The following is a 111,017-nucleotide window of genomic DNA, read 5'->3' as shown; positions in this document are numbered from 1 at the left end:
GTTATAGCCGAAGCTGGCCCCGCGTTCGGTCAGAAGGATGTTCTCGTTCCCGGTCGAGGCGACCTTGGCGGCCACGTTGGGCATGTCCCAGGGCGCCAGGAACTGGCCCTTCTTGATGTTGACGACGGCGCCGGTCTCGCCCGCGGCAAGCAGCAGGTCGGTCTGGCGGCACAGGAAGGCCGGGATCTGGATGATGTCCACCACGCCCGCCGCCCTACGCGCCTGGTCGGCATCGTGGATGTCGGTCAGCACGGGGCATCCGAAGGCGTCGCGCACATCGGACAGGATGCGCAGCCCCTCGTCGATGCCCAGGCCGCGCCGACCCGACAGCGATGTCCGGTTGGCCTTGTCATAGCTGGCCTTGAAGACATAGGACGCGCCCGCATCTTCGCAGGCTTTGGCCATCGTTTCCGCGATCATCATCGCGTGGTCGCGGCTTTCCAGCTGGCAGGGGCCGGCGATCACCGTCAGCGGCAGATCGTTGCCGCAGGTGATGCGCCCGATCCGGATATGTTTCTGTTTCGTCATGTAGAAACCTGTTCTCGTAGGATGGAGGCCGTCAGAGACATCATCAGATAGATGCCTGAAAAAATCAGGAACGCCACGATGGTGTTCTGGAAGGCCTTTGGATAGGTCGCCTCGTCCGGGGGGATCGGCGCGACCGAGATGGAGAGATAGCGGACCTGCTTGTTCGCCTCGATCCGTGCAGTTTCCATCTGCGCGGCGGCGGCTGCAAGCAGTTCCTGCCGCGTCGCAAGCTCTGCCTCGGCCACGCGCAGGCGCCCGGTGATCGCGGCAAGGGAACTGCGGTCGTCGCTTCCTTCGGTCAGCTGGGTGCGCGTCGTCTCGATCATCTCTCGCAGGCGGACGATATCGCCGCGCACCACGTCGACGCGGCTCTGGACCGGGCTGGGATTGGCCAGAAGCTGGCCCAGCTCCAGTTGCTTCTCGGTCAGCTGACCTTCCAGCGAGGACACCTGGCCCATCACGACGCCGCTTTCGGCGGTGGGGTCCAGGACGCCCAGCTGTTCCTGCAATTCCTGGACGCGGATCTGGGCGGCCAGCATCTTCGCCTCGGCATCCTCGTAGGATTCCGCGGCACCGTCCATCTGGTCCGACCGCAGCCGCGATGTCAGCGTGTCCACCTGCTCTTCGGCATAGGAGATGAGCGCGCGGCTGAATTCCTCGGACAGGTCGGCCGACGGGGCGATCACCTCCATGTTCAGGACGCCCTCGGTCGGGTCATAGCCGATCTTGACCGAATCCTTGTAGACGCCATAGGCCTCTTCGTTGGTCGCATCCTCGGCCAGGCGCTGGACCGGGTCGATGGATGCCTCCTGGAAGGCGCGCTTGAAGCCGTGATCCGCGTCCAGCCGCAGCATCGCGTTCCGCGAGGTCAGATAGCTTTGCACCGCCACGGCGTCGGTATTCGTGGACATGGCCGCCCCGGCCAGCGCGGCGCCGATCCCGCCGCCCGATCCGCCGCCATCCGCGCTCTGGATCTGGAACTGCGATTCCGTGGCATAGAGCGGGCTCGCGACCGTGGTGTAATACCAGCTGACCAGCGCCGTCGGGATGAAGACGAAGATCAGCAGCCGCAGCGCCAGCATCGCCAGCCTGCGCCTGCGCCTGCGCGCGATGTCCTGCTGGATTCGGAAGATCTCGGCCGCGCGCTTGTCCTCGGTCAGCTGCTCGCGAGAGGGGAGGTTGGGCGCGTCGCCGCCCGGCACGGTGCTGGGCAGCTGCGGGCGGATCGCGGGGGCGTTCGGCGCGGGTTCGGCCTGCGCGCGCTGCCCTTCCGAGTTCAGGATCTGGCCCACGGCACCGCGATGGGACGGGTCGATCCCGCGTTCGCGCAGGCGCAGGACGGCCTCTTCGTCGCTCGACACCTCGATCTTGTGCAGCTGCGCGATGCGGCGGGCGATGCGCAGCTGGCGCGGGGTCAGCTTCTCTTCGCGGATGGCGGCCAGCTTGGCGTCCAGTTCGCCCGAGGGGGCGTCGTTGGCGGGCTTGGCCCCGCCGGGGGGCAGCATCCCCTCGAACCCGTCCGCGATCTCTTCGGTGGCGGTGAAGCGCTTCAGCTTCTCGGCCCGGATCTGCGCGGCGTTGGGCATGGCTTCCTTGGCGGCGTCGGTCGCGGCTTCGGGCGTGGCGCGGGTTTCCCCCACGCCCGGCTTGACGGATTCCGAGACCGAACCATGGAAGCGGCGCGCCTTAGGCGGTGTAATCATAATATTGCTTGGCCTCGTCCAAAGTCTCGAACATGTACAGCTTGCCGTCGCGCAGGACGGCGGCACGATTGCAGAACTTCTCGATCGTCTTGGGCTGGTGCGACACGATCACCGTGGTCGAGGTCTGCAGACGCTCGAACAGCACTGTACCCGCCTTGCGGTTGAATTCCACATCCGTCGTCTGGGGCATCCCCTCGTCGATCAGGTAGATGTCGAAATCCAGCGCCAGAAGCAGGGCGAAGTTGAACCGCTGCCGCATCCCCGCCGAATAGGTCCCCACCGGCATGTCGAAATATTCCGCGATGTCGCACAACCAGCGCGTGAAGGCCGAGACGTAATCCGGATCCAGCCCGTAGATCCGCGCGATGTACCGCGCGTTCTCGTTCGCGCTGTGCCGGCTGACAAGGCCGCCCATGAACCCAAGCGGAAACGAGATGCGGCAGTCGCGGCGGATGCGCCCCTCGTCGGGTTGTTCCAGGCCGCACATCATGTTGATCAGCGTCGTCTTGCCCGTCCCGTTCGGCGCCAGGATCCCGAGCGAGTTGCCCAGTTCCACGCGGAAGGACGCACGGTCCAGAATGACCTTGTGCTGCTTGCCTGTCCAGAATGCCTTGGAGACGTTGTCGAATTCGAGCATGGCCCTGATTCACCGGCAGAATTTGTGCAAGGGGCCAGCCATGCAGGACGCCCCATCCCTTGGCCGCGACATTAGTTTCCCCCGTTCCCGCTGTCCACCCTTGGACCAGTTGATCCCGAAACTCCCGGTTGTGGCCAGCACCGAACGCCACGATATTGCCTCAAATGAAGGATATCGACGATCTGAGGGCGCGGATCGGGGCCTGCCGCATCTGCGCCGAGCGCTTTGCCGCGACCGCGACACGCCATGCGCCGCGGCCTGTCGTCTGGTTCGGGCAGGGTGCCCGCATCCTGATCGTGGGGCAGGCACCCGGCGCGCGTGTGCATGAAAGCGGGCGTCCCTTCACCGACCGGTCGGGGGATCGCCTGCGCGAATGGATGGGCGTGGATCAGGACGTGTTCTACGACCGCGCACGCATCGCGATCGTGCCGATGGCCTTCTGCTTTCCGGGCTATGACGCCAAGGGGTCCGATCTGCCGCCCCCGCCGATCTGCGCGGCGACATGGCGCGAACAGGTCGTGGACCAGCTGCGCCCGCGCCTGACGCTGCTGGTCGGCGGGCATGCGATGCGCTGGCATCTGGGGCGGGCGAACGTCACGCAAACCGTGGCGGATTGGCGCAAATTCGGCCCCGATACGGTGCCGCTGCCTCATCCAAGCTGGCGCAATACCGCGTGGCTGCGCCGCAACCCGTGGTTTGCCCGCGATCTGCTGCCGGTGCTGCGCGAACGGGTGGCAGCAGTGCTGCACGACTGACCCGAAGCCCGCCGGGGATTGTCAAAACCGCCGGATTGTCTAAGCATGAAGGGGTCTTGCGTCGAAGGTGGCCGCGGCATATCCGCCCCTTCCGCATAGCGACAAAGGGAGAAGCAGCATGAGCAAACTGAAACCGATCCTGTTCGGCACGGCCTTCGCGCTGGTCGCGGGCCCCGCGCTGGCCCAGGAAGAGCAGTTCATCACCATCGGCACCGGCGGCCAGACGGGCGTCTACTACGTGGTCGGCCAGTCGATCTGCCGTCTCGTGAACCGCGACACCGCCGAGACGGGCCTGCGCTGCACGGCACCGGCGACGGGCGGGTCGATCGACAACATCAACCAGATCAAGTCCGGCGGTATGACGATGGGCGTCGCGCAGTCCGACTGGCAGTTCCACGCCTATAACGGCAGCTCGGACTTCGAGGGCGACGCCTTCGACAAGCTGCGCGCCGTCTTCTCGGTCCATGCGGAACCCTTCACCGTCGTCGCGCGTGCGGACAGCGGCATCGAGAAGTTCGAGGATCTCGCCGGCAAGCGCGTGAACGTGGGCAACCCCGGTTCGGGCACCCGCGGCACCTTCGAGATCGTGCTGGACACGATGGGCATGTCGATGGACGACTTCTCGCTGTCCTCGGAACTGCGCCCGGCGGAACAGTCGGCCGCACTGGGCGACAACCAGGTCGATGCCATCAGCTATACCGTCGGTCATCCGAACGGCTCGATCCAGGAGGCGACCTCGACCGTGGACGCGCGCCTGGTCACCGTCGCGGGCGACGCCATCGACAGCCTGATCGCCGAGAACCCCTACTATGCCAAGGCCACCATTCCGGGCGGCATGTATGCGGGCAACGACGAGGACACCGAGACCTTCGGCGTCAAGGCGACGTTCGTCACCTCCGAGGACATCCCCGAAGAGACCGTCTACCAGGTCGTGAAGGCCGTCTTCGACAACTTCGACCGCTTCAAGGGCCTGCACCCGGCATTCGCCAACCTCACCCCCGAGGAAATGGTCGCCGACGGCAACAGCGCGCCCCTGCATCCGGGCGCCGAGCGTTACTATCGCGAGCAGGGCTGGGTCGAGTGATCCGGTCCTGACCAGAAGGGGGGCCCCATCGGGCCGCCCTTTCATCATGAAGCAATAAAGACAAATCCAGATCCAAGGGGTGCCGTGATGAGCGAGACGGACAGAGAGGCGGAGCGCCGCCAGCAACAGGCCAGCGCGGTCGAGATGGGCGCCTCGGGCCGAGGAGAACTGAGCCAGGCCGAGCTGGACGAGCTTGTCGCGTCATCCGACACGGGCGCGCGGACGCCCCCCGGTTTCGTCGGCCGGCTGATCCTGACGGTGGCCCTGTGCTGGTCGCTGTTCCAGTTGTGGATCGCCTCGCCGCTGCCCTTCATGCTGAATTTCGGCATCGTCAGCGCGACGGATGCGCGTTCGGTCCACCTGGCCTTCGCACTGTTTCTGGCTTTCATGGCCTATCCCGCTGAAAAATCACCGTTCCAGCTGGGTCTTGGCATCGTCGTTCCGCTGATCCTCAGCGGGCTGTTCATCTATGGATCGCCGGCAAGCATGCCGATCTGGTTCATTGCGCTGGTCGCCATCGGGCTGGTCGGCGCCATCCTGATGGGGTCGCCCAAGGCCTGGGTCCCGCCCTGGGAATGGGCGCTGGCGATCCTGGGCGTGGTCGCGACCATGTATGTCTTCGTCTTCAGCGACGAGCTGGGTCGCCGCGTCGGCGCGCCGATCACGCGCGACCTGATGATCGCGGTCGTCGGCATCCTGCTGCTGCTGGAGGCCACGCGCCGCAGCCTCGGGCCCGCGCTGATGATCGTGGCGACGGTGTTCCTCGTCTATACGTTCCTCGGGCCCTACATGCCCTCGATCATCGCGCATCGGGGCAATTCGCTGACCGAGGTCGCCAACCACCAGTGGATCACGACCGAGGGCGTCTTCGGCATCGCGCTGGGCGTCTCGACCAGCTTCGTGTTCCTGTTCGTGCTGTTCGGCGCACTGTTGGACAAGGCGGGCGCGGGCAACTACTTCATCCAGGTCGCATTCTCGATGATGGGCCACATGCGCGGCGGACCGGCCAAGGCGGCCGTGGTCAGCAGCGCGATGACGGGCCTCATCTCGGGGTCGTCCATCGCCAACGTGGTCACCACCGGCACCTTCACCATCCCACTGATGAAGAAGGTCGGGTTCAATTCCGAAAAGGCCGGCGCGGTCGAGGTCGCATCCTCGGTCAACGGCCAGATCATGCCGCCCGTGATGGGGGCCGCGGCCTTCCTGATGGTCGAATATGTGGGCATCCCCTATTTCGACGTGGTCAAGCACGCCTTCCTGCCCGCCACGATCAGCTATATCGCGCTGGTCTACATCGTCCATCTCGAGGCGATGAAGGCCGGGATGCAGGGCCTGCCGCGCGCCTATACGCCGCCGCCGATCCTGCGCCGCCTGCTGGGCACCGCCTTCCTCGTCGCGGGCGTCTGCGCGCTGTCGCTGATCGTCTACTACACGATGGGATGGATCCGTCCCGCCTTCGGTGCCGCCGCGCCCTACGTGGTCTTCGCGCTGCTGACCGCCGCCTATGTCGCGCTGCTGTGGGTCGCCTCGAAGGAGGAGCCGCTGCATCTTGACGATCCGAACGCGCCCGTGACGCAGCTTCCGCTGCCGGGGCCGACGGTGCGGTCGGGCCTGCACTTCATCCTGCCGGTCGTCGTGCTGGTCTGGGCGCTGATGGTGGACCGCCTGTCGCCGGGCCTCTCGGCCTTCTGGGCGACGGCCTTCATGATCTTCATCCTTGTCACGCAGCGCCCCCTGATGGTGGTGCTGCGCGGCGAGGACGGGTCGGGCAACAAGGGCGCGGGAACGGCCCTGCGTTCGGGCGTGAACGACCTGGTCGACGGCCTGATCTCGGGCGCGCGCAACATGATCGGCATCGGCATCGCCACGGCGACCGCGGGCATCATCGTGGGTGCGGTCAGCCAGACCGGCGTCGGGGCCGCGCTGGCCGACGTGGTCGAGGTGCTGTCGGGCGGCAACCTGCTGGCCATCCTGGGCCTGACGGCGGTCCTGTCGCTGATCCTGGGGATGGGCCTGCCGACCACGGCGAACTACATCGTCGTCTCGGCGCTGCTGGCGCCTGTCATCGTGACCCTCGGGCAGCAGAACGGGCTGATCGTGCCGCTGATCGCGGTGCACCTGTTCGTCTTCTACTTCGGGATCATGGCGGACGTGACGCCGCCGGTGGGGCTTGCCTCCTTCGCGGCTGCGGCCGTGTCGGGCGGCGATCCGATCCGCACCGGGGTCGTCGCGTTCTTCTACAGCCTTCGGACCGCGGCGCTGCCGTTCCTGTTCATCTTCAACACGGATCTGCTGCTGATCGACGTAGGCTGGGTACAGGGCATCTTCGTCTTCGTGACGGCGACCATCGCGATGTTGCTGTTCGCGGCCTCGACCCAGGGGTGGTTCATCGTCCGCAACCGCATCTGGGAGGGCGTGGCGCTGCTGCTGATCGCCTTCACCATCTTCCGTCCGGGCTTCTTCTGGGGCTATGCCTTCCCGCCCTTCGAGGAACGTCCCGCGACCGAATTCGTCCAGGCGCTGGAGGACAGCGTCCCGGGCGAGGGGCTGCGGCTGCGCATCTCGGGCTTCAACGACATCGGCACCCCGACCGAGTTCTCGGCGCTGCTGGAGGTCCCCGAGGGCGAGACCGGCGAGGATCGCCTTGCCGCCGCCGGGATCGAGCTGATCGAGGATGGCGAGAAGGTCGTGATCGACAACGTGGCTTTCGGCAGCCCCGCGCAGAATGCGGGCCTGGACTGGGATCAGACGATCATGGCGGTGCGTGCACCGGCCGACGCGCCGTCGCGTTACTGGATCTATATCCCGGCATTCCTGCTGCTGGGGCTGGTGGTCTGGGCGCAGCGTCGCCGCACCGCGCCGACGACCGATGCGAAAGGGGCAAGCCATGCATGACAACATCCTTCTGCCGATCGACCTTCAGCATCCCGAAAGCTGGGCCAAGGCCCTGCCGGTCGCCAAGCGGCTGGCAGCGGATCGGGGCGTGATCCACCTTCTGGGGATCGTCCACGACTTCGGCAGCTCGATGGTGGCGACCTTCCTGCCGCGCGGCTACGAGGAGAAGATCCTTCAGGCCCAGAAGGTCGAGCTGGACCGCTTTGCCGACACGCATTTCGACGATCCGTCGCGCGTGAAGGTCCATGTCGGGCACGGCCATATCGCCGAGACCATCCTGCGCGCGCAGGAGAAATATGCCGCCGACCTGATCGTCATGGCGACCGATCAGCCGGACGAGCTGCGCAGCATCCGCGTCAGCCGCGACGCGAACGCGGTGGCGCGTCATTCGCCGGTCTCGGTGATGATCGTGCGCTGAGCGCACATCCGGCATCGGTTCATGCGGCGCGGACGATTGTCCGCGCCGCATTGCGTTAGGGGTATCAGGACACGCGCCCGGGGTGCGGTGCCGGGACGCCTGCCTGCCCGCGCCGCCAGCCCATCGCGTGCAGCGCATGGATTGCGGCCAGCGTCGGCGTCGCGCCGTCGCGCAGGGACTGGTCCAATGTCCCTTCGCCCAGCCGCGCGCCGAAGGACCCGTCGGACCGCTGCGATGCGATAAGGTCCGCGGCGTGCCTGCCCGGATCGAAGCCGGGATCGATCAGCGCCAGCGACACGATGGTCGATGCAAGGTCGGTCGTATCCCGCCTGTCGGAGGCCTCCTGCAGCAGCCATTGCAGCCGGTCGTGGATCCGGGTGACGGCCCACCGATCCGACAGCTGCGGGCGGGCGGTCCCGAACCGCCACAGATGCAGCATCAGCGTCAGGCTTGTTTCCGCGTCGGCGTGTTCCAGCAGGCGCTCGGCCTCGGGGAAAAGGTCGCGGTCGGCGGCGAATGGCAGGCGGTCGGGCAGGGGCAGGGCCGTGTCCGACGCCAGGCGTTCGCAGGCCAGCAGCCACGGCTGCGTGTCCTGCGCGCCCGCCTGCATCAGCAGCAGCGTCGTCCTGTCGCGCGCGCCCTCGATGACGCGCAGCGCGGCATCCCGCAGAAGGTCGGGGTGCAGCCGCCTGCTGACCAGCGCCTCCAGCGGGGATGGCCTTCCGCGCAGCGCCGACAGCATCGGTGCCAGGCGCCCGGTCGCGGCAAGCGCAGGCAGCGCGGGATGGTCGGCGGGGCAGGGGTCGGGCAGGTCCATGATGTGCCGCCGCAGCCATTCGAGGCCGCGTCCCGCCAGAAGCCGCATCGATCTGTCCCGTGGCGCGGGCATACCCTGTCCCCGTCTTGCGCAACCGATGGGGTCGGATCATGCGCCGATCGCCGCGGCGCACAAGCCCCGCATTGCAGACAATTCGATGCGGTGCCTCGTGGCGATTGCCTTGTCCACACGGGCGCGGTAAAGCGCTGGCCATGACAAACCGCCCCGAACTTCCGCCCGAAATCGCACGCCGCCGGACCTTCGCGATCATCTCGCATCCGGATGCCGGCAAGACCACGCTGACCGAGAAATTCCTTCTGTATGGTGGCGCCATCCAGATGGCCGGACAGGTGCGCGCCAAGGGCGAGGCGCGGCGGACGCGGTCGGACTTCATGAAGATGGAACAGGATCGCGGGATCTCGGTCTCGGCCTCGGCGATGTCCTTCGATTTCGACGGGTTCCGGTTCAACCTGGTGGACACGCCGGGTCACAGCGATTTCTCGGAAGACACCTATCGCACGCTGACGGCGGTGGATGCGGCGATCATGGTGATCGACGGCGCCAAGGGCGTCGAATCCCAGACGCGCAAGCTGTTCGAGGTGTGCCGCCTGCGGGATCTGCCGATCCTGACCTTCTGTAACAAGATGGACCGCGAATCCCGCGAGACCTTCGAGATCATCGACGAGATCCAGGAGAACCTGGCCATCGACGTAGCGCCCGCATCCTGGCCCATCGGGGTCGGCCGCGATTTCCTTGGCTGCTACGACATGCTCAACGACCGGTTGGAGCTAATGGACCGCGCCGACCGCAACAAGGTCGCGGAATCCATCGCCATCGACGGTCTGGACGACCCCAAGCTGGCCCAGCACATCCCCGAACACCTGCTGACCCAGCTGCGCGAAGAGATCGAGATGGCGCGCGAGCTGCTGCCGACCTTCGACCGCCAGTCCTTCCTGGAAGGGCACATGACGCCCATCTGGTTCGGCAGCGCGATCAACAGCTTCGGCGTGCAGGAACTGATGAAGGGCATCAGCACCTACGGCCCCGAGCCGCAGCCGCAGAACAGCGCCGACCGCGAGATCGCCCCCGAGGAGAAGAAGGTCACGGGCTTCGTCTTCAAGGTCCAGGCCAATATGGACCCCAAGCACCGCGACCGCGTGGCCTTCGTGCGTCTTGCCAGCGGGCATTTCGAGCGCGGGATGAAGCTGACGCATGTGCGGTCCAAGAAGTCGATGGCTGTCAGCAACCCCGTGCTGTTCCTTGCCGCCGACCGCGAACTGGCCGAAGAGGCATGGGCCGGCGACATCATCGGCATTCCGAACCACGGCCAGCTGCGCATCGGCGATGCCCTGACCGAGGGCGAGGCCCTGCGTTTCACCGGCATTCCCAGCTTTGCGCCCGAACTGCTGCAATCGGTCCGCGCGACCGATCCGATGAAGGCCAAGCACCTTGAAAAGGCGCTGATGCAATTCGCCGAAGAAGGCGCGGCCAAGGTGTTCAAGCCGATGATCGGCTCGGGCTTCATCGTGGGCGTCGTGGGTGCCCTGCAGTTCGAGGTTCTGGCCAGCCGGATCGAGCTGGAATACGGCATCCCCGTGCGCTTCGAGGCCAGCCAGTTCACCAGCGCGCGTTGGGTGGCGGGACCGAAGGACAAGGTCGAGGCATTCTCGAACGCGAACAAGCAGCACATGGCGCTGGACCATGACGGCGACCTGGTCTTCCTGACCCGCCTGCAATGGGACATCGACCGCGTGGGTCGCGACCATCCCGACCTGTCGCTGACCGCGACCAAGGAAATGATGGTCTGAAACGAAGACGCCCGGTCCGACAGGACCGGGCGTTTCGCGTTATGCCATCTTGGCGTCCATCGTGATCTCGGCGTTCAGCAGCTTCGAGATCGGGCAGCCGGCCTTGGCCTTGTCGGCGATCTCCATGACCTTGGCCTGATCGGCGTCGGCCTTGATCAGGGTCTTCAGATGGGCCTTCTTGACGGCGAAGCCGTCGCCCTCCTTGTCCATCGAGATTTCCGAGGTCGTCTCGATCGCGACACCCGAGATGCCTTCCTGTTCCAGCATCATCGCCAGCGCCATCGAGAAGCAGGACGCATGCGCCGCGCCGATCAGTTCCTCGGGGTTGGTGCCGGGCTTGTCCTCGAAGCGGGTGTTGAAGCCGTAGGGCTGGTCCGACAGCGCGCCGGACTGGCTGGACACCTGGCCCTTGCCTTCCTTGAGGCCGCCTTCCCATTTCGCAGATCCGGTCTTGGTGATCATCCGATCCTCCTTTGGTGTCGGGTTGCGTCGGGCAGTCAACGCAACCCGGCCCGGATCAGTTCGAGCTGTCGGGAAACAGTCGGTGATGTTCCGCGATCGCGAAGCGGTCGGTCATGCCTGCGACATAGTCCAGCACCAGCCGCGCGCGTTCCGTGCGGTCGGGCAGGGCCAGCGCGGCGCGGTGCCACTGGTCTGGCATGCATTCGGGCGTGTCGAGGAACAGCGGGAACATGTCGTTCACCATCTGCGTCACCGACTTGCGTTCCACGACCACGGAAGGGGCGCGGTACATGCGCTGGAACAGGAAGGACTTGATCGCCTTGATGTTCTGATAGAGCGGCTTCGAGAAGCGGATGATCGGCCCCTCCATCCCGCGGATGTCGTCCACCGATTGCGGCTGCAGCGCGGCAAGCCGGTTCTCGGCCACGGCGATCACATCCTCGACCATGACGCCGAAGACGCGGCGCAGCGCCTCGTAGCGGCGACGCTGCGCATCCAGATCGGGATAGAGGCGGTCCACATCGGCGAAGGCGGGGCCGATCACGGGCAGTTCGGCCAGGTCAGCTTCGGTGAACAGACCCGCGCGCAGCCCGTCATGCAGGTCGTGGTGATTGTAGGCGATGTCGTCCGCAACGGCCGCGACCTGCGCCTCGGCGCTGGCATTCGTCGCAAGCTCCAGGTCCCAGTCGGCATTCACCTCGGCCAGGGCATAGGGCAGGTCGCCCGTGACGGGGCCGTTATGCTTGGCGATGCCCTCGAGGCTCTCCCAGGTCAGGTTCAGGCCGTCGAAATCGGCGTAGTGACGCTCCAGCCGCGTGACGATGCGCAGGGCCTGGGCGTTGTGGTCGAAGCCGCCGTAAGGCTCCATCAGGACGGCCAGCGCGTCCTCGCCGGTATGGCCGAAGGGCGGGTGGCCCAGATCGTGCGCCAGCGCCACGGTCTCGGCCAGGTCGGTGTTCAGCGACAGTGCGCCCGCGATGGTGCGGGCGACCTGTGCGACCTCGATGGTGTGGGTCAGGCGCGTGCGGAAGTAATCCCCGCGATAGGCCTCGCCGTCCTGTTCCACGAAGACCTGCGTCTTGTGCTTCAGCCTGCGGAAGGCGCTGGAATGGATGATCCGGTCGCGGTCGCGCTGCCAGGGCGAACGGAAGGTGGACAGCTGTTCGGGGCTCAGCCGGCCACGGCTGTCCTCGGGCTTGCAGGCATAGGGCGCGAGTGCGGTCACGTGTTGCAGGGCCTTCCTTGCGAGTGTTCGCATCAGACCCTATATTTCCCGGTGTCGGACGAAAACGGGAACGACCCATGAACTTGCCACCCAAAGTCACCGAGCGGGCCTATGACAGGCTGGCCGAAATCAACGCGGGAAAGGACCCCGTGGCGCTGCGCGTCGCCGTGTCCGGCGGGGGATGTTCCGGCTTCCAGTACGACATCCGGCTGGACAAGCCCGAGGATGACGACCTGGTCCTGGAAAAGGGCGGCCAGCGGGTCGTGGTCGATCCTGTGTCGCTGCCGTTCCTGGCCAATGCCGTGATCGATTTCACGGACGAACTGATCGGCGCGCGCTTCGTGATCGAGAATCCGAACGCCACCAGCAGCTGCGGCTGCGGCACGTCCTTCTCGATGTAGGGCTGCCCCATCCGGGGCGGTTGCCAAATCCGGGGGCGGCGCTAAAGATGCCGCCCATGAAAATCGCAAGCTTCAACATCAACGGCGTCAAGGCACGCATCCAGGCGCTCGGCGACTGGCTGGCCTCGACCGATGCCGATCTGGTCGTCCTGCAGGAAATCAAGTCCGTGGACGAGAACTTTCCGCGCGAGCATTTCGAGGACATGGGCTGGCGGGTCGAGACGCATGGCCAGAAGAGCTTCAACGGCGTCGCGATCCTGTCGAAGCTGCCGCTGGAGGACGTGACCCGCGGCCTGCCCGGCGACGACGAGGACGAGCAGGCCCGCTATATCGAGGCGACGGTCATCGGCGATCACGCGGTGCGCATCGCGGGTCTGTACCTGCCGAACGGCAACCCCGCGCCGGGTCCGAAATACGACTACAAGCTGGCATGGATGGAACGGCTGCGCCTGCGCGCCGCGGAGCTGCTGGCATCCGAGATGCCCGTGATCATGCTGGGCGATTACAACATCATCCCCGAACCGCGCGACGCGGCCAACCCGCAGAAATGGACCGAGGACGCACTGTTCCGCCCCGAAAGCCGCGCGGCCTTCCGCCGGATCGTGAACCAGGGCTGGACCGATGCGGTGCGCATCCGCGACCCGCACGCGACGCGCGGGCCCTTCACCTTCTGGGATTACCAGGCGGGGGCGTGGAACAAGGATGACGGCATCCGCATCGACCACCTGCTGCTGTCGCCGCAGGCCGCCGACCTGATGGTCGAGACGGGCGTCGATCGCGATGCCCGCGCGGGCGAGAAGCCGAGCGATCACGTCCCGGTCTGGGTCCGCCTGCGGGACTAGAGGACGAGGACGCCCGAATGCTTGGCCTTGTGTTCGGGCTCGACATGGATGGTGATCTGCGCATCGGGCAGCAGCGCCTTCAGTGACCCCTCGATCCGGTCGCAGATCGCATGGGCATCGGCCACGCTGGTCTGCCCGTCGATCACCAGGTGGAAGTCGATGAAGGTCACCGCGCCTGCATGGCGCGTGCGCAGGTCGTGCGCCTCGATCGCGCCGGTGGCCTTGTCCGAGATGATGTCGCGGATCGCCTGCAGCGTCTCGTCGGGGACGGCCTCGTCCATCAGGCCGCCGATGGATGCGGCCATGACGCGCCAGCCCGACCACAGGATGTTCAGCCCCACCAGCATCGCCAGCAGCGGGTCCAGCACCGCCCAGCCCGTGGCATGGGCCAGCGCCACGCCCAGCAGCACCCCGGCGGATGAGACGACATCCGACAGCAGGTGCCGCCCGTCGGCGACCAGCGCGGGCGATCGCAACCTGCGCCCCTGCACCAGCAGTACCCGGCACCAGATCGCGTTCAGTGCGCCCGCGACGGCGTTGATCGCAAGACCCGCTGCGGGGGCCTCGATCATGCGGGGGGCGCGGAACGCCTCCCATGCCTCGTGCAGGATCACCAGGGCCGCGACGATGATCAGCACGCCTTCCAGCACGGCCGAGAAGAACTCGGCCTTGTGGTGGCCATAGGGGTGGCCGTCATCCGCCGGGCGCTGCGCCACGCGGATCGCCACCAGCGCCGCCACGGCGGTCGCCACGTTCACGATGCTTTCCAGCGCGTCCGACATCAGCGCGACCGACCCCGTCAGCCGCCATGCCAGCGTCTTGAGCGCCAGGACCAGCAGGCCCAGCAGGATGCTGCTCGTCGCAAGTTTCATAACCGTGGACATGCGGGACCCCCGTTCCGCCATGATCAAGGCTGCCCTTTGACAGATGCGGAGGGGCGGCTCAACCCTTCCGATGTTTTTGATTGACTAAGCAATCAATATCCATCATTCTTAGCCCATCAAACAAATAAGCGGCACCCGTATGCCGCGCCGGTGACGACTTGGCGGCGGCAGTCCAGCACTGCCGCTGCGCTTGTTCGGGCCGGTCACCCAGAAGATCATTCGATTGCGAAAACAAGGATCGTATATGACGCCGATCATAACCGTCGCATATCTAAGCGTTCTTGCCTGCGCGGTGTTCGTGCTTGTCCGCTGGCCGCGCCTGCCGATGCGTGGCGAATCGCCCGTCGGCCTGTTCACGCTGATCGCGCTGCTGTTCACCGCCGGCCTGGACATGGGCCTCGTGATGCTGCCGCTGAGCGAATTCCCCGTCTACGAGGAAGACGGCGCCTTCGCCTTCACCAACGCCCTTGCCGTCGAGTTCGGCATGTGGGGACCGCTGGTCTGGCTGATGTATTTCGTCGCCACCTTCTATTTCGTGGCCATCGAGCCCAAGCTGAAGCTGTTCGAGATCCCGCTGGTGAAATGGGTCTACAACCTGACCGTCATCGCGACCTGCTCGTTCACCTGCTACCTGTTCATGACCAGCCTGCCGGGCTATGCCCCCGAGATGTCGCAGACGGCGATCTGGGTACTGGTCGTGGTGGTGATCGGCGCTGCCGTCATCTCCAGCGGCAACATGAATGTGATGAAATGGCTCGCCATCATCTCGAGCTACGGCTTCGGCACGCTGGCCTTCACCGCGCTTGCCATGATCGCCTTCGTCTACAGCCGCGTGGGCATGTCCGATTTCGTGGGCAATGTCGGCCTGCTGATGGATTACTTCCGCCACCTGCCGCGCTTCTCGACGCCCATCAACGATTATCACGAGTTCTACCTGTTCTGGTGGTTCGCGTGGTCGATCATGATCGGCCAGTTCGTGGCGCGCTTCGTGGGCGGGCTGAACACCTGGCAGCTGGCGCTGGCGATGGTCTTCCTGCCGGCGGTGCCCCTGGGGCTGTGGTTCTGCGTGCTGTTCGTCTATCATCAGGGTTCGATCGCGATCCCCGGCTGGCTGAACTGGTTCATGATCGGCGTGGGCGTGGTCTTCGTGATCAACTCGCTCGACAGCCTGATCCGTCTCTATTCGGCCAATCTCGGCTGGTCGCGAGAGAACCTGGGCGATCGCCGCTACTATCCGCTGCATTTCGCGATGCAGCTGGGCCTGGTCGCCGCCTACATGTTCACCCCGTTCGAGATCCACTGGGTGGGTCTGACGGTCGCGGGCCTCTATGGCGTCATCTACGTGATGCTGATCATGAAGATGGGCAAGCTGAAGGGCTTGTCCGCAGAGCCCGCGCTTCGGGCCTGAAAACTGAAGACGCCGCCCGATAGGGCGGCGTCTTTCGTTTCAGCCATCCTCGGCGTTGTCGCCATCGTCGCCGAAGCGGGCATCGTCGGCAAACTCGTCCTCGCCCTCGTTGACGTATTTGGAGCTGAGCCGGATGGACTGGTTGTCATGCACGGGATCCATGACGATGTCCGACGGGATCTCTCCGCGCAGCCATTCGCGCATCTCCTCGCGCACTTCCTCGGGTTCCTGGCCGGTGACTTCGGTCAGGTATTCGACGAAGGCGCGCTGGTCGCCGTCGATCTCGTCCAGGTCGGCTTCGTCGACCTCGGGCCACTTGTCGGTGATCGCCTCGTAGAAGGCGCTCCAGTTCTCTTGGACGTGGTGCCACTTCATCAGTAGTAACTCCCTCCTGCGGGAAGGCTGCCCTGGGTCCAGCGGGCAACCCCGGTGATATCCTCGCCGACACCTGCGACGGTGTTGCAGCCGGCCAGCGTCGCGCAGGCCAGAATCGTAACACACAAGATCCGCATCAGTTCGCCTCCTGCCACCAAACATCCGGCATGAAGCCGGGCCAATCCCCGTAAACCGGTATGTAATCAGGGTATTCAAGCCGCGCGGCATGGGCCAGACGCGAAACGGGGGAATAGTTCACAGGTATGACATAGCGCCCGGCCGTCAGCACACGATCCAGTGCGCGGACGGCGGCGATGTAGTCGTCGCGATCCTCGGCGGCGGCCATCGCGTCGATCGCGGCCTCGGCGGCGGGGCTGTCCATCCCCATCCAGTTGCGGCTGCCCGGATCGGACACGCCCGACGCCCCCCAATAGAGCCGCTGTTCATTGCCGGGCGACAGCGACAGGCCGCGTTCGTACCAGGTCATGTCGAAGGCATAGTTGTTGGTCCGCTGCACGAATTGCGCGGAATCCAGCATGGTCACGTTGGGGCGGATGCCCAGGGGGCGCAGCGCCTCGACGAAGATGTTGACCATCTGCAGGACCTCGGAGCCGCTGCGCATCGCGCTGCCGTTCTGGTTCAGCAGGATCTCGAATTCGAAGGGGCGACCGTCCGCATCGGCCATGCGACCGTCCTGCACGGTCCAGCCCGCATCCTCCATCAGCTTCATTGCGCGGCGGATGGCGGGGCGGTCCATCGCGCGTTCCGCGCCTTCGGGCAGGCCGTAACCCTCGATGGTGCCGGGGGGCAGGGTGTCGGCATGGGGGGCCAGCAGTTCGGCCTCGCGCCCGGTCGCGGGTCCCTCATCCATCGACAGGTAGCTGTTCGAGAAATAGGACGTGATCCGCGGATCGTTTCCGCCGTTCAGCACCCGGTTGATGAAGCGGAAGTTGAACATCTCGATCATGGCCTGCCGCACGCGCCAGTCGTCGAAGATCGGGTTGCGGGTATTCATCACCAGCCCGACGATCCCCGAGGGGCGTTCCTGCGGGATCTCGGACAGGGTCACGTCGCCGCGCTGGACAGCGGGAAAATCGAACTCGGTCTGCCATTTCTGGGCCGAAAGCTCGCGCCAGACATCGACCTCGCCGGCCTTGAACGCCTCGAACATCGCATTGCCATCCGCGAAATAGTCGTAACGGATCGCGTCGAAATTATAGAGCCCCGCATTCAGCGGCAGATCGGCGCCCCAGTAATCGGGGTTCCTGCGGAAGGTGATCGAGCGGCCCGGATCGACGGCCTCGATGACATAGGGGCCGCTGCCGATGGGGGGCTCCAGGCTGGACTGGGTGAAATCCTGCCCCTCCCACTGGGATTTCTTCAGGATGGGGCGCATGCCCATCAGCAAGGGCAGTTCGCGGTCGATCTCGTTGAAGGTGAAGCGGATGCTGCGGGGGCCGGTCTTCTCCAGCGTCTCGACCTTGGACCAGGCGCCCAGGTATCGCGGGTGCCCCTGCGTACCCAAGGTCTCGTAGCTCCAGATCACGTCGTCCAGCGTGACGGGGCTGCCATCCGAGAATCGGGCCTCGGGGCGCAGCGTGAATTCGACCCAAGAGCGGTCGGGGGCCACGTCCACGCTTTCGGCCAGCAGGCCGTACAGCGTGAAGGGCTCGTCGATCGACCGCATCATCAGGGCTTCGGTCACGTGAACGCCCACGCCCCATGCGGGATTGCCCTTGAGGATCCAGGGTTTCAGGCTGTCGAAGCCCCCCGGCTCGGCCAGCCGAATCGTGCCGCCCTGTGGCGCTTCGGGGTCGGCATAGGGCAAATGCGCGAAACCGGGTTCCAGTGCCGGTTCTCCATAGATTGCAATGCCATGCGCGGGATCGGCAAGGGTTGTCAGCGGCATTGCTGCAACACCGCACGCAAGGGCGCCCAAGGCGGCACAGACCCGCGCTGACGCAGATTTGTTAAGGATTTCGTAGATTCGCATTGCCTGCCGCCCCGAGCCTTCTTGTTTGGCAACATTATCAACAGGCTTGGCGGGGGTGCGTCAACCAAACCCGGAAGTTCGGTGTTGGACTCGGGCGGTTCCTCGCGTATAAATAACCCACTGCTCGATAGGTTTCTTGCCTGTATGAAACCTGCCTCATGACTTGCGCCCGCCTTGTGCGGGCGCTTTTTTTTTCTCATGCTGCGAGTGCGAAGGGCGCGTCCGCCCGGTCAAAGCAGGAGGTTTCCCCGTGTTCGAGAAGTTTCTGGTCGGCAAGACCGCCGTCATCACCGGCTCCAACTCCGGGATCGGGCTGGGCGTGGCCAGCCGCCTTGCGCGGGCAGGGGCGAACGTGGTCCTGAACAGCTTCACCGACCGCGACGAGGATCACGAGCTGGCAGCCAAGCTGGCCGCCGAGCACGGCGTCGAGGCGCGCTATATCAAGGCCGACATGTCCAAGGCGGACGAATGCCGCGCCCTGGTCGAGAAGGCGGGCCGCTGCGACATCATCGTGAACAACGCGGGCATCCAGCATGTCGCAGCCATTCCCGATTTCCCGACCGAGAAATGGGACGCGATCATGGCGATCAATCTCAGCTCGGCCTTCCACACCATTGCCGCCGCGCTGCCGATGATGCGCGAGGCGGGCTGGGGCCGCGTCATCAACATCGCCTCGGCGCATGGCCTGACCGCCAGCCCCTACAAGTCCGCCTATGTCGCGGCCAAGCACGGCATCGTCGGGCTGACCAAGGTGACGGGGCTGGAAACGGCGCGCGATCCGATCACCGCGAACGCGATTTGCCCCGGCTATGTCCACACGCCGTTGGTCGAGGCGCAGATCCCCGACACGATGCAGAAATACGGGATGGATCGCGACGAGGTGATCGAGAAGGTCATCCTCGAACGCCAGCCCTCGAAGGAATTCGCCACGACCGACCAGCTGGGCGATACGGCGGTATTCCTGTGCAGCGACGCGGCCGCCCAGATCACGGGCACCACGATCAGCGTGGACGGCGGCTGGACCGCGCTGTGAGGGTGCCGCGCGGCATGAGGGAACTGCTGTTCTGGTTCCTGGGCGTCCCCTTGGGGGGCGTCCTGCTGATGGCCGTGCTGGCGCAGCTTCAGTGAAGCGCGGATGCCGCGGCCTCGGGCTGCGGCGCGATCGCCTGCGCGACCTCCTTGCGCAGGCGGAACTGCAATTCCTTGTGGTAATGCCGCCGCAGGGTCCGCAGCGTGTCGGGGTCCGCGATGATCGCGATGTCGTCGAAGCGCTGCTGGCAGGCCAGCGCGTTCAGGTGGTTGGCAAGCGCCTCGGGGAAATGCGCGGCGCTGCCTTCGGCAGGGTCGAGGCTCTCGGAGGGTTCGAGAAGCAGCCCGTAACGCGACACGTTACGGAACAGCGTGGCAGAGCGGCCGTCGGCGACGACCACGATGGCGTCATGTGGCAGCATGTGTGTCTCCAATAATGGCTTGGAGACTTAACGCATGTTTATCCGCCGAAGTTGCACCCCTCGCAGAAGCGGCGGATCCGCGCGACCGCCTCGGTCAGCTGTTCGTCCGAGGTGGCATAGCTGATGCGGAAATGCGGTGACAGACCGAAAGCCGCGCCGAAGACCACGGCCACGCCTTCCTCGTCCAGAAGCGCGTTGGCGAATGCCTCGTCGTCGTCGATGCGGGTTCCGGCGGCGCTGGTCGCCCCGATCAGACCCGCGATGGACGGATAGACGTAGAACGCCCCCTGTGGCGTCGGGCATTCGATGCCGGGACATTCGTTCAGCCCGGCCACGACAAGGTCGCGACGGCGCTGGAACACCGCGCGGCTGTCGCGGATGTAATCCTGCGGCCCGTTCAGCGCGGCCTCGGCGGCGAACTGACTGATCGAGCTGGGGTTCGAGGTCGATTGCGACTGCAGCTTGGCCATCGCGGCGATCAGCGGGCGCGGCGCGGCCCCGTAGCCGATGCGCCAGCCGGTCATGGCATAGGCCTTGCTGACGCCGTTCATGGTCAGCACGCGGTCCTTCAGCGCGGGTTCGACCTGCGCGGGGGTGCAGAACTCGAAACCGTCGAAGACCAGGTGTTCGTAGATGTCGTCGGTCAGCACCCAGACATGGGGGTGGCGCAGCAGCACCTCGGTCAGCGCCTTCATCTGCGCGCGGTCGTATCCGGCCCCCGACGGGTTCGAGGGCGAGTTCAGGATCAGCCACTTGGTGCGCGGCGTGATCGCGGCCTCCAGCGCCTCGGGGGTCAGGCGGAAGCCCGCCTCGATGGTGCAGGGCACGACGACCGGCTTGCCGCCCGCCAGCAGCACCATGTCGGGATAGCTGACCCAGTAGGGCGCGGGGATGACCACCTCGTCGCCATCGTCCAGCGTGGCCATCAGCGCGTTGAACAGGATCTGCTTGCCGCCGGTGCCGACGGTGATCTCGGCCGGGGTATAGTCGAGGCCGTTCTCGCGGGCGAACTTGTCCGCGATCGCGCGCTTCAGCGAGGGCGTGCCATCGACGGCGGTGTATCGCGTCAGGCCGCGGTCGATCGCCTGCTTGCCGGCCTCGCGCACGTTTTCGGGCGTGTCGAAATCGGGCTCGCCTGCCGACAGTCCGATGATGTCGCGGCCTTCCGCGCGAAGTTCCGCGGCGCGGGTGGTCATCGCGATGGTGGGCGAGGGCTTGATCCGGGCAAGCCGGTCGGAGATGAGGGCCATGGTCGCTGTCTCGTCGGTTTGAACTGCGGGCCGGACTGGCTTACGCTGCCCCGCGACATGCCACAAGCAGGGATCCCGTTCATGGACAGCTATGCCGATCAGGTCGCCACCTTGGGCGACCGACTGACCGCCGCACGCGAAGGGGCGGGACTGGGCGTCGCCCAGCTGGCAGAGGAGCTGGGCATCCTGGCCGACACGCTGGAGGGATGGGAGGTCGATCAGGCCGAACCGACCGCCAGCCTGATGGGACGTATCGCCACGCTGACGGGCGTCTCGCTTGTTTGGCTGTTGACGGGCGAGGGGACAGGCCCCAAGGACACCGCCGCGGGCGCGGCCCTCCGGGCCGAGCTGACAGAGCTGCGCCGCATCCTTGCTGATGCCAGCGCCCGCGTTGAACGCTTGCAGGAGGCCCTTGGCAATGTCTGACACATCCGAGCCGCGCGAATACCGGCTGAAGCGGCTGCACATGCGCAGCTGGCGGCGGGGCATGAAGGAGATGGACCTGATCCTGGGCCATTTCGCCGATGACGGGCTGGGCCGTCTGACCGACGAACAGCTGGACCTGTACGAACGCATGCTGGGCGAGAACGACCAGGACCTGTACCTGTGGGTCACCGCGCGCATCAAGACCGAAAGCCCGGTCGATCGCGGCGCCCCCGATTTCCTGGCGCCCATGCTCGAGATGATCGCGGATCACGCCGCCGCGCGCTTCACGGCGGGAAAATGATCGCAAGGGTGCGGAAAAGGCTGCGGCGTTAACCGTCGGTTGTCTTTCCTGTGTCAGTCATGAGGCATGACGCACAGGACAGGACGACCAGATCCAATGCTTGCATCCGCACATCGTGACCCGCTTCCGTCGGCGGCCAGCATGGCCGAGGCCGCCGGCATCTCGGAAATGACCGAGGCCTATCTCGAATCCCTCCAGATCCTAGAAAGGATGCATCGGCTGATGCTGGATCTGATCAAGGACGAGTTCGAGCGTCTGCGACGGGCCGACCTGACGCCGGTGCAGGCGATGATCCTGTACAACCTGGGCAGCGCCGAGGTGACCGCGGGCGAGCTGCGCTCTCGCGGGATGTACCAGGGGTCCAATGTCAGCTACAACCTGAAGAAGCTGGTCGCGATGGGCTATGTCCATCACGAGCGCTGCGACATGGACCGCCGCTCGGTCCGCGTGCGCCTGACGGACGAGGGGCAGGAGGTTCGCAACACCGTCCACGCGATGTTCCTGCGCCATGCCGAGGGCCTTGCCATGTCGGGCGTCCTCGAGGATCCGCCCCTGGACCAGGTGAACATGCAATCCCGCCGGATCGAACGCTTCTGGACCGAGCAGATCCGCTATATCTATTGACGCCGCCCGCCTTCGGGGCGGACGGCGCGGTCGGGATTACCAGTGGCCGGTATTCTCCATGCTTGCCCACGGCTCTTGCGGGGGCAGGTTGTCGCCCTCCTGCAGGATCTCGATCGAGATGTTGTCGGGGCTGCGCACGAAGGCCATGTGCCCGTCGCGCGGTGGGCGGTTGATGGTCACGCCCGCATCCATCAGCTTCTGGCACATCTCGTAGATGTTGCCGACGCGATAGGCGAGATGGCCGAAATGGCGGCTGTCCGAGGGAAGCCCCTCGTCGCCGTCCCAGTTCCAAGTCAGTTCGACCGGGCATTCCGGCTGGCCCGGAGGGGCCATGAAGACCAGCGAGAAACGGCCCTTCTCGTTGTCGATGCGGCGGGTTTCCTCGAGGCCCAGAAGGCTGAAGAACGCCATCGTCTTCTCCAGGTCCTTCACGCGCACCATCGTGTGCAGATAGCGGATGTCCATCGTCATCTCCTTGGTTCCGGTCGCGGGCAAGGTGTCACGACGCGCCACGGTCGGCAAGCTTGCGATCCGGCCCCCGATGCGTCAAATGACGGACACGAAGCCAGAAAGGACCGCCATGCCCCTGACCCCGGAACAGCAGGCCGAGATCGACGCCCTGCGCGAAGCCCCGCAACAGACGCTGCGTGCCACTGTTCCCGGCATGGAAAAGCACCTCTATGTCGCGCATCAGGTGCTGGATCACGGGCTGGTCCGCGTCATCGACTACATGGGCGACGATTCCGCGATCTGCCAGGCGGCGCGCGTCAGCTATGGTCGCGGCACGAAATCGGTCCAGAACGACGAGGGGCTGATCCGCTATCTGATGCGGCACTGGCATTCGACCCCGTTCGAGATGTGCGAGGTGAAGTTCCACGTCAAGCTGCCGGTTTTCGTGGCCCGCCAGTGGATCCGCCACCGCATGGCGAACGTGAACGAATATTCCGCGCGCTATTCGATCCTCGACCGCGAATTCTATATCCCCGCGCCCGATCAGCTGGCTGCACAGTCCAGCCAGAACAACCAGGGCCGTGGCGATATCCTTCAGGGCGACGAGGCGCAGCGCGTGCTGGATCTGCTGCGCGACGACGCGATGCGGTCCTACGACCACTACGAGAGCATGCTCAGCAATGACGGCCAGCAGGGGCTTGCGCGCGAACTGGCGCGGATGAACCTGCCCGCCAACATCTATACCCAGTGGTACTGGAAGACGGACCTGCACAACCTGCTGCATTTCCTGCGCCTGCGTGCCGACAGCCACGCCCAGTACGAGATCCGCGTCTATGCCGAGAAGATGTGCGACATCGTCGCCGACTGGGTGCCCGCGGCCTTCAACGCCTTCCGCGATTACCGCATGGATGCAGTCAGCCTGTCCGCGCAGGCCGCCGCCGTCCTGAAGCGCCGCCTTGCCGGCGAGACGGTGACCCAGGAGCAATCCGGCATGGGCGCGCGCGAATGGCGCGAGTTCACGGCCGAGTGGGGCTGAGGGGACGACCTGTCCTTTCGTACAGGCCCCGCCATCCGGCGGGGCTTTTTCATGGCGCCCTTGCGCAGCCGGGCCTGCTTTGTCACCTTGCTGTTACAAATCTCATACATAGGCGTCACATTCGGGGGCTAGGGCATGCCCCATGCAAAACTCTTCCTGCAACGGAGACAGCAAGTGAAAACCTTCGGCCTTACCGCTACCGCCCTTTCGGCCATCGCACTGTCGGCTTCGGCCGCTGCGGCACGCGACCAGATCCAGGTCGCCGGTTCCTCGACCGTGCTGCCCTACGCAACCATCGTCGCCGAAGCCTTCGGCGAGAACACCGACTATCCGACGCCGGTCGTGGAATCGGGCGGCTCGTCGGCCGGCCTGAAGAAGTTCTGCGAAGGCGTGGGCGAGAACACCATCGACGTCGCCAACGCCTCGCGCCAGATCAAGGACAGCGAGATCGAAGCCTGTGCCGCCAACGGCGTCGAGGAGATCATCGAGGTCCGCATCGGCTATGACGGCATCGTCTTCGCCAACGCCTCGGAAGGTCCGGAATTCGCCTATACCCCGGCCGACTGGTTCAACGCCCTGGCCGCCAAGGTCGTCAAGGACGGCGCCATCGTCGACAACACCGCGACCAACTGGAACGAAGTGAACGCCGACCTGCCCGAGCAGGAGATCCTGGCCTTCGTTCCGGGCACCAAGCACGGCACCCGCGAAGTCTTCGAGGAGAAGGTCATCCTGGCCGGCTGCGAGGAATCGGGCGCCATGGAGGTCTTCATGGCCGAGATGGGCGACGAGGATGCGGCGGAAGAGGCCTGCATGACCCTGCGCACCGACGGCAAGTCGGTCGATATCGACGGCGACTATACCGAGACCCTGTCGCGCATCGAGAGCGCGCCGAACGGCATCGGCGTCTTCGGCCTGTCCTTCTACGAGAACAACATGGACAAGCTGCGCGTCGGCACCATGTCGGGCGTCACCCCCTCGACCGAAAGCATCGCCTCGGGCGAGTACCCGGTCTCGCGTCCGCTGTTCTTCTACGTCAAGAAGGCGCATATCGGCGTGATCCCCGGCCTCGAGGAATACGCATCCTTCTTCGTCGCCGATGAACTGGCAGGCCCCGACGGCCCGCTGGCCCAGTACGGCCTGGTCTCGGATCCGGAACTGGCCGCGACTCAGGAAGCCGTGGCCAACCAGGAAGCCATGCAGTAAACGACCCGGCGGCTCGGCACCTGTCGCGCCGCCATACCGACCTTCCCTCCATGCCTTGACGCAAGGAAACGCCTTATGCCGTTGTCCTGGGCTTTCATCGCCAGCCTGATCCTGGCCATCGCCGGCTATTTCGCCGCGCGAGGCCGGGCTTTTGCCGCTGCCGGCCCCGATATCCGCCGCCTGCACAGCCGACCCACCTATCACGGCTACAGCGTGGCCCTGACGACGCTGGCGCCCCCCGTTGCCGTCATCGTCATCGCATCCTTCCTGCGCATGACGGGCATCCTGGGCGAACAGTCCGGCGCCTTCGTCGGCCTGCTTGCCGTCGCCGCCGGGATCATCGGCTTCGTCTGGGGGCTGACCCGCATCGGCGTCGAATACAAGGCACGCGACACGGTTGAGCGGATCGTGATGGGCGTGCTGATCCTGTGTTCCACCATCGCCATCCTGACCACCGCGGGCATCGTCCTGTCGCTGGTCTTCGAGACCGGCCACTTCTTCCAGAAATACAGCTGGACCGAGTTCTTCTTCGGCACCAACTGGACACCGCGCTTCCAGGGCAACTCGGACCTGGGGATCCTGCCCCTGCTGTGGGGCACGCTGTATATCAGCTTCATCGCCCTGCTGGTCGCGGTGCCCATCGGGATGTTCGCCGCGATCTACATGTCCGAATATGCAAGCAAGCGCGTGCGCGGCATCGCCAAGCCCGCGATCGAGGTGCTGGCCGGCATCCCGACCATCGTCTATGGCCTGTTCGCGCTGATCACCGTCGGTCCGATGCTGCGCGACTACTTCGCGCAGCCGCTGGGCCTGGGCCAGTCGGGCGCCTCGGTGCTGACGGCGGGCCTGGTCATGGGGATCATGCTGATCCCCTTCGTCAGCTCTCTTTCGGACGACATCATCAACGCAGTGCCGCAGTCGCTGCGTGACGGTGCGCTGGGCCTCGGGTCCACCCCGTCCGAGACGATCAAGCAGGTCGTCCTGCCCGCGGCCCTTCCGGGCATCGTCGGCGCCGTCCTGCTGGCCGCCAGCCGCGCCATCGGTGAGACGATGATCGTGGTGCTGGGTGCCGGAGCCGCCGCCAGGATGAGCCTCAACCCCTTCGAGGCCATGACGACGATCACCGTCAAGATCGTCAGCCAGCTGACCGGCGACAACGACTTCTCGGCGCCCGAGACGCTGGTCGCCTTCGCCCTGGGTCTGACGCTGTTCGTCATCACCCTCGCCCTGAACATCGTCGCGCTCTATATCGTGCGCAAATACCGCGAGCAGTACGAATGACCGATCTTCCGATGCCCGCCGACGCGTCGCGTGACGCGAAGAAATCGTCCCTGCTGGTCGCGGATGCGCGGACCAGGAAACGCAACGCCGCCGAGAAGCGCTTCCGCAGCTATGGTGCCGCCGCGATCGGCATCGCGCTGGTGGCGCTTGTCGTGCTGCTCAGCTCGATCATCGGGGGCGGGGCGGGGGCGTTCCGCCAGACCTATCTGTCGATCCCCGTCGCGCTGGATGCAGAGGTGCTGGACCCCAAGGGGAACCGCGACCCGGCCGAGATGTCGAAGGTGCTGACCCTGTCCTATGGCCGCGTCCTGGACGCAGCCGTCGATACCGCCGTCGCCGATGGCGGGATCGAGATCGAGGGCCTGAGCGACAAGGATATCGGGGGCCTCATCTCGAAGGAGGCATCCGCCCAGCTGCGCGACCGCGTGCTGGCCGATCCCGAGCTGCTGGGCACGACGGTCGAGACGAACGTGCTGGTGAACGGCCGCGTGGACGGCTACTTCAAGGGCCGCGTCACGATGGAAAGCGCCGAGGCCGACGGCAACACCTCGCCCCAGCAGCTGATGCTGGCCGAGGCGCTGAAGGAGCGCGGCATGCTGGTGACGCGCTTCAACTGGGACTTCGTGACCAATCCCGACGCGTCCGACCAGCGCCCCGAGGCCGCGGGCGTCGGCGTCGCGATCCTCGGCTCGCTCTACATGATGCTGGTGGTGCTGTTCCTGGCCGTGCCCATCGGGGTCGCCGCCTCGATCTATCTCGAGGAATTCGCGCCCAAGAACCGCTGGACCGACGTCATCGAGGTGAACATCTCGAACCTGGCGGCGGTGCCGTCGATCGTCTTCGGCATCCTGGGCCTTGCGGCCTTCATCAACTTCGCGGGCCTGCCGCAATCGGCGCCCATCGTGGGCGGCCTGGTGCTGACCCTGATGACGCTGCCGACGATCATCATCTCGACCCGCGCGGCGCTGAAGGCGGTCCCGCCCTCGATCCGCGACGCGGCACTGGGGGTCGGCGCATCGAAGATGCAGTCGGTCTTCCACCACGTCCTGCCGCTGGCCATGCCGGGCATCCTGACGGGCACGATCATCGGCCTTGCGCAGGCACTGGGCGAAACCGCGCCGCTGCTGCTGATCGGCATGGTCGCCTTCGTCCGCGAATTCCCCGCTGCCCCGCCCGAGGGCCTGTTCGACCCCGCATCCGCGCTGCCGGTGCAGGTCTACAACTGGACGCAGCGCGCCGACCCCGCCTTCATCGAACGCGCGTCGGGCGCCATCATCGTGCTGCTGGCCTTCTTGCTGTGCATGAACGTGCTTGCAATCGTCCTGCGCCGCCGCTTCGAGCGCCGCTGGTGATCCGGCCGAAAGGGAACAACAATGTACGATACTAATCGAATGGAGAACGCCGTGGGCCAGGACGACATCAAGATCTCGGCACGTAAGGTGCAGGTGTTCTATGGCGACAAGCATGCCATCAAGGATGTCGACGTCGACATCCTGGACAAGACCGTCACGGCCTTCATCGGGCCCTCGGGCTGCGGCAAGTCGACCTTCCTGCGCTGCATCAATCGCATGAACGACACCATCCCCATCGCCCGCATCCAGGGCGAGATCCGGCTGGACGGCGAGGATATCTACGACAAGCGCGTGGACCCGGTGCAGCTGCGCGCCCGCGTGGGCATGGTGTTCCAGAAGCCGAACCCCTTCCCGAAGTCGATCTATGACAACGTGGCCTATGGCCCGCGCATCCACGGCCTGTCGCGCAACCGCGCCGAGCTGGACGAGATCGTCGAGCGTTCGCTGCGCGGCGCGGCCCTGTGGAACGAGGTCAAGGACCGCCTGCAGGAACCGGGCACCGGCCTGTCGGGCGGCCAGCAGCAGCGCCTGTGCATCGCGCGCGCCGTCGCCACCAGCCCCGAAGTGCTGCTGATGGACGAGCCCTGCAGCGCGCTGGACCCCATCGCGACCGGCCAGGTCGAGGAACTGATCGAGCAGCTGCGCCAGGAATTCTCGGTCGTGATCGTCACGCACTCGATGCAGCAGGCCGCACGGGTCAGCCAGAAGACCGCCTTCTTCCACCTGGGCAACCTGGTGGAATACGGCGACACCGACGACATCTTCACGAAGCCGCAGGACAGCCGGACCGAGGCCTACATCTCGGGCCGTATCGGCTGAGCGCGCGAAAGGACAGCACATGAACCGCGACAAGCATATCTCGTCCGCATTCGACCGCGACCTGGAAACCATCCAGGCGCTGGTCGTGAAGATGGGCGGCATGGTCGAGGCCGCGATCACCGACGCCGCCACCGCGCTGGATTCCCGCGACGAGGACCTGGCCGAGGATGTCCGCCGCCGCGACAAGGCCATCGACGCGCTGGAAATCCAGATCAACGAGGACGCCGCCCGCCTGATCGCCCTGCGCGCGCCCACCGCGACCGACCTGCGCATGGTCCTGGCCGTCATGAAGATCGCCGCCTCGCTGGAACGCGTGGGCGATTTCGCCAAGAACATGGCCAAGCGCTCCAGCGTCCTGTCGCAGATGCCCCCCATCGAGGGTGCCGGCATGGCCCTTCGCCGCATGAGCGGGGCGGTCAACAAGATGCTGCAGGATTCGCTGGACAGCTATATCCGCCGCGACGCCGACCTGGCCGAGGACGTGCGCCAGCGCGACCTGGAAGTCGACCAGATGTACAACGCCCTGTTCCGCGAATTCCTGACCCACATGATGGAAGATCCGCGTAACATCACGGCCTGCATGCACCTGCATTTCATCGCCAAGAACGTCGAGCGCATGGGCGACCACGCGACCTCGATCTGCGAGCAGGTCATCTATCTGGTGACGGGCGACATCCCCGAGGATGCCCGCCCCAAGGCCAGCAGCGTTCCCATGATCGCGGAAGAGGGCTGATCCATGACGCGTCAGGCCCCCTGTGTTCTGGTCGTCGAGGATGAGGGCGCGCAGCGCGAGGTTCTGCAATACAACCTCGAGGCCGAGGGCTTCGAGGTTGTCGTCGCCGACAATGGCGAGGACGCGCTGCTTCTGGTGCAGGAGGAAAATCCCGACCTGATCGTGCTGGACTGGATGATGCCCAAGGTGTCGGGGATCGAGGTCTGCCGCCAGGTCAAGGCCGATCCCGCCACCCGCCAGATCCCCATCATCATGCTGTCGGCCCGCAGCGAAGAGGTGGACCGCGTTCGCGGCCTGGAAACCGGCGCCGACGATTACGTCGTGAAGCCCTATTCCGTGGTCGAGCTGATGGCCCGCCTGCGCACGCAGCTGCGCCGCACGCGCCCGGCCAGCATGGGCGAGAGGCTCAGCTTCGGGGACATCCTGCTGGACGCGGCCGAGCATCGCGTCTTTCGCGCCGGATCGCCCCTCCACCTTGGCCCGACCGAGTTCCGCCTTCTGTCCACCCTGATGGAGAAGCCCGGCCGCGTCTGGACGCGCGAGCAGCTTCTGGACCGCGTGTGGGGGCGCGACATCTATGTCGATACCCGCACCATCGACGTGCATGTCGGCCGCCTGCGCAAGGCGCTGATGCAGAACGGCGGCGACAACCCGGTCCGCACGGTGCGCGGAACGGGCTATTCGCTCGGCTGATCCTCAGACGATCCTGGTATCGAGGGGGGCAAGCCCCTCGATGCCGACCTTGACCTGCTGACCGCGCGTGACGGCGCTGACGCCCGCGGGCGTGCCGGTGAAGATCAGGTCGCCCGGTGCCAGCGCCACCAGGCGCGACAGGTGGGCGATGACCTCGGGGATGGACCAGATCAGGTCCGACAGGTCGGCATCCTGGCGCATCTCTCCGTCTACGCTCAGCCAGATGCGGCCCTTTTCGGGGGCGGGCCCCTGGGTCAGCGCGCCCAACGCCGCCGAATGGTCGAAGCCCTTGGACATGTCCCATGGACGGCTCATGCGCTTGGCCTCGGCCTGAAGGTCGCGGCGGGTGAAGTCGATCCCGGCGGCAGCCCCCCAGATCAGGCCCGCGGCATCCTCGACCGCGATGTCGCGTCCGCCCTGGCCAAGCGCCACGACCAGCTCCGCCTCGTGGTGCAGATCCTCGGTCGCCGAGGGGAAGGGCAGGTCGGCGCCATCGGTCAGCAGCGCGTCGGCGGGCTTGGTGAAGAAGAAGGGCGGTTCGCGATCCGGGTCGTGCCCCATCTCTCGGGCGTGGTCGGCATAGTTGCGGCCCACGCAGAAGATGCGGCGCACGGGAAAGCGCGCGCTGCTGCCCAGAACGGGCGCGCTGGCCTGCGCGGGCGGCGTGATCACGTATTGCGGCTGGTCCATCGGTATCCCCTTCATCCCTTGGTCCCGCGCATCCATGCACGATCGCGCCGCTGTCGCAAGGCTCAGCCGATGGCGTCCAGCACGCCTGCCGCGACCCTCGCGGTGTCGTCCCAGCCGGGCAGGTCGCGCCCCGCCTGCCACGCGGCATCCGCGCGGGCCTTGCGCTGCGCGGGGTCGGTCAGCAGGTCGCGCAGCGCCTCGGTCAGCGCCGCGATGTTTTCGGGCGGGACAAGGATGCCCGCATCACGCGGAACGGTATCGGGCACCGCGCCGACCCGCGTGCTGACGATGGGCAGGCCATGGGACAGCGCCTCGTCGAAGACGATGCCGTAACCCTCGTAACGGGTTGCCAGCGCGAAGATCCCCGCCGCGCCATAGAGCGATTGCAGCCGGTCGTCATCGACCCGGCCCGCCAGCTCGACCCGGTCGGCCAGCCAGCCGCCCGCGACCTGATCGGCCAGCATCCGCGCGTGATCCCGGTCCCAGGGGCTGCCCACGATCACCGCGCGCCAGTCCAGATCGCGCAGCCGCGCCAGTGCGGCCAGCAGCAGGTCGTGCCCCTTGCGCGGATGCAGGATGCCGACCGACAGGATCAGCGGCGGGTCCTGCGGCCGAGCGGGCGTCGTCGCCCGCGCGGCGGTGCCGGGACGCGCGACGGTAATGCGATCCGGCGCGACGTCATAGCGCTCGACCAGCATCTGCCGCGTATGGGGGCTGGGGACCAGGATGTGGCGCACCAGCGCAAGGTTCGCACGCTCGGTCTGGTACAGGTGCTGGCGCAGATCGGGGGGCAGGGCGCTTTCCTGCGCCAGCGGGTGGTGGATCATCGCGACCAGCGGCGCCCGCACCTGCGCCAGCCGCGCGGTGTCCATGGCCCCGAAGGCCAGCCCGTCCACGATGGCCACGCGGTCCTGCTGGATGTCGGCCAGCGCCTGCATGGCCCGGTCCATCTGGTCGGCATCGGGCGTCGGGAAGCTGTCGGACAGGGACAGCACCTGCATCTCGCGCCCCTGCAGGCGCAGATGATCGACCAGGTGCCGGTCATAGAGATAGCCTCCGGTCAGCGTCGTGATGTCTCCGGGGAGAACGAAGGTCGCGGGTAGTTTTGTGGTCATATCCTCGTCCGGGTCAGGGCGATTGCGGTATCGCGGCCGATCACCGCGATGCCGGGAAGTGTCGCGGTCAGAAAGACCAGCCCGAAGGCCATGCTGGCCGCCAGCCCCGCTTCGGACGAGGCGCCGATCAGCGGGAACAGCGCGGCGGCCGCGCCCTCGCGCAGTCCCCAGCCCGCGATGGTGACGGGCAGGATCATGGTCAGCAGGATCAGCGGCACAAGGACCATCGCCTGAGCGGGTGCGATGATGCTGCCCGTCGCGCGGGCGGCCATCGCAAAGCCTGCGATGTTCAGCGCGGTGATTGCCAGGTTCAGCACCACCTGATGCGCGACGAAGCGGGGTTTCAGCGGGGGGCGCGGCAACAGCAGCAGCGCGATGCCTGCGATCACCGCGCCGATCAGGATGGCGCGGTGCAGCGTGGCGGGCAGATCGGGGCCGAAGGGCAGCGGCAGCCCCGCCACCAGCACGGCCAGCAGCGCGACCTGACCCAGAACGCGTTCCACCACGACCGCGCTGCCTGCGCGGCGCAGCCCGCCGTCGTGACGCGCGCGATAGGCACGGCCCGCATCGCCCGCGATCCCGCCGGGCAGCGACTGGTTCACGATCTGCGCAAGGTAGTATTCCGCGACCGCCGCCCGCAGCGGGATAGTCTGGCCGAAGAACCGCGCGGTGATCTGCCAGCGCCAAGCCGACAGCAGGGTCTGGAGGCTCAGCGCGGCCAGCGCGGCCACCAGCCAGCGCGGATCGGCGGCGGCCAGCAACCCCAATGCGCGCTGGCCGTCCAGACCCCACCACAGGGCCGACAGAATCGCGATCGCGACGATGATGCGAAGCGCCCGCGCCATGGTCATGACCGCGGCCTGCCCGCATCCCCCGAGAAGCTGCGCAGGATGTTCATGCGCATCTCCTCCATCGGGATGGCGGGGCTGCCCGCTTCGGGGATCAGGCCGGGGGTCAGGCCCCATTCGGCAGTTCGGCGTACCAGGTGGTCGGGGCCGATGACATGGATCGGCACCTCGTGGCGTTCATCCAACCCGATCGAGCTTGCCGCCTGGTGGTCGCCCACCAGCACCAGCAGCGGCGGGTCTTCGGCACGCAGCGCCGCATATTCCGTGACCGCGCGCAGGGCATAGTCGATGGACTTGCCGTATTGTTCCCGGACGCGTTCGCGATCGCGCCAGACGGTCTTGGGCGTATCGCCGCTGCGGGCCATCTCGTCGAATTCGCGTCCGTCGGCGACCTGGTCCCACGGGATCATCGACGGGATCGGCGTCCATGGCGCGTGCGATGATATCAGCGCCACCTGCGCCAGAAGCGGCGCGTCGTCGCTGCCGCGCAGCTTGCGGTCCATCGCGGCCAGCGTGAACTGGTCGGGCATCGTGACCCAGTTGAAGGGCAACCCCCTGTAGTCCAAAGCCTTCGCGTCCAGCACGGTATCGAAGCCCATTTCACGGGCCTCGGGCCAAGGGCGGGTGATCGCGGGCATCACGGCGGCGGTCCGCAACCCGGCATCCTGCGCGATGTGGAAAAGGGTCTGCCGCCCGCTTGCCAGCGCCGCGCGATAGCGGGTCTGCCCCTCGATCCGCAGACCGTTCGCGAAGGTCGCGTGGGCCAGCCAGCTCTGGCCGCCATGCGTGGGCGAGGTCAGGAACCCCGAGCGCATGGCAAGGCCCGCACGGTCCAGATCGGCGGCCGCATCGCGCAGGATCGGCACATGGGTCGCGGCATATCGCGGCACGTCGAAACTGGCCCTGCCATAGCTTTCGATGAACACGACGATCACGTCGCGGTCGATCAGGCCGAAGGGCTGGTCGATGCGGGCAGCGTCGTCCTGTGCGGCGGCCTCGCGGAACTTCGCAAGCTCGGTCGTGGTGGCGCGTGCGGTGCGGATCTGGCCTGCGCCATAGTTCCACAGCATCGGCGCGGGGTTCATCGCCAAGGTCAGACCCGCGAGCGCGATCACGGGGATCGCCGCGGGAACGCCTGCCCGCGACCAGCGCCCGAGGGCCCACCACAGCGACCGGAAGATCGCGAAGGCCGCAAGGATCGCGGCAACGACCAGCAGCACCGCGCCGATCCGCCCGACCGCGCCCGCGATCAACCGGACCGAGGCGTCGATCAGCGGGATGTCCGCGACCAGGTTGAACCTGCGCCCCAGTGCCATCTGAATGGCGATATCGGCCAGTTTCAGGATGCTCAGCACGCCGATGGTGACGGTCGCGGCCATGCGCAAGGCACGCGAGGCGGCACGGTCGCCCAGCAGGACCAGCATCAGCAGCAGGACCAGCAATTCGGGGGCAGGGCGCAGCCAGGCGTCGATGCGCATCGCGCCGGGCGATGACGGCAGGGCCGCGATCGCGTGCAGCAGCAGTGCCGAAATCAGAAGCGGGGCAGCCCGTCGGATCAACGATGTCTCCACAGCCAGATCGCATCGGTTCCGAAGGACCATATCAGCGCACCGGCGGCGACGCGACCGATGATGATCGCGGCATCGGGCGACAGGATCGGCAGCTGCAGCAGGATCAGGGTGCCCAGTTGCAGCACGCAGATGCATTTGCGCAGGAAGCTGGGCGGCAAGGGCTGGCGGAAGGCGTGATGGCAGACGCCCGCGATCACGAAGGCATAGCGCATGACCCCGAGGAACAGCACCTCGGCGCCGATGGGGCCGCCCAGCATCGCGTGCAACGACAGCACGAAGGCCAGGGCCGCGTCCACCTCCATGTCGAAGCGTGCGCCGAAATCCGATGACAGCCCGCTGCGGCGCGCAAGCCAGCCGTCCAGCCCGTCCATCGTCAGGGCGACCGACGCCACCACGGCAACGGCCCAGCCAGCAGCCTGCCCCCCGGCAAGGGCCGAAATCAGCGCCGCCGTCAGCGCGACGCGCATCAGCGTGACGGTATTGCAGCCCCCGAAGGCGCGGTGCGGATAGTGCCATCGCATCAGCTGCGCGATCCCCGCGGCGGCGATGGCGAAGCCGACCATACCGGCCCACGCCGTGGCGGCGGCCCCGACCGTTGCGGAGGCTGCCCAGGTTAGGATCACCCCCGCGACGACCGCGACCGGCAGCCCCTTCGGCAATCGCCCGTCCCCCGTGGCCCGCAGGGCGGGGCGCTGGAAATAGGACGCAAGCGGAGCCGAGAGGATGGGCATGAACGACCTTTGACATTCGGATGACAGTCTGGGCCAACGCGACCCGCGGGCGGGCGTTCCGCCCCAGGGGTGCGATTTTCCTGCGACCTTTCCGCGCGGATTTTGACAATTCCCACCAAGGCTTATATGCATTCGGCGCGGGCAGGGTCCGCTTTCCCTTCAGAAAAACTTCACTTTCCGTTGAACCGAACCGTTCGCCACGAGTTTGCGTTTTGCAGCGGTTTGTCTCGAAAGGCTGAGAAGTCAGGAATGTCCGTCAATTCCAAGGATATGACCATCTTCGCGATGGTCCTTGCCTCGCTCGTCGTCGTTCTGGCGTTCGAGCCCAACGTGCCTTTGGGGACCGCCGTCTGGCTCGGCTATGCCGTGCCGCTGGCCCTGTCCTTTGCAAGTGAACGCGCCTGGCTGCCGCCGGTCGTCGCGGTCATCGCCTGCGCGGGAATGGTCTATGGCTTTGCGGCGGACCGCTCGGGGATCGATCCGCGGCTGGCCATGGCGAACCGGACGATGGCGGCGGCGATCTTCCTGACGCTCGGCGTGGTGGGGCGGGCGCTGATCCGCAACCGCGTGCGCCTGATGCGCGACGAATGGGTCAACGAGATCCGCATCGACCTTGCCCGCGCGATCGAGGGAGAGCTGTCGCCCGACAAGCTGTCGCACCGCGTGCTGGAAACCCTGTCGCCCCGCATCGGTGCGCTGGCGGGCGTCGTATATATCCGTCGCAACGGGATCTTCGAGCGCGCCTCGGGCTGGGGGGTGGACGAAACCTCGTTGCCCGACAAGATCATGCCGTCGGGCGGGCATCTGGCGCGCTGCGTGTCCGAAGGCGTTCCGCTGACGCTGAAGCTGGCCCCGTCCGAGGCGCTCGGCTGGGGATCCGGGCTGGCGCGGGGTCGTTCGCCGCATACGCTGCTGGTGCCGCTGAAGGATGGCCGACAGGTCAATGGCGTGATCGAGCTGGGGCTGGACCAGCTGCCCTCGGGACGGCTGGACGAGCTGGCGGACCTGATTTCCGAACAGCTGGGCATCGGCATCCGCACCGCGCTGATCCGCGAACAGGTCCAGGAACTGCTGGAGGAGACGCGCCGCCAGTCCGAGGAACTGCGCAGCCATACCGAGGAACTTGCCGCCACCAACGAGGAGCTGGAGGAACAGACCCGCGCCCTGCAGGACAGCCAGCAGCGGCTGGAGACCCAGCAGGCCGAACTGGAACAGCAGAACGCCCAGCTGGAAAGCCAGACGCAGGAACTGGAAGAACAGCGCGACGCGCTGGCGGGCGCGCGCCGCATGCTCGAGGATCAGGCATCCGAGCTTGAGCGCGAGAGCCGCTACAAGTCCGAATTCGTCGCCAACATGTCGCACGAGCTGCGCACGCCCCTCAACGCGCTGCTGATCATGTCGCGTCTTTTGGCCGAGAATCGCGGCCGCAACATGTCCGACGAACAGGTCCGTTGGGCCGAGACGATCGAAAGCTCGGGCAAGGATCTGCTGGCGCTGATCAACGACATCTTGGATCTGTCCAAGATCGAGGCGGGCAAGCTGGACCTGGCGCGCGACCATATCGACCCCGCCCAGCTGGCCGACAAGCTGATGCGCGGCTTCGAGGCGCAGGCCCGCGCCAAGGGTCTGCAGGTCGCAGCACAGATCGCCCCCGACATGGTCGAATTCGAAAGCGACCGAACGCGGCTGGAACAGGTCCTGCGCAATTTCATCTCGAACGCGTTGAAATTCACCGAGAAGGGGCGCGTGACGCTTGACATCTCGAAGCGCGGTCAGGAAATCGCCTTCGCGGTCAAGGATACCGGCATCGGCATCGACCCCGCCCAGCACGAGGCGGTGTTCGACGCGTTCCGGCAGGCCGACGGCACGATCTCTCGCAGGTTCGGGGGGACGGGGCTGGGGCTGTCGATCTCTCGTGAACTGGCGGACCTGCTCGGCGGGCGCATCACGTTGGACAGCACCCCGGGCGAGGGCAGCACTTTCACGCTGATCCTGCCCGCGACGCCCGCGCGCCAGCAGGCCGCGCCCGCACCCGCCCCGCGCCGCCGCGATGCCCCCACATTCGAGACCGAGCCGCAGGGCGATCCGCTGATGTTCGACGCCCTGCCCGGGGTCGAGGACGACCGCGCCATCGCGGGCAGCGACGACCGCGTGATGCTGGTGGTCGAGGATGACGCGGTCTTCGCGCAGATCCTGCTGGACCTTGCGCGCGAACTGGGCTTCCGCGCCGTCTGCGTGGGACGGGCCGACGACGCCGTGCGCGCGGCACGTCACTTCCTGCCGCACGCGGTCGTGCTGGACATGGGCCTGCCCGATCATTCCGGCCTGTCGGTGCTGGACCGCCTGAAGCGCGACACCCGCACGCGGCACATCCCCGTGCATGTCGTGTCAGCCGAGGACCGCACCAAGGAGGCGCTGGCGCAGGGTGCCATGAGCTATATGCTGAAACCCGTCGAGCGGGCCGAGTTGGCCAGCGCGATCCGCAACCTCGAGGCGCGGCTCGAGAGCCGGATGCGCCGCGTGCTGATCGTCGAGGACGACCCCGCCCAGATGGAGGGTCTGCGCGCGCTTCTGGCCAGCGACGAGGTCGAGACGATCGGCGCGGGCACCGCCGCCGAGGCGCTGGAGGTCTGCCGCAGCCAGACGGTGGATTGCATCGTGCTGGACATGACGCTGCCAGACGCGTCCGGCTTCGATCTGCTGCAGCAGCTTGACGGCGACGGGATGGCCTCCTTCCCGCCGGTCATCGTCTATACCGCCCGCGCCCTGTCGGACACCGAGGAACAGCGCCTGCGCCGCTATTCCAAGTCCATCATCATCAAGGGCGCCAAATCGCCCGAGCGCCTGATCAACGAGGTGACGCTGTTCCTGCACCAGGTCGTCAGCGACCTGCCCGAGAAGCAGCGGGAGATGCTGGCCCAGTCGCTGAACCGCGATGCCCAGCTGGAAGGCCGCCGCATCCTCGTGGTCGAGGACGACATCCGCAACGTCTATGCGCTGACCGGCGTCTTCGAACCGCACGGCGCGACCGTCCAGATCGCGCGGAACGGCCGCGAGGCGCTGGAGGCGCTCGGGCGCGTGGCTGACGGGGGCGCGCCCTCGGTCGACCTGGTGCTGATGGACGTGATGATGCCCGAGATGGACGGCCTGACCGCCACCAAGGAGATCCGCCGGATCGACCGCTGGAAGACCCTGCCCATCATCATGCTGACCGCGAAGGCCATGGCCGAGGACCAGAACCAGTGCCTTGCGGCGGGCGCGAACGATTACCTGCCCAAGCCCCTGGACGTGGACAAGCTGCTGTCGCTGGTCCGCGTATGGATGCCGCGATGAGCATCGATCCCGTTCCCGCCACCCCGACCGAGGGGATCGAACTGGACCTGTTCCTGGAGGCGCTGCACCGGCGCCACCATTTCGACTTTCGCGCCTACAGCCGCGCCTCGCTTGCGCGCCGCGCCGACATCGCGCGCGAAAGGCTGGGATGCGCCACCCTGTCCGAGGCGCAGGGCAGGGTGCTGCACGACCCATCGGTCCTGCCCGAGGTGATCGACGCCATGACCGTGCAGGTCAGCGAGATGTTCCGCGACCCGTCCTATTTCCTGTCGCTGCGCCGCGAGGTGATCCCGCATCTGCAGACCTACCCTTCGCTCAAGGTCTGGATCGCGGGCTGCGCGGACGGAGAGGAGCTGTATTCCATGGCCATCCTCTTTCACGAGGAGGGGCTTCTGGACCGCACGATGTTCTACGCGACCGAGATCAACCGCCGCGCGCTGCTGCGCGCCGAGGCCGGTGTCTATGACATCGACCGGCTTGCGGTCTTCTCTCGCAATTACCAGCAGGCGGGGGGGCGGGGGTCGCTGTCGGACTACTATACCGCCGCCTATGGCCGCGCGGCCATCGACCGGCGGCTGCGTCAGCGCGTGCTGTTCAGCGAACACAACCTTGCCAGCGACCAGGTGTTTTCGGAGATGCACCTGATCTCGTGTCGCAACGTGCTGATCTATTTCGACGGCGCCCTGCAGGACCGGGCCATCGGCCTGTTCTCCGAGGCGCTGACCCGTGGCGGGTTCCTCGGGCTGGGTGCGCACGAGACGCTTCGCTTCTCGTCCCATGCGCCGGTCTTCCAGCCCTTCGACGAATCCCAACGCATCTGGCGCCGCAGCCCCCAACTCGAGACGAGCCATGCCCGATAGACCGATCCGCTTCCTCATCGTCGACGACATCGCCGAGAACATCGCGGCCCTCGAGGCGCTGCTGCGACGCGACGGGCTGGTGGTCGACCAGGCAAGATCGGCCGCCGAGGCGCTGGAGCTGATGCTGGTCAACGACTATGCGCTGGCCTTCCTGGACGTGCAGATGCCCGGCACCGACGGCTACGAGCTGGCCGAGCTGATGCGCGCGACCGAGCGCACGCGGGGGGTGCCCATCATCTTCGTCACCGCGGCCGAGATGGACGAGGCCCGCCGTTTCCGCGGCTACGAGGCGGGCGCGGTCGATTACATCTTCAAGCCGATTGACCCGGTGATCCTGAAATCCAAGGCCGAGGTCTTCTACCGCATCGGTCGGCAGGCCAAGGACCTGCTGCGCCAGCGCGACGAGATGCAGGCCATCGCTCGGCATCGCGACCAGGTCGCGGCCCAGCTTCGGGCGCATGTAGACAATTCACCGCTGGCCTTCGTGGCGCTGGCCCCCGATCTTCAGGTGCGGGCATGGTCCAAGGGTGCCGAACGCGCTTTCGGGCGCAGCTCTTCCGAGATGCTGGGGCAATCCGCCAACCGGACCGGTTGGCTGGACGATGACGGCGCCCGCCAGCTGACCGAATGGCTGGCCGCGGCCGACGAACAGGCGCCGCGCTTCTCGACCGAGCTGCAGCTGGATCACGCCGACCTGGGGCCGATCCCCTGCGAGGTCTATGGCTCGGTTCTGGATGACGGATCGGGTCCGTCGCTGTCGTTGCAGATCCTGGACATCACCGAACGCAAGCAGGCCGAGGAGGTCCGTTCGCTGCTGATCGGGGAGCTGAACCACCGCATCAAGAACACGCTGGCCAACGTGCAGGCCATTTCGCGCCAGAGCCTGCGTCAGGCGGGCAGCCTCCCCGAATTCGAGCAGAGCTTCGGCGGTCGCCTGCAGGCCCTGTCGCGGGCGCATTCGATCCTGTCGGACGCGACCTGGGCCAGCGCGCCGCTGGATCAGCTGGTCGAGGATCAGGTCAGGTCGGGCACGCTGGACGGCGACCGGCTGCACAGCGCGGGCCCCTCGGTGGAACTGGCCCCCGAGACCATGCTGCGCCTTGCGCTGACGCTGCACGAACTGGGCACGAACGCCGCGAAATACGGCGCGCTGTCGGTCCCCGATGGCCGCGTGCACCTGGAATGGCGGCTGGATGGCCGGCACCTGACGCTGACATGGCGCGAAGAGGGCGGCCCGCCCGTGATCGCGCCTGCCGGTTCGGGCTTCGGCACGACGCTGATCACTGCCGTCGGCGGGGGCGATCCGCGTGCCGTCAGCGTCGATTGGCGCCCCGAGGGCGTGATCTGGACGCTGCGCCTGTCCGAAGGGGTCAGCCCCCATCAGGCCCCCGACAAGCCCCAGCCCGCCGAGGCCGCGCCCGCACCCTGCCGCGCGCAATCCCTGGGCGAAAGCCGCATCCTGCTGGTCGAGGACGAGCCGCTGGTCGCGCTGGACCTGCGCCACGAGCTGGAGGATGCCGGGGCCGAGGTCGTGGGCATCGCCCGCACCGTCCCCGAGGCGCTGGAGATGGCGGGCCAGGTCGAGGTCGATCTTGCGATCCTCGACGGTAACCTCAAGGGGCAGCCGGTGGACGAGGTCGCGGACCTCCTGTCGCGCGACGGTGTGCGCTTCTGCTTCCTGTCGGGATACGGGCGCGAACACCTGCCGCGCGGGCATGACGACGCACCCCTGATCGAGAAGCCCTTCCGTCCCGATCACCTGCGCAGCGTGCTGAACGACCTGCTGGCCGCCCCAAGCGCGACCGCCGCGGAATAAGAACACCGTTCCGCCCGCGCGGCCCCGTCCGGTCCGTTCGTCCGCTGGCCGCACCCGCGGGCGGTCGGTCGTTCCGGCGCGAACCGACGCCCGGTCCGCGCGTTCCCGTCACGGCCTTGCGCGCGGGGGCGGGCGGGCTTGAACCTTCGCCGCCTTTCGGGCATCTGCGCCTATCGCGCGACACCGTCTGAACGGGACCAGTATGAGCAGCACCACCAAAGACGCCGCGATCCTGTTCGAGGGGGTCGGCAAATCATTTCCCAAGGGCGACGGCACCCGCGTCACCGCCCTGTCGGGCATCGACCTTGCGGTCCCGCAGGGCAGCATCACCGGCATCATCGGCCGCTCGGGGGCGGGCAAGTCCACGCTGCTGCGGATGGTCAACGGCCTCGAACGCCCGACCGACGGGCGCGTGACCGTCGCGGGCCGCGACGTGGGCACCGCGCGCGGGTCGGCGCTGCGCCACATCCGCCGCGATGTCGGCATGATCTTCCAGCACTTCAACCTGCTGGCCTCTCGTACCGTGCGCGACAACGTGGCCCTGCCGCTGGAGGTCGCGGGCACGCCCCGCGCGAAGATCCGTCCCCGCGTGGACGAACTGATCGAGCAGGTGGGCCTGCAGGCGCTGGCCGACCGGTATCCCGCCGAACTGTCGGGCGGGCAGAAGCAGCGCGTCGGCATCGCCCGCGCCCTTGCGACCGACCCCAAGGTCCTGCTGTCGGACGAAGCGACCAGCGCGCTGGACCCCGAGACCACGCAGACGGTCCTTGAACTGCTGGCCCGCATCAACCGCGATCTGGGCCTGACCATCCTGCTGATCACCCACGAGATGGCCGTGTTGCGCGACATCGCCAGCCACATGGCCGTGATCGAGGGCGGCAGCATCGTCGAGGCGGGCGAGACGCACAAGGTCTTCACCCGTCCCGCCCATGCGACCACGCGGTCCTTCCTGTCGGGCGTCACCGGCGCGACGCTTCCGGCCTTCATCGCCGACCGCCTGCTGCCCGAACGCCCCGACGGCCCGTCCGAGGCCGTGATCCGCGTGACCTTCGCGGGCACCCACGCGACCGATCCCATGCTGTCGCTTCTGGCGACGGAACTGGGCATCTCGGCCAACATCCTGGCGGGCGCCATCGAGGAGGTGGGCACCCATCCCTTCGGCAACCTGCTGATATCGCTCGATGCGGGGCGGGCGGACGAGGCGCGCGCCTATCTCGAACGTCACGGACTTCTGACGGAGGTGCTGGGCCATGTCCGCTAACCTGATCCCCATCCTATGGGATGCCACGCTGCAGACGCTCTACATGGTGGCGCTGTCGGCCATTCTCGGCACGCTCGGGGGGCTCCCGCTCGGGGTCTATCTGGCGACCTCGCAGCGGGGTGAACTGCTTAGCAGCCCCTGGGTCAACTGGGTGCTGGGGCTGGTCGTGAACGCCACCCGGTCCGTGCCCTTCATCATCCTGGTCGTCGCGATCATTCCCTTCACGCGGATGATGGTCGGGACCTCGATCGGGACGGATGCCGCCATCGTGCCGCTGACCATCGCCGCCATCCCCTTCATCGCGCGCCTGGTGGAAAACGCCATCCGCGAGGTCGATGCCGGCCTGATCGAGGCCGCCCGCGCGATGGGCGCGACGCCCTTCCAGATCATCCGCAAGGTGCTGATCCCCGAGGCGCTGCCCGCGATCACGCTTGGGCTGACGCTGGCCGTGGTCAGCCTGATCGGATATTCCGCGATGGTCGGTGCCGTCGGCGGGCAGGGCCTGGGCGATCTGGGCATCCGCTACGGATACCAGCGCCTCATGCCCGAGGTGATGCTGGCCGTCGTCGTCATCCTGATCGTGCTGGTCCAGCTGGTGCAGTCGCTTGGCGAACGCCTTGCAGCCCGCGTGGATCGCCGTGCCGCCCGCAATCGTGGCCATTAAGGCCCCGCGACCCGTTTTCCGCAGACAAGAAAGGACCAATCCGATGCTGCGTCTGACTGCCTTCACTTCCGCACTTGCCCTCAGCGCCGCCGCCGCCATGGCCGAGGACATCAAGGTCGGCGTCTCGCCCGGCGAACATGGCGAGATCATGGAAGAGGTCGCCAAGGTGGCCGAGCCGATGGGCCTGAACATCGAGGTCATCGAGTTCTCGGACTATGTCGTGCCGAACCAGGCGCTGGCCGATGGCGACCTGGACGCCAACAGCTTCCAGCACCGCCCCTATCTGGAAAACCAGATGAAGGATCGCGGGTTCGAGCTGGTCGAGGTGGGCACCACCATCACCACCCCGATGGGCGTCTATTCCGACAGCCTGACCGACATCGCGGACCTGCCCGAAGGGGCGCAGGTCGCCATCCCGAACGACCCGACCAACGGTGGCCGCGCGCTGCTGATCCTGCAGGATCTGGGCCTGATCACCCTGGCCGAGGGCACGGGCCTGGTCCCCAGCCCGCTGGACGTTCAGGACAACCCCAAGGGCCTGCGGTTCCTCGAGCTGGACGCGGCGCAGCTGCCCCGTGCGCTGGCGGATGCCGACATCGCGGTCATCAACACGAACTATGCGCTGGCCTCGGGCCTGTCGCCCAAGGACGACGCCATCGCGATGGAGCAGGACAGCCCCTACGTGAACATCCTGGTCGTGCAGGACGGTCGCCAGGACGAGGCATGGGTCAAGACCCTGGTCGAGGCCTATCAGAGCGCCGAGGTGAAGGCCTTCATCGACGAGAAATACGAGGGCGCCGTGCTGACCTCGTGGTAAGCCGCGACGCATGACGACAGGGCCGCCCCTTCCGGGCGGCCCTTTTCATTGCGCCGTGACGCGCAGCCATTGCCGGATGCGGGCCTCGGGGTCGGGGTTCAGCGTGATGTCGGTCACGACCGAGACGATATCGGCCCCCGCCGCGAAGGCGTCCGGCGCTCGGTCGGTGTTCAGCCCGCCGATGGCCACCAGCGGCAGATCGCCCACCAGCCTGCGCCATTCGGCGACCTTGCCCAGGCCCTGTTCGTGCCAGCGCATCTTCTTCAGGATCGTCGGCCAGACCGGCCCGAGCGCAATGTAATCGGGCGCCAGCGCCAGCGCGCGGTCCAGCTCGGCGCGGTCATGCGTGGACACGCCCAGCCGCAGCCCGGCACGCCGGATCGCGGGCAGGTCGGCCTCGTCCAGATCCTCCTGTCCCAGATGGATCCAGTCTGCGCCAAGGTCGATCGCCGCCTGCCAGTGGTCGTTCACCACCAGCGTCGCGCCATGATCCCGCGCCAGCGCGAGGCCGCGCCGCAGGTGGTCGCGGACCTCGGCGTCGGGGCGGTCCTTCAGGCGCAGCTGCACCAGCCGCACGCCAAGGGGCAGGGCGCGTTCCAGCCAGTCCGCGCTGTCGAAGATGGGATAGAAGCGCGACAGTGTCACAGCCATGCCTTTCCGATGACGGGGGTCGAGGGGACGGCCATGTCGCGCGGCGACATCGGGTCCGCATCGCGGGCCATCCGACCGGCCTCGACCGCGCGGGCGAAGGCGCAGGCCATCAACGCGGGATCGCCCGCCTGCGCGATGGCGGTGTTCAGCAGGATCGCGTCGAAGCCCATCTCCATCGCCTCGGCGGCGTGGCTGGGCAGCCCGAGGCCCGCGTCGATCACCATGGGCACGTCGGGAAAGGCCGCGCGCAGCATCCGCAACCCGTGGCGGTTGTTCAGCCCCAGCCCGGACCCGATGGGCGCACCCCAGGGCATCAGCACCTTGCAGCCCGCATCCAGCAGGCGCTGCGCCAGCACCTGATCCTCGGTGGTATAGGGGAAGACCTCGAACCCTTCGGCGGACAGGGTTTCGGCGGCGTCCAGCAGGCCGAACGGGTCGGGCTGCAACGTGTCGGAATGGCCGATCACCTCCAGCTTGATCCAGTTCGTCTCGAACATCTCGCGGGCCATGCGGGCGGTGGTGACGGCCTCCTTGGCGCTGTGGCATCCGGCGGTGTTCGGCAGTAGATGCACGCCCAAGTCGCGCACGATATCCCAGAAGCCCTGGCCGCGCCCGCCCTCGCGGCGCAGCGACACGGTGGCGACCGACGCGCCGCTGCGGCGGAACGCGTCCTCCATGATCGCGGGCGAGGGGTATTGCGCCGTTCCCAGCATCATACGCGACGACAGCTCGGTTCCATAGAACAGCATCTCAGCCCCCCTGCATCGGGGTCAGGACCTCGATCCGGTCGCCGTCGCGCAGATCATGCGCCGCGCGCGCCGACAGCGGGACGAAATCGCCGTTCACCGCCGTCACGACGCGGGCCTCGGCCCAGCCCAGTTCCCGAAGCGCGTCCAGAAGCGTGGGGGCGGCGATGTCGTGCGGCTCTCCGTTAACCTCGATCCTCATGGACGAGTTCTCCTTTCGTGTCGTTCAGCAGAAGGTCGGCGGCCTGGCGGGCAAGGGCGGGGGCCAGAAGGAAGCCGTGCCGGAACAGGCCGTTCAGCCGCAGGATGCGGCCCTTGCGCGTCACGCGCGGGATGTTGTCGGGGTATGCGGGGCGCAGGTCGGCGCCGGTCTCGACCAGCTCGGCCTCGGCCAGGCGGGGGTCCAGCGCATAGGCGGCCGACAGCAGTTCCAGAAGCGACCGCACGTGGATGGGACCGCAAGAGGCGCTTTCAAGCTGGGTGGCCCCCAGCATCAGCCGCCCGTCGCCCCGCGGCACGACATAGAGCGGGTGGCGCGGGTGCAGCAGCCGCACGGGGCGCGTCAGCGCGATCTCGGGGCTGCGGATGACGACCATTTCCCCGCGCACGCCGCGCAGGCCAAGGGCGGCCATGCCGCGTGCGTCGATGACGGTGCCCGCGATATCCTCGGGGGTGGCCTCGGCCCGTTCGACGCCCACATCGCGACGGTCAAGGTCGGCCAGCAGGTCCGCCAGCGCGGATCGCGGGTCCAGATGGGCCTCGTCCGGGAAATGCAGCCCGTCGCGGTGGTCCAGATCGGGTTCCAAGGCCCGGATGCCTTCGGCGTCCAGCCGATGCGCGCCCTCGGTCCGGCGGGCGAAGCGGTCCAGCTCGGAACGATCGCGATGCAGCGCGACGACCAGCGTGCCGCGATGGGTGACGGTGGTGACGCGCGCCCAGGCGGCGGCAGCCTCGCGCCCAAGGCGCGTCACGACGGGTTCCGCCGTCGCACCTTCGCAGTCCGGGGCCAGCATTCCGCCCGCCCACCAGGAACAGCCATGCGGCCCCGGCGGTCCGTTTCGGTCCAGCACGCGGACCCGCGCCCCACGGCGCGACAGTTCATGGGCGGCGAACAGTCCCGCGACGCCCGCGCCGATGATCGTGATCTCAGCCATGCCAGGCCGCGTGGAAATGATGCACCGGCCCGTGCCCGCCGCCGACGCCCAGCCCGTCCGCCGCGGCGATGGCACCCTGAAGATAGCCATGCGCGGCCCGGACCGCCTCCGCCATGCCCTTGCCCTGCGCCAGCCCCGCCGCGATCGCGGCCGACAGGGTGCAACCGGTGCCGTGGGTGTTGCGCGTGGCGCGGCGCGGCGCGCTGAGGCGCAGGACGCCGCCCGGGGTGATCAGCAGGTCGGGGCAGATATCGCCCGCCAGATGCCCGCCCTTCATAAGCACCGCGCGCGCGCCAAGTTCCAGCAGCGCGCGGCCCTGTTCGATCATCCCATCCTCGGATGTCGCATCGCGCGCGCCCAGCAGGCAGGCGGCCTCGGGGATGTTGGGCGTCAGCAGATCGGCGCGGGTCATCAGCCGGTCCCGCAGCGACCTGATGGCCGAGGGGCGCAGCAGCGCATCCCCAGATTTCGCGATCATCACCGGATCCAGCACGACCGGCATGTCGTCGGGCAGCTCAGCGGCCACGGCGTCGATGGCCTCGGCATCGCCCAGCATCCCCAGCTTGATCGCGCGCACGTCCAGATCGCCCAGCACCGCCGACATCTGGGCACGGATCATGGCGGGGCTTGCGGGTTCGACCATGCCGACGCCAAGCGTGTTCTGCGCGGTCAGCGCCGTCACCACGCTGGCGCCATAGACGCCGAGCGCCGAGAAGGTCTTGAGGTCGGCCTGGATTCCCGCGCCTCCGCCGGAATCCGAGCCTGCGATGGTCAGGGCAATGGGGGTCGTCACGTCATCCTCCTGGTGGGGCGGGGGTGACGGGGGGCCTTGCGCAAGATGCGCCTGCGGGCCGGAACCGTTCCCTCCGCCGGTGCAAACCGGATCAGGTTCGATGGGTTGGCACGCAGCCTCTCAGCCCCATGGCGGGGCACCCCAACGGTCATCTGGCGGACGCTAGTGCCGGGCCGGGCGCGCTTCAAGGGGAAATAATGCGGCGGGGTGCCGATGGGGCATGGACTTTGCCGCCCGCCCGCCCTAGAAGGCGCGCTTCGGTGCCGCATGTCCAAGGCGCGATGGCCCCTTGGCTTGGGGCGGATCGCAAGGGCTGGGGGTGCCACCCATCGGGGTTCGAACGTTCCCCCACAATTGGCGATTTCAATGACCGACCACAAAATTCCCGCACCGCTTGCAGCGGCGCTGGCCGAAAAGGGCTATGACAGCCTGACCTCCGTGCAGACCGCCGTCCTGGCGGATGACGCGCAGGGCCGCGACCTTCTGGTGTCCGCGCAGACCGGTTCGGGAAAGACCGTAGCCTTCGGCCTGGCCATGGGCCCCGAAGTGCTGAAGAACGACACCCTGCCCGAGGCCGCGCTGCCGCGTGCGCTGGCGATCGCGCCCACGCGCGAACTGGCGCTGCAGGTGGCGCGCGAACTCAGCTGGCTCTATGCCGGGGCGCGCATCGCGACCTGCGTGGGCGGGATGGATTACCGCAACGAGCGCCGCGCGCTGCAGCAGGGCGCACAGATCGTCGTGGGCACGCCCGGCCGTCTGCGCGACCATATCGACCGCGGGGGCCTGGACCTGACCGCGCTGAAGGTCGCCGTCCTGGACGAAGCCGACGAGATGCTGGACCTCGGCTTCCGCGAGGACCTGGAGTTCATCCTGGGTGCCGCGCCCGAAAGCCGCCGCACGCTGATGTTCTCGGCCACGGTTCCGCCCGCGATCGAGGCGCTGGCCCGCGACTTCCAGAACGACGCGCTGCGCATCAGCGCCATCGGCGAATCCCGCCAGCACGGCGACATCTCCTATCGTGCGATCACGGTCAGCGGCCGCGACCGCGAACCGGCGATCTTCAACCTGCTGCGCCTGCACGAGGCTCAGACCTCGATCATCTTCTGCAAGACGCGTGCGAACGTGAACCACCTGCTGTCGCGCATGTCGAACCGCGGCTTCAAGGCCGTCGCCCTGTCGGGCGAGCTGAGCCAGCAGGAACGCAACCACGCGCTTCAGGCGCTGCGTGACGGACGCGCCCGCGTCTGCATCGCGACCGACGTGGCCGCGCGCGGCATCGACCTGCCGGGTCTGGAGCTGGTGATCCACGCCGATCTGCCGACGAACCCCGAAACCATGCTGCACCGTTCGGGCCGCACGGGTCGGGCAGGGGCCAAGGGCGTGTCCGCCCTGATCGTGCCCGTGTCGGAACAGTCGCGCGCGCAGCGCCTGCTGCAGCGTGCCCGCGTCGTCGCGGAATGGGGCCCCGCGCCCACCGCCGAAGAGGTCGAGGCCCGTGACGAGGCCCGCCTTCTGGACAGCCCCGCGCTGAACGATCCGATCGGCGACGATGCCGCGCATATCGCCAATCTGATGGAGCGCTTCACCCCCGAGGCGCTGGCCGCCGGCATCCTGCGCCTGTGGCGCGAGGGCCGTCCGGCCCCCGAAGAGGTGACGCCGGTCCAGCCGCGCAACTCCTCGGACCCGCGCGCACCCCGCGAACCGCGCGAGCCGCGCCCCGCGCGCGAGATCGGGCCCTCGGTCTGGTTCCGCCTGACGGTCGGCCATACCGGCCGCGCCGAACCGCGCTGGCTGCTGCCCAAGATCTGCGATGCCGGCGGGATCGGCCGTGAATCCATCGGTGCCATCCGCATCCGTCAGGACGACAGCTATGTCCAGATCGCGGCCAAGGACGCCAAGCGCTTTGGCGAGGCATCCGAGCTGACCGACGAGATCACGATGCTGCGGATGGAGGGCGAGCCCGACCTGAGCCCCGAGGCGCGCCGAGCGCCGGGTGGCAAGCCCGCGAAATTCCAGCGGCCGAACAGCCGTCCGGGACCGGGCAAGGACGGCCCCCGCCGCGAGGGCAAGAAGCCCCATCGCAAGGGTCCGAAGAAAGCCTGGTAAGCCGCTGCTTCGACGATGAAAAAAACCGCTGCCCGTTCTTCGGGCGGCGGTTTGCCTTTTCTGGGGCAGCGAAAGATTTCGCCCGCCCTCATGCCGGATCGGGGGATGCAAGACCCCCGTGCCGTGGCGCAACCATGTCGCAAATAATGTTGCCAGCTTGGCCGGGGGGCGCTTAACCTCCGACTGCGCTGAACGACAAACCGACAACAGGGAGAGCGCCTATTGCTGGACAACCGTAGTGGCGACGCATTCGTCGCCTTCGAGCATGTGCAGAAAAGCTATGACGGTCAGACACTTGTCGTGAAGGATCTGAACCTTGCAATCGGCAAGGGCGAATTCCTCACCATGCTTGGGCCGTCCGGGTCCGGCAAGACCACCTGCCTGATGATGCTTGCGGGCTTCGAGACCGCGACCCATGGCGATATCCGGCTGGACGGTCGGCCGATCAACCAGGTGCCTCCGCACAAGCGCGGTATCGGCATGGTGTTCCAGAACTATGCGCTGTTCCCCCACATGACCGTGGGCGAGAACCTGTCCTTTCCGCTGGAAGTGCGCGGCATGACCAAGGCCGAGCGCGAGGACCGCATCAAGCGGGCGCTGGACATGGTCCAGATGGGCAGCTTTGCCAGCCGGCGTCCCGCGCAGCTTTCGGGCGGTCAGCAGCAGCGCATCGCCCTGGCGCGGGCGCTGGTCTTCGATCCCGAACTGGTTCTGATGGACGAACCCCTGGGCGCGCTGGACAAGCAGCTGCGCGAACATATGCAGTTCGAGATCAAGCAGTTGCACGAGGATCTTGGAATCACCGTCGTCTATGTGACCCATGACCAGGGCGAGGCGCTGACCATGTCGGACCGCATCGCCGTCTTCAACGACGGGCGGATCCAGCAGCTTGCCCCGCCCGCGCAGCTGTACGAGGCCCCCGAGAACAGCTTCGTCGCAGGCTTCATCGGCGAGAACAACGCCCTTGCCGGCGTGATCGAGGATCTGCAGGGCGACAAGGCGCTGGTGCGTCTGGACGGCGGCGGACTGATCGACGCGACCGCCGTGAACATCCGCCAGAAGGGGCAGCGCACGACCGTCTCGATCCGTCCCGAGCGTGTCGAGTTCAAGCCCGAGATGATGCCCCCCGGCGCCCACACGATCGAGGCGCGGGTGATGGACGTCGTCTATATGGGCGACATCCTGCGTGCCCGCCTGTCGGTCGCGGGCAGCGACAATTTCGTCATGAAGATGCGCAACACCATTGGACAGACGCGTCTGGATGCCGGTCAGCAGATCCGCATCGGATGGCATCCCCAGGACGCCCGCGCGCTGGACCCGGTCTGAGCGCGCGCCGGCCCGCCGCCCCGAATGGCGGCCAAGAACGACGGCCAACATCGCCGCATCAACCATGTTCGGGAGTTTTTCGATGAAGCGTATTCTGATGCTTGGCACCGCGATCGGCATGACCGCCGCGCCTGCCATGGCCGAGGTCAACCTGCTGTCCTGGGGCGGTGCCTATGGCAACAGCCATCTCGAGGCCTATGCCAAGCCCTTCATGGCCGAGACCGGGACCGAGGTCGTCATGTCCGACGCCGACAATCCCGCGACGCCGATCAAGGCGCAGGTCGAGGCCGGCAACGTCTCGATCGACGTGGCGTCGGTCGAATATGCCGATGCCGTTCGCCTGTGCGACGAGGGGCTGGTCGAGCCGATCGACCCCGCGATCCTGAAGGCCGCCGAGGATGGCACCGCCGCGATGGACGATTTCATCGACGGCGCGGTGACCGAATGCTTCGTGGGCACCGATGTCTATTCCATGGTGCTGGCGTTCAACGACGAGGCATTCGCGGATGCCAAGCCCGCGACGCCCGCCGATTTCTTCGACACCGAGGGCTTCCCCGGCAAGCGCACCATGCGCAAGGGCGCCAAGTTCAACCTGGAACTGGCGCTGATGGCCGACGGCGTTCCCGCCGACGAGGTCTATGACACGCTGGCCACCGACGAGGGCGTGGCGCGTGCCTTCGCCAAGCTGGACACCATCAAGGACGACGTCATCTGGTGGGAGGCAGGCGCCCAGCCGCCGCAGCTTCTGGCGGATGGAGAGGTCAGCATGGCCTATGCCTTCAACGGGCGGATCTTCAACGCCGCGCAGGCCGACGGTCAGCCGTTCGAGATCATCTGGGACGGCCAGATCTTCGAGATGGAGGGCTGGGTGATCCCCGCCGGTGCCCCCAACCTGGAGGACGCGCTGGAATTCGTCGCCTGGACCACGGCGCCCGCGCCGCAGGCCCGCGCGGCCGAGTTCATCAGCTATGGCCCGCCGCGCCGTTCGGCCGCCGCGATGGTCGGCAATATCGAGGGGACCGACCAGCCGATGGGTCCCCATCTGCCGACGACCGATGCGAACATGACCAATGCGCTCGGGTCCGACCTGGAGTTCTGGGTCGATCACGACGCCGAGCTGAACGAACGCTTCAACGCCTGGCTTGCAGGCTGACGCGAATGACCGGGCGGGACGAACCCGCCCGGCACCACGCCCCGAACGGGGCGGATGTCAGGGCGCGACAGACGCCCGAACCAACTGGGAGAAATGCACGTGAAATCGACGCTTATCCTGTCCACCGCCCTTGCGGGCATGGCCTTTTCCGCGACCGCGCAAGAGGTCAACGTCGTCTCGTGGGGCGGCGCCTATGAGAAAAGCCAGGTCGAGGCATACAACAAGCCCTTCGCCGAGGAGACGGGCATCAAGGTCAACATGATCGCCGCCGACAACCCCGCCACGCCCCTCAAGGCGCAGGTCGAGGCTGGCAACGTCACCGGCGACGTCTTCGACATCGAGGTCAGCGACGCGATCCGCCTCTGCGACGAGGGCGCGCTGGTCGAGATCGACCCGGCAAGCCTGCCCGCCGCACCCGACGGCACCGCCGCGACCGAGGACTTCGTGGATGGCGCGCTGCTGGATTGCGCGGTCGCGAACATCGTCTGGGGGACGGTCATTTCCTACAACACGACCAAGTTCGAGGGCGATGCCCCGACCAGCGCGGTCGATTTCTTCGACACCGAGACCTTCCCGGGCAAGCGCGGCCTGCCGAAGAACCCCAAGCGCACGCTGTATCTTGCGCTGATCGCGGACGGGGTCGCCGCTGCCGATGTCTATGACGAACTGGGCAGCGACGAGGGCGTCGAACGCGCCTTCGCCAAGCTGGACACGATCAAGGACGACGTCGTCTGGTGGGAAGCCGGCGCCCAGCCCGTGCAGCTTCTGGCCGACGGAGAGGTCAGCATGACGACCGTCTATAACGGTCGCATCTTCGACGCGATGGTCGCCGAGGGTCAGCCCTTCGAGGTGATCTGGGACGGGCAGTACATGGACATGGACATGTTCGTGATCCCGAAGGGCGCGCCCAATCCCGAAGCCGCGATGGACTATCTGAAATTCGCGACCGACACGCAGCGGCTGGCGGACCAGGCGAAATACATCGCCTATGGCCCGGCGCGCAAATCCTCGGCCGACCTGGTGGGGCTGTACCAGGACGGAGAGACCGAGATGGCGCCCCACATGCCGACCAGCCCCGAGGCGCTGGAGAATGCCGTCATGGACGACCCGGAATTCTGGGCCGACCACGATGCCGAGCTGAGCGAGCGCTTCAACGCCTGGCTGGCCGCTTCCTGACCACGATGGCCGCCGCGCAAGGGCGCGGCGGCCGACCAATTTCGGGGACGACATGGCGAACGCAGCCCTTGATCCACATGCAGCCATCGCCACGACGGCATCGGGCGCGCCCGCAAGGCTGACCACGGCGGATGGCAAGCCGCTTGCGCGCGCGCTGGCTCGCAGCCAGTCCAAGGCAAGGCGTCGCGCCTTCCTTCTGGTCGCGCCGCTTCTGGCCTTCATCCTGATCACCTTCGTGGTGCCGATCGGGCAGATGCTGCAACGCTCTTTCCACAATGACGGATTTTCCGCGAACATGCCGCAGGTCTCGGCCTGGTTCGCGGAGACCCCCGCGGGCACCGTGCCGGACGATGCGGCATGGGCCGCGCTGGCCGCCGACCTGACCGCCAGCGCCGAGGCGCGCAGCATCGGCGTGGTCGGGACGCGCATCAATTACGACATGGCGGGGACGCGCTCGCTGTTCACCTCGACCGGGCGCAAGGTCCGCCGCGGGATCGAGCCACCCTATCGCGAGGCCCTGCTGGAGATCGACGAGGAATGGGGTGACCCGCAGCTGTGGTCGGTGATGCGCAGCGCCTCGACGCCGGTCACGTCCAACTTCTACCTCGCCTCGGTCGATCGCACCCGCAACGAGATGGGCGAGATCGTGCAGGTCCCCGAGAACCGCCGCATCTACCTGACGCTGTTCTGGCGGACCTTCTGGCTGTCGGGGCTGATCACGGCGCTGACCTTCGTCTTGGGCTTTCCGATCGCGCATCTGCTGGCGACGCTGCCCATGCGCAAGTCGAACCTGCTGATGATCCTGGTGCTGCTGCCCTTCTGGACCTCGCTTCTGGTCAGGACGACAAGCTGGATGGTGCTGCTGCAGCAGCAAGGGGTGATCAACGACATCCTCGTGTGGCTGGGCATCATCGGGGACGGGCAGAGGTTGCAGATGATCTACAACCAGACGGGCACGATCATCGCGATGACGCATATCCTGCTGCCCTTCATGATCCTGCCGCTGTATTCCGTGATGCGGACGATCAACCCGTCCTATGTCCGCGCCGCGCGCAGCCTTGGCGCGACCAGCTGGACGGCGTTCCGCCGGGTCTATTTCCCGCAAACATTGCCTGGGTTGGGGGCGGGGGCGATGCTCGTCTTCATCCTTGCGGTCGGCTACTACATCACGCCCGCGCTGGTCGGCGGATCGTCGGGGCAGCTGATTTCCAACATGATCGCGATGCACATGACCGACACGCTGAACTGGTCGATGGCGGCGGCGTTGGCCGCGCTGCTTCTGGGCGCGGTCCTCGTGCTCTATTGGCTGTACGACCGGCTGGTCGGCGTCGACAACCTGAAGCTGGGATAGAAGATGGCAGTTCCGACCTATGCAAGCCCGCTCGAACGTATCTGGCACTATGCCTATATCGCGATCTGCACGGCGATCTTCTTCTTCCTGATCGCGCCGATCGTCGTCATCATCCCGCTGTCTTTCAACGCCGAGCCCTATTTCACCTTCACCGACAAGATGCTGAGCTTCGATCCCGAAGGCTACAGCATGCGCTGGTACGACAGCCTGCTGACCTTCGGGATGACCGCGCCCGACGGGCCGCGCGACCTGTCATGGTGGGGCGATGCGTGGGCGAATGCGAAATGGGTGCAGGCGGCCAAGAACTCGATCATCATCGGGATATTCTCGACCATCCTGGCGACGGTGCTGGGGACGCTGGCCGCGCTTGGCCTGTCGCGCCCCGAAATGCCGTTCCGGCGGGCGATCATGGCGATCCTGATCTCGCCCATGATCGTGCCGCTGATCATCACGGCGACGGGGATGTTCTTCTTCTACTCGAACCCGTGCGAGCTGCTGACCCTGTTCGGCCTGGACCCGCAATGCGGGCGCCTGGCGGGCACCTATCTGGGGGTGATCTTCGCGCATGCGACGCTTGGGATTCCCTTCGTCATCATCACGGTGACGGCGACGCTGGTGGGGTTCGATCAGTCGCTGAACCGCGCGGCGGCATCGCTTGGGGCCAGCCCGCGGCGGACCTTCTTCAAGGTGACGATGCCGCTGATCCTGCCGGGCGTGATCTCGGGGGCGCTGTTCGCCTTCGTGACGTCCTTCGACGAGGTCGTGGCCGTCCTGTTCATCGCCGGACCCGATCAGCAGACCATCCCGCGCCAGATGTGGAACGGGATCCGCGAACAGATCAGCCCCGCGATCCTTGCGGTCGCGACCCTGCTGGTGGTGTTCTCGATCGCGCTGCTGACCACGGTGGAGCTGCTGCGCCGCAGGTCCGAACGCATCCGGGGCGTCACCCCGCACTGAGACGGGGGCTGGCGGTCAGGGAAGGATCGCCAGCCACATCCAGATCGTCAGGATCGACGCGGCCGTCGCGACCAGAACCGTCGATGCCGCCACGCGCTTGGCCACCCCGTAGATATTGGCGAACAGATAGGCGTTGACCCCCGGCGACATCGCCGCCGTCAGCACCGCCGACCGCATCCCCGACACGTCCAGCGCGAAAAGATGCGCCAGCCCGAAGGCGATGGCCGGGTGCAGGATCAGGCTGGCCGCGCAGCACATCGCGATGGTCGCCATGTCGCCCTCGGGGCGATAGCGGTGCAGGATGCCGCCCAGCCCGAACAGGGCGGCGGGCAGGGCGGCGCGGGCGATCATGTCCACCCCGTCCCAGAAGCCCTGCGGCATGGTCAGCCCCGCTTGGATCAGCAGGTTCATCGCCAGGCCCGCCATGATGCCGATGACCATCGGCGTGCGCAGGACGCCGCTGACGGCACGCAAAGCGACGCGCCCGACCGACAGGTCCTGCCCGCGCGCGCGCGTGAACTCCATCACAGTGATCCCGAAGGTGTACAGCAGCGGCGAGTGGATCGAGATGATCGCCCAGTTACCCGTCAGCGCATCGGGGCCATAGGCGCGTTCCGTGATCGGCACCCCCAGCAGCAGCGAGTTCGAGAACAGGCAGACGAAGCCGATCGCCACGCTGTCCATCGCGGGCCGCCCGAACAGGTATCGCGCCCCGGCCCATGCGACGCCGAAGCTGGCGAATGCGCCCACGTAGAAGGGCAGCAGCAGCGGCAGGCGGAACTCGGACCCGATATCCAGCCGCGCCATCGACGCGAACAGCAGCGACGGCACGGCATAGTTCTGGGCGAAGGTCATCAGCCCGTCGACCGCGCTCTCCTTGAACCATCCGATCCTTGCCACCGTATAGCCGAAGCCGACCACCAGGAAAACGGGAAGGATGATCGTGAAGAGTGCGCTCATAATGCGGGGGCCAGTTCCGGTGTGTCGCCGTGGGTTTCGATGACCATGCCGTCGAAGGCCGGTATCACGTGGTCGGGGGTGGATGCCGCGACGCTCGCGTAATCCATGTCGATATGCATGTTCGTCAGCACGGCCTGAGGGTTGCGGGCACGCGCGATCCATTCCAGCGCAAGGTCCAGATGGGCGTGGCTGGGATGGGGCTCGTGGCGCAGCGCGTCGATGACGAAGACGGGCGCTTCCTCGATCAGCGGCCATGCGGCGTCGGGGATGGCCGAGACATCGGGCAGGTAGACGATCCCCCCGACCCGGAACCCGAGCGCGGTGATGTCGCCGTGCTGCACGCGGAACGGGATCAGCGTGACGGGCCCGCCGGGGCCGTCGATGGTGACGGCACGCTCGATCAGGTTCAGCTCGCAGATGGGGGGATACTGGCTGCCTTCGGGCGTTTCGAAGACATAGCCGAAGCGTTCGACGAGCGCGTCGGCGGTCGGGCGGTCGGCCCAGACGGGCAGGATGCGACGGGCGTTGTAGACCAGCTGGCGAAGGTCGTCGATGCCGTGGCAGTGATCGGCATGGGCATGCGTGAAGACCACCGCGTCCAGCGTCGCCACATCGGCGTCCAGCAGCTGTGGCACAAGGTCGGGGCCGGTATCGATCAGCACCTGCGTCGTGCCGTCAGGGCCCTCACGCTCGATCAGCATGGAACAGCGGCGGCGGCGGTTCCTCGGTTCGGACGGGTCGCAGGCGCCCCAACGGTTTCCCAGCCGCGGCACGCCGCCCGACGATCCGCATCCGAGGATCGTCGCCCGGATCACGATGCGGCCTTCGCGAACAGCCGTTCGAAATTCGCGGTCGTCCGGGCCGCGAACTCGGCATAGTCTAGCCCAAACACCTCGGCGCCCACGGCGGCGGTCTTGGCGACATAGGCGGGCTCGTTCCGCTTGCCGCGATGGGGGGGCGGCGCAAGATAGGGGCTGTCGGTTTCCACGAGGATGCGGTCGATGGGGGCGGCGGCGAAGATGTCCCGCAGGTCCTTGGACCGGGGGAAGGCCGCGATCCCCGACATCGACAGGTAGAAGCCCAGATCCAGCGCCGCATGGGCCAGCTCGGCCGAGGAACTGAAGCAGTGCATCACGCAGTCATATGCGCCCGCGCGGTGTTCCTCGGTCAGGATGCGGGCCATGTCGTCATCGGCGTCGCGGGCATGGATGATCAGCGGCAGCCCGGTCCGGCGCGCGGCCTCGATATGGATGCGCAGGCTTTCCTGCTGCACCCCCGCGCTTTCGGCGGTGTAGTGGTAATCGAGGCCCGTTTCCCCGATGCCCACGAATTTCGGATGCTGGGCCAGTGCGACCAGCTGATCGACCGTTGCCATGGGCTCGTCCGCGACGCTCATGGGGTGGGTGCCGGCGGCATAGAAGACGCCCTCATGCGCCTCGGCCAGGGCGCGGACCTGCGGTTCAAGGCGCAGCTTCGTGCAGATCGTCACCATCCGCGTGACGCCCGCCGCGCGTGCGCGGTCCAGCAGGGCATCGTGTTCGCCGTCGAAATCCGGAAAATCGAGATGGCAGTGGCTGTCGACGATGGGGGCCGGGGCCGTATCCTGCATGGGCTGTCCCTTCTGGTCTTACGGATGGGGCGGGGCGGATTGGGCGGGCGGCAGTTGCGCAAGCTCCAGCACCATATCCATGACCAGCGCGGCAGGGTCAAGGTTGACCGCCCGACCCGCGCGCGCCCGCGCCGACAGCCGCGCCTGCGCATCGGCCCAGGCCCGCGCGGCCATGTCGTCGGGCGACAGCCGTGCCATCAGCGCGCCTTCGCCCCGCGCGGCCTGGGGCAGGGGCGCCCCCATCAGCCCCGCACGCGCCAGCCGCGTCAGGAAGCGGTCGATCACCGTGATCGTCAGGTCGAACGGATCGCCCGTCGCCGTCGCGCGTCCCGCCGCGCCATCCGCGAATTTCGCGGCGGCCAGCCTGTCCATGCGCGGAAGCGAGGCGAAGAGGTCCACCAGCGCCTGGTATCGGTCCAGCCCGTCCTGCCCCGCAAGGCGCAGCGCCTCGCCCACGGACCCGTCGGACAGGGCGGACAGGGCCTCGGCATCCTCGTCGATGCCCATGTCGGCCAGGATGTTGCCCATCTGGCCGGGGTTCAGCGATTGAAGCCGCAGCGTCCGGCAGCGCGACCGGATCGTGGGCAGCAGGCCCGCCGGCTGATGCGCGATGATCAGGATGACCGCATCGGCGGGCGGTTCCTCGAGCACCTTCAGAAGCGCGTTCGCGGCCTGGACGTTCATGTCGTCGGCGGCGTCGATGATCGCGACGCGGCGGCCGCCCTCGGCGGATGAGAGGTGGAAGAAGGACAGCAGCTTGCGGATCTCGTCCACGGTGATCTGCGCGGACAGGCGGCCCGCCTTGTCGTCCCAGGGCCTGCGGATCAGTTGCAGGCGCGGCTCGGCAAGCGAGGCGATGCGCCGGATCTCGGGGCTGTCGGGATCGGTCCGCAGGCCGGGATCGGTCGCGCCCGAGATCAGCCAGCGGGCCATCGCCCAGGCCAGCGTCGCCTTGCCCACGCCGCGCGGGCCGGTCAGCATCCAGGCGTGATGCAGGCGGTCCGACAGCGCGGCCTCGGTGAAGGAGGCGATCGCGGCGTCGTGGCCCAGCACGCGCGGCGCGTGGCGGGGATGAGGGGCGCCGGGAACGCGGTCGGCCTCGGGGATATCCGCGATCTCGGTCTTCACAGGGCCTGCCTGACGCGGGCCGCGACCTGTTCGGGGGTGCCGCGACCGTCGATCAGGCGCACGCGCTCGGGATATTCGGCGGCCAGCGCGCGAAAGCCCCGCGCAAGACGCTGCTGGAATTCCAGGCCCAGGCTCTCGAACCGGTCCTCTGTCCCGCCGCGGGCCTGGCCGCGCGCAAGGCCGGTCTCGGGGTCGATGTCGATGACGAAGGTGCGCGCGGGCTCGGTTCCGATCATCAGGCCGTGAAGCTGATCGACCAGCACACGCAGATCGCCGCGCGCCGCGCCCTGATAGACGCGCGTGCTGTCGGCAAAGCGGTCGGTTACCACCGTGCGGCCCGCATCCAGCGCGGGGCGGATCAGCCGTTCCATGTGATCGCGCCGGGCCGCGGTGAACAGCAGGCACTCGGTCTCGGGGGACCAGCGCTCGCCGGCACCCTCGACCAGAAGGCGGCGGATCTCCTCGGCGCCGGGGCTGCCGCCGGGTTCGCGGGTCAGGACGACCTCGCGCCCCTCGGCGGTCAGCACATCGGCCAGAAGGCGCGATTGCGTGCTCTTGCCGCAGCCGTCGATGCCCTCGAAGCTGATCAGCATCAGCCGGTGACGGCGTCGATAGCGCGCTGGCCCAGCTGCATCACCGCGCCCTTCAGCCGCCCGAGGAAGCCCGCCTCGGGGACATCGGCGGTCGCGACCAGCGGGGTCACGGTGTCGCGCGTACCGGGGATGGTCACGACCAGCTCGCCCAGCTTGTCGCCCTTGGCGATGGGCGCGGGCAGGGGGCTGTCATAGATGACCTGCACGTCCACCTGGTCCTGCGCGCCCGCCGGAACCAGCACGTTCACCCCGTTCTGCGTGGTCAGCCCGACAGTGTTCGCGGTGCCCAGCCAGACGGGGGCATCGACCACGGTCTCGCCCGCGGGAACGAGGTTGCGCATGGTGAACTGGCGGAAGGCCCACTGGGTGATGCGCTCGGCCTCTTCGGCGCGGGCGTCCTCGGTCTCCAGGCCGCTGATGACGAAGATCACGCGGCGGTCGTCCTGCTTGGCCGAACCGACCAGGCCATAGCCCGCCTCCTGCGTGTGGCCGGTCTTGAGGCCGTCGGCCCCGATCCCCAGCCGCAGCAGCGGGTTGCGGTTGAAGCGGTTCGCGGGCGCGCGGTCGTCGAAGCGGTACTCGGCCAGGCCGAAATACTGGTAGTATTGCGGGAACTTCTCGACCAGCAGGCGCGCAAGGCGGCCCAGATCCTCGGCGGACATGCGGTGTTCGGGGTTCGGCCAGCCGGTCGCGTTGCGGAAGGACGAATTCTCCAGCCCGATCTCGCGGCCACGCTCGGTCATCTGGCGGGCGAAGGCCTCCTCGGTTCCGGCCAGCCCTTCGGCCACGACCACGCAGGCATCGTTGCCCGACAGCACGATGATGCCCTTGATCAGCTGTTCGACCGTGGGGCGATCCAGTTCGTTCAGGAACATGGTCGATCCGCCCATCTGCCGCGCGCGGGTCGAGACGGGCAGCTGGGTGTCCAGCTGGACGCGGCCTTCCTCGATCGCCTCGAACAGCATGTACAGCGTCATCAGCTTGGACATCGAGGCGGGCGGAATCGACGCCTCGGCGTTCTTTTCCATCAGAACGGTGCCGGTCTGGACGTCATAGACCCAGGCGGCCTTGGCGTTCGTATCGAAGGCCTGCGCGGAGGTCGCCAAGCCCAATACGGCCGCGCCCAGAAGCAGGAATGCGCGCATCTTCATGTCCCTTTGCCTGTTTGGGCGTGATGGTTACATCAGACCCCGCCGCGCCGCAACGCGGGGCAGGGCCGTGACGCACAGATTTGATCGGGTTTCAGTCGCCCACGGCCTCTCGCCAGTGTCTGCGGCAGAGCGAGACATAGGTCTCGTTCCCGCCGACCTGCACCTGCGCGCCCTCGGTGATGGCGCGGCCCTGGCCGTCCTTGCGCACGACCATCGTCGCCTTGCGCCCGCAATGGCAGATGGTGCGCACCTCGCGCATGTCGTCGGCCAGGGCCAGAAGTGCTGCGGATCCGGGGAACAGCTCGCCCCGGAAATCGACGCGCAGGCCATAGCACATGACGGGGATGCCCAGATCGTCGGCCACGCGGGCCAGCTGCCAGACCTGTTCGCGGGTCAGGAACTGCGCCTCGTCCACGAAGATGCAGGCGCAGCCCGTGCCCTGATCCGCGATCAGCGCGAACAGGTCGTCGGACTGGCCGAAGACGGTGGCGTCCGCCCCGATGCCGATGCGGCTGGCGATGCGCCCCGCGCCCGCGCGATCGTCCAGCGCCGCCGTCAGCAGCAGCGTCGCCATCCCGCGTTCGCGATAGTTGTAGGATGCCTGCAGCAGCAAGGTGCTCTTGCCGGCATTCATCGTGGAATAGTTGAAATAGAGCTTCGCCATGGCGCCAGCAGATAGCCGCGCCGCGCGCCCATCTCAAGCGAAAGCCGCGGCGAGGGTGTCGCCGCGGCCTTGCCTGTCACGTCAGCGCTTGGGGCCGTTGCCCGGACGGCGCGTGGGGCGCTTGTTGCCGCCCTGCGGGGGGCGGTTGCCGCCACCGCCGCCACCGCGACCGCCGCGCTTCGGCTCGGACGGGGGCGGGGTCCAGGGATGACCGCCGATCACGTTGATCTGGGTCTTCATCGCCTTCTCGATGGCGCGCAGTTCGCCCATCTCGGCCGGAGCGCAGAAGGCCACGGCGCGACCGTCGCGGCCCGCGCGGCCCGTCCGCCCGATGCGGTGGACATAGTTCTCGGGGACGTTCGGCAGGTCGTAGTTGTAGACATGGGCGACCTGCGGGATGTCCAGACCGCGCGCGGCCACGTCGGTCGCGACCAGCACATGCGTCTCGCCCGCGCGGAAGGAGGCAAGCGCGCGTTCACGCTGGCCCTGCGACTTGTTGCCGTGGATCGCGGCGACCTTGAAGCCCCACTTGTCCAAGAGCTTGGCCAGCTTCTCGCAGCCGTGCTTGGTGCGGCCGAAGACCATCGCCAGTTCGCCCACATGCTTGGACATGTATTCGGACAGCAGCGTGGCCTTGTCGCCCTGCGGCGTGAAGTGGACGCCCTGCTCGATCTTCTTGGCGGCCTGGCCCGGCGGGTTGACGGCGACCTTGACCGGATCGGTCAGATAGGTGTCCGACAGTTCCTGCATCAGCTTTGGCATGGTGGCCGAGAACATCAGCGTCTGGCGTTCGCGCGGCAGCATCTTGGCGATCTTGCGCAGGGTGTGGATGAAGCCGATGTCCAGCATCTGGTCGGCCTCGTCCAGCACCAGATAGGTGGTTGCCGACAGGTCGATCGCGCGACGCTCGATCAGGTCCATCAGGCGGCCCGGCGTGGCGATCAGCACGTCCACGCCGCGCGACATGCGCTCGGTCTGGACGTTGATCGAGGCGCCGCCGACGACGCGGAAGCTGCGGATTGGCGTGCCTTCGGCATAGGCGTCGATATTCGCGGCGATCTGGGTGGCCAGTTCGCGCGTCGGCGCAAGGATCAGCGCACGGCAGGTCTTCGGGTCGGGCTTCTTGCCGAACTTGATCAGGCGGGTCAGCATCGGCAGGCCGAAGGCCGCCGTCTTGCCGGTCCCGGTCTGGGCAAGACCCAGCACGTCGCGACCCTCGACCACGTGGGGGATGCCCTGAGTCTGGATCGGCGTGGGCTTCGTCAGGCCCATGGCGGTGATGTTGGCGTTGATGCGGGCGTCGATGCCCATGTCGAAGAAGGGTCCCTCGGACAGGGGCGGGCGCGACGGCGCGCGGCGGCCCTCGTTCGCGACGGGTGCATCGACGGGCTTGCCGCGGCGGGGGCGGCGGAAATCGGGCTTGTTCATAGGTCTCTTTCTCGCCCGGGCCCCCTCGAACAAGGCACGGGTGCGGGGCCGCGTCGTCATGCGGCATGTGGCAAGGTGCGGGCGAAATACGAGGGTCCCGCAAGCCTCCCCGCGTGATGGGAAACCGGAAGATCGTGTCGGGACCGGGCAGGAAACCTGCGGCTGCTCACGCGGCAGCGGGGCCAGACAAGCCGTTCAGATGGGGCAGGACGCGCCCGAAGTCAAGCGCGGTCGGCGCTGTCCATCATGATCGTGACCGGGCCGTCGTTCAGCAGGCGCACCTTCATGTCGGCCCCGAAGATGCCGGTTTCGGCTTGGATCTGCTGATCGCGCATCGCCTGCACGAACCCCTCGTAGCGGTCGCGCCCCTCGTCGGGCGGCGCCGCCTGCGAGAAGCCGGGACGGTTCCCGCTGCGCGTATCGGCGGCCAGCGTGAACTGGCTGACGACCAGCGCCTGCCCGCCGACATCCAGGATCGAGCGGTTCATCCGGTCCTGCTCGTCGCGGAAGATGCGCAGCTTGGCGATGCGGGCGGCCAGCTTGGGGGCGGCGGTGTCGTCGTCGCCGCGCATGGCGCAGACCAGCACCAGCAGGCCAGGACCGATGCGGCCCACGACCTGTCCCCCGACCTCGACCGAGGCTTCGGAAACGCGCTGGATCAGTGCCTTCATGCCCGCGCCCTCAGGGTGCCAGCATGATGCCGACCACCACCAGCATCAGCCCGATGGTCGAGAAGGCCAGCGCGCCCATGTTGACGGCCAGCACCTTGCGCATGCGGATGCGCAGCGCCTCGTCGTCCAGCCCGGCGCGGCGGGCGCGCGTCACGGTGGTGATGCACCAGACGATGCCGGCAAGCCCGGTCACGGTCAGTGCGGCGCCGATCCAGATCAGCCAGTCATACATCGTCATCGCGTCCTCCTGCGGCGTCGGGTCGCCCAAGCTTCGGGCCTTGGGCCTAGCGGCGATTGCACGTCGGGGCAAGACCGCCTAACACCCATGGCGAAAGCAGTATGGGGACGAACCGATGCAGGACGATCAGGCCTACGGCGTCGCAGCAGACGAGCTGCGCCAGTTCATCGAGCAATTCGAGCAGCTGGAAGCCGAGAAGAAGGACATCAGCGAGCGCCAGAAAGAGGTGATGGCCGAGGCGAAGGCGCGCGGCTACGACACCAAGGTCATGAAGAAGATAGTGGCCCTGCGCAAGCGTCACCGCGACGACATCGCCGAAGAGGAAGCCATCCTCGAGATGTACAAGTCCGCACTGGGCATGGCCTGAGCAGGCTGCCCGGTTCCCGCGACGGGGACCGGGCCAATCCCGTCACGGCAGGATGAATTCCACGCCCGGCAGGACCGCGATCTCGGCCACGTCGGCGCGATAGGTCTCGGTCACCTGGTCCACCACGTCCTGCGTCCAGCCCGGCAGCTTGACCGACTGGTCCAGCGCATCGGGTTTGGCGTGCTGGGCGATGATGTTGGTAAAGATCGCCCTTCGGCGCGACACCGACAGCTGGTCCTGGCCCGACAGCGCGTCGCGCAGCTGCTGCGCGCCCTCGTCGGTCAGAAGGTCGTTCACATAGGCCGACCCGCCCTTCAGCGGGATGTCCGGCCCCGCGCCCGCGACCATGCGCACGATCTCGGGCCAGATCAGGGGCACGTCCTCGTGGCACCAGATGACGATGCGGCGACCCTGCACGGATGCGACCAGCCGCTGGATGGCATCGCGCCAGCGCAGGTCCATCGGCTGGTTGCCCTGCATCAGCTCGGTATAATCGCCGCCCGTGAACTGCGGCAGCACGTCGGACAGCAGCGTCGCGGGGTTGCGGATCGCAAGGAAGAACTCGGTCCGGGCGGACGGGAACAGCCGCGTCAGCGCCGCCGCGCGCCGCCCGATCTGCGGGTACAGCCCCTCGCGGCCGACGACCCGCCCGAAGGCACCCATGAAGGTGGCGGTGGACATGATGACGCGCTGCGGATCCTCGGCCTCGAGCATGGCGTCCAGCATGATCTGTTCCATCTCGGGGGTCGAGTTTCCGCCCGCAAGCGATTGAAGCGCCTCGTCGAAGATGTCCTTGTGGCGTTCGGGGACGACGACCTCGGTCCGGGCGTGCCGAAGCTGCGGCTGGTTCTCCTGCAGCGTCCTGAGCAACCTGTCGCCATCCGTGGCGTGCACGCCCAAGTGAAAGACCATCTGCATCTGTCGTCCCGCCCCTCTGGCTGCCGTACCCCGTTTGCCGGGGCCTTGTCGCTGCGCAGAATAGTCTTCGGGCGTGGACAGTCAAATTGCTTTGGGGCAAGACCGTCACCATGACCGCCGCATCCCAGAACCCCGACCGATCCCCGCAGACCGCAAGGCCCCGCAGGCGCGTGCTGCGGCAGGGATGGTCGCTGGCGGCGGTGCTGGTCGCGACGGGCGTGCTGCTGCCGATCCTTGCGGTCGCGTGGATCGCCGCCAACCCGACCGAGAACATCTGGCCCCACCTGATGGCCACCGTCATGCCGCGATACTTCATGACGACGGTCGCGCTGGCCGCCGGGACCGGCCTTCTGGCCGCGATCATGGGGGCGGGGACCGCGTGGCTGGTGGCGATGCACGATTTCCCCGGCAGGCGCTGGCTGCAATGGGCGCTGCTGATGCCGCTGGCGGTCCCGGCCTATGTCGGGGCCTATGCGCTGGCGGATTTCCTGGACTATTCGGGGCCGGTGCAGATCGCGCTGCGCGACTGGTTCGGCTGGGCCAGCGCGCAGGACTACTGGTTCCCGCGCATCAGGTCTGCACCCGCCGCCGTCGTGGTGCTGGGGGCCGCGCTGTATCCCTATGTCTATCTGCTGACGCGGGTCGCGCTGACGGAACAGTCCGGCAGCGCATTCGAGGTCGCGCGCGCCCTGGGGACCGGCCGGTGGGGGCTGTTCACGCGTGTCGGGCTGCCCCTTGCGCGTCCTGCCATCGTCGCGGGCGCGGCCATCGCCATGATGGAGGCCGTCGCGGATTACGGGGTCGTCAGCTATTTCGGGGTGCAGACGCTGAACACCGGCATCTTCACCACCTGGCTGGAAAGACGCAACGCGGGCGGGGCGGCGCAGATCGCCTGCGCGATCCTGGCGATCGTCGTGCTGCTGGCCCTGGCCGAGCGGTTCGCCCGCCGCCATGCGCGGTATCATCAGACCGCGCGCCAGTCGCGCCCCGTGTCGCGCACGCGGTTGTCGGGGGCGGGGGGCGTCATGGCTATGCTGGCCTGCGCCTTTCCGGTGGCGCTTGGCTTCGTGCTGCCCGTGGGGGTGATCGCGCGCCACGCCATCGCCTATCCCCAGGGCTGGATCACGCCGGGCCTGTTCGAGGCGACGCTGAACACGCTGTGGCTGGGGGCCTGCGCGGCGCTCGTGACGGTGGGGCTGGCGCTGGTCATGGTCTATGGCGCAAGGCTGTCGGCCAGCCGGTTGCCGCGGCTGCTGATGCCGGTCACCACGGTCGGCTACGCCGCGCCAGGGGCGGTGCTGGCGGTGGGGATCCTGATCCCGCTGGCCGCGCTGGACCACCGCGTGGCCGATGCGTGGCTTGCGCTGACGGGCCACGATCCGGGGCTGATCCTGACCGGCACGGGCACGGCGATCGTCCTGGCCTATGTCGTGCGCTTCTTCGCCATCGGGCAGGGCGCGATCGACGCGGCCTTCACGCGCGTCTCGCCGTCGCTGCCGATGGCGGCACGGTCGCTCGGGCGGAACGAGGGGGGCGTCCTGCGCGCGGTCTATCTGCCGCTGATGCGCGGATCGGTGGGCGCGGGGCTGCTCTTGGTCTTCGTGGACTGCGTCAAGGAACTGCCCGCGACGCTGCTGCTGCGGCCCTTCAACTTCGAGACGCTGGCGACCCGCACCCATGAACGCGCCAGCCTCGAGGATCTGGGCAATGCCGCGCCGGCGGCGCTGCTGGTGATGGCGGTGGGCCTGCTGGCGGTCGCGTTTCTGGCGCGCACCAATTTCGGATCTGCGCGCGACGGCTTGCGAAAGCGCGCGTCCCGCGCTATCGCAGAACCCGGTTCGCCGGCTTAGCTCAGTGGTAGAGCGTCTGCCTTGTAAGCAGGGGGTCGGGGGTTCAAATCCCTCAGCCGGCACCAGCCCTTCCGTCGCGTCTTGAGCAATTCGTGCCGATGGCGTAGCAGGGCGGCATGAAAATCCTCTTTCTTGGCGATGTGATGGGCCGCTCGGGGCGGCGTGCGATCACGGAGAACCTGGCCGGGCTGCGTGCGCGCCTGAAGGCCGATCTTGTCGTTGTGAACGCCGAAAACAGCAGCGGCGGGCGCGGTCTGACCGCGGGTCATGCGCAGCTGCTGCTGGAATCGGGCGCGGATTGCCTGACGCTTGGCGATCATGCCTTCGATCAGAAGGACATGCTGTCCTATATCGATCGGGAACCGCGGATCATCCGGCCGCTGAACTATGCCAAGGATGCGCCGGGGCGGGGATCGACCATCGTGACCGACCAGCGCGGGCGCAAGGCGCTGATCGTGCAGGCCCTGGGCCAGGTGTTCATGTCGCGGCCCTATGACGATCCGTTCTCGGCGCTGGACGGGGTGCTGCGCGCCCATCCGCCGGGCGGCATGGTCCAGGCCGTGCTGGTCGACATCCACGCCGAGGCCACGAGCGAGAAGATGGGCGTCGGCCATTTCTGCGACGGCCGCGCCAGCCTTGTCGTGGGGACGCATACGCATATCCCGACGGGCGATGCCCAGATCCTGCCGCGCGGCACCGGCTACATGAGCGATGCGGGGATGTGCGGCGATTACGACAGCGTCATCGGCATGGAGAAGACCGAGCCGCTGCGCCGCTTCGTCACCGGCATGACGCGCGACCGCTTCACCCCCGCCGAGGGGCCGGGCACCCTGTCGGGCGTCCTGGTCGAGACCGACGACCGTACCGGCATGGCCAAGCGCATCGAGGCCGTCCGCATGGGCGGGCGCCTGTCGCAGACGCATCCCGAGGGCGCCTGACCGCGTTGAAGTGACTTGGCGTTGCGGCTTCGTGAAGCACTCTTGCGGGAAGGGTGGCTTCCGAAGCAGTATGCGCCGACGCAGGGCGGTGCCCTGCCTAACCATGGGTTCTAAATGTTCGGATTCGAGTTGGCGGGCACCACCGCCGCAGTCGTGACGATCTTCATCATCATCGGCATGCTCACGCTGTTCATCCGGGAAACCTATCCCCCCGAGGTGACGGCCATCCTTGGCGCGGTCGTCCTGCTTTTGCTGGGCATCCTGCGCGTCGACGATGTCGCTGGCGTTCTTTCGAACTCGGCCCCCTGGACCATCGCCTTCATGTTCATCATCGTCGGCGGCCTCGTCCGGACCGGGGCGCTGGACTGGATCGGCAACAGGGCCGCGCATCATGCGGGCGATCGCCCGATGGTGACGCTGGCGCTGGTCAGCATCGCGGTCTGCGCGATGTCGGCCTTCGTCAACAACACGCCGCTGGTCGTCGTGATGATGCCCATCTTCATGCGTCTTGCCGGCGAAATGGGCAAAAGCCCTTCGAAGCTGCTGATCCCGCTGTCCTACCTGTCGATCCTGGGCGGCACGATGACGCTGATCGGCACCTCGACCAACCTTCTGGTCGACGGCGTGGCCCGCGCCTCGGGGATGGAGCATTTCACCATCTTCGAGATCACCTGGGTCGGCCTGCCGATGGCCGTCGTCGGCGTGATCTACCTGCTGCTGGTCGCCCCGCGCGTCCTGCCCGACCGCGACAGCATGTCCGCGCTTCTGTCGGGCCGCAGCAAGGCCAAGTTCTTTACCGAGGTCGCGATCCCCGAAGGGTCCTCGCTGGTCGGCAAGGCCCTGGACGAGGTCGACATCTTCGCCCGCGACAGCGCCCGCGTGATCGACGTGCTGCGGGGCGACGCCTCGTTGCGCCGCGACCTTGACGGCGTGCGCCTGGAGGAGGGCGATCGCGTTGTCCTGCGCACCCCCATGTCCGAGGTCCTGGGCCTCCAGTCCCACAAGGAACTGCGCATGGTGGACAAGCTCAGCTCGGTCCAGACCACCACGGTCGAGGTGCTGATCACGCCGGGCTGCCACATGGTCGGGCGCAGCCTGGGCTCGATGCGCCTGCGCCGCCGCTATGGCGTCTATGTGCTGGCCGCGCATCGCAAGAACCAGAATATCGGCCGCCAGCTGGACGACCTGGTCGTGCGCGTCGGCGACACGCTGCTTCTGGAAGGCGCGCAGGAGGACATCCAGCGCCTGTCCAGCGACATGGACATGGTCGAGGTCAGCGCGCCCTCGGACCGCGCTTTCCGCCGCAAGCACGCGCCCATCGTGGTCGCGACGCTGGTGGGTGTCGTGCTTCTGTCCGCGCTCGAGATCGCGCCGATCCTGCTGCTGGCTTTCATCGGGGTGGCGGTCGTGCTGGGCACGCGCTGCATCGACGCCGACGAGGCGCTGTCCTTCGTCGACGGTCGCCTGATGGCGCTGATCTTCGCCATGCTGGCGGTCGGTGCGGGGCTTGAACGCAGCGGCGCGGTGCAGCTGGTCGTGGACCAGGTCGCGCCCTGGCTTGCGACGCTGCCGCATTGGGCGCTGGTGCTTGCGGTCTATGTCCTTGCGACGACGCTGACAGAGACGGTGACCAACAACGCCGTCGCCGTGATCGTGACGCCCGTGGCGATCAGCCTGGGCAACACCCTGGGCGTCGATCCGCGCCCGCTGGTCATCGCGGTGATGATGGGCGCATCGGCCAGCTTCGCGACGCCGATCGGATATCAGACCAACACGCTGGTCTATGGTCCGGGCGGATACCGCTTTGCGGACTTCATCAAGGTCGGTCTGCCGCTGAACCTGCTGATGGCCGTGGTCGCATCGCTGCTGATCCCGGTGATCTGGCCCCTTAACTGAGGCCGGGCCGCCTCGCGCGGGATGCAATGCTGCCATGCAGCATCGTCGGTTGCATCCCGCGCCCCCAGACCCGATCTTGTGCGCAGGGGAGGAAACGACTTTGGCATTCGCAAGGAGTTTCCACATGGCCACGATCGTCTCTGCCAACGGCAAAGCCAACGAATTCAACGCCGCCATGCTGCTGGCGCCCTTCCGCGCCCTGGGCCGCGCCATGGTCGCACTGGCCGAGGCCAGCCCGCAGATGCGCGCACTGGACCGCCTGAGCCGCCTCGACGACGAGGATCTGGCTGCACGCGGCCTGACCCGCGAAGGCGAGGTTCGCCGCATCCTGGGCGGCGCCGCCGCGCTGTAAGCGACCTGAACGGTTCGATCCGATGTATGCGCGGCCCCATCCGGGGCCGCGTTTGCATGTCAGGCTGCCGGTTTTCCCGCGATCAGAGCGGCCAGACGATCAGCAGCAGCGGCACCGACACGGCCATGACGATCAGCTCCAGCGGCAGGCCCATGCGCCAGTAATCGCCGAAGCGGTAATTGCCCGGCCCAAGGATCAGCGTGTTGTTCTGGTGCCCGATGGGCGTCAGGAAGGCGCATGATGCCGCCACTGCCACGCCCATCAGGAAGGCATCGGGCTGGACCTGCAGGGCCTCGGCCAGGCGGATGCTGACGGGGGCCGCGATAATCGTGGTCGCGTTGTTGTTCAGCACGTCCGACAGCATCATGGTGGCGGCCATCAGCAGCACCAGCGACGCCCAGGCGGGGTAACCCTGCGTCAATCCCGCGATCGCATTCGCGATCAGCGCCGAGCCTCCGGTCTCGTCCAACGCAAGCCCCAGGGGGATCATCGAACCCAGCAGGACGATGACCTGCCAGTCGACATGGGCATAGATCTCTCGTGGGGACAGCACCCCAAAGGCGACATAGGCCAGGATCACGCAGCCAAGCGCGATGGGCATGGTCGTCAGCCCGAAGGTCGCGGCAAGCACCGCCAGAAGGAAGATCCCGACCGCCGCCGTCATGTGGCCTTCGCGCTGCACGGGCAGGCTGGCGCCGTCGATGCGCAGCAGCGATGTCGACTGGAGCAGTTCGTCGATGCGGCTTTCGGGGGTCAGCACCAGCAGCAGGTCGCCCGATTGCAGGCGACGGCGCAGCACGTCCTCTCGCAGGGTCAGGCCGCCACGGCGCAGGCCCATCAGGATGCTGTCATGGCGGTTCGCCAGCCCGAAGGACTGGGCCGAGCGTCCGATCAGGTCCGAGGTGCGCGGGATCAGCACCTCGATCAGCTGCTGCCCCTCGCTGTCCTTGCGGGCGCGGGGTTCGGAATGGCCGTCGGGGAATGCCAGCCGGGCGTTCACGCGGAACTCGTCCAGGGCGGCGGGATCGGCGCGCATGATCAGCACGTCGCCGGCCTCGATCTGCATTTCGTCCAGGGCCTCGTGGGATTCGGTGCCGCGGCGGCGCAGGCCGATGATGCGCGCCTGCGCGCCCGAGGCCTCGTCGCGGGCCTCGCTGATGGTCTGACCGGCAAGGCTGCTGGCATCGGTGACGACCAGATGGCTGATATAGCGCCGCTGCGGTCCCGAATTGTCGCTGCCGTCATTGTCGCGGCGCGGCAGCAGGCGCCAGCCAAGGGCCGCGACGAAGACGATGCCCGCCAGCGCGACCGCCCCGCCCACCGGCAGGAAGTCGAACATGCGATAGGGCTCGCCCACGACATCGGCGCGAAATCCCGACACGATCAGGTTAGGCGGCGTGCCGATCAGCGTCAGCATCCCGCCCAGGATCGTCGCGAAGGCCAGCGGCATCAGCGTAAGCCCGGCGGCGCGTTTGGCCTTGCGGGCGGTCTGAAGATCGACCGGCATCAGCATCGCCAGCGCCGCGATGTTGTTCATGAAGCCCGACAGGAGCCCGCCGACCGCGCCGAACAGCGCGACATGGGCCGTGGTGCTGCGTTCGCGGCCCGACAGGATGCGCGTCAGCCGCGCGACCGCCCCCGACCGGGTCAGGCCCGCCGTCGCCACAAGCACCAGCGCCACGATGACCGTGGTCGGGTTGCCGAACCCCGAGAACGCCTGATCCGCGGGCACGAGGCCCAGCAGCACCGCGGCCATCAGCGATCCGAACGCGACATAGTCGTAGCGGAGCCGCCCCCACATCATCAGGCAAACCGTCACGCCCAGAAGCGAAAACAAGGTGATCTGCGGAATTGTCATCTGTCCCTTTCCGGCCCGCAGGTGCGGGCCATGTCGGGGGCAACGCCGGATCCGGTGCTTGGGTTCTCGTGGCTTGCGATGGGTGGTCGGGGTGGACTACAAGCGGGGCCAGATTCCGATTTACATGAAGAAGCGTGAAGGACGCCCGATATGGCAGGTCATTCCAAATGGGCCAACATCCAGCATCGCAAGGGCCGGCAGGATGCCGCGCGCTCGAAGCTGTTCTCGAAGCTGGCGAAAGAGATCACGGTCGCTGCGAAGATGGGCGACCCCGACCCTGAAAAGAACCCGCGCCTGCGCCTTGCCGTCAAGGAAGCGAAGGCGAAATCCGTCCCGAAGGACGTGATCGACCGCGCGATCAAGAAGTCGTTGGGCGGCGATGCCGAGAACTACGAGGAGATCCGCTACGAGGGTTACGGCCCCAACGGGATCGCGCTGGTGGTCGAGGCGATGACCGACAACCGCAACCGGACCGCCTCGAACGTGCGCAGCTATTTCGCGAAGTCGGGCGGCGATCTGGGCCAGTCCGGCTCGGTCAGCTTCATGTTCGACCGCGTGGGCGAGATCATGTACCCGCTCTCGGCCGGGGATGCGGATGACGTGATGATGGCCGCGATCGAGGCCGGCGCCTCGGATGTGTCCAGCGACGAGGAAGGTCACTGGATCTATTGCGCGGATACCGACCTGAACGAGGTTTCCTCGGCGCTGGAGGCGGCCCTTGGCGAATCCGAGACCGCGAAGCTGATCTGGAAGCCGCAGGCCCCGACCGAGATCACCGATGTCGAGACCGCGCAGAAGCTGATGAAGCTGATCGACACGCTGGAGGATGACGACGACGTCCAGAACGTCACCGGCAATTTCGACCTGACCGAGGATGTCGCCGCGCAGCTGTGACGCGCCGACATCGTGCAGGAAAGGGCCGTCAGGGAAGCAGCGCCTTCCCGGCGGCCTTTTTCATGGCATCCCCAAGCGGCTTCAGCACGCCCGCCATCATGCGGTTCACCTGCCAGTGCAGCGGCACGTCGATGGGCAGGTCCGGGTCCAGATCGACCAGCCGCCCGGCGGCCAGGTCGTCCGCGATCAGCGCCTCGGGGTTCATGCCCCAGCCGATCCCCAGCCGCGTCGCATGGGCAAAGGGTTCGGTCGCGGGGATGCGCACCAGCGGCAGGGACACCGCGCGCCCCAGCTTCTGCCGCGCCCATTGGTCCTGAAGCGCGTCCTTGGTGTTGAACGACAGGCAGGGGGCCGCCGCCATGCTGTCGGCATCCATGCCGCCTGCGAAATGCGCGGCCACGAAGCCGGGGCTGGCGGTCGCACGGTATCGCATATGCCCCATGAAGACCGCATCGCAGCCGGGCAGGGGCCGGCCCGCCGTCGTCAGCGCCGCCATGACCAGACCCCGACGCAGCCAGTCCGCCGCGTGGTCCTGATCGTCGATCACGATGTCCAGCAGCCCCGGCGCGTGCCGCAGCGCGGGCATGGCCCAGCCCGCAAGGCTGTCGGCATTCAGCGCGATGCGGATCTGCGGCACGGTGCGGTCGTCCAGCGCGGATTCCATCAGGCGCACGTTCTCCAGATGCGCGGCCAGCCTTGCGCCGGCCTCGGTCGCCTGCAGGGGCGGGCCGCGGTCGATCAGCGCCGTCCCCGCCCGTTCCTCGAGATTGCGGATCCGCTGCGAGATGGCCGACGGCGTGACACCCAGTGCAGCCGCCGCCGCATCGAAGCTGCCGCGCCGGAGGATCTCGGCCAGGGCGGCCAGGGCGGGATAGTCGAACATTAGCTGTGCTTAATCCACGTAAGAACTTTTCAGTTACGTTAATCCTCGCGTCACGCTAGGGCAATGACCGGAGGTGATGACATGCTTGCATCCTATTTCGGCGGTTTGGGGACCGGCATCTCGTTGATCGCGGCGATCGGGGCGCAGAACGCGTTCGTGCTGCGGCAGGGCATCCTGCGGCGGCACGTGCTGCCGGTCGTGCTGTTCTGCGCGCTGTCGGATGCGGTCCTGATCGCGCTTGGGGTGGCGGGCATGGGCGGCATCCTGCAGAACGCGCCCGCATTGGCCAGCGCGATGCGGTGGGGCGGCGTGATCTTCCTTCTGGCCTATGGCGCGCGGTCGCTGATGTCGGCCATTCGTGGCGGCGCCGCCCTGCGCCCCGAGGGCGAGGATCGGGGGCTGTGGGGCGCGATGGCCGTGATCGCCGCGCTGACATGGCTGAACCCGCATGTCTGGCTGGATACCGTGCTGCTGTTGGGTGGCATCTCGGCGCAATGGCCGCGGCCCTGGGTGTTCGGGCTGGGGGCGATGACCGGATCGCTGGTCTTCTTCCTGCTGCTGGGGCATGGCGCGCGCTATCTTGCGCCGGTCTTCGCGCGGCCGGTGGCGTGGCGCGTGCTGGACACGCTGGTTGCGCTGCTGATGTGGTCGATCGCATGGAAGCTGATAAGCGACGCCTGAGCCGCAGTTAATCCTTGCCTTGCCGCGCGAAACTCGGCAGTTGCAGATCATGCAGGACAATTCCCAGACCCGTCGCGACATGATCGGCATCGGTTGGATGCTGCTGACCGGCGCGTGCTTCGTCATGGTCAACAGTATCGTGCGCGGGCTGGAGGGCGCGCTGCCCGCGGCGCAGGCGGCCTTCATCCGCTTCGTCATCGGGCTGGTCTTCCTGGCCCCGGTGCTGGTCCCGGCGCTGCGGCGCGGTTTCTCTCGTCCGGTCTGGGGGCTGATCGCCACGCGCGGGGCGCTGCATTGCGTCGCGGTGACGCTGTGGTTCTATGCCATGTCGCGCATCACCGTGGCCGAGGTGACGGCGATCGGGTTCCTCAACCCGATCATCGTGACCGTGGGCGCGGCGCTGTTCATGGGCGAGAAGCTGGCCGCGCGGCGGATCGCGGCGGTGGGCGTCGCGCTGCTGGGGGCGCTGGTCGTCCTGCGGCCCGGCATGCGTCCGCTGGATCCCGGCCACCTGTCGCAGATCGGCGCGGCCATCGCCTTCGGGGCGTCCTACCTGGTGGCCAAGCGCCTGAGCGAGCGTATCCCGGCCTCGGTCGTGGTGGCGATGATGTCGCTGACCGTCGCCATCGGCCTGCTGCCGCTGGCCATCGCGCAATGGGTGCCGCCGACCTTCGGGCAGATCATGTGGCTGGGGCTGGTCGCGGTCTTCGCGACGGCGGGCCATTACAGCATGACGCGCGCCTTCGCCGCCGCGCCGCTGACGGTGACCCAGCCCGTGACCTTCCTGCAGCTTGTCTGGGCCAGCCTTGTCGGCGTGATCGTCTTCCACGAGCCGCTGGACGGATGGGTCATGCTGGGCGGCGGGATGATGATCGGGGCGATCACCTATATCACCTGGCGCGAGGCCCGGCTTCGCGCCGCGCCCCGCACCCCGCCCGCGCCCGCCACCAAGGCCTAGCGGTTCGGCCAGAGCGGCGCGTGCCTGTTCACATCCTTGTAGAGCAGGTAGCGGAAGCGCCCCGGCCCGCCGGCATAGCAGGCCTGCGGGCAGAAGGCGCGCAGCCACATGAAATCGCCCGCGCCCACCTCGACCCAGTCGCGGTTGAGGCGATAGACGGCCTTGCCCTCCAGCACGAACAGGCCGTGTTCCATCACATGCGTTTCCGCAAAGGGGATCGACCCGCCCGGCTGGAAGGTGACCAGCGTGATATGCATGTCATGGCGCAGATCTGCGGGGTCCATGAAGCGCGTGGTGCCCCATGCGCCATCCGTGTCGGGCATCATCGAGGGCGCGATATCCTGTTCGCGCGTCACGATGGGATCGGGGCGGTCGATCCCCGCGGCGGGCTGCCAGCGCTTGCGCCACCAGTGGAAGCCCGTGTTCCCCGGCGTCGTGTTGCGCAGCGTCCAGGGCGTGCCGGGGGGGACATAGGCGAAGCCGCCCGGCCCGATCAGGTGCTCGGTCCCGTCGATGGTCAGGCACATCTCTCCTCCGGTGACGAAGAAGGCGTGCTGGATCTCGGGGTCGTCCTCGGGGGTGTCGCAGCCGCCGCCCTCGGCCAGCTCGACGATGTACTGGCTGAACGTCTCGGCAAAGCCCGACAGCGGGCGTGCCAGCATCCACATGCGCATGCCCCGCCATCCCGGCAGGAACGAGGTCACGATGTCGCGCATGACGGTGCGGGGGATGACGGCATAGGCTTCGGTGAAGACGGCGGTGTCGGTGGTCAGCCCGGCCTGCGGGGGCAGGCCCGCGACGGGACCGGCATAGGGGCCGGGCAGGGCGGTTTCGGGGACATTGCCGGTCGGGGCGTCCCTGGGGGGCTGGTCGGTCATGCAAGGGCCTCCTTCAGGCGCAGTTCTCCGATGCGCGCGACCTGTTCCTCGGCCGTGCTGCGTTCGGTTTCGGTATCCTTGTCCAGCCGCGCCCGCATGGCGGCCATGATGCCCGCCTTGTCGTGGTCGCGCACGGCGATGATGAAGGGGAAGCCGTGCCGCGCGACATAGGCCTCGTTGAGGCGCGTGAACTCGGCGCGTTCGGCATCGGTAAGGGCGTCCAGTCCGGCGCTGGCCTGTTCGGCGGTGCTGTCGGCGGTCAGGTGCCGTGCCTGCGCCAGCTTGCCCGCCAGGTCGGGATGCGCGCGCAGGACGCCCAGCCGTTCGGCATCGTCCGCCGCGCGGAAGACCTGCGCCATCCTGCCTGCAAGCCCCGCCGCGCTGTCATGGACGGCGCCCATCTCGGCGTCCCAGACGCGTTCGGCGATCCAGGGCGAGTGTTCGTAGATGCCGCCGAAGCGTTCGACGAATTCCGCGCGATCCATGCGCGAGGGGCGCTGGCGCGGCTGCCAGGGATGTTCGGCCGCCCAGTGGCGCGCGATGTCCAGCCGCGTGGCGAACCACACCCCCTCGTGCGATTGCACATGGTCCAGGAACCGCCGCAGCGCCATCGCGCGGCCCGGACGGCCCGCAAGCCGGCAATGCAGCCCGATCGAGAACATTCTGGGCGCCCCCGCCGCCCCTTCGGCATAGAGCATGTCGAAGCTGTCGCGGAGATAGTCGAAGAAATCCGTCCCCGTCCCGAAACCCTGACCCGACGAGAAGCGCATGTCGTTCGCATCCATCGTATAGGGCACGATCAGCTGCGCACGGCCATCGTGTTCGTGCCAGTAGGGCAGTTCGTCCGCGATGCTGTCGGCAAGGTATTCGAAGCCGCCTTCCTCGCAGCCCAGCCGGATCGTGTTCATCGAACAGCGCCCCTGGTAGAAGCCGCGCGGGCGTTCGCCCGTGACCTGGCGGTGCAGCTCGACGGCGCGGGCGATGTGGTCGGCCTCGACCTCGGGGGGAACGTCGCGGTAATCGATCCAGCGCAGCCCGTGGGTCGCGATCTCCCATCCGGCGGATTTCATCGCGGCCACCTGTTCGGGGCTGCGTTCCAGCGCGGTCGCCACGCCATAGACGGTGACGGGCAGGTCCTTCAGCATCCGGTGCATCCGCCAGAAGCCCGACCGCGCGCCGTAATCGTAGATCGATTCCATGTTCCAGTGCCGCTGGCCGGGCCAGGGCTGGGCGCCGATGATCTCGGACAGGAAGGCCTCGGAGGCCTGGTCGCCATGCTCGATGCTGTTCTCGCCGCCCTCTTCGTAGTTCAGGACGATCTGCACGGCGATGCGCGCATTTCCCGGCCAGCGCGGATCGGGTGGGGTTTCGCCATATCCTCGCAGGTCGCGGCTGTAGCGCATCTTCATCTCCGGTTCTTCGGGGTGTCGCGCGTTCACAAAATCGCGCATAAGGGCCGCGTGCAAGCGCCGCTTTGCCAAATTCACTATCAACGAATCGTCGAAGATCGGCCCGCTTTCAAGATTTCGTGGAAAGACTTGAGCGACCCAGCCCGGTTGAGACAGCCCTTGCACGCGCCCATGCTGCGCCGAAAGGGCGGCCCAGAACCCGCCAAGGGGGGACAATGCAGAACTTCTTCAAGCTGGCCGAGAAGGGCAGCAGCATCCGGACCGAGCTGATCGCCGGTCTGACCACTTTCCTGACGATGGCCTATATCATCTTCGTCAATCCCGAGATCCTGTCCAGCACCGGAATGGACCGCGACGCGGTCTTCGTGGCGACCTGCCTTGCGGCGGCGGCGGGGTCGCTGATCATGGGCGTCTGGGCGAACTGGCCCATCGGCATGGCGCCGGGGATGGGGCTGAACGCCTTCTTCGCCTTTACCGTGGTGGGGGGCATGGGCTTCACCTGGCAGCAGGCACTGGGCGCGGTCTTCATCAGCGGGATCGTCTTCCTGGTCCTGTCGGTGACGGGCATCCGGCGCTGGCTGATCGGGGGGATTCCCGCATCCATGCGCAGCGCCATCGCGGCGGGGATCGGGCTGTTCCTCGCGATCATCGCGCTGCAATCCTCGGGCATCGTGGTGGACAACCCGGCCACGCTGGTGGGCCTGGGCGATCTGACCGCGCCCGGAACGGCGCTGACCATCGCGGGCTTCTTCCTGATCGTGACGCTGGATGCGCTGCACGTGCGCGGATCGATCCTGATCGGCATCCTGGTCGTGACGGTCGCGGCGATCCTGCTGGGCGTCAGCAGCTTCGGCGGCGTCGTGTCGATGCCGCCCCCGATCGCGCCGACCTTCCTGCAGCTGGACATCGCGGGCGCGCTGACGGCGGGCATCTTCCAGGTGATCCTGGTCATGGTGCTGGTCGAGGTGTTCGACGCGACGGGCACGCTGATCGGGGTCGCGAAGCGCGCGGGGCTTCTGAGTGACAAGGGCACGGATCGCGACCCGAACCTGGGCCGCGCGCTGATGGCGGATTCCACCGCGATCACCCTTGGCTCGATGCTGGGAACATCCTCGACCACCGCGTATGTCGAAAGCGCGTCGGGCGTGCAGGCAGGCGGGCGGACCGGGCTGACCGCCGTCGTCGTGGGCGTCCTGTTCCTGCTGGCGATGTTCTTCGCGCCGCTGGCGGGGGCGGTCCCGGCCTATGCGACGGCGCCCGCGCTGCTGTATGTGGCCACGCTGATGCTGCGCGAACTGGCCGAGCTGGACTGGGACGACGTGACCGAGGCCGCGCCCGCGGTGCTGACGGCCATCGCCATGCCGCTGACCTATTCCATCGCGAACGGGCTGGCCTTCGGCTTCGTGTCCTATGCGGCGATCAAGCTGCTGACGGGGCGGGCAGGGCAGGTCCATGCCGCGACCTGGGTCATCGCCGGGCTGTTCGTGGCCAAGTTCGCCTTCTTCGGCGGGCACTGAGATGGGGCCGGGGGGCGTGACGATCGCGGCCCCCGGTCTTCAGCGCGCCTCGGCGGGTGCGGCGCCAAGCGCCTCGCTGAGGTCCTGCGCGGCGGCGACGACCGTCGCGCCAAGCGTCTTGATATGTTCGGGGCCGATCCGGTGCGCCGGACCGCTGACCGAGATCCCGCCAAGCGCCTCGCCCGACAGGTCGAAGACCGGGGCCGCGATGCAGCGCATCCCCCGCGTCCGTTCCTCGTCGTCCAGGGAAAAGCCGCGATGCCGGATCCGCGCCAGATCGGCGGTCAGCGCGTCCCGGTCGGTCAGCGTCCCTTCGGTAAAGCGTGTCAGGCCCGGCCCCTCGACCAGTGCATCCAGCAGTTCGGGGCGCCCGAAGGCCAGCAGCGCCTTGCCGATGCCCGATGCATGCAGGGGCGAGCGGGTGCCCGGCGGAAAGAAGGCGCGGATCGTCTCCTGCGTCTCGACCTGCGACAGGAACAGCACGGTCTCGCCCTGCAGGATGCCCAGGTTCGCGGTCTCGCCCGTGTGCTGCATCAGCGACCGCAGGATCGGGCGTGCGCGCTCGACCAGCCCCGAGCGGCGCATGAAGGCCGATCCCAGCCGGAAGGTCGCGGGCCCGATGTTCCACGCCTGGGTCGAGGGGTCGCTTTCGACCATGCCACGCGTCGCCAGCGTGTGCAGCACGCGGTGCACGGTCGAGGGCGGCTGGCCGGAATGTTCGGACACCTCGGACAGGGTCAGGCCCGGACGGAGGGCAAGCAGGTCCAGAAGATCCAGCGCACGGTCCAGCGCCTGCACGGTGGCCGGTGCATCGGGTGTGGTCTTGCGCGGGCGCCCGCGACGGCGGGTCGGGTCTGCCATCTGCTCTCTCCGTCTGGTGCGTCCTCGTGTTTTCGCCGGAATATCCTGCCAGACAAGCAGAAAATTCGGACCGCCCGGAAAACCCGAAGCTTTGGGCGCGATATTGCTGCCGCGATTTTGTGCAAGTGATTGCCGCAAAGGCGGGCAGCAGCGGAAGATGATCGTGGCCCCCGCGCCCGAATCATGGCGGCGCGGGCGCGATGGGCGGATGGCTGGAAATACCGGCCCCGTCGGCGACACGGCGAAAGGCACAAAACCAACGACAACCGACAGAGGGGACAGACCATGGCCGACCAGGTGCTGGGCACAGCCGAACAGTTGAAGGACCCGAACCACACGCCGCCCTTGCTGCTGGCGATCCCGCTTGGGGTGCAGCACGTGCTGGCGATGTTCGTGGCGAACGTCACGCCCGCGATCATCGTGGCGGGGGCCGCGGGCTTCGGCTTCGGGTCGAACAGCCCTGATTTCCCCGAGCTTCTGTACCTGATCCAGATGTCCATGCTGTTCGCGGGCATCGCGACGCTGCTGCAGACCGTCACCATCGGCCCGGTGGGCGCGGCGCTGCCCATCGTGCAGGGCACGTCCTTCGCCTTCATCCCCATCATGATCCCGCTGGTCGCGGGCAAGGGCGTGGACGGTCTGGCCGCGCTGTTTACCGGCGTGCTGATCGGGGGCATGTTCCATGCCGCACTGGGCCTGGTCATCGGACGCATCCGCTTTGCGCTGCCGCCGCTGGTGACGGGCCTCGTGGTGACGATGATCGGCCTTGCGCTGGTCAAGGTCGGCATCGAATACGCGGCGGGCGGCGTTCCCGCCAAGGCGCAGGGGGCCGAGAGCTATGGCAGCCTTGCCAGCTGGTCGGCGGCGCTGGTCGTGATCGCCGTGACCCTGGGGCTGAAATTCTATGCGCGCGGGATGCTGGCGATCTCGGCGGTGCTGGTGGGCATCCTTGCGGGCTATGGCTTCTGCCTGGTCACGGGCAAGCTGACGCTGGAGGCGATCGGCGGGTCCTGGTCGAACGCCGCCGTCTTCGCGCTGCCCATGCCGTTCAAATACGGGTTCGAGCTGTCGATCGCCGCGATCATCGGCTTCTGCCTGATGGCCTTCGTGTCGGCGGTCGAGACCGTGGGCGACGTGTCGGGCATCACCAAGGGCGGCGCCGGCCGCGAGGCTACCGACCGAGAGATCGAGGGCGCGACCTTCGCCGACGGCCTGGGCACCGCGGTCGCGGGCGTCTTCGGCGGCTTTCCCAACACCTCGTTCAGCCAGAATGTCGGCCTGATCGCGATGACCGGCGTCATGAGCCGCCACGTCGTCACCATCGGCGCGATCTTCCTGATCCTGTGTGGACTGATGCCCAAGATCGGCGCCGTCATCCGCACCATCCCGATCGAGGTGCTGGGCGGGGGCGTGATCGTCATGTTCGGCATGGTCGTGGCCTCTGGCATCTCGATGCTGTCGGATGTGACGTGGAACCGGCGCAACATGGTCATCTTCGCCGTCGCGCTGTCGGTCGGCCTGGGCCTGCAGCTCGAGGCGATGGGCACCGCGCCCGGATCGCCCGACGCGCTGCAGCACCTGCCCGACACGCTGCGCGTCCTGGGCGCGTCCGGCATCCTGCCTGCCGCCCTGATCGCCATCGTGCTGAACCTGGTCCTGCCCGAGGAACTGGCCGCCGAGGCCACCGACGAGGTCTCGGGCGGCCTGTCGGGCAAAGGGTCCGGCCTGCGCGGCGACCGCCCGTGAAGATGTCGCGCGGGGCAATTTACCCCGTGACGATTTTCAACGAATCCTGAAGACTGCCTTGCGCCGGGTCCGTATGTCATGACCCGGCGCATCGGCTATCAAGCTGGTGAAGGCGATGAAGAAGGGGGCATCATGACCGGTTACCTGACCACCCATGTTCTGGACACGGCGCGCGGCGCGCCTGCCGCGGGAATGCGGATCGTGCTGTACCGCCTGGACGGCGGCGCGCGGACCGAGATCGCGCGGCTGACCACGAATGCAGACGGCCGCACCGACAGCCGCATCCTGCCCGAGGACGGCTTCGCCACCGGCACCTACGAGCTGGAATTCCACGCCGGCGCCTGGATGGACGCGACGGGCATCCCTCCCGAAAGCCCCCGCTTCCTGGACATCATCCCGATCCGCTTCGGCATGTCCGAGGAGGCGCATTACCACGTGCCGCTGCTGATCTCTCCCTTCGGCTACAGCACCTATCGGGGCAGCTGAGATGATCCCCGACAGCACCATCATCTGGGAATGGCTGGCCTTCGCCGTCCGCTGGACCCATGTCGTGACCGCCATCGCCTGGATCGGGTCGTCCTTCTACTTCATCGCGCTGGACCTGAGCCTGCGCAAGGCGCCCGACCTGCCCCCTGGTGCCCATGGCGAGGAATGGCAGGTCCACGGCGGCGGCTTCTATCACATCCGCAAGTTCCTGGTCGCACCGGAACGCATGCCCGAGCACCTGACCTGGTTCAAATGGGAAAGCTACTCGACATGGCTGTCGGGGGCGGCGCTGCTGGCGGTGACCTACTGGGCGGGGGCGAACCTGTTCCTGATCGACCCGCAGAAGGCGGACCTTGCGATCTGGCAGGCGGTTGCGATCTCGGGCGGGTCGCTGGCGGTGGGCTGGCTGATCTATGACCGTCTGTGCAAGTCGCGGATGGGCGATCACCCGACGGCGCTGATGCTGTTGCTGTTCGTCGCGCTGGTGGCGATGGGCTGGGCCTATGATCAGGTCTTCACGGGCCGCGCCGCGCTGCTGCATCTGGGGGCGTTCACCGCCACGATCATGACCGCGAACGTGTTCTTCATCATCATGCCGAACCAGCGCATCGTGGTGGCGGACCTGAAGGCGGGCCGCGCGCCCGATCCGAAATACGGCAAGATCGCCAAGCTGCGATCCACGCATAACAACTATCTGACGCTGCCCGTCGTCTTCCTGATGCTGTCGAACCACTATCCCCTGGCCTTTGCCAGCGAATACAACTGGCTGATCGCGGCGCTGATCTTCCTGATGGGCGTCACGATCCGGCACTTCTTCAACAGCATGCATGCGGGCAAGGGGCAGCTGTGGTGGACCTGGGCCGTGACCGCGATGCTGTTCGTGGGCGTCATGTGGCTCTCTGCCCTTGGCCTGAACCGCGACAGCTACGAGGAATCGCAGGCGCGCAGCCTGACCCCGGTCGAGCAGCGCTTTGCCGATGCCGAGGGGTTCGAGGCCGTGACCCGCACCGTCGCGGGCCGCTGCGCCATGTGCCACGCGCGCGAACCGAACTGGGACGGCATCCACCACGCCCCCAAGGGCGTCCTGCTGGAGACGCCCGCCGACATCGCCCGTTCCGCCAGGGAGATCTATTTCCAGGCGGGGCTGACCAACGCGATGCCGCCCGCCAATCTCAGCGGGATGACGGGCGAGGAACGCGCCGCCATCATCCGCTGGTTTCGCCAGGCCGAGGGGCGAGAGGTCGCAGCAACCGCACCTTGACAGGTGATGCGGCGCGGGTGACTGCTTCGCCCATGCTGCGGGTCCTGCACATCGCCCTGCTGCTTGGCGTGATGCTGGGCCTGACGCTGCCGAAGACCTCGGCGGCGCTTGCCGATATAGGACTGATCGACGACGGCTTCGTCGTGATCTGCACGGGCCACGGCCTGGAACGTGTTTCCCTGGCGCAGATCGATCCGCGCCCGCAGCCGCCCTCGGACCAACATGAGGCGCATTGCCTGCTGGTCCACGCGCTGGACCACGCGACGCCAGCGGATCAGCCGCTGTGGCTGCGCATCGCGCGCAGCTTTCCGCGCCTTGACGCCGCGCCGCCCGCGCTGCCGTCCCATCCCCCGCTTCTGGCGCAGGCCCGCGCCCCTCCTGCCGGTTGACGACCCCGCTTTTCGTCAATTCAGCCAGAGGTTCCTTCATGACCACCCGATCGCCCGCCACGCGGGCCGCCTTCTATCGTGCCGCATGGCGCTGGCATTTCTATGCCGGGCTGTTCGTCATTCCCGTCTTCCTGATCCTTGCCGTGACCGGCCTGATGATGCTGTGGATCGCCCAGATCGACGGGCGCGACGGCGAACGCATCGCCGTCGTTCCGCAGGGCGACCCCGCCAGCCTGACCGCGCAGGTCACCGCCGCCCTCTCGGCCGTCCCCGGAGGCGAGCCGGTGAAATACGTGGCCCCTCGCGATGCCGAAAGCGCCGCGATTTTTCGCATCGACGGGGCCGAGGGCACCCGCACCGTCGCCGTCGATCCATACACCGCCACGGTCGTGTCCGATTTCGCCCATCGCGGCGGCTGGTACGACTGGGCCGACAACACGCATGGCACCCTGCTGATGGGCGTCTTCGGCGACCGCGTGATTGAAATCGCCGCATCGCTCGGGATCATGCTGCTGGCGACGGGCCTGTACCTGTGGTGGCCGCGCGGAGGGCAGGGCTGGCGCGCGCTGCTGCCGGTTCCGGCCACGGGGCGCGGCCTGTGGCGGTCGCTGCATTCGGTCACGGGGATCTGGATCTCGGTCGCGCTGCTGTTCTTCCTGATCTCGGGGCTGTCCTGGGCGGGGATCTGGGGCGCGCGGATGATGCAGGCGTGGTCGACCTTCCCGCCCGCGAAATACGACGCGGTGCCGCTGTCGGACCTGACCCATGCCAGCCTGAACGACGGCCCGAAAGAGGTTCCCTGGACACTCGAACAGGCCCCGCTTCCCGCATCGGGTTCGGATACGGGGGGCGATCTTCGGGCAACGGGCGCGCTGAACATCGACACCATTGACCGCTTCGCCCGGCAGATCGGGTTCGAGGGGCGGTACCAGCTGAACATCCCGCGCAGGCCGGACGCCGTCTGGACGATCTCTCGCGATTCGATGTCTACCGACAGCCGCGATCCGTTCAGCGACCGGACCGTGCATGTGGACCGCTACAGCGGCCGCGTGCTGGCCGACATGCGGTTCGCAGACTATCCCGTCGCGGGGCAGGCCATGGCCGCGGGCATCGCGCTGCACATGGGCACCCTGGGCTGGTGGAGCGTCATCGCCAACACTGCCTTCTGCCTCGGGGTGATCTTCCTGTGCGTCAGCGGCGCGGTGATGTGGTGGATGCGTCGCCCCTCGGGCAGCCTGCGCCTTGTCGCGCCGCCCATGCCGCATGCCATGCCGATGTGGCGTGGCGCGGTCGTGGTCGGTGCCGTGATCGGGTTGGCCTTCCCGCTGGCAGGGCTGACCTTCGCGGCGGTGCTGATCCTCGACCGCCTGGTGCTGTCGCGGATGCCGGCCCTGCGCCACGCCTTCAGCTAGGGCGCTGCCGGGGGCCATCGGCCCCCACGCCGCGCGGCCCCTTCGATGGGGGCTGCGCGGCGTGCCTGCTCAGTCGAACATGGGTCGCAATTCCCGCACCGCGAAATCCGCGAACATGCGCACCTTGGGATCCTGCAGCCGCCGATGGGGCGTCAGGCAACCCATCTGCGCCACGGTCGGCGGCGTTTCGGGCAGCACGACCTCCAGCCGTCCCGCCGCCAGATCGTCGGCCACCTCGTATCGGGGCCGGTTCGCGATGCCGTGCGCCGTCAGCGCCCAGTCGCGCAGGACCTCTCCATCATCGGTGTCGAAGCGGCCCGTGACCATCATCTTGCGCGGGCCTTCGGGCGTCACAAGGGTCCAGTAATATTCCGGGCTGCGGGGGTATCGCAGCAGCAGGCAGTCGTGATCCGCCAGATCCTCGGGCCGCTCGGGACGCCCCCGCGCCGCCAGATAGGCCGGCGCTGCGACCAAAACGCGCGGGCAATCCGCGATCTTGCGCCATTTCAGGGCGGAATCCGCAGGCTCGCCCAGAAAGAAGGCAAGGTCGATCGCATCCTCGACGATGTTGACGTTGCGATCGGACAGCCGCAGCCGGATCTCGACGCCGGGATTGTCGTCGCAGAACCGCGGGATCAGCGGCGCGACCAGCCTGCGCCCCAGCCCAAGCGGCGCGGTCAGCCGGATCACCCCCTGCGGCTTGCCCGAAAAGCTGCTTACCAGCGCCTCGGCCTCGTCCAGGGTCTCGATCACCCGCTTGGCATGGTCGTAGAAGGCGCGCCCCAGCTCGGTCGTGGTCAGCTTGCGGGTGGTGCGGTTCAGCAGGCGCAGGCCGAAGCGGTTCTCCAGATCCTTGATCCGGTTCGAGGCGACTGCCGGCGAAAGACGCAGATCGCGCCCGCCTGCGGTGATCGAACCCAGTTCGACGACGCGGACGAAGACGCGCAGGCTTTCGAGATAGGACATGGGATGTTCGGCTTTCAACGTTTCGTGTAAAGTCTTCCAAGTCGGAAATGATTTCGCAACGGCTTTTTCCGCCCTAGCATTCATGTTCCCACGCATGCCCGGAAGGACCAAGGATGACCCAGCTGCGTTTCCTGCTGAACGACCGAGAGATCGCCCTGTCCGAGGTGTCGCCCTCGGACATGCTGCTGGATCATCTGCGCATCGCCCGCCGCCTGACGGGCACCAAGGAAGGCTGCGCCGAGGGCGATTGCGGCGCCTGCACCATCCTGTCGGGGCGCGTGACGCCCGACGGTCTGGTCTATGAACCGATCAACGCCTGCATCCGTCCGCTTGCGGCCTGCCACGGCACGCATATCGTCACGATCGAACATCTGGCGGCACCGGATGGGGGCCTGCACCCGGTTCAGGCGGCGATGGTCGAACATCATGGCAGCCAGTGCGGCTTCTGCACGCCGGGCATCGTCATGGCGCTCTATGGTCTGTGGATGACCGATCCCGACCCGTCCGAGGAGATGATCGAGACCGCGTTGCAGGGCAATATCTGCCGCTGCACGGGATACCGCCCGATCATCGACGCCGCACTCGCCGCCGCCCGCGCGGGCGGGCAGGCGATGGATGCGCTGGCCCGTGAACGCCAGGATGTCGCGCGCCGGCTGGCCGCGATGCGGCAGGGCCGCGTGGACGTGTCCCGCGACGGGCACCGCGCCATCGTGCCCGCCGATACCGACGATCTTGCCGCGCTGCTGGTCCAGCAGCCCGACGCCACCATTGTCGCAGGTGCGACCGATGTGGGCCTGTGGATCACCAAGTTCCTGCGCCCCATTCCCAGTGCCATCTTCGTCGGCGCGTTGATGAAGGACATCCGCCATCAGGACGGCGCGCTGCGCATCGGCGCGGGCGTCACCTATTCCGAGGCGTTGCCGATGATCCGCCGTCATCTGCCGCAGGTCGCGGATTACTGGCTGCGCATCGGCGGCTGGCAGGTGCGCAATCTGGGCACCATCGGCGCGAATATCGCCAACGGCTCGCCCATCGGGGACACGCCCCCGCTGCTGATCGCGCTTGGGGCCGAAATCGTGCTGCGTCACAGCGATACCCGGCGGCAGATCCCGCTGCAGGACTTCTTCATCGATTACGGCAAGCAGGACCGCAAACCCGGGGAGTTCGTCGAGGAGATCGTGATCCCGACCCCGGGTGCCCGCATCGCCGCCTACAAGGTTTCCAAGCGCCGCGACAGCGACATCTCGTCCGTGGCGATGGGCATCGTGGTGCGCGAGGAAGGCGGCACCATCACCGATGCGCGCATCGCCTGCGGCGGCATGGCCGCGACCCCGCGCCGCGCGACCGCGGCCGAGAACGCGCTGATCGGTCAGCCCTTCGCCGCCGACAGCTTTGCCGAGGCGGGTCGCGCCATCGCAGACGATTTCACCCCGCTCAGCGACATGCGTGCCAGCGCCGAATACCGCGCTAGCGTGGCGAGCAACCTGATCCGCCGCTTCTGGCTGGAGCAATCCGACCCGGATCTGCCCGTCACCCTGCGCGATGCCGCCAAGGAGGTCGCATGAAGGACGCAACCGACAACGCCCCGATCCGCGGCCTTGCGCATCAGGACGCCATCCATGACAGCGCGGCCAAGCATGTCACGGGCCGTGCCGAATATACCGACGACCTGAACGAGCCCTCGGGCCTTGCCCATGCCTATCTGGGCCTGTCGGAATGCGCACATGGGCGCATCCTGTCGGCAGATTACTCCGACGTGCTGGCGCATCCGGACGTGCTGGGCGTGCTGACGGCGGCGGACCTGCCGGGGGTCAACGACGTGTCGCCAAACGGCAAGGACGACGATCCGATCCTGGCCGACGGGACGGTGCATTTCCTGGGCCAGCCTGTCTTCGCGGTCATCGCCCGGACCCGCGACGCCGCCCGCCGCGCGGCGCGGCTTGCGAAGGTCGAATACGAGGCGCTGCCTCATGCGCTGGACCCGATCGCGGCCCGCGACGCCGGGATGGGATACGTCACCGACCCGCTGACCCTGAAGCGCGGCGATGCGGCAGCCGCGATGGCCGACGCGCCGCACCGGATCGCGGGGCGCTTCGCGATCGGCGGGCAGGACCACTTCTACCTCGAAGGGCAGATCGCCATGGCCGTGCCGGGCGAGGATGACGACATGGTGCTGCATGTCTCGACCCAGCACCCGTCCGAGGTGCAGCACATGGTCGCCCATGCCCTTGGGGTGCCGAACCATTCGGTCGTGGTGCACGTGCGCCGCATGGGGGGCGGCTTCGGCGGCAAGGAAACGCAGATGAACCTGTTCGCCTGCGTGGCCGCCATCGCGGCGCGGCGCTGGAACTGCGCGGTCAAGATCCGCCCCGACCGCGACGACGACATGACCGCCACGGGCAAGCGCCACGATTTCATGGTGGATTACCAGGTGGGCTTCGACGATCAGGGCCGCATCCGCGCGGTCGATGGCGACTGGTACGCGCGCTGCGGCTTCAGCGCGGACCTGTCCGGCCCCGTGACCGACCGGGCGCTGTTCCATGCCGACAACGCCTATTACTATCCCGACGTGCGGGTCAGCAGCCATCCGATGCGCACGAACACCGTCAGCAACACCGCGTTCCGCGGCTTTGGCGGCCCGCAGGGCGTGATCGTGGCCGAACGCATGATCGAGGAGATCGCCTATGCGCTGCGCATGGACCCGTTGGAGGTGCGCAAGCGCAACCTGTACCAGAACGGCCAGCTGACCCCCTATCACCAGGAGGTCACCGACCAGATCCTGCCGCGCATCTTCGACGAGCTGGAGGCCAGCAGCGATTACCACGCCCGCCGGCAGGCCGTGCTGGACTGGAACGCCAAGGGCGGCGTCATCCGCAAGGGGATCGCGCTGACGCCGGTCAAGTTCGGCATCAGCTTCACCGCGACATGGTTCAACCAGGCGGGCGCGCTGATCCATGTCTATAATGACGGCTCGATCCACCTGAACCATGGCGGGACCGAGATGGGGCAGGGGCTGAACACCAAGGTCGCGCAGGTCGTGGCCGAGGCGTTCCAGTGCGACATCTCGCTGATCAAGATCACGAAGACCACGACCGAGAAGGTGCCCAACACCTCGGCCACGGCGGCATCTTCGGGGGCGGACCTGAACGGCATGGCGGCGCTGGATGCGGCGGAACAGATCAAGGCGCGGCTGGTGGAATTCGCGGCCTCGCATTGGGGCGTGGCGCCCGACCGGGTGGCATTCCGTCCGCGCGCGGTGCAGGTGGGCGACGAGCTGGTGCCCTGGGCCGACCTGATGCGCGCGGCCTACTTGGCGCGTATCCAGCTGTCGGCTGCGGGCTTCTACAAGACGCCCAAGATCCATTGGGACCGGGCAACGGGCAAGGGGCGGCCCTTCTTCTACTATGCCTATGGCGCGGCGGTATCCGAGGTTTCGGTGGACACGCTGACCGGCGAATACCGGATCGACCGGTCCGACATCCTGCATGACGTGGGCCGCTCGTTGAACCCGGCGCTGGATCGCGGGCAGGTCGAAGGCGCCTTCGTGCAGGGCGCGGGCTGGCTGACATCCGAGGAGCTGTGGTGGGACGACAAGGGCCGTCTGCGCACGCATGCGCCCTCGACCTACAAGGTGCCGCTGGCATCGGACAGGCCGCGCATCTTCGACGTGCGGCTGGCGGAATGGTCGGTGAACCCCGAACGCACGATCAAGCGGTCCAAGGCCGTGGGCGAGCCGCCCTTCATGCTGGGCATCAGCGTGTTCGAGGCGATCAACATGGCCGTGGCCTCGGTCTGCGATTACCGCGAACCGGCCCGCATCGACGCCCCCGCCACGCCCGAGCGCGTGCTGATGGCGGTCGAGCGCCTGTCGCGATGATCCGCGTCCGCATCTCGGCGGCCAAGGGCTCGACCCCGCGCGATGCCGGGGCCGAGATGTTCGTGACCCCGGATCGGGTCACGGGCACCATCGGCGGCGGGCAGCTGGAATACATGGCCATCGACCGCGCCCGCCAGATGCTGGCCCGGAACGAGGCGCAGGCCCGCATGGACGTCCCCTTGGGCCCCGAGATCGGGCAATGCTGCGGGGGCCGAGTAGTCCTGACGCTGGATCGCGCAGCACCGCGCGCCGAACGGCGCAGGCAGGCCCTAGTCTTCGGCGCGGGCCATGTCGGTCGCGCGCTGGCACCCGCGCTGTCGGTCCTGCCGCTGGAGGTGACGCTGATCGACAGCCGCCCCGAGGAACTGGCCCTGGCCCGTGGCGTGACCACCCGCCTGACCCCCATCCCCGAGGCCGAGCTGCGTGCCGCCCGCGCGGGCGACATCGCGGTGATCCTGACCCATGATCACGCGCTGGATTTCCTGCTGGCCGCCGAGGCGCTGTCGCGCGGCGATCTTGCCTATGTCGGCATGATCGGCAGCGCGACCAAGCGCGCCCGCTTCGCGCGTTTCGCACGCGGGCAGGGGATCGACCCTGCGCCGCTGGTCTGCCCCATCGGCACCGGCGGCACGCCCGACAAGCGCCCCGAATTCATCGCGGCCTTCACCATGGCCGAGATCGCCCGACTTGTTTCCCACGCCCATCTGAACGAGCAGACATGCGACAACTGATCCGGGGCCGCGTCCTCGATTTTCATGCCGATCCGAACGAGACCGCCGACAATCACCGATTCTGGGAAGACGGCGCCATCGTCATCCGCGACGGCCTGATCGAGGCCGTGGGCGATCACGCCGATCTGGCCGAACCCGACCTGCCCGAGATCGACCACCGCCCGCATCTGATCATGCCGGGCTTCATCGACCCGCATATCCATTTCCCGCAGGCGCAGGTCATCGCCAGCTGGGGCGCGCAGCTGCTGGACTGGCTGCAGAACTATACCTTCCCCGAAGAGGCCCGCTTCGGGGATCCCGACCATGCCGCGCGGATCGCGGGGCTGTTCCTGGATCAGCTGGTGGCGAACGGCACGACCAGCGCGGTGGCCTTTTGCTCGGTCCACAAGACCTCGGCCGAGGCGCTGTTCACCGCGGCCCATGCGCGCAACATGGCGATGGTCGCGGGCAAGGTGATGATGGACCGCAACGCCATTCCCGAGGTGCATGACACTGCCCAGAGCAGCTATGACGACAGCAAGGCGCTGATCGAGGCGTGGCACGGCAAGGGGCGCCAGCGCTATGCGATCACGCCGCGCTTCGCGATCACCTCGACCCCGGAACAGCTTGCGGCGGCGGGTGCGCTGGCGGCCGAGCATCCCGACTGCCATGTCCAGACCCATCTGAGCGAGAACCTGGCCGAGATCGAATATACCTTAAGTCTTTATCCCAAGGCACGGGATTATCTGGACATTTATGAGCAGAACGGCCTGCTGTCGGACCGTCTGCTGCTGGGCCACTGCATCCACCTGCGGGACCGCGAGATCGCGCGCATGGCCGAGACCGGAAGCCGGGCGATCTTCTGTCCGACCTCGAACCTGTTCCTTGGGTCGGGGCTGTTCGACGCCGACGGGCTGCGCGATGCGGGCATCGTCAGCGGCGTGGCGACCGATGTGGGCGGCGGGACCAGCTGGTCCATGCTGCAGACCCTGAACGAGGGCTACAAGGTCATGGCCATGCGCGGGCAGAAGCTGCACCCGCTGGCGGCGTTCCATTGGGCCACGCGCGGAAACGCGATGGCCCTCGGGATGGAGGATCGGATCGGCACGCTGGCCCCCGGCTCGGACGCCGATCTGGTCGTGCTGGACGCGCGGGCGACGCCTGCGATGGCGCTGCGTTCCGAACGCATCCGCACCCTGTCCGAGGAGTTGTTCATCCTGCAGATCATGGGCGACGACCGCGCCGTCGCGCAGACCTATGTTGCGGGGGTGGCGCAGAAGGGCCCTAGCGACGCAGCCATTCGATGATTGCCGCGACCTCGGGGCGATGGGGGTTCGTGCCGTGCGGTAGCACGATGTGGTGCCCCAGCCGTTCGGGGATGCGGCGGTCCCCCGCCGGAACCAGCCGCCCGTCCTGCAGATAGGGATGGGCGAAGACCTCGGCCACCAGGGCGAAGCCGCGCCCTGCGGTCGCCAGTTCCAGCGCGACAAGCGATTGGTCCACCGTGATGGCGGGGTCGGGGGCGTGCCTGTCGGGCAGGTGGCAGGTGAAGAAATGCTCCCACGAGTCCAGCACGCCGGTGACCGCGATCAGCGGGCCCGAAGCGATGTCGCCCCGGGCGGCCAGTTCCGGCGTTGCCACCGGTAGCACGTCGCCCTGCATCAGGGGGATCACCTCTCCGTCGGACCAGGTGCCGTCGCCATAGCGGATGTCGATGTCGATCCCCTCGCCCCCAGGATCGTCGGACCAGGACGTGGACAGCAGCCGCAGCGTCACGTCGGGCAGGGGGCGGGCCATCTTCGGCAGCAGCCACAGGCTGGTCAGCGAACTGAGGCAGCGCAGCGTGACCGTGTTCCCCTGCGTCTTGCCGAACAGCCCCGAGGTCGAATCGTTCAGCGCCGCGAATGCCTGCGTGACGATCGGAAGATAGCTCTGGCCCAGCCGCGTCAGCGAAAGCGACCGGCGCGCGCGCGTGAACAGCTGCTGCTCCAACCGCGCCTCGAGCGAGCGGACCTGGTGACTGACGGCAGAGGGGGTCAGGGCCAGTTCCTCGGCGGCGCGGGTGAAGTTGCCCAGCCGGGCGCTGGCCTCGAAGGCGCGAAGCCAGGGCAGGGGCGGCAATTCGTTGAACATGGGGCGGCCATTCTTCTGCGAATTATTTCGAGGTTCGGACGAATTATTATTCGTTATGCACCTCGGTCGTCAAACTGACACAGTGCCCCCGAATTCGGAGGTCGCGTGTCACGATACGATTACATCATCGTCGGTGCAGGTTCGGCAGGCTGCGTGCTGGCCGAACGCCTGTCGCGCTCGGGGCGTCACAGCGTCCTGATCCTGGAGGCCGGGGGCCATGACCGGCTGCCGTGGATCTCCCTGCCGATGGGCTATGGCAAGACCTTCCATCATCCGGGGGTCAACTGGCGCTACAGCTCTCAGCCCCAGGAAGCGCTGAACGGGCGCAGCGACTACTGGCCGCGCGGGCGTGTCGTGGGGGGCTCGGGGTCGATCAACGCCATGCTTTATGCGCGGGGGCTGCCGGGCGATTTCGACGACTGGCAGGCGGCGGGCGCGACCGGCTGGGGCTGGGACGCGGTCCGCGAGGTCTATGACCGGATCGAGACGCATGTGGCGCCGGACGGAAGCACGCGCGGGGACGGCCCGATCCACGTGCAGGACGTGTCGGACCAGGTGCATCCGGTGAACCGCCACTTCTTCGAGGCGGCGTCCGAGCTTGGCCTGCCCGCATCCGCGGACCACAACGGCGGCACGCCCGAAGGGGCCGCGACCTATCGCATCAACACGCGGCGGGGGCGGCGGCATTCCTCGGCCGCGGCGATGCTGCGACCCGCGCTGCGGCGGGCGAACGTGACGCTGCTGACGGGCGCGCTGGTCCGCCGCATCCGGTTCGAGGGACGCCGCGCCGTGGCCGTCGCCTATGACAGGAACGGCACCCCGACCGAGGCCGTCGCGGGGCGCGAGATCATCCTGGCCGCAGGCTCGGTCACTTCGCCGCGCATCCTGCAATGGTCGGGGATCGGGCCTGCGGGGCATCTGCGCGATCACGGCATCGACTGCCTTGCCGACAATCCGAATGTCGGCGGGCATCTGCAGGACCACCTGGGGATCAGCTATCTGTATCGTGCGACGCAGCCGACGCTGAACGACGTGCTGTCGCCGCTGACGGGCAAGATCCGCGCGGGGCTGCGATACCTGCTGACGCGCAAGGGGCCGCTGGCGCTGTCGGTGAACCAGTGCGGCGGGTATTTCCGCACCGATCCCGCCCTGGGGCGCCCGGACCAGCAGCTGTATTTCAACCCCGTCACCTATACGACGACGCCCAAGGGGACGCGGACGGTCATCAACCCCGATCCGTTTCCGGGCTTCATCATCGGCTTCTCGCCCGCGCGTCCGACCAGCCGGGGGCGGATCGACATATCCTCGGGGGATGCGGGGGACGCGCCGCTGATCCGTCCCGACAGCCTGGCCACGGATGAGGACCGCGCGCAGGTCGTGGCGGGTGGGCGGCTGTGCCGTGCGCTGATGCGCAGCGATGCGATGACGCCGCTGGTGAAGGGGCCGATCGGTCCCGATCTGCGCGACATGGACGACGCGGCGATCCTTGCCGATTTCCGCGAACGCTCCGGCACGGTGTTCCACCCCGTGGGGACCTGCCGGATGGGGGCCGATGCCACAGGATCGGTCGTCGATCCGCGCCTGCGGGTGCACGGGTTCGCGGGGCTGCGGGTGGTCGATGCCTCGGTCTTTCCGAACCTGACATCCGCCAATACCAACGCGCCGACGATGATGGTCGCATGGCGCGCCGCCGACATGATCCTGGAGGACGCATGAGCCAGCCCTATTCCGCATCCGGTGCCGTGCCGCTGCGCCACGCAAGGGGCGGTGACGACAGCGGGCCGCGCATCGCCCGGATCGAGACCTTCACCACCCCGCTGGTCGGTTTCGTCCGCGTGACCACGCGGGACGGCGCGATCGGCTGGGGGCAGGTCTCGCCCTACAATTCCGACATCACCTGCCAGGTGCTGCACCGCTCGGTTGCGCCATGGGCGTTGGGGCGCGGGATGGGCGCGCTGGAGGATATCGTGGCGCAGGTTCCGCTGCGCGAGCACAAGTATCCCGGCACCTATCTGTGCCGCGCGCTGGCCGGGTTCGAGACCGCCGCCTGGGACTGGCGCGGCAGGTCGCTGGACCTGCCGGTCGCAAGCCTTCTGGGCGGCGATCCGGGGCCGATCCGCGCCTATGCGTCCTCGATGCGCCGCGACATCACCCCCGCGGACGAGGCCCGCCGCATGCAGGAGCTGCGCGACCGTCACGGCTTCGACGCGTTCAAGGTCCGCGTGGGGGCGGAATGTGGCCATGACCGCGACGAATGGGATGGCCGCACCGAGGAGATCGTGTCCACCATGCGCCGCGCCATGGGCGATGACGCGCATCTTCTGGTCGATGCCAATTCCGGCTTCCTGCCCGAACGCGCAATCGCCGTGGGCCGGATGCTGCAGGATCACGGCTATGAACACTACGAAGAGCCGTGCCTGTACTGGGAGCTGGAGCAGACGGCCAGCGTCAATGCCGCCCTGGACATCGAGGTCGCGGGCGGGGAACAGGACTGGGACCTGGTGAACTGGCGGCGCATGATCGACATGCGCGCGGTGGACATCGTGCAGCCCGACATCCTCTATGTGGGCGGCATGATCCGTGCCATGCAGGTCGCGCGGATGGGGCATGCGGCGGGGCTGCCCTGCACGCCCCATGCGGCAAACCTGTCGATGGTCACGCTGTTCACCATGCACCTGCTGCGTGCCGTGCCGAATGCGGGGCGCTATCTCGAATTCTCGATCGAGGGGGACGACTACTATCCGTGGCAGCGAGGGCTGTTCCGGAACGACCCCTATGCCGTCGTGGATGGCAGGGTGACGGTGACCGACGCCCCCGGCTGGGGCGTCGAGATCTCGCCCGAATTCCTTGCCCGCGCCCAATACCAAGTCACCGAGGAGCAGCCATGAAGCTTGCCGATCTGATCCGCACCTACGACGAAACGGGCACGCTGCCGATGCTGCCGCAGGGACATTACATCGACGGCGCCTTCCACCCGGCCAGCGACGGCGCGCGGATGGACAGCTTCGATCCGGGCCGCGGCACCGTGCTTGGCAGCTTTGCCGCAGGGGGGCCCGAGGATGTGGACCGCGCGCTTGCATCCTCGCAGCGCGCGTTCGAGGCCTGGCGCGACGTGCCGCCCGCAACACGCTGCCGCATCCTGAACGACGTGGCGGCCCTGATGCGCGCCGAGGCCGACCTGCTGGCCGTGGTCGAGAGCCTCGACAGCGGCAAGACCCTGGCCGAGGCGCAGGGCGATGTCGCGGGATCGGCGCGGCTGTTCGAATATTACGCGGGCGCCGCCGACAAGCTGGACGGGCGCAGCCCCGACCTGGGCGGCGGAACGGTCGCCTTCACCACCAAGGAGCCGGTCGGCGTCACCGCGCATATCGTGCCCTGGAACTACCCGACCTCGACGCTGGTGCGCGGGATCGCGCCCGCGCTGGCGGCGGGCTGCACCGCGGTCGTGAAACCGGCCGAGACGACGCCCTTCACCGCGCTGCTGATCGCGGATCTGCTGGTGCGTGCGGGCGTGCCCGCGGGTGTCGTGAACGTGGTGACGGGGACGGGCGCGCAGGCCGGTGCGCCGCTGGTCGGCGACCCGCGCGTGCGCCATGTGACCTTCACCGGTTCGGTCGGGACGGGGATCGACGTGATGCAGCGCGTGGCCCCGAACGTCACCGGCCTGACGCTGGAGCTGGGCGGCAAGTCGCCGCTGATGGGATTTGCGGATGCATCCGCGGCGAAGGTGGCCGACGGGGCGCTGTGGGCGATCTTCTCGAACAGCGGGCAGATCTGCTCGGCCGGGTCGCGGCTGATCGTGCATCGCAGCCTGCACGACCAGGTGCTGTCCGAACTGGTCGCCAAGGCGCAGAAGCTGCGCGTCGGGCACGGCCTGCGCAACCCCGACATGGGCGCCGTCAATTCCGATCTGCACCTGTCGCGGATCGCGGGCCATGTCGACGCCGCCCGTGCGCGCGGGCTGGAGATCGTGACCGGCGGTCATGCCGTGACCGACCCCGAGACGGGCGCCGGCTGGTTCTATGCGCCGACCGTGATCGACGGCGTTCCGCAGGACGACGATGCCATCCAGCAGGAGATTTTCGGCCCCGTGCTGACCGTCCAGACATTCGATGACATCGACGAGGCGATTTCGCTGGCAAACGGCACCGACTTCGCGCTGAATGCCGGCATCTACACGCCCGACATCACCACCGCACTGCGGGTTGCACGCAGGGTCGATGCAGGGCAGGTCACCATCAACGACTATTGGGCCGGCGGGATCGAGCTGCCATTCGGCGGCAACCGCAAGTCCGGCTTCGGCCGGGAAAAGGGACTGGAAGGGCTGGAGGCCTATACGCGCACGAAATCCATCGCGATCGCGGTCTGAGGAAGCCCCGCACCGGGGTCGCCGCCATCACTGTCAGAGGGGAAAGAGATGACATCGACGAATTGGGCAACTTCGCGCCGCGGCTTCATGGCCGGGGCCGCCGCGGGCGGGCTGGTGCTGGGGATGGGCATGCCCGCCATGGCACAGGACCACACGCCGAAGAAGGGCGGCACGCTGCGCGTCGGCTATACCCAGGGCGAAAGCTCGGATTCGATGGACCCGGCGACCTATTCCAACGACTTCATGTTCGCGATCAGCTATGCCGTCTTCTCGACCCTGGTCGAGATCGGGCCGGACGGCACCGCCCAGCCCAGCCTGGCCGAGAGCTGGGAGCCTGACGCCGATGCCGCCAGCTGGACCTTCCGCCTGCGTGACGACGCGACCTTCTCGGACGGGACGAGGCTGCGCGCGGTCGATGTCATCTCGTCCATCCGCCACCACATGGGCGACGCGTCCAAGTCCGGCGTCAAGAGCCTGCTGAGCCAGATCGCGGACATCCGCGCCGATGGCGACAGCACGGTCGTGTTCGACCTGAGCTCGGGCAGCGCCGATTTCCCGCTGATCCTGAACGATTATCACCTGACCATCCGCAAGGACATGGACGGCCGCATCGACGCCGACAGCATGATCGGCACCGGCGGCTATGTCATCGAGAACTTCGAGCCGGGCGTCCGCGCCGACCTGCGCCGCCGCGACGATTACTGGAAGGAGGGGCGCGCCCATTTCGACCGCGTGGTCCTGCTGAAGGTCGGCGATCCCGCCGCGCGGATGAATGCGCTGGTCACCGGCGAGGTGGACCTGATCGACCGCCCCGACCTCAAGACCCTGCCGCTGATGGTGCGCAACCCGAACCTGCGCGTGCACACCCAGAACGGCACGCTGCACTATACCATGCCGATGAACACGAAGGCCGCGCCCTTCGACGACGCGAATGTCCGCATGGCGGTGAAATACGCCATCGACCGGCAGGCCATCGTGGACAAGATCCTGCTGGGCTATGGCACGGTCGGCAACGATCACCCGATCGCCAGTTCCATGCCGTTCTACAACCCGGATCTGGAACAGCACGCCTACGACCCGGACAAGGCGAAGCATTTCCTGTCCAAGGCGGGGCTGGACGGGCTGGACATCACGCTCCAGACCTCGGACGCGGCGTTCAACGGCGCGGTGGACGCGTCGGTCCTGTTCGCCGAGGCCGCGCGGGCCGCGAACATCAACATCACCGTCGATCGCCAGCCCGATGACGGCTACTGGTCGAATGTCTGGCTGAAAAGCCCGTTCTGCTGCAGCTATTGGGGCGGGCGTCCGACGCCGGACCTGATGTTCAGCTCGGGCTATGCCGCCGGGGCCGACTGGAACGACACCCACTGGGAAAATCCCCGCTTCAACGAGCTGCTGGTCGCCGCCCGGTCCGAGCTGGACCAGGGCCTGCGCACCGAGATGTATGCCGAGATGCAGGGCCTGTGCCAGCAGGACAACGGCTCGCTCATCCCGGCATTCGGGCAGTACGTCTCGGCCATGAGCACGAAGATCCGCATGCCCGAGCGGATATCCGAGATGTGGGACCTGGACAGCGTCCGCTTCATCGAACGGTGGTGGATGGCCTGAGGCCGTCCCCGTCCGTCCACGAAGCGCATCCCGCCGCCCCGCCATTCGGGGCGGCTCAGGAGAACACGCGATGTCCAATGTTTCCAAGCTGATCTTGCAGCGGCTGATCCTTGGTGTCCTGACCCTTTTCGCGGTCTCGGCGCTGATCTTCGTCGGGATCGAACTGCAACCGGGCGACCTTGCCCAGCAGATCCTGGGCCAGTCGGCCACCCCCGAGACCCTTGCCGCGTGGCGGGCCGAGCTTGGCCTCGATCTGCCGGCGCATCTGCGCTATCTCGACTGGCTGTCGGGGGTGGCGCAGGGCGATCTGGGCAATTCGCTGGCCTCGCGCAGGCCGGTGGCGGACCTGCTGATGTCGCGCCTGTCGAACACGATGTTCCTTGCCGCCTATGCCGCGATCATCGCGGTGCCGGTCGCGGTGGCCCTGGGCCTTCTGGCCGCGATGTGGCGCAACAGCCCGTTCGACCGGGGCGTGAACGTGGGCGCGCTCAGCGCGATCTCGATGCCGGAATTCTTCGTGGCCTACGTGCTGATCCTCGTCTTCTCGATCCGGCTGGGGTGGTTCCCGACGCTGGCCCGCATCGACGAGGCGACCTCGCTTGGCGATGCGCTCTATCGGTGCTTCCTGCCGGCGCTGACGCTGATGCTGGTCGTGGTGGCGCACATGATGCGCATGACGCGGGCCGCGATCATCAACGTGCTGGCATCCCCCTATATCGAGATGGCGCGCCTGAAGGGCGTTCCGCGCTGGCGGGTGATCCTGCGCCACGCGCTGCCAAACGCGGCCGCGCCCATCATCAACGTGGTCGCGCTGAACCTTGCCTATCTGATCGTGGGCGTCGTCGTGGTCGAGGCCGTCTTCTCCTATCCGGGGATGGGGCAGCTGCTGGTCGATGCCGTGTCCAGCCGCGACCTGCCGGTGGTGCAGGCCGTGGGCCTGTTCTTCGCGGCGACCTACGTGACGCTGAACGTGCTGGCCGACATCCTGTCGATCATGTCCAACCCCCGCCTGCGCCGCGGCTGAAACAGGGAAAGGAGCGCATATGAAGACGCTGAAGACAGCGCCGCCCACCGCCTGGTTCGGCATGATCGTCGTCGCCCTGACGATGCTGACCGCGATCTTCGCCCCCCTGATCGCCCCCCATGCCGAGACCGAGATCGTCGGCATGCAGTTCCTGCCCTGGAGCGCCGAGCACCCCCTGGGCACCGACAATCTTGGCCGGGACATGCTGTCGCGCATGATCTACGGGGCGCGCAACACGGTGGGGCTGGCCCTGCTGACGACCGCGATGGCCTTCGCGGCGGGGTCCATGCTGGGCATGTTCGCCGCACTGCGCGGCGGCTGGGTGGACCAGGTCCTGTCGCGGATCATCGACGTCATCATGGCCGTGCCGCCGCTGATCCTGGCGCTGATGATGCTGGCCATCGTCGGGCCGTCGATCCCGAACATGGTCGCCGTCATCGCCTTCATCTATGTCGCGCCGGTCTATCGCCTGGCGCGGGCGGCGGCGATGAACGTCGTGCGGCTGGACTTCATCGAGGCCGCCCGCCTGCGCGGCGAGGGCACGTTCTGGCTGATGCGCCGCGAGGTGCTGCCCAACATCTCCTCGACGCTGATCGCGGAATTCGGGCTGCGCTTCTGCTTCGTGTTCCTGTTCATCGCGGCGCTCAGCTTCCTGGGCATCGGGATCCAGCCGCCCACCGCCGACTGGGGCTCGATGGTCAAGGACAACGCGACGCTGATCACCTTCGGGGACATCACCCCGCTGATCCCCGCAGGCGCGATCGCGCTGCTGACCGTGGCGATCAATTTCATCGTGGACTGGATGCTGCACCGCGCCAGCGGCCTGAAGACATGAGCGAGGCGAAGATGGACACCCTTCTGGACATGCGCGGCCTGCGGCTGGAGGCAGGCCCGAAATCCGATCCCACCGTGATCCTGCAGGGGCTGGACCTGCAACTGAAGCGCGGCGAGGTCGTGGGCCTCGTGGGGGAAAGCGGCGCGGGCAAGAGCTCGGCCGGGCTGGCGGCGATGGGCGTCGTGCGCGACGGCGTGCGGTTCGCGGGCGGCAGCGTCACCTTCGACGGGACCGAGCTGACATCCCAGTCGCCGCGCCGCCTGCGCAAGCTGCTGGGCAGGCGCATGGCCTATGTCGCCCAATCGGCGGCCGCCAGCTTCAACCCCGCGCATCGGGTGATCGACCAGGTGACCGAGGCACCGGTCCTGCACGGCGTCATGTCGCGCCCCGAGGCCGAGGAGGACGCGATCCGCCTGTTCCGCCAGATGCAGCTGCCCGATGCCGACCGGATCGGGATGCGCTATCCCCACCAGATGTCGGGGGGGCAGCTGCAGCGCGCGATGACCGGGATGGCGATGGCCTGCCGCCCCGACCTGATCGTCTTCGACGAGCCGACGACCGCGCTGGACGTGACCACCCAGATCGAGGTGCTGGGCGCGATGCGCGACATCGTCGAGCGCTACGACGCAGCCGCGATCTATATCACGCACGACCTTGCGGTCGTCAGCCAGATGGCCGACCGCATCATGGTCATGCGCCACGGGCAAGAGGTCGAGACCCAGCCCACGCGCGACATGCTGGCCACCCCGCGCGAGGATTACACCCGCTCGCTGTGGTCGGTGCGGTCGCTGAACCGTCCCGCGCGGGTCGAGCCGCGCCCCGCGCTGCTGGAATGCCGCGACCTCTCGGCAGGCTATGGCGACGTGAAGGTGCTTCACGACGTGTCGGTCGAGCTGCCCCGCGGGCGCACGACCACCGTGGTCGGCGAGAGCGGTTCGGGCAAGTCCACGCTGGCCAAGGTCATCGCGGGGCTGATGCCGCCCATGTCGGGGCAGGTGCTGTGGCAGGGCGATCCGCTGCCCGCGGATTACCGCGCGCGGGACCGCGACCTGCTGCACGATGTCCAGATGATCTACCAGATGGCGGATACCGCGCTGAACCCACGCCATACCGTCCGCGAGACGCTGGCACGGCCCGCCCGCTTCTGTCGCGGCCTGACGGGCAAGGCGCTGCAGTCGCGCGTCCGCGACCTGATGGACCTGATCGAGCTGTCGCCGGACAAGTTCCTCGACCGTCGCATCCCCGAATTGTCGGGCGGGCAGAAGCAGCGCATCGGCATCGCCCGCGCCCTTGCCGCCGAGCCGCGCTTCGTCATCTGCGACGAGGTGACCTCGGCGCTGGACCAGTTGGTCGCGGGCGGCATCCTGCGCCTGCTGATGCGGCTGCAGGACGAGCTGGACCTGACCTACATGTTCATCACCCACGACCTTGCGACGGTCCGGGCCATCGCGGACCAGGTGGTGATCATGCAGAAAGGAAGGGTGGTCGAGCAGGGCCCGCGCGATCGCATCTTCGATGCGCCGCAGCAGGATTACACCCGCAGGCTGCTGGACGCGGTGCCGCAGATGGACCCCGACTGGCTGTCGCGCGTGCGTGCGGCGTCCTGACCGGGGCGGGGGGCGCCTTTTGCGCCCCTGACCCTTCACCCCGCGCGCCAAGGCGGCTAGAAGGGGCGAAACCGTTTCAATCCGACCGCAAAGGCGCTTTCCATGGCCGACGATCTGCTGAACAGCTTCAAGACCGGACCCGACGAACAGGGGCGCTTCGGCATCTATGGCGGCCGCTTCGTCAGCGAGACGCTGATGCCGCTGATCCTGGACCTGCAGGACGAATACGAACGCGCCAAGACGGACCCGGAATTCTGGGCGCAGATGGACGATCTGTGGACCCACTATGTCGGCCGCCCGTCGCCCATGTATTACGCCGAACGGCTGACCCAGCATCTGGGCGGCGCCAAGATCTACATGAAGCGGGACGAGCTGAACCACACCGGCGCGCACAAGATCAACAACGTTCTGGGCCAGATCCTGCTGGCGATGCGCATGGGCAAGACCCGCATCATCGCCGAGACCGGCGCGGGCCAGCACGGCGTGGCGACGGCGACCGTCTGCGCGCGGTTCGGGCTGAAATGCGTCGTCTACATGGGCGCGCATGACGTCGAACGCCAGGCGCCGAATGTCTTCCGCATGCGCCTTCTGGGCGCCGAGGTCATCCCCGTCACCAGCGGTCGCGGCACGCTGAAGGACGCGATGAACGACGCGCTGCGCGACTGGGTGACGAATGTCCGCGACACCTTCTACTGCATCGGCACCGTGGCGGGCCCGCACCCCTATCCCGCGATGGTCCGCGATTTCCAGTCGATCATCGGCAAGGAAGCGCGCGAGCAGATCATGGCCCGCGAGGGGCGCCTGCCCGACACCATCATCGCGGCCATCGGCGGCGGCTCGAACGCGATGGGGCTGTTCTATCCGTTCCTCGACGACGACAGCGTGAACATCATCGGGGTCGAGGCAGGCGGCAAGGGCGTGGACGACCGGATGGAGCATTGCGCCAGCCTGGTCGGCGGTCGCGCGGGCGTGCTGCACGGCAACCGCACCTATCTGCTGCAGGACGATGACGGGCAGATCCTCGAAGGGCACTCGATCAGCGCGGGCCTGGATTATCCGGGCATCGGGCCGGAACATGCCTGGCTGAAGGATGTGGGCCGCGCGCAATATGTCAGCATCACCGACAAAGAGGCTCTTGAGGCGTTCCAGCTGTGCTGTGCGCAGGAAGGCATCATTCCCGCGCTGGAGCCCAGCCACGCGCTGGCCCATGTCATCAAGATCGCACCGACGCTGCCTGCCGACCACCTGATCGTCATGAACATGTGCGGGCGCGGCGACAAGGACATCTTCACCGTCGCCAAGCACCTGGGCGTCGATATTCAGGCCTGATCGTCGGCCCCGACGGCGTGCCGCTGCAGCAGATCCAGCGGCACGACCTCCAGCGCCTTCAGATGCGTCGCTTCCAGCACCACGCGGGGGGCGGCGTATTCCTGTGCCGCCTGCAGGAAGCGCGCCGCGCACAGGCACCAGCGGTCGCCGGGCTTCAGCCCCGCGAAGTTGAACTCGGGTCGCGGTGTCGACAGGTCGTTGCCCAGATAGGCCGACATGGCCAGGAATTCCGCCGTCACGACCACGCAGACCGTGTGGCTGCCCCGATCCTCGGGGCCGGTATCGCAGCAGCCGTTGCGATAGAACCCCGTCAGGGGCGATGTCGAACAGGGCTGCAGATCCCCGCCAAGGACGTTGACCGAGGGTTCCATGCGCTTCTCCGTGATGGCTGACGGCTCCAGCCTAGGGGCAAGCGCGCGTCAGGCCAAGGGGCGGGGCTGCCAGTCGATCCAGCGGCCGTGGAAATCGGCGCGGCCAAGCGACCAGCGTCGCGTATCGCCGTCGCGCAGGGTCAGGGTCAGGGCGGCGCCATGGCCGCCATCGGCCTCCATCCCGAAATGCGCCAGCGGGGATGCCGCGTCGGCAGGGCTGTGTTCCAGCGCGTGGCCGACCAACGCCGCCGTTGCGGGCGGGAAATACTGCGCGGCGACGGTGTGGAAGACCAGCCGCAGGCGTCCCGGCTGGGGCCGGGCCAGCCGTTCGCGCAGCCACGCCCCCGCATCGCCCGCATCGACCCGCGCCGGATGGGTCTGCGCCAGGTCCAGCGCCGCGCGCAGGCGTGCCAGCCGCGCCTCCTGATCCGCCCAGCAATAGGCCATCAGCCGCAGGCCGTCCGCGCGGGCATCCAGCGGGTTCAGGTCGACCCCGCAGCGGTCGGCCACCGCGAAGCTGCCCTGCGGCACGTCGCCCCGCCATTCCGGCGTCAGCACGACGCCCGACCCCGTGAACAGGTGATAGCGGTCGAAGTTCAGGTTCAGCCCCGCCGAGGCGCCAAGCTCCAGCAGCGACAGCGGCAGGGCGCATTGCCCCGACAGGAAACGCGCCGCGCCGATCAGCGCGGCCGAGCGTGCGACCTCGTTCGTCTGGGGCGGGCTGTTCAGCCAGTCCAAGACGAAATCCTGGTGCGCGTCGATGGCAGCCAGCAGCAGAGCCGCACTGACGTTCCGCGCAGCATAGGCATCGGCCAGCGCAGGATCGCGGCCTGTCAGGACCAGCGCATGCAGCGCACCGCACACGCGCAGAGGGACGGAATCCCCGCGGCTGGTGGCATCGCCCTGCCAGCCCAGCACCCGCCGTGCGACGGGGCCGTCCTGCAGCGCCTCGGCCAGCGTCTCGCAGATATCGGCGGTCAGGGGAGAGCCCAGATCCCGGCAGGACCGCGCCTGGTCGCGAAAGGCGTCCCTGACAGCCGCGCTCACTTGAAGCGGTCCGACAGGGCGCGCAGCCGGTCGGTGAAGCTGGCGGGCTGTTCGGGTGCTGGCTGCGGCTTGGGCTCGGGCTTCGCTTCGGGTTTCGCGACCTTGGCGGGCGCGGCGGTGCCGCTGTTGCGCGCAGGCGCCGTGCGGTTCGCGACCGCGTTCTGGAACCGCCCCCAATCGCCCGCCACCAGCGACGGCGCCCCGTCCGAGACGCCGCGCATCAGGTCGTCCAGCCAATCCTGCTCGGCCTTGGCGAAATCGGCCAGGACATAGCCCGCCACGCGGTCCTTGTGCCCCGGATGGCCGATGCCCAGCCTGACGCGGTGGTAATCCGCCCCGATATGCTGGTGGATCGAGCGCAGCCCGTTATGGCCCGCATGGCCGCCGCCGGTCTTCACGCGGCACTTGCCGGGCGCAAGGTCCAGTTCGTCATGCAGGACGATCACGTCATCGGGCGTCAGCTTGAGGTATCGCATCGCCTCGCCCACGGATTGCCCCGACAGGTTCATGAAGGTCGCGGGCTTCAGCAGCACGGCCTTGTCGGTGCCCAGCCGCCCTTCGGCCACATGCCCCTGGAAACGCGCGCGCCAGGGGCCCAACCCGTGGTCCTCGGCCATGCGGTCCAGCGCCATGAAGCCGATATTGTGGCGGTTCGCCGCATATTTCGTGCCCGGATTTCCAAGGCCCACGATCAGTTTCAAGGCATTTCTCCGTCGCGTTTCGTGGCAGGCAGGGCCATGAATGTCGTTCCATCCCTTGCGGCTGTCCTTGCCCGTTACTAAGACTCTGTCAACCTATCGCGTCTAACACGGGTCCGAGCACCCGGTCGAATCGCGGGGACAGGGACCAAAGAAGGACTGAAGATGAGCGATCCGGCAGAATTCTACATGAACACCCTCGTTCCCATGGTGGTCGAACAGACCTCGCGCGGGGAACGGGCCTACGACATCTTCTCGCGCCTGCTGAAGGAACGGATCATCTTCGTCTCGGGGCCGGTCCATGACGGGATGTCCACGCTGATCTGTGCGCAGCTGTTGTTCCTCGAGGCCGAGAACCCCTCGAAGGACATCAGCATGTACATCAACAGCCCCGGTGGCGTCGTCACCTCGGGCCTGTCGATCTACGATACGATGCAGTACATCCGCCCGCGCGTTTCCACGCTGGTCGTGGGGCAGGCGGCGTCCATGGGCTCGCTGCTGCTGGCAGCCGGCGAACCGGGTCTGCGCTACTCGCTGCCCAACAGCCGCGTGATGGTGCACCAGCCCTCGGGCGGGTACCAGGGCCAGGCGACCGACATCCTGATCCACGCGCGCGAGACCGAGAAGCTGAAGCGCCGCCTGAACGAGATCTATGTCCAGCACACCGGCAACACGCTGGAGCAGGTCGAGGAGGCGCTGGAACGCGACCGCTTCATGTCGCCCGACGAGGCGAAGGACTGGGGCCTGATCGACGAGGTGGTCGCACCCCGCGGCAAGGCCGAGGCCGACAAGAAATAAGCGCCGTGGGGATTGTGACCGGAACGGCCAGTCCCTAACATGGAAAGCAACCGGTCGGGATGCGCGCTTCGCGCGTTCCGGCCACGCCCAAGGAATGCGATGCGCTGGAATGGTCCCGCGCTTCGCCCGCAGACAAGACCTGCCTGCGGCAATGAAGGAAGTGGACGATGGCGAACCAGTCCGGCAGCGACAGCAAGAACACGCTCTATTGCAGCTTTTGCGGCAAGAGCCAGCACGAGGTCCGCAAGCTGATTGCAGGTCCGACGGTGTTCATCTGCGACGAATGCGTCGAGCTGTGCATGGACATCATCCGCGAGGAGACGAAATCGACCGGCCTCAAGTCCGGCGAGGGCGTTCCCACCCCGCGCGAGATCTGCGGCGTTCTGGATGATTACGTCATCGGGCAGGAGCACGCCAAGCGCGTCCTGTCGGTGGCCGTGCACAACCACTACAAGCGCCTGAACCATGGTGCGAAGGGCGATATCGAGCTTGCGAAGTCGAACATCCTGCTGATCGGCCCCACGGGCTGCGGCAAGACGCTGCTGGCGCAGACGCTGGCGCGCATCCTGGACGTTCCCTTCACGATGGCCGATGCGACCACCCTGACCGAGGCCGGCTATGTCGGCGAGGATGTCGAGAACATCATCCTGAAGCTGCTTCAGGCCAGCGAATACAACGTCGAACGCGCGCAGCGCGGCATCGTCTATATCGACGAGGTCGACAAGATCACGCGCAAGTCCGACAACCCCTCGATCACGCGCGACGTGTCGGGCGAGGGTGTCCAGCAGGCGCTGCTGAAGATCATGGAAGGGACCGTCGCAAGCGTTCCGCCGCAGGGCGGTCGCAAGCATCCGCAGCAGGAATTCCTGCAGGTAGACACGACGAACATCCTGTTCATCTGCGGCGGCGCATTCGCCGGTCTGGATCGCATCATCCAGCAGCGCAACAAGGGCACGGCGATGGGCTTCGGCGCCTCGGTCAAGGAGAACACCGACCAGGGCGTGGGCGAGACCTTCAAGGAGCTGGAGCCCGAGGATCTGCTGAAGTTCGGCCTGATCCCGGAATTCGTCGGTCGTCTGCCGGTCATCGCGACGCTGACTGACCTGGACGAGGAAGCGCTGATCATCATCCTGACCAAGCCGAAGAACGCGCTGGTCAAGCAGTATCAGCGCCTGTTCGACCTGGAAGGCGTGCAGCTGACCTTCACCGAGGACGCGCTGCAGGCGATCGCCAAGCGCGCGATCGAACGCAAGACCGGCGCGCGCGGCCTGCGCTCGATCATGGAAGAGATCCTGCTGGATACCATGTTCGAACTGCCCGGCATGGACAGCGTCCAAGAGGTCGTGGTGAACGAGGATGCGGTCGCCCACAGCACCGTGAAGCCCCTGCTGATCCACACGGATCAGAAGAAGGAAAGCGCGACGGCGGGCTGACCCGTCGCGGCCCGGATCCCCGCGACATGCGGGGATCTGGACCCCGGCCCGAAACTGGGGCATATCATCGAAAAACCGTTCGAGGGTTCCCGACATGTCCTTTCTGCTTCGCGCTCTGACCTGGTGGAACAGCCAGACCGTCAACACCCAGTTCTGGACCTGGCGCAACGGCACCAAGGTCGGCGAGGATGCGCAGGGCAACATCTTCTATCAGAACAATGACGGCAAGCGCCGTTGGGTGATCTATTCCGGCGAGGCCGAGGCCAGTCGCATCGACCCCGAATGGCATGGCTGGCTGCACCACACCTGGAACGAGGCCCCGACCGAGGTTCCGCTGCCGCACAAGGCGTGGGAAAAGCCGCACCAGCCCAACCTGACCGGGACCGACGACGCCTATGTGCCCGCGGGTTCGCTCTATCGTGCGGAACCGGCGAAGCGCAGCGATTACGAAGCCTGGCAGCCCGAATAAGATGACCGCGGCAAGCGACGCAGGAACGGCACGGGCCGAGCTGATCGCGGGTGCCGTCGTGATCGCGGTGGCCGCGGGTTTCCTCGGATGGGCCGCGCAGGGGCGCTTCTCGCAGGGCGGATACGAGGTTACGGCATCCTTCCCCGATGTGGACGGCGTGTCCGTGGGCACCGAGATCCGCATGGCAGGCGTCCCGATCGGCAAGGTGTCCGAGGTGCAGCTCGATCCGCAGACCTACATGGCCGACGCGGTCCTGCGCATCCCCGAGGGGATCGTCCTGCCCGCCGACAGTGCCGCGATCATCCAGTCCGACGGGCTGCTGGGCGGCGCCTATATCCAGATCCAGCCCGGCGGCAGCCTGGAGAACCTTGCGCCGGGCGACGAGATCGAAGACGTGCAGGGCGCCGTGAGCCTTCTGCAGCTGATGCTGAAATTCGTCGACAGCCAAGCCTCGGAGGGAGGGGAAGAATGATCCGCGCCGCCATCCTGTCGCTTCTGCTTGCCAGCCCCGCCGCCGCTCAGGAGGTCGCCCGCGCCGAGGGTGCCTTGCTTCGGGGGCTGGACAAGGTGTCGGGCCGCACGACCGATCTGCGCCTGTCCGTGGGTGAGGCCGTTCGCTATGGCAGGCTGGAGGTGCGGCTCGGCGAATGCCGCTATCCCGCTGCCGATCCCAGCTCGGACGCCTATGCCCAGCTGATCGTCACGGACCTGCGCCAGAACGCGACCGTCTTCAGCGGCTGGATGATCGCCAGCTCTCCGGCGCTGTCGGCGCTGGACGATGCGCGTTATGACGTCTGGGTGATTTCCTGCCAGAGCTGATCGGCGTCGGGCAGATCCACCGCGCCGAATTCCGCATTGCCAGACAGCGCGGTCGCCAGTTGGCGACGGTAGACCGCGCGTGGAATTTCGGACCCTCCCATGCGTTCCAGGTGCGGGGTCAGGAACTGCGTGTCGAACAGGGTGAATCCGCAGCGCGCAAGATGCGACGAGGTCCACAGAAGCGCCATCTTGGACCCGTTCCTGCGCGACGACATCATGGATTCCCCGAAGAAGGCCCGCCCGAGCGTCACGCCGAAGATGCCGCCTGCGAATTCGCCGTCCTGTCGCACCTCGATCGCGTGGGCGTGGCCCATCGCGTTCAGTTGCAGGTACAGCCGGAACAGCGGCTCGTTGATCCAGGTGGTCTCGCGGTCGGCGCAGGCGCGAACGACGCGTGCGAAATCGCCGAAATGTCCGGACCACCCGCCCCGGCGCAATTCGCGCCGAAGCGAGCGTGATCCCCGGATTCCGCCGACGGGCAGCACGCCCCGCATGGGCGGGTCGAACCACCACAGCTGGTCGTCATCCGCGCTTTCGGCCATGGGAAAGACGCCGCGCGCATAGCCGTTCAGCAATTGCGCGGGCGTCAGCACCCAGCCCTCAGGCGAAGTTCTTCTCCAGCCACCGCTCGAGCCAGTGGATGGAGTAGTTGCCGGACTGGATGTCGGGCTCTTCCAGAAGCGCGCGGAACAGCGGGACGGTCGTGTCCACACCGTCCACGATCAGCTCGCCCAGTGCGCGTTCCAGGCGGGCCAGGGCCTCGGTCCGGTCGCGACCATGCACGATCAGCTTGCCGATCAGGCTGTCGTAATAGGGCGGGATCGAATAGCCCTGATAGAGCGCGGAGTCCATGCGCACTCCAAGGCCGCCGGGGGCGTGGTACTGGGTGATCTTGCCGGGGCAGGGCGAGAAGGTCGGCACCTTCTCGGCGTTGATCCGGACCTCGATCGAATGGCCGGCGATGGTCAGGTCTTCCTGACGGAACTCCATCTCGTGGCCGGCCGCGACCAGGATCTGCTGGCGCACGAGGTCCACGCCGAAGATCGCCTCGGTCACCGGATGTTCCACCTGAAGGCGCGTGTTCATCTCGATGAAGTAGAACTCGCCATCCTCGTAGAGGAACTCGATCGTGCCCGCGCCGGCATATCCGATCTCGGCCACGGCGTCGGCGCAGATCTTGCCGATGCGTGCGCGTTCCTCGGGGCTGATCGCGGGGCCGGGGGCCTCTTCCAGCACCTTCTGGTGGCGACGCTGCAACGAGCAGTCGCGCTCGCCCAGGTGGACCGCGCGGCCCTTGCCGTCACCGAAGACCTGGATCTCGATGTGGCGCGGCTTCTGCAGGTATTTCTCGATATAGACGTCGGGATTGCCGAAGGCGGCCTTCGCCTCGGCCCGCGCGGTGCGGAAGGCGACCTCGAGGCCCCCCTCGTCCTTGGCGACCTTCATGCCGCGACCGCCGCCGCCCGCCGTCGCCTTGATGATGACGGGATAGCCGATCTGGTCCGCGACGCGCTTGGCGTCGTCGACGTCGTTCACGCCGCCTTCGCTGCCCGGAACGCAGGGCACGCCCAGCTTCTTCATCGTGTCCTTGGCGGTGATCTTGTCACCCATGATGCGGATATGTTCCGCACGCGGACCGATGAAGGTCAGGTCGTGGTCCTCGACCATCTGCACGAAGCCGGCATTTTCCGAAAGGAAGCCATAGCCCGGATGGATGGCCTGCGCGCCGGTGATCTCGCAGGCCGAGATCAGCGCGGGCATCGACAGGTAGCTCTGCCCCGAGGGGGCAGGGCCGATGCAGACGGATTCGTCTGCCATGCGGACATGCATCGCATCCGCGTCGGCGGTCGAATGGACCGCGACGCTGGCGATGCCCATCTCGCGGCAGGCGCGGATCACGCGCAGCGCGATCTCGCCCCGGTTGGCGATGAGGATCTTGTCGAACATGGGCTGCC

Annotated in this window: 106 protein-coding genes, 1 tRNA gene, 1 pseudogene and 1 riboswitch (1 of these 109 cut by a window edge); of the genes and pseudogenes, 63 read left to right on the top strand and 45 right to left on the bottom strand. The window is 67.4% G+C overall.

What is annotated here, in order from left to right; translation table 11 throughout:
* The 3 genes in view from kdsA to QMZ16_RS03900 are tightly spaced (each overlapping or abutting the next) and all read right to left on the bottom strand, a layout consistent with a single transcriptional unit that may run on beyond the window.
* Window positions 1–528 carry the 5' portion of a 3-deoxy-8-phosphooctulonate synthase gene (gene kdsA / locus QMZ16_RS03910; RefSeq protein ID WP_282602209.1) on the bottom strand. The gene continues 315 nt to the left of window position 1, outside the view, so 528 of the gene's 843 nt are visible here — the first part of the coding sequence; it begins with the start codon at window positions 526–528; its stop codon lies off the left edge, out of view.
* Window positions 525–2,231: a capsule biosynthesis protein gene (locus tag QMZ16_RS03905; RefSeq protein WP_282602208.1), complete on the bottom strand. Its 1,707-nt coding sequence runs from the start codon at window positions 2,229–2,231 to the stop codon at window positions 525–527. The genes kdsA and QMZ16_RS03905 overlap by 4 nt, the downstream gene beginning before the upstream one ends.
* A complete protein-coding gene (locus QMZ16_RS03900; RefSeq protein ID WP_022706879.1) occupies window positions 2,215–2,868 on the bottom strand; it encodes an ATP-binding cassette domain-containing protein in 654 nt (217 codons plus the stop codon). The genes QMZ16_RS03905 and QMZ16_RS03900 overlap by 17 nt, the downstream gene beginning before the upstream one ends.
* 164 nt (window positions 2,869–3,032) lie before the next feature.
* Here QMZ16_RS03900 and QMZ16_RS03895 point away from each other — a divergent pair, with 164 nt between their 5' ends.
* The 4 genes from QMZ16_RS03895 (at window position 3,033) to QMZ16_RS03880 (ending at window position 8,020) form a co-directional block, all read left to right on the top strand.
* On the top strand, window positions 3,033–3,623 hold the full coding sequence (locus QMZ16_RS03895) for a uracil-DNA glycosylase family protein (protein WP_282602207.1): 591 nt from the start codon (window positions 3,033–3,035) through the stop codon (window positions 3,621–3,623).
* A 118-nt stretch (window positions 3,624–3,741) separates the two neighbouring features.
* Complete coding sequence (locus tag QMZ16_RS03890; protein WP_022706877.1) at window positions 3,742–4,707, top strand: TAXI family TRAP transporter solute-binding subunit; 966 nt, start codon at window positions 3,742–3,744, stop codon at window positions 4,705–4,707.
* An 87-nt stretch (window positions 4,708–4,794) separates the two neighbouring features.
* A complete protein-coding gene (locus QMZ16_RS03885) occupies window positions 4,795–7,602 on the top strand; it encodes a TRAP transporter permease (RefSeq protein ID WP_282602206.1) in 2,808 nt (935 codons plus the stop codon).
* Window positions 7,595–8,020: a universal stress protein gene (locus QMZ16_RS03880; protein WP_022706875.1), complete on the top strand. Its 426-nt coding sequence runs from the start codon at window positions 7,595–7,597 to the stop codon at window positions 8,018–8,020. Before QMZ16_RS03885 ends, QMZ16_RS03880 begins: the two co-directional genes overlap by 8 nt.
* A 64-nt stretch (window positions 8,021–8,084) precedes the next feature.
* Here QMZ16_RS03880 and QMZ16_RS03875 read toward each other — a convergent pair whose 3' ends face one another.
* Window positions 8,085–8,885 carry a hypothetical protein gene (locus tag QMZ16_RS03875; protein ID WP_282602205.1) on the bottom strand — a complete coding sequence of 267 codons (801 nt, stop codon included), beginning with the start codon at window positions 8,883–8,885 and terminating at the stop codon, window positions 8,085–8,087.
* 164 nt (window positions 8,886–9,049) lie between these two features.
* Between QMZ16_RS03875 and QMZ16_RS03870 the strand changes: the two genes are divergently transcribed.
* Window positions 9,050–10,645, top strand: coding sequence for a peptide chain release factor 3 (locus QMZ16_RS03870; protein WP_282602204.1), 1,596 nt, complete (start codon window positions 9,050–9,052; stop codon window positions 10,643–10,645).
* Window positions 10,646–10,684: 39 nt separating this feature from the next.
* Here the strand turns inward: QMZ16_RS03870 and QMZ16_RS03865 are convergent, their stop codons facing one another.
* Window positions 10,685–11,107: an OsmC family protein gene (locus tag QMZ16_RS03865; RefSeq protein ID WP_282602203.1), complete on the bottom strand. Its 423-nt coding sequence runs from the start codon at window positions 11,105–11,107 to the stop codon at window positions 10,685–10,687.
* 55 nt (window positions 11,108–11,162) lie between these two features.
* Window positions 11,163–12,332, bottom strand: a complete 1,170-nt coding sequence (locus QMZ16_RS03860) for a deoxyguanosinetriphosphate triphosphohydrolase (RefSeq protein WP_282602202.1) — start codon at window positions 12,330–12,332, stop codon at window positions 11,163–11,165.
* Window positions 12,333–12,409: 77 nt separating this feature from the next.
* Between QMZ16_RS03860 and QMZ16_RS03855 the strand changes: the two genes are divergently transcribed.
* Together QMZ16_RS03855 and xth are read left to right on the top strand one after the other, a co-directional pair.
* Entirely contained in the window at window positions 12,410–12,733 is a 324-nt protein-coding gene (locus tag QMZ16_RS03855; protein WP_022706870.1) for an iron-sulfur cluster assembly accessory protein, read from the top strand.
* 56 nt (window positions 12,734–12,789) lie between these two features.
* Window positions 12,790–13,575: an exodeoxyribonuclease III gene (gene xth / locus QMZ16_RS03850; protein ID WP_282602201.1), complete on the top strand. Its 786-nt coding sequence runs from the start codon at window positions 12,790–12,792 to the stop codon at window positions 13,573–13,575.
* On the opposite strand, the gene QMZ16_RS03845 is transcribed toward xth, so the two are convergent.
* Window positions 13,572–14,459 (bottom strand): cation diffusion facilitator family transporter, encoded by an 888-nt coding sequence (locus QMZ16_RS03845; protein ID WP_282602200.1) that lies wholly within the window; start codon window positions 14,457–14,459, stop codon window positions 13,572–13,574. The two genes, xth and QMZ16_RS03845, sit on opposite strands and share 4 nt — an antisense overlap.
* A gap of 244 nt (window positions 14,460–14,703) precedes the next feature.
* On the opposite strand from QMZ16_RS03845, the gene QMZ16_RS03840 reads away from it, so the two are divergent.
* Window positions 14,704–15,867: a BCCT family transporter gene (locus QMZ16_RS03840; protein WP_282602199.1), complete on the top strand. Its 1,164-nt coding sequence runs from the start codon at window positions 14,704–14,706 to the stop codon at window positions 15,865–15,867.
* A gap of 39 nt (window positions 15,868–15,906) precedes the next feature.
* Here the strand turns inward: QMZ16_RS03840 and QMZ16_RS03835 are convergent, their stop codons facing one another.
* Together QMZ16_RS03835 and QMZ16_RS03830 are read right to left on the bottom strand one after the other, a co-directional pair.
* Window positions 15,907–16,242, bottom strand: coding sequence for a hypothetical protein (locus QMZ16_RS03835; protein WP_022706866.1), 336 nt, complete (start codon window positions 16,240–16,242; stop codon window positions 15,907–15,909).
* 136 nt (window positions 16,243–16,378) lie between these two features.
* Window positions 16,379–18,151: an extracellular solute-binding protein gene (locus tag QMZ16_RS03830; protein ID WP_282602198.1), complete on the bottom strand. Its 1,773-nt coding sequence runs from the start codon at window positions 18,149–18,151 to the stop codon at window positions 16,379–16,381.
* Between the two features lie 334 nt (window positions 18,152–18,485).
* Here QMZ16_RS03830 and QMZ16_RS03825 point away from each other — a divergent pair, with 334 nt between their 5' ends.
* A complete protein-coding gene (locus QMZ16_RS03825; protein WP_282602197.1) occupies window positions 18,486–19,268 on the top strand; it encodes a 3-hydroxybutyrate dehydrogenase in 783 nt (260 codons plus the stop codon).
* A gap of 88 nt (window positions 19,269–19,356) precedes the next feature.
* Here the strand turns inward: QMZ16_RS03825 and QMZ16_RS03820 are convergent, their stop codons facing one another.
* Together QMZ16_RS03820 and QMZ16_RS03815 are read right to left on the bottom strand one after the other, a co-directional pair.
* Window positions 19,357–19,686, bottom strand: a complete 330-nt coding sequence (locus tag QMZ16_RS03820; RefSeq protein WP_282602196.1) for a host attachment protein — start codon at window positions 19,684–19,686, stop codon at window positions 19,357–19,359.
* 38 nt (window positions 19,687–19,724) lie between these two features.
* Window positions 19,725–20,936, bottom strand: a complete 1,212-nt coding sequence (locus QMZ16_RS03815; protein ID WP_282602195.1) for a pyridoxal phosphate-dependent aminotransferase — start codon at window positions 20,934–20,936, stop codon at window positions 19,725–19,727.
* Between the two features lie 81 nt (window positions 20,937–21,017).
* Here QMZ16_RS03815 and QMZ16_RS03810 point away from each other — a divergent pair, with 81 nt between their 5' ends.
* The 3 genes from QMZ16_RS03810 (at window position 21,018) to QMZ16_RS03800 (ending at window position 22,287) form a co-directional block, all read left to right on the top strand.
* Window positions 21,018–21,362, top strand: a complete 345-nt coding sequence (locus tag QMZ16_RS03810; RefSeq protein WP_022706860.1) for a helix-turn-helix transcriptional regulator — start codon at window positions 21,018–21,020, stop codon at window positions 21,360–21,362.
* Window positions 21,355–21,663, top strand: a complete 309-nt coding sequence (locus QMZ16_RS03805; RefSeq protein ID WP_282602194.1) for a succinate dehydrogenase assembly factor 2 — start codon at window positions 21,355–21,357, stop codon at window positions 21,661–21,663. The genes QMZ16_RS03810 and QMZ16_RS03805 overlap by 8 nt, the downstream gene beginning before the upstream one ends.
* A gap of 141 nt (window positions 21,664–21,804) precedes the next feature.
* Window positions 21,805–22,287 carry a winged helix DNA-binding protein gene (locus QMZ16_RS03800; RefSeq protein ID WP_051142305.1) on the top strand — a complete coding sequence of 161 codons (483 nt, stop codon included), beginning with the start codon at window positions 21,805–21,807 and terminating at the stop codon, window positions 22,285–22,287.
* A 36-nt stretch (window positions 22,288–22,323) separates the two neighbouring features.
* On the opposite strand, the gene QMZ16_RS03795 is transcribed toward QMZ16_RS03800, so the two are convergent.
* A complete protein-coding gene (locus QMZ16_RS03795; protein WP_282602193.1) occupies window positions 22,324–22,752 on the bottom strand; it encodes a VOC family protein in 429 nt (142 codons plus the stop codon).
* A 115-nt stretch (window positions 22,753–22,867) separates the two neighbouring features.
* Between QMZ16_RS03795 and thyX the strand changes: the two genes are divergently transcribed.
* From thyX to phoB, 7 genes are all read left to right on the top strand, one after another.
* Window positions 22,868–23,773, top strand: coding sequence for an FAD-dependent thymidylate synthase (gene thyX / locus QMZ16_RS03790; protein ID WP_282602192.1), 906 nt, complete (start codon window positions 22,868–22,870; stop codon window positions 23,771–23,773).
* Between the two features lie 174 nt (window positions 23,774–23,947).
* A complete protein-coding gene (locus tag QMZ16_RS03785) occupies window positions 23,948–24,976 on the top strand; it encodes a substrate-binding domain-containing protein (protein WP_022706855.1) in 1,029 nt (342 codons plus the stop codon).
* Window positions 24,977–25,051: 75 nt separating this feature from the next.
* Window positions 25,052–26,257: a phosphate ABC transporter permease subunit PstC gene (gene pstC, locus QMZ16_RS03780; protein ID WP_282602191.1), complete on the top strand. Its 1,206-nt coding sequence runs from the start codon at window positions 25,052–25,054 to the stop codon at window positions 26,255–26,257.
* Between the two features lie 11 nt (window positions 26,258–26,268).
* Window positions 26,269–27,609, top strand: a complete 1,341-nt coding sequence (gene pstA, locus QMZ16_RS03775) for a phosphate ABC transporter permease PstA (RefSeq protein ID WP_282602234.1) — start codon at window positions 26,269–26,271, stop codon at window positions 27,607–27,609.
* A gap of 21 nt (window positions 27,610–27,630) precedes the next feature.
* Window positions 27,631–28,428, top strand: a complete 798-nt coding sequence (gene pstB / locus QMZ16_RS03770; protein ID WP_028725673.1) for a phosphate ABC transporter ATP-binding protein PstB — start codon at window positions 27,631–27,633, stop codon at window positions 28,426–28,428.
* A gap of 19 nt (window positions 28,429–28,447) precedes the next feature.
* Window positions 28,448–29,161 (top strand): phosphate signaling complex protein PhoU, encoded by a 714-nt coding sequence (gene phoU / locus QMZ16_RS03765; protein ID WP_022706852.1) that lies wholly within the window; start codon window positions 28,448–28,450, stop codon window positions 29,159–29,161.
* 3 nt (window positions 29,162–29,164) lie between these two features.
* Window positions 29,165–29,854 (top strand): phosphate regulon transcriptional regulator PhoB, encoded by a 690-nt coding sequence (phoB, locus tag QMZ16_RS03760; protein ID WP_022706851.1) that lies wholly within the window; start codon window positions 29,165–29,167, stop codon window positions 29,852–29,854.
* A gap of 3 nt (window positions 29,855–29,857) precedes the next feature.
* On the opposite strand, the gene QMZ16_RS03755 is transcribed toward phoB, so the two are convergent.
* The 5 genes from QMZ16_RS03755 to QMZ16_RS03735 form a co-directional block, all read right to left on the bottom strand.
* Window positions 29,858–30,544, bottom strand: coding sequence for a fumarylacetoacetate hydrolase family protein (locus tag QMZ16_RS03755; RefSeq protein ID WP_022706850.1), 687 nt, complete (start codon window positions 30,542–30,544; stop codon window positions 29,858–29,860).
* 62 nt (window positions 30,545–30,606) lie between these two features.
* Window positions 30,607–31,659 (bottom strand): glycosyltransferase family 4 protein, encoded by a 1,053-nt coding sequence (locus QMZ16_RS03750; protein WP_282602190.1) that lies wholly within the window; start codon window positions 31,657–31,659, stop codon window positions 30,607–30,609.
* A complete protein-coding gene (locus tag QMZ16_RS03745; RefSeq protein WP_282602189.1) occupies window positions 31,656–32,510 on the bottom strand; it encodes a lysylphosphatidylglycerol synthase transmembrane domain-containing protein in 855 nt (284 codons plus the stop codon). The genes QMZ16_RS03750 and QMZ16_RS03745 overlap by 4 nt, the downstream gene beginning before the upstream one ends.
* Window positions 32,507–34,066, bottom strand: coding sequence for a sulfatase-like hydrolase/transferase (locus QMZ16_RS03740; RefSeq protein ID WP_282602188.1), 1,560 nt, complete (start codon window positions 34,064–34,066; stop codon window positions 32,507–32,509). The genes QMZ16_RS03745 and QMZ16_RS03740 overlap by 4 nt, the downstream gene beginning before the upstream one ends.
* Window positions 34,063–34,809, bottom strand: a complete 747-nt coding sequence (locus QMZ16_RS03735; RefSeq protein ID WP_022706846.1) for a CDP-alcohol phosphatidyltransferase family protein — start codon at window positions 34,807–34,809, stop codon at window positions 34,063–34,065. The genes QMZ16_RS03740 and QMZ16_RS03735 overlap by 4 nt, the downstream gene beginning before the upstream one ends.
* A 270-nt stretch (window positions 34,810–35,079) precedes the next feature.
* Between QMZ16_RS03735 and QMZ16_RS03730 the strand changes: the two genes are divergently transcribed.
* From QMZ16_RS03730 to QMZ16_RS03705, 6 genes are all read left to right on the top strand, one after another.
* A complete protein-coding gene (locus QMZ16_RS03730; RefSeq protein ID WP_282602187.1) occupies window positions 35,080–38,142 on the top strand; it encodes a response regulator in 3,063 nt (1,020 codons plus the stop codon).
* Window positions 38,139–39,002: a CheR family methyltransferase gene (locus QMZ16_RS03725; protein WP_040595715.1), complete on the top strand. Its 864-nt coding sequence runs from the start codon at window positions 38,139–38,141 to the stop codon at window positions 39,000–39,002. The genes QMZ16_RS03730 and QMZ16_RS03725 overlap by 4 nt, the downstream gene beginning before the upstream one ends.
* Window positions 38,992–40,818: a response regulator gene (locus QMZ16_RS03720; RefSeq protein ID WP_282602186.1), complete on the top strand. Its 1,827-nt coding sequence runs from the start codon at window positions 38,992–38,994 to the stop codon at window positions 40,816–40,818. Before QMZ16_RS03725 ends, QMZ16_RS03720 begins: the two co-directional genes overlap by 11 nt.
* Window positions 40,819–41,020: 202 nt before the next feature.
* On the top strand, window positions 41,021–42,079 hold the full coding sequence (locus QMZ16_RS03715; RefSeq protein ID WP_282602185.1) for an ATP-binding cassette domain-containing protein: 1,059 nt from the start codon (window positions 41,021–41,023) through the stop codon (window positions 42,077–42,079).
* Entirely contained in the window at window positions 42,069–42,743 is a 675-nt protein-coding gene (locus QMZ16_RS03710) for a methionine ABC transporter permease (protein WP_282602184.1), read from the top strand. Before QMZ16_RS03715 ends, QMZ16_RS03710 begins: the two co-directional genes overlap by 11 nt.
* 43 nt (window positions 42,744–42,786) lie before the next feature.
* Complete coding sequence (locus QMZ16_RS03705; RefSeq protein ID WP_022706840.1) at window positions 42,787–43,560, top strand: MetQ/NlpA family ABC transporter substrate-binding protein; 774 nt, start codon at window positions 42,787–42,789, stop codon at window positions 43,558–43,560.
* 45 nt (window positions 43,561–43,605) lie between these two features.
* On the opposite strand, the gene QMZ16_RS03700 is transcribed toward QMZ16_RS03705, so the two are convergent.
* From QMZ16_RS03700 to thiD, 5 genes are read right to left on the bottom strand one after another with little or no spacing between them, the layout of a single operon-like run.
* Window positions 43,606–44,205, bottom strand: a complete 600-nt coding sequence (locus tag QMZ16_RS03700; RefSeq protein ID WP_282602233.1) for a thiamine phosphate synthase — start codon at window positions 44,203–44,205, stop codon at window positions 43,606–43,608.
* Window positions 44,202–44,960, bottom strand: a complete 759-nt coding sequence (locus QMZ16_RS03695) for a thiazole synthase (protein WP_282602182.1) — start codon at window positions 44,958–44,960, stop codon at window positions 44,202–44,204. The genes QMZ16_RS03700 and QMZ16_RS03695 overlap by 4 nt, the downstream gene beginning before the upstream one ends.
* 1 nt (window position 44,961) lies before the next feature.
* Entirely contained in the window at window positions 44,962–45,159 is a 198-nt protein-coding gene (gene thiS, locus QMZ16_RS03690; protein ID WP_022706837.1) for a sulfur carrier protein ThiS, read from the bottom strand.
* Window positions 45,143–46,111, bottom strand: coding sequence for an FAD-dependent oxidoreductase (locus QMZ16_RS03685; RefSeq protein WP_282602180.1), 969 nt, complete (start codon window positions 46,109–46,111; stop codon window positions 45,143–45,145). The genes thiS and QMZ16_RS03685 overlap by 17 nt, the downstream gene beginning before the upstream one ends.
* Complete coding sequence (gene thiD, locus QMZ16_RS03680) at window positions 46,104–46,904, bottom strand: bifunctional hydroxymethylpyrimidine kinase/phosphomethylpyrimidine kinase (RefSeq protein ID WP_282602179.1); 801 nt, start codon at window positions 46,902–46,904, stop codon at window positions 46,104–46,106. Before thiD ends, QMZ16_RS03685 begins: the two co-directional genes overlap by 8 nt.
* Before the next feature lie 51 nt (window positions 46,905–46,955).
* A riboswitch (TPP riboswitch) is annotated at window positions 46,956–47,058 on the bottom strand.
* Window positions 47,059–47,270: 212 nt separating this feature from the next.
* Here thiD and QMZ16_RS03675 point away from each other — a divergent pair.
* From QMZ16_RS03675 to QMZ16_RS03650, 6 genes and pseudogenes are all read left to right on the top strand, one after another.
* Window positions 47,271–48,986, top strand: a pseudogene (locus QMZ16_RS03675) (DEAD/DEAH box helicase); the annotation flags it as partial.
* A 246-nt stretch (window positions 48,987–49,232) separates the two neighbouring features.
* The gene (locus tag QMZ16_RS03670) at window positions 49,233–50,336 is read left to right on the top strand and encodes an ABC transporter ATP-binding protein (RefSeq protein ID WP_282602178.1); all 1,104 of its coding nucleotides are present in this window, start codon (window positions 49,233–49,235) and stop codon (window positions 50,334–50,336) included.
* 82 nt (window positions 50,337–50,418) lie between these two features.
* A complete protein-coding gene (locus QMZ16_RS03665) occupies window positions 50,419–51,489 on the top strand; it encodes an ABC transporter substrate-binding protein (RefSeq protein ID WP_022706833.1) in 1,071 nt (356 codons plus the stop codon).
* 93 nt (window positions 51,490–51,582) lie between these two features.
* Entirely contained in the window at window positions 51,583–52,665 is a 1,083-nt protein-coding gene (locus tag QMZ16_RS03660) for an ABC transporter substrate-binding protein (RefSeq protein WP_282602177.1), read from the top strand.
* 52 nt (window positions 52,666–52,717) lie between these two features.
* Entirely contained in the window at window positions 52,718–54,016 is a 1,299-nt protein-coding gene (locus QMZ16_RS03655) for an ABC transporter permease (protein ID WP_282602176.1), read from the top strand.
* A 3-nt stretch (window positions 54,017–54,019) separates the two neighbouring features.
* Entirely contained in the window at window positions 54,020–54,973 is a 954-nt protein-coding gene (locus QMZ16_RS03650) for an ABC transporter permease (RefSeq protein WP_282602175.1), read from the top strand.
* 15 nt (window positions 54,974–54,988) lie between these two features.
* On the opposite strand, the gene QMZ16_RS03645 is transcribed toward QMZ16_RS03650, so the two are convergent.
* From QMZ16_RS03645 to QMZ16_RS03600, 10 genes are all read right to left on the bottom strand, one after another.
* Window positions 54,989–55,933 (bottom strand): AEC family transporter, encoded by a 945-nt coding sequence (locus QMZ16_RS03645; RefSeq protein WP_022706829.1) that lies wholly within the window; start codon window positions 55,931–55,933, stop codon window positions 54,989–54,991.
* A complete protein-coding gene (locus tag QMZ16_RS03640; protein WP_282602174.1) occupies window positions 55,930–56,748 on the bottom strand; it encodes an MBL fold metallo-hydrolase in 819 nt (272 codons plus the stop codon). The genes QMZ16_RS03645 and QMZ16_RS03640 overlap by 4 nt, the downstream gene beginning before the upstream one ends.
* Complete coding sequence (locus QMZ16_RS03635; protein ID WP_282602173.1) at window positions 56,745–57,542, bottom strand: TatD family hydrolase; 798 nt, start codon at window positions 57,540–57,542, stop codon at window positions 56,745–56,747. The genes QMZ16_RS03640 and QMZ16_RS03635 overlap by 4 nt, the downstream gene beginning before the upstream one ends.
* 18 nt (window positions 57,543–57,560) lie before the next feature.
* A complete protein-coding gene (locus QMZ16_RS03630) occupies window positions 57,561–58,670 on the bottom strand; it encodes a DNA polymerase III subunit delta' (RefSeq protein ID WP_282602172.1) in 1,110 nt (369 codons plus the stop codon).
* Window positions 58,667–59,263 carry a dTMP kinase gene (gene tmk, locus QMZ16_RS03625; RefSeq protein WP_282602171.1) on the bottom strand — a complete coding sequence of 199 codons (597 nt, stop codon included), beginning with the start codon at window positions 59,261–59,263 and terminating at the stop codon, window positions 58,667–58,669. The genes QMZ16_RS03630 and tmk overlap by 4 nt, the downstream gene beginning before the upstream one ends.
* A complete protein-coding gene (locus QMZ16_RS03620) occupies window positions 59,263–60,408 on the bottom strand; it encodes a D-alanyl-D-alanine carboxypeptidase family protein (protein ID WP_282602170.1) in 1,146 nt (381 codons plus the stop codon). The genes tmk and QMZ16_RS03620 overlap by 1 nt, the downstream gene beginning before the upstream one ends.
* 97 nt (window positions 60,409–60,505) lie before the next feature.
* Window positions 60,506–61,078: a thymidine kinase gene (locus tag QMZ16_RS03615; protein ID WP_022706823.1), complete on the bottom strand. Its 573-nt coding sequence runs from the start codon at window positions 61,076–61,078 to the stop codon at window positions 60,506–60,508.
* Window positions 61,079–61,159: 81 nt separating this feature from the next.
* Window positions 61,160–62,389 (bottom strand): DEAD/DEAH box helicase, encoded by a 1,230-nt coding sequence (locus tag QMZ16_RS03610; RefSeq protein ID WP_040595742.1) that lies wholly within the window; start codon window positions 62,387–62,389, stop codon window positions 61,160–61,162.
* A 338-nt stretch (window positions 62,390–62,727) separates the two neighbouring features.
* Complete coding sequence (dtd, locus tag QMZ16_RS03605) at window positions 62,728–63,177, bottom strand: D-aminoacyl-tRNA deacylase (RefSeq protein WP_282602169.1); 450 nt, start codon at window positions 63,175–63,177, stop codon at window positions 62,728–62,730.
* Window positions 63,178–63,187: 10 nt separating this feature from the next.
* Window positions 63,188–63,415 (bottom strand): hypothetical protein, encoded by a 228-nt coding sequence (locus tag QMZ16_RS03600; RefSeq protein WP_282602232.1) that lies wholly within the window; start codon window positions 63,413–63,415, stop codon window positions 63,188–63,190.
* A gap of 115 nt (window positions 63,416–63,530) precedes the next feature.
* Here QMZ16_RS03600 and QMZ16_RS03595 point away from each other — a divergent pair, with 115 nt between their 5' ends.
* Window positions 63,531–63,782 (top strand): DUF2312 domain-containing protein, encoded by a 252-nt coding sequence (locus QMZ16_RS03595; RefSeq protein ID WP_022706819.1) that lies wholly within the window; start codon window positions 63,531–63,533, stop codon window positions 63,780–63,782.
* Between the two features lie 42 nt (window positions 63,783–63,824).
* Here QMZ16_RS03595 and QMZ16_RS03590 read toward each other — a convergent pair whose 3' ends face one another.
* Window positions 63,825–64,700 (bottom strand): hypothetical protein, encoded by an 876-nt coding sequence (locus QMZ16_RS03590; protein ID WP_282602168.1) that lies wholly within the window; start codon window positions 64,698–64,700, stop codon window positions 63,825–63,827.
* A gap of 110 nt (window positions 64,701–64,810) precedes the next feature.
* Here QMZ16_RS03590 and QMZ16_RS03585 point away from each other — a divergent pair, with 110 nt between their 5' ends.
* The 5 genes from QMZ16_RS03585 (at window position 64,811) to QMZ16_RS03565 (ending at window position 69,736) form a co-directional block, all read left to right on the top strand.
* On the top strand, window positions 64,811–66,550 hold the full coding sequence (locus QMZ16_RS03585; RefSeq protein ID WP_282602167.1) for an iron ABC transporter permease: 1,740 nt from the start codon (window positions 64,811–64,813) through the stop codon (window positions 66,548–66,550).
* Window positions 66,541–66,615, top strand: a tRNA-Thr gene (locus tag QMZ16_RS03580). Before QMZ16_RS03585 ends, QMZ16_RS03580 begins: the two co-directional genes overlap by 10 nt.
* A gap of 51 nt (window positions 66,616–66,666) precedes the next feature.
* On the top strand, window positions 66,667–67,488 hold the full coding sequence (locus QMZ16_RS03575) for a TIGR00282 family metallophosphoesterase (RefSeq protein WP_022706817.1): 822 nt from the start codon (window positions 66,667–66,669) through the stop codon (window positions 67,486–67,488).
* A 114-nt stretch (window positions 67,489–67,602) separates the two neighbouring features.
* Window positions 67,603–69,384, top strand: coding sequence for an SLC13 family permease (locus tag QMZ16_RS03570; RefSeq protein ID WP_022706816.1), 1,782 nt, complete (start codon window positions 67,603–67,605; stop codon window positions 69,382–69,384).
* A gap of 124 nt (window positions 69,385–69,508) precedes the next feature.
* The gene (locus QMZ16_RS03565; RefSeq protein ID WP_282602166.1) at window positions 69,509–69,736 is read left to right on the top strand and encodes a DUF1127 domain-containing protein; all 228 of its coding nucleotides are present in this window, start codon (window positions 69,509–69,511) and stop codon (window positions 69,734–69,736) included.
* 82 nt (window positions 69,737–69,818) lie between these two features.
* On the opposite strand, the gene QMZ16_RS03560 is transcribed toward QMZ16_RS03565, so the two are convergent.
* Entirely contained in the window at window positions 69,819–71,594 is a 1,776-nt protein-coding gene (locus tag QMZ16_RS03560) for an SLC13 family permease (RefSeq protein ID WP_282602165.1), read from the bottom strand.
* A 150-nt stretch (window positions 71,595–71,744) separates the two neighbouring features.
* Here QMZ16_RS03560 and QMZ16_RS03555 point away from each other — a divergent pair, with 150 nt between their 5' ends.
* Window positions 71,745–72,488, top strand: a complete 744-nt coding sequence (locus QMZ16_RS03555) for a YebC/PmpR family DNA-binding transcriptional regulator (RefSeq protein WP_022706813.1) — start codon at window positions 71,745–71,747, stop codon at window positions 72,486–72,488.
* Between the two features lie 28 nt (window positions 72,489–72,516).
* Here the strand turns inward: QMZ16_RS03555 and QMZ16_RS03550 are convergent, their stop codons facing one another.
* On the bottom strand, window positions 72,517–73,371 hold the full coding sequence (locus tag QMZ16_RS03550; protein ID WP_282602164.1) for a LysR family transcriptional regulator ArgP: 855 nt from the start codon (window positions 73,369–73,371) through the stop codon (window positions 72,517–72,519).
* Between the two features lie 81 nt (window positions 73,372–73,452).
* Between QMZ16_RS03550 and QMZ16_RS03545 the strand changes: the two genes are divergently transcribed.
* Both QMZ16_RS03545 and QMZ16_RS03540 read left to right on the top strand, forming a co-directional pair.
* Window positions 73,453–74,052 (top strand): LysE/ArgO family amino acid transporter, encoded by a 600-nt coding sequence (locus tag QMZ16_RS03545; RefSeq protein ID WP_282602163.1) that lies wholly within the window; start codon window positions 73,453–73,455, stop codon window positions 74,050–74,052.
* 49 nt (window positions 74,053–74,101) lie between these two features.
* Complete coding sequence (locus QMZ16_RS03540; RefSeq protein ID WP_028725665.1) at window positions 74,102–75,010, top strand: DMT family transporter; 909 nt, start codon at window positions 74,102–74,104, stop codon at window positions 75,008–75,010.
* Here the strand turns inward: QMZ16_RS03540 and QMZ16_RS03535 are convergent.
* Window positions 75,007–75,888, bottom strand: a complete 882-nt coding sequence (locus QMZ16_RS03535) for a bifunctional allantoicase/(S)-ureidoglycine aminohydrolase (protein WP_282602162.1) — start codon at window positions 75,886–75,888, stop codon at window positions 75,007–75,009. The genes QMZ16_RS03540 and QMZ16_RS03535 overlap by 4 nt on opposite strands.
* Window positions 75,885–77,297, bottom strand: a complete 1,413-nt coding sequence (puuE, locus tag QMZ16_RS03530; RefSeq protein WP_282602161.1) for an allantoinase PuuE — start codon at window positions 77,295–77,297, stop codon at window positions 75,885–75,887. The genes QMZ16_RS03535 and puuE overlap by 4 nt, the downstream gene beginning before the upstream one ends.
* Before the next feature lie 215 nt (window positions 77,298–77,512).
* On the opposite strand from puuE, the gene QMZ16_RS03525 reads away from it, so the two are divergent.
* Window positions 77,513–78,814 carry an NCS2 family permease gene (locus tag QMZ16_RS03525; protein ID WP_282602160.1) on the top strand — a complete coding sequence of 434 codons (1,302 nt, stop codon included), beginning with the start codon at window positions 77,513–77,515 and terminating at the stop codon, window positions 78,812–78,814.
* A 39-nt stretch (window positions 78,815–78,853) separates the two neighbouring features.
* On the opposite strand, the gene bhcR is transcribed toward QMZ16_RS03525, so the two are convergent.
* Window positions 78,854–79,675 carry an HTH-type transcriptional regulator BhcR gene (bhcR, locus tag QMZ16_RS03520; RefSeq protein WP_022706806.1) on the bottom strand — a complete coding sequence of 274 codons (822 nt, stop codon included), beginning with the start codon at window positions 79,673–79,675 and terminating at the stop codon, window positions 78,854–78,856.
* Window positions 79,676–79,960: 285 nt separating this feature from the next.
* Here bhcR and QMZ16_RS03515 point away from each other — a divergent pair, with 285 nt between their 5' ends.
* The 5 genes from QMZ16_RS03515 to QMZ16_RS03495 all read left to right on the top strand — a co-directional run bounded on the left by QMZ16_RS03515 (window position 79,961) and on the right by QMZ16_RS03495 (window position 84,969).
* Window positions 79,961–81,421, top strand: a complete 1,461-nt coding sequence (locus QMZ16_RS03515; protein ID WP_282602159.1) for a nucleobase:cation symporter-2 family protein — start codon at window positions 79,961–79,963, stop codon at window positions 81,419–81,421.
* Between the two features lie 132 nt (window positions 81,422–81,553).
* Window positions 81,554–81,907, top strand: coding sequence for a hydroxyisourate hydrolase (uraH, locus tag QMZ16_RS03510; RefSeq protein ID WP_282602158.1), 354 nt, complete (start codon window positions 81,554–81,556; stop codon window positions 81,905–81,907).
* A gap of 4 nt (window positions 81,908–81,911) precedes the next feature.
* Complete coding sequence (locus QMZ16_RS03505) at window positions 81,912–83,168, top strand: urate hydroxylase PuuD (RefSeq protein WP_282602231.1); 1,257 nt, start codon at window positions 81,912–81,914, stop codon at window positions 83,166–83,168.
* A gap of 32 nt (window positions 83,169–83,200) precedes the next feature.
* Entirely contained in the window at window positions 83,201–83,557 is a 357-nt protein-coding gene (locus QMZ16_RS03500) for a DUF2946 family protein (protein ID WP_282602157.1), read from the top strand.
* 38 nt (window positions 83,558–83,595) lie between these two features.
* Window positions 83,596–84,969, top strand: a complete 1,374-nt coding sequence (locus QMZ16_RS03495) for a PepSY domain-containing protein (protein ID WP_282602156.1) — start codon at window positions 83,596–83,598, stop codon at window positions 84,967–84,969.
* Between the two features lie 69 nt (window positions 84,970–85,038).
* On the opposite strand, the gene QMZ16_RS03490 is transcribed toward QMZ16_RS03495, so the two are convergent.
* A complete protein-coding gene (locus QMZ16_RS03490; RefSeq protein ID WP_282602155.1) occupies window positions 85,039–85,935 on the bottom strand; it encodes a LysR family transcriptional regulator in 897 nt (298 codons plus the stop codon).
* Window positions 85,936–86,048: 113 nt separating this feature from the next.
* Here QMZ16_RS03490 and xdhA point away from each other — a divergent pair, with 113 nt between their 5' ends.
* From xdhA to guaD, 4 genes are read left to right on the top strand one after another with little or no spacing between them, the layout of a single operon-like run.
* Window positions 86,049–87,500, top strand: coding sequence for a xanthine dehydrogenase small subunit (xdhA, locus tag QMZ16_RS03485; protein WP_282602154.1), 1,452 nt, complete (start codon window positions 86,049–86,051; stop codon window positions 87,498–87,500).
* On the top strand, window positions 87,497–89,812 hold the full coding sequence (gene xdhB, locus QMZ16_RS03480; protein ID WP_282602153.1) for a xanthine dehydrogenase molybdopterin binding subunit: 2,316 nt from the start codon (window positions 87,497–87,499) through the stop codon (window positions 89,810–89,812). The genes xdhA and xdhB overlap by 4 nt, the downstream gene beginning before the upstream one ends.
* On the top strand, window positions 89,809–90,543 hold the full coding sequence (gene xdhC / locus QMZ16_RS03475; RefSeq protein ID WP_282602152.1) for a xanthine dehydrogenase accessory protein XdhC: 735 nt from the start codon (window positions 89,809–89,811) through the stop codon (window positions 90,541–90,543). The genes xdhB and xdhC overlap by 4 nt, the downstream gene beginning before the upstream one ends.
* The gene (guaD, locus tag QMZ16_RS03470) at window positions 90,531–91,829 is read left to right on the top strand and encodes a guanine deaminase (protein WP_282602151.1); all 1,299 of its coding nucleotides are present in this window, start codon (window positions 90,531–90,533) and stop codon (window positions 91,827–91,829) included. The genes xdhC and guaD overlap by 13 nt, the downstream gene beginning before the upstream one ends.
* On the opposite strand, the gene QMZ16_RS03465 is transcribed toward guaD, so the two are convergent.
* Complete coding sequence (locus QMZ16_RS03465; RefSeq protein ID WP_282602150.1) at window positions 91,807–92,655, bottom strand: LysR family transcriptional regulator; 849 nt, start codon at window positions 92,653–92,655, stop codon at window positions 91,807–91,809. The two genes, guaD and QMZ16_RS03465, sit on opposite strands and share 23 nt — an antisense overlap.
* 105 nt (window positions 92,656–92,760) lie before the next feature.
* On the opposite strand from QMZ16_RS03465, the gene QMZ16_RS03460 reads away from it, so the two are divergent.
* The 8 genes from QMZ16_RS03460 to trpB all read left to right on the top strand — a co-directional run bounded on the left by QMZ16_RS03460 (window position 92,761) and on the right by trpB (window position 103,427).
* Window positions 92,761–94,371: a GMC family oxidoreductase N-terminal domain-containing protein gene (locus QMZ16_RS03460; RefSeq protein ID WP_282602149.1), complete on the top strand. Its 1,611-nt coding sequence runs from the start codon at window positions 92,761–92,763 to the stop codon at window positions 94,369–94,371.
* Window positions 94,368–95,543, top strand: coding sequence for a mandelate racemase/muconate lactonizing enzyme family protein (locus QMZ16_RS03455; protein ID WP_282602148.1), 1,176 nt, complete (start codon window positions 94,368–94,370; stop codon window positions 95,541–95,543). The genes QMZ16_RS03460 and QMZ16_RS03455 overlap by 4 nt, the downstream gene beginning before the upstream one ends.
* Window positions 95,540–97,024, top strand: coding sequence for an aldehyde dehydrogenase family protein (locus QMZ16_RS03450; protein WP_282602147.1), 1,485 nt, complete (start codon window positions 95,540–95,542; stop codon window positions 97,022–97,024). Before QMZ16_RS03455 ends, QMZ16_RS03450 begins: the two co-directional genes overlap by 4 nt.
* Window positions 97,025–97,072: 48 nt before the next feature.
* Window positions 97,073–98,632: an ABC transporter substrate-binding protein gene (locus QMZ16_RS03445; protein WP_282602146.1), complete on the top strand. Its 1,560-nt coding sequence runs from the start codon at window positions 97,073–97,075 to the stop codon at window positions 98,630–98,632.
* Window positions 98,633–98,702: 70 nt separating this feature from the next.
* Window positions 98,703–99,656 carry an ABC transporter permease gene (locus QMZ16_RS03440; protein ID WP_282602145.1) on the top strand — a complete coding sequence of 318 codons (954 nt, stop codon included), beginning with the start codon at window positions 98,703–98,705 and terminating at the stop codon, window positions 99,654–99,656.
* Window positions 99,657–99,675: 19 nt separating this feature from the next.
* Window positions 99,676–100,491, top strand: a complete 816-nt coding sequence (locus QMZ16_RS03435; RefSeq protein WP_022706789.1) for an ABC transporter permease — start codon at window positions 99,676–99,678, stop codon at window positions 100,489–100,491.
* Entirely contained in the window at window positions 100,488–102,098 is a 1,611-nt protein-coding gene (locus tag QMZ16_RS03430) for an ABC transporter ATP-binding protein (protein WP_282602144.1), read from the top strand. The genes QMZ16_RS03435 and QMZ16_RS03430 overlap by 4 nt, the downstream gene beginning before the upstream one ends.
* 102 nt (window positions 102,099–102,200) lie before the next feature.
* A complete protein-coding gene (gene trpB, locus QMZ16_RS03425) occupies window positions 102,201–103,427 on the top strand; it encodes a tryptophan synthase subunit beta (protein WP_282602143.1) in 1,227 nt (408 codons plus the stop codon).
* Here trpB and QMZ16_RS03420 read toward each other — a convergent pair.
* From QMZ16_RS03420 to pth, 3 genes are read right to left on the bottom strand one after another with little or no spacing between them, the layout of a single operon-like run.
* Entirely contained in the window at window positions 103,418–103,798 is a 381-nt protein-coding gene (locus QMZ16_RS03420) for a DUF2237 domain-containing protein (protein ID WP_282602142.1), read from the bottom strand. The genes trpB and QMZ16_RS03420 overlap by 10 nt on opposite strands.
* Before the next feature lie 48 nt (window positions 103,799–103,846).
* Window positions 103,847–104,845 (bottom strand): DUF2332 domain-containing protein, encoded by a 999-nt coding sequence (locus QMZ16_RS03415; RefSeq protein WP_282602141.1) that lies wholly within the window; start codon window positions 104,843–104,845, stop codon window positions 103,847–103,849.
* Window positions 104,842–105,546 carry an aminoacyl-tRNA hydrolase gene (gene pth / locus QMZ16_RS03410; protein ID WP_282602140.1) on the bottom strand — a complete coding sequence of 235 codons (705 nt, stop codon included), beginning with the start codon at window positions 105,544–105,546 and terminating at the stop codon, window positions 104,842–104,844. Before pth ends, QMZ16_RS03415 begins: the two co-directional genes overlap by 4 nt.
* A gap of 162 nt (window positions 105,547–105,708) precedes the next feature.
* Between pth and QMZ16_RS03405 the strand changes: the two genes are divergently transcribed.
* From QMZ16_RS03405 to QMZ16_RS03385, 5 genes are all read left to right on the top strand, one after another.
* Window positions 105,709–106,341, top strand: a complete 633-nt coding sequence (locus QMZ16_RS03405) for an ATP-dependent Clp protease proteolytic subunit (RefSeq protein WP_022706783.1) — start codon at window positions 105,709–105,711, stop codon at window positions 106,339–106,341.
* Between the two features lie 167 nt (window positions 106,342–106,508).
* On the top strand, window positions 106,509–107,774 hold the full coding sequence (gene clpX / locus QMZ16_RS03400; RefSeq protein ID WP_022706782.1) for an ATP-dependent Clp protease ATP-binding subunit ClpX: 1,266 nt from the start codon (window positions 106,509–106,511) through the stop codon (window positions 107,772–107,774).
* A 94-nt stretch (window positions 107,775–107,868) separates the two neighbouring features.
* The gene (locus QMZ16_RS03395; RefSeq protein ID WP_282602139.1) at window positions 107,869–108,243 is read left to right on the top strand and encodes an NADH:ubiquinone oxidoreductase subunit NDUFA12; all 375 of its coding nucleotides are present in this window, start codon (window positions 107,869–107,871) and stop codon (window positions 108,241–108,243) included.
* Between the two features lies 1 nt (window position 108,244).
* A complete protein-coding gene (locus QMZ16_RS03390; protein ID WP_282602138.1) occupies window positions 108,245–108,715 on the top strand; it encodes an outer membrane lipid asymmetry maintenance protein MlaD in 471 nt (156 codons plus the stop codon).
* Window positions 108,712–109,062 (top strand): DUF2155 domain-containing protein, encoded by a 351-nt coding sequence (locus QMZ16_RS03385; RefSeq protein ID WP_022706779.1) that lies wholly within the window; start codon window positions 108,712–108,714, stop codon window positions 109,060–109,062. Before QMZ16_RS03390 ends, QMZ16_RS03385 begins: the two co-directional genes overlap by 4 nt.
* On the opposite strand, the gene aat is transcribed toward QMZ16_RS03385, so the two are convergent.
* Together aat and accC are read right to left on the bottom strand one after the other, a co-directional pair.
* On the bottom strand, window positions 109,029–109,655 hold the full coding sequence (gene aat / locus QMZ16_RS03380; RefSeq protein ID WP_282602137.1) for a leucyl/phenylalanyl-tRNA--protein transferase: 627 nt from the start codon (window positions 109,653–109,655) through the stop codon (window positions 109,029–109,031). The two genes, QMZ16_RS03385 and aat, sit on opposite strands and share 34 nt — an antisense overlap.
* 7 nt (window positions 109,656–109,662) lie before the next feature.
* Entirely contained in the window at window positions 109,663–111,009 is a 1,347-nt protein-coding gene (gene accC, locus QMZ16_RS03375; protein ID WP_282602136.1) for an acetyl-CoA carboxylase biotin carboxylase subunit, read from the bottom strand.
* Between the last annotated feature and the right edge of the window lie 8 nt (window positions 111,010–111,017).

It is taken from the genome of Paracoccus sp. PARArs4 (assembly GCF_947311865.1).
Lineage (GTDB): Bacteria > Pseudomonadota > Alphaproteobacteria > Rhodobacterales > Rhodobacteraceae > Paracoccus > Paracoccus zeaxanthinifaciens.
This window is presented reverse-complemented; position numbering and strand designations above follow the sequence as displayed.

Excerpts from the sequence above, each read along its gene's own strand:
- QMZ16_RS03905 (WP_282602208.1), bottom strand. The coding sequence starts at position 2,231 with ATGATTACACCGCCTAAGGCGCGCCGCTTCCATGGTTCGGTCTCGGAA.
- QMZ16_RS03900 (WP_022706879.1), bottom strand. The coding sequence starts at position 2,868 with ATGCTCGAATTCGACAACGTCTCCAAGGCATTCTGGACAGGCAAGCAG.
- QMZ16_RS03895 (WP_282602207.1), top strand. The coding sequence starts at position 3,033 with ATGAAGGATATCGACGATCTGAGGGCGCGGATCGGGGCCTGCCGCATC.
- QMZ16_RS03890 (WP_022706877.1), top strand. The coding sequence starts at position 3,742 with ATGAGCAAACTGAAACCGATCCTGTTCGGCACGGCCTTCGCGCTGGTC.
- QMZ16_RS03885 (WP_282602206.1), top strand. The coding sequence starts at position 4,795 with ATGAGCGAGACGGACAGAGAGGCGGAGCGCCGCCAGCAACAGGCCAGC.
- QMZ16_RS03880 (WP_022706875.1), top strand. The coding sequence starts at position 7,595 with ATGCATGACAACATCCTTCTGCCGATCGACCTTCAGCATCCCGAAAGC.
- QMZ16_RS03875 (WP_282602205.1), bottom strand. The coding sequence starts at position 8,885 with ATGCGGCTTCTGGCGGGACGCGGCCTCGAATGGCTGCGGCGGCACATC.
- QMZ16_RS03870 (WP_282602204.1), top strand. The coding sequence starts at position 9,050 with ATGACAAACCGCCCCGAACTTCCGCCCGAAATCGCACGCCGCCGGACC.
- QMZ16_RS03865 (WP_282602203.1), bottom strand. The coding sequence starts at position 11,107 with ATGATCACCAAGACCGGATCTGCGAAATGGGAAGGCGGCCTCAAGGAA.
- QMZ16_RS03855 (WP_022706870.1), top strand. The coding sequence starts at position 12,410 with ATGAACTTGCCACCCAAAGTCACCGAGCGGGCCTATGACAGGCTGGCC.
- xth (WP_282602201.1), top strand. The coding sequence starts at position 12,790 with ATGAAAATCGCAAGCTTCAACATCAACGGCGTCAAGGCACGCATCCAG.
- QMZ16_RS03845 (WP_282602200.1), bottom strand. The coding sequence starts at position 14,459 with ATGTCCACGGTTATGAAACTTGCGACGAGCAGCATCCTGCTGGGCCTG.
- QMZ16_RS03840 (WP_282602199.1), top strand. The coding sequence starts at position 14,704 with ATGACGCCGATCATAACCGTCGCATATCTAAGCGTTCTTGCCTGCGCG.
- QMZ16_RS03835 (WP_022706866.1), bottom strand. The coding sequence starts at position 16,242 with ATGAAGTGGCACCACGTCCAAGAGAACTGGAGCGCCTTCTACGAGGCG.
- QMZ16_RS03830 (WP_282602198.1), bottom strand. The coding sequence starts at position 18,151 with ATGCCGCTGACAACCCTTGCCGATCCCGCGCATGGCATTGCAATCTAT.
- QMZ16_RS03820 (WP_282602196.1), bottom strand. The coding sequence starts at position 19,686 with ATGCTGCCACATGACGCCATCGTGGTCGTCGCCGACGGCCGCTCTGCC.
- QMZ16_RS03815 (WP_282602195.1), bottom strand. The coding sequence starts at position 20,936 with ATGGCCCTCATCTCCGACCGGCTTGCCCGGATCAAGCCCTCGCCCACC.
- QMZ16_RS03810 (WP_022706860.1), top strand. The coding sequence starts at position 21,018 with ATGGACAGCTATGCCGATCAGGTCGCCACCTTGGGCGACCGACTGACC.
- QMZ16_RS03805 (WP_282602194.1), top strand. The coding sequence starts at position 21,355 with ATGTCTGACACATCCGAGCCGCGCGAATACCGGCTGAAGCGGCTGCAC.
- QMZ16_RS03800 (WP_051142305.1), top strand. The coding sequence starts at position 21,805 with ATGGCCGAGGCCGCCGGCATCTCGGAAATGACCGAGGCCTATCTCGAA.
- QMZ16_RS03795 (WP_282602193.1), bottom strand. The coding sequence starts at position 22,752 with ATGGACATCCGCTATCTGCACACGATGGTGCGCGTGAAGGACCTGGAG.
- thyX (WP_282602192.1), top strand. The coding sequence starts at position 22,868 with ATGCCCCTGACCCCGGAACAGCAGGCCGAGATCGACGCCCTGCGCGAA.
- pstC (WP_282602191.1), top strand. The coding sequence starts at position 25,052 with ATGCCGTTGTCCTGGGCTTTCATCGCCAGCCTGATCCTGGCCATCGCC.
- pstA (WP_282602234.1), top strand. The coding sequence starts at position 26,269 with ATGCCCGCCGACGCGTCGCGTGACGCGAAGAAATCGTCCCTGCTGGTC.
- pstB (WP_028725673.1), top strand. The coding sequence starts at position 27,631 with ATGTACGATACTAATCGAATGGAGAACGCCGTGGGCCAGGACGACATC.
- phoU (WP_022706852.1), top strand. The coding sequence starts at position 28,448 with ATGAACCGCGACAAGCATATCTCGTCCGCATTCGACCGCGACCTGGAA.
- phoB (WP_022706851.1), top strand. The coding sequence starts at position 29,165 with ATGACGCGTCAGGCCCCCTGTGTTCTGGTCGTCGAGGATGAGGGCGCG.
- QMZ16_RS03755 (WP_022706850.1), bottom strand. The coding sequence starts at position 30,544 with ATGGACCAGCCGCAATACGTGATCACGCCGCCCGCGCAGGCCAGCGCG.
- QMZ16_RS03750 (WP_282602190.1), bottom strand. The coding sequence starts at position 31,659 with ATGACCACAAAACTACCCGCGACCTTCGTTCTCCCCGGAGACATCACG.
- QMZ16_RS03745 (WP_282602189.1), bottom strand. The coding sequence starts at position 32,510 with ATGACCATGGCGCGGGCGCTTCGCATCATCGTCGCGATCGCGATTCTG.
- QMZ16_RS03735 (WP_022706846.1), bottom strand. The coding sequence starts at position 34,809 with ATGCCCATCCTCTCGGCTCCGCTTGCGTCCTATTTCCAGCGCCCCGCC.
- QMZ16_RS03730 (WP_282602187.1), top strand. The coding sequence starts at position 35,080 with ATGACCATCTTCGCGATGGTCCTTGCCTCGCTCGTCGTCGTTCTGGCG.
- QMZ16_RS03725 (WP_040595715.1), top strand. The coding sequence starts at position 38,139 with ATGAGCATCGATCCCGTTCCCGCCACCCCGACCGAGGGGATCGAACTG.
- QMZ16_RS03720 (WP_282602186.1), top strand. The coding sequence starts at position 38,992 with ATGCCCGATAGACCGATCCGCTTCCTCATCGTCGACGACATCGCCGAG.
- QMZ16_RS03715 (WP_282602185.1), top strand. The coding sequence starts at position 41,021 with ATGAGCAGCACCACCAAAGACGCCGCGATCCTGTTCGAGGGGGTCGGC.
- QMZ16_RS03710 (WP_282602184.1), top strand. The coding sequence starts at position 42,069 with ATGTCCGCTAACCTGATCCCCATCCTATGGGATGCCACGCTGCAGACG.
- QMZ16_RS03705 (WP_022706840.1), top strand. The coding sequence starts at position 42,787 with ATGCTGCGTCTGACTGCCTTCACTTCCGCACTTGCCCTCAGCGCCGCC.
- QMZ16_RS03695 (WP_282602182.1), bottom strand. The coding sequence starts at position 44,960 with ATGCTGTTCTATGGAACCGAGCTGTCGTCGCGTATGATGCTGGGAACG.
- thiS (WP_022706837.1), bottom strand. The coding sequence starts at position 45,159 with ATGAGGATCGAGGTTAACGGAGAGCCGCACGACATCGCCGCCCCCACG.
- QMZ16_RS03685 (WP_282602180.1), bottom strand. The coding sequence starts at position 46,111 with ATGGCTGAGATCACGATCATCGGCGCGGGCGTCGCGGGACTGTTCGCC.
- QMZ16_RS03665 (WP_022706833.1), top strand. The coding sequence starts at position 50,419 with ATGAAGCGTATTCTGATGCTTGGCACCGCGATCGGCATGACCGCCGCG.
- QMZ16_RS03660 (WP_282602177.1), top strand. The coding sequence starts at position 51,583 with ATGCACGTGAAATCGACGCTTATCCTGTCCACCGCCCTTGCGGGCATG.
- QMZ16_RS03655 (WP_282602176.1), top strand. The coding sequence starts at position 52,718 with ATGGCGAACGCAGCCCTTGATCCACATGCAGCCATCGCCACGACGGCA.
- QMZ16_RS03650 (WP_282602175.1), top strand. The coding sequence starts at position 54,020 with ATGGCAGTTCCGACCTATGCAAGCCCGCTCGAACGTATCTGGCACTAT.
- QMZ16_RS03645 (WP_022706829.1), bottom strand. The coding sequence starts at position 55,933 with ATGAGCGCACTCTTCACGATCATCCTTCCCGTTTTCCTGGTGGTCGGC.
- QMZ16_RS03635 (WP_282602173.1), bottom strand. The coding sequence starts at position 57,542 with ATGCAGGATACGGCCCCGGCCCCCATCGTCGACAGCCACTGCCATCTC.
- tmk (WP_282602171.1), bottom strand. The coding sequence starts at position 59,263 with ATGCTGATCAGCTTCGAGGGCATCGACGGCTGCGGCAAGAGCACGCAA.
- QMZ16_RS03620 (WP_282602170.1), bottom strand. The coding sequence starts at position 60,408 with ATGCGCGCATTCCTGCTTCTGGGCGCGGCCGTATTGGGCTTGGCGACC.
- QMZ16_RS03615 (WP_022706823.1), bottom strand. The coding sequence starts at position 61,078 with ATGGCGAAGCTCTATTTCAACTATTCCACGATGAATGCCGGCAAGAGC.
- QMZ16_RS03610 (WP_040595742.1), bottom strand. The coding sequence starts at position 62,389 with ATGGGCATCGACGCCCGCATCAACGCCAACATCACCGCCATGGGCCTG.
- dtd (WP_282602169.1), bottom strand. The coding sequence starts at position 63,177 with ATGAAGGCACTGATCCAGCGCGTTTCCGAAGCCTCGGTCGAGGTCGGG.
- QMZ16_RS03600 (WP_282602232.1), bottom strand. The coding sequence starts at position 63,415 with ATGACGATGTATGACTGGCTGATCTGGATCGGCGCCGCACTGACCGTG.
- QMZ16_RS03595 (WP_022706819.1), top strand. The coding sequence starts at position 63,531 with ATGCAGGACGATCAGGCCTACGGCGTCGCAGCAGACGAGCTGCGCCAG.
- QMZ16_RS03590 (WP_282602168.1), bottom strand. The coding sequence starts at position 64,700 with ATGCAGATGGTCTTTCACTTGGGCGTGCACGCCACGGATGGCGACAGG.
- QMZ16_RS03585 (WP_282602167.1), top strand. The coding sequence starts at position 64,811 with ATGACCGCCGCATCCCAGAACCCCGACCGATCCCCGCAGACCGCAAGG.
- QMZ16_RS03575 (WP_022706817.1), top strand. The coding sequence starts at position 66,667 with ATGAAAATCCTCTTTCTTGGCGATGTGATGGGCCGCTCGGGGCGGCGT.
- QMZ16_RS03570 (WP_022706816.1), top strand. The coding sequence starts at position 67,603 with ATGTTCGGATTCGAGTTGGCGGGCACCACCGCCGCAGTCGTGACGATC.
- QMZ16_RS03565 (WP_282602166.1), top strand. The coding sequence starts at position 69,509 with ATGGCCACGATCGTCTCTGCCAACGGCAAAGCCAACGAATTCAACGCC.
- QMZ16_RS03560 (WP_282602165.1), bottom strand. The coding sequence starts at position 71,594 with ATGACAATTCCGCAGATCACCTTGTTTTCGCTTCTGGGCGTGACGGTT.
- QMZ16_RS03555 (WP_022706813.1), top strand. The coding sequence starts at position 71,745 with ATGGCAGGTCATTCCAAATGGGCCAACATCCAGCATCGCAAGGGCCGG.
- QMZ16_RS03550 (WP_282602164.1), bottom strand. The coding sequence starts at position 73,371 with ATGTTCGACTATCCCGCCCTGGCCGCCCTGGCCGAGATCCTCCGGCGC.
- QMZ16_RS03545 (WP_282602163.1), top strand. The coding sequence starts at position 73,453 with ATGCTTGCATCCTATTTCGGCGGTTTGGGGACCGGCATCTCGTTGATC.
- QMZ16_RS03540 (WP_028725665.1), top strand. The coding sequence starts at position 74,102 with ATGCAGGACAATTCCCAGACCCGTCGCGACATGATCGGCATCGGTTGG.
- QMZ16_RS03535 (WP_282602162.1), bottom strand. The coding sequence starts at position 75,888 with ATGACCGACCAGCCCCCCAGGGACGCCCCGACCGGCAATGTCCCCGAA.
- puuE (WP_282602161.1), bottom strand. The coding sequence starts at position 77,297 with ATGAAGATGCGCTACAGCCGCGACCTGCGAGGATATGGCGAAACCCCA.
- QMZ16_RS03525 (WP_282602160.1), top strand. The coding sequence starts at position 77,513 with ATGCAGAACTTCTTCAAGCTGGCCGAGAAGGGCAGCAGCATCCGGACC.
- bhcR (WP_022706806.1), bottom strand. The coding sequence starts at position 79,675 with ATGGCAGACCCGACCCGCCGTCGCGGGCGCCCGCGCAAGACCACACCC.
- QMZ16_RS03515 (WP_282602159.1), top strand. The coding sequence starts at position 79,961 with ATGGCCGACCAGGTGCTGGGCACAGCCGAACAGTTGAAGGACCCGAAC.
- uraH (WP_282602158.1), top strand. The coding sequence starts at position 81,554 with ATGACCGGTTACCTGACCACCCATGTTCTGGACACGGCGCGCGGCGCG.
- QMZ16_RS03500 (WP_282602157.1), top strand. The coding sequence starts at position 83,201 with ATGCTGCGGGTCCTGCACATCGCCCTGCTGCTTGGCGTGATGCTGGGC.
- QMZ16_RS03495 (WP_282602156.1), top strand. The coding sequence starts at position 83,596 with ATGACCACCCGATCGCCCGCCACGCGGGCCGCCTTCTATCGTGCCGCA.
- QMZ16_RS03490 (WP_282602155.1), bottom strand. The coding sequence starts at position 85,935 with ATGTCCTATCTCGAAAGCCTGCGCGTCTTCGTCCGCGTCGTCGAACTG.
- xdhA (WP_282602154.1), top strand. The coding sequence starts at position 86,049 with ATGACCCAGCTGCGTTTCCTGCTGAACGACCGAGAGATCGCCCTGTCC.
- xdhB (WP_282602153.1), top strand. The coding sequence starts at position 87,497 with ATGAAGGACGCAACCGACAACGCCCCGATCCGCGGCCTTGCGCATCAG.
- xdhC (WP_282602152.1), top strand. The coding sequence starts at position 89,809 with ATGATCCGCGTCCGCATCTCGGCGGCCAAGGGCTCGACCCCGCGCGAT.
- guaD (WP_282602151.1), top strand. The coding sequence starts at position 90,531 with ATGCGACAACTGATCCGGGGCCGCGTCCTCGATTTTCATGCCGATCCG.
- QMZ16_RS03465 (WP_282602150.1), bottom strand. The coding sequence starts at position 92,655 with ATGTTCAACGAATTGCCGCCCCTGCCCTGGCTTCGCGCCTTCGAGGCC.
- QMZ16_RS03455 (WP_282602148.1), top strand. The coding sequence starts at position 94,368 with ATGAGCCAGCCCTATTCCGCATCCGGTGCCGTGCCGCTGCGCCACGCA.
- QMZ16_RS03450 (WP_282602147.1), top strand. The coding sequence starts at position 95,540 with ATGAAGCTTGCCGATCTGATCCGCACCTACGACGAAACGGGCACGCTG.
- QMZ16_RS03445 (WP_282602146.1), top strand. The coding sequence starts at position 97,073 with ATGACATCGACGAATTGGGCAACTTCGCGCCGCGGCTTCATGGCCGGG.
- QMZ16_RS03440 (WP_282602145.1), top strand. The coding sequence starts at position 98,703 with ATGTCCAATGTTTCCAAGCTGATCTTGCAGCGGCTGATCCTTGGTGTC.
- QMZ16_RS03435 (WP_022706789.1), top strand. The coding sequence starts at position 99,676 with ATGAAGACGCTGAAGACAGCGCCGCCCACCGCCTGGTTCGGCATGATC.
- QMZ16_RS03430 (WP_282602144.1), top strand. The coding sequence starts at position 100,488 with ATGAGCGAGGCGAAGATGGACACCCTTCTGGACATGCGCGGCCTGCGG.
- trpB (WP_282602143.1), top strand. The coding sequence starts at position 102,201 with ATGGCCGACGATCTGCTGAACAGCTTCAAGACCGGACCCGACGAACAG.
- QMZ16_RS03420 (WP_282602142.1), bottom strand. The coding sequence starts at position 103,798 with ATGGAACCCTCGGTCAACGTCCTTGGCGGGGATCTGCAGCCCTGTTCG.
- QMZ16_RS03405 (WP_022706783.1), top strand. The coding sequence starts at position 105,709 with ATGAGCGATCCGGCAGAATTCTACATGAACACCCTCGTTCCCATGGTG.
- clpX (WP_022706782.1), top strand. The coding sequence starts at position 106,509 with ATGGCGAACCAGTCCGGCAGCGACAGCAAGAACACGCTCTATTGCAGC.
- QMZ16_RS03395 (WP_282602139.1), top strand. The coding sequence starts at position 107,869 with ATGTCCTTTCTGCTTCGCGCTCTGACCTGGTGGAACAGCCAGACCGTC.
- QMZ16_RS03390 (WP_282602138.1), top strand. The coding sequence starts at position 108,245 with ATGACCGCGGCAAGCGACGCAGGAACGGCACGGGCCGAGCTGATCGCG.
- QMZ16_RS03385 (WP_022706779.1), top strand. The coding sequence starts at position 108,712 with ATGATCCGCGCCGCCATCCTGTCGCTTCTGCTTGCCAGCCCCGCCGCC.
- accC (WP_282602136.1), bottom strand. The coding sequence starts at position 111,009 with ATGTTCGACAAGATCCTCATCGCCAACCGGGGCGAGATCGCGCTGCGC.